At 64.1% G+C, this 114579-nt stretch carries 102 protein-coding genes and 3 pseudogenes (1 of these 105 running past the window's edge); 37 read left to right on the plus strand and 68 right to left on the minus strand.

Going from position 1 to position 114579, the window contains the following annotated elements:
• The 7 genes from M2361_RS08150 to M2361_RS08180 all read right to left on the minus strand — a co-directional run.
• Nucleotides 1-1008 carry the 5' portion of an LTA synthase family protein gene (locus tag M2361_RS08150; RefSeq protein WP_259247707.1) on the minus strand. The gene continues 465 nt to the left of window position 1, outside the view, so the window shows 1008 of its 1473 coding nt (coding positions 1-1008); its start codon is at nt 1006-1008; its stop codon lies off the left edge, out of view.
• Between the two features lie 142 nt (nt 1009-1150).
• A complete protein-coding gene (locus M2361_RS08155; protein WP_259247714.1) occupies nt 1151-1945 on the minus strand; it encodes an SDR family oxidoreductase in 795 nt (264 codons plus the stop codon).
• A gap of 250 nt (nt 1946-2195) precedes the next feature.
• Nucleotides 2196-2699, minus strand: a complete 504-nt coding sequence (locus M2361_RS08160) for a Dps family protein (protein ID WP_100855864.1) — start codon at nt 2697-2699, stop codon at nt 2196-2198.
• Between the two features lie 154 nt (nt 2700-2853).
• The gene (locus tag M2361_RS08165) at nt 2854-3804 is read right to left on the minus strand and encodes a LysR substrate-binding domain-containing protein (RefSeq protein WP_100855865.1); all 951 of its coding nucleotides are present in this window, start codon (nt 3802-3804) and stop codon (nt 2854-2856) included.
• Nucleotides 3805-3886: 82 nt separating this feature from the next.
• Nucleotides 3887-5977, minus strand: coding sequence for an ATP-dependent DNA helicase RecG (gene recG / locus M2361_RS08170; RefSeq protein WP_259247718.1), 2091 nt, complete (start codon nt 5975-5977; stop codon nt 3887-3889).
• A gap of 39 nt (nt 5978-6016) precedes the next feature.
• On the minus strand, nt 6017-6403 hold the full coding sequence (locus tag M2361_RS08175) for a Rid family detoxifying hydrolase (protein WP_046804923.1): 387 nt from the start codon (nt 6401-6403) through the stop codon (nt 6017-6019).
• Between the two features lie 108 nt (nt 6404-6511).
• Nucleotides 6512-7426 (minus strand): LysR family transcriptional regulator, encoded by a 915-nt coding sequence (locus tag M2361_RS08180; protein WP_259247727.1) that lies wholly within the window; start codon nt 7424-7426, stop codon nt 6512-6514.
• 95 nt (nt 7427-7521) lie between these two features.
• Between M2361_RS08180 and M2361_RS08185 the strand changes: the two genes are divergently transcribed.
• Genes M2361_RS08185 through M2361_RS08195 form a run of 3 tightly spaced genes read left to right on the plus strand, consistent with a single transcriptional unit; the run spans nt 7522 to nt 10274 of the window.
• Entirely contained in the window at nt 7522-8880 is a 1359-nt protein-coding gene (locus M2361_RS08185) for an acyclic terpene utilization AtuA family protein (RefSeq protein ID WP_259247729.1), read from the plus strand.
• Nucleotides 8877-9266 carry a hypothetical protein gene (locus M2361_RS08190; RefSeq protein WP_259247731.1) on the plus strand — a complete coding sequence of 130 codons (390 nt, stop codon included), beginning with the start codon at nt 8877-8879 and terminating at the stop codon, nt 9264-9266. The genes M2361_RS08185 and M2361_RS08190 overlap by 4 nt, the downstream gene beginning before the upstream one ends.
• Nucleotides 9267-9308: 42 nt before the next feature.
• The gene (locus M2361_RS08195; protein ID WP_259247733.1) at nt 9309-10274 is read left to right on the plus strand and encodes a tripartite tricarboxylate transporter substrate binding protein; all 966 of its coding nucleotides are present in this window, start codon (nt 9309-9311) and stop codon (nt 10272-10274) included.
• A 103-nt stretch (nt 10275-10377) separates the two neighbouring features.
• Here the strand turns inward: M2361_RS08195 and M2361_RS08200 are convergent, their stop codons facing one another.
• Nucleotides 10378-11154 (minus strand): ferredoxin--NADP reductase, encoded by a 777-nt coding sequence (locus M2361_RS08200; protein ID WP_259247734.1) that lies wholly within the window; start codon nt 11152-11154, stop codon nt 10378-10380.
• Nucleotides 11155-11419: 265 nt separating this feature from the next.
• Here M2361_RS08200 and M2361_RS08205 point away from each other — a divergent pair, with 265 nt between their 5' ends.
• The 3 genes from M2361_RS08205 to M2361_RS08215 all read left to right on the plus strand — a co-directional run bounded on the left by M2361_RS08205 (nt 11420) and on the right by M2361_RS08215 (nt 15041).
• A complete protein-coding gene (locus M2361_RS08205) occupies nt 11420-12463 on the plus strand; it encodes a Fe(3+) ABC transporter substrate-binding protein (protein WP_100855872.1) in 1044 nt (347 codons plus the stop codon).
• 113 nt (nt 12464-12576) lie between these two features.
• Nucleotides 12577-14259, plus strand: coding sequence for an iron ABC transporter permease (locus tag M2361_RS08210; protein WP_259247737.1), 1683 nt, complete (start codon nt 12577-12579; stop codon nt 14257-14259).
• Between the two features lie 5 nt (nt 14260-14264).
• Nucleotides 14265-15041, plus strand: a complete 777-nt coding sequence (locus M2361_RS08215) for an ABC transporter ATP-binding protein (RefSeq protein ID WP_259247739.1) — start codon at nt 14265-14267, stop codon at nt 15039-15041.
• Between the two features lie 35 nt (nt 15042-15076).
• Here M2361_RS08215 and M2361_RS08220 read toward each other — a convergent pair whose 3' ends face one another.
• The 3 genes from M2361_RS08220 to M2361_RS08230 all read right to left on the minus strand — a co-directional run bounded on the left by M2361_RS08220 (nt 15077) and on the right by M2361_RS08230 (nt 17897).
• Nucleotides 15077-16054, minus strand: coding sequence for a tripartite tricarboxylate transporter substrate binding protein (locus M2361_RS08220; protein WP_259247741.1), 978 nt, complete (start codon nt 16052-16054; stop codon nt 15077-15079).
• A gap of 91 nt (nt 16055-16145) precedes the next feature.
• On the minus strand, nt 16146-17051 hold the full coding sequence (locus M2361_RS08225) for a pirin family protein (protein WP_259247743.1): 906 nt from the start codon (nt 17049-17051) through the stop codon (nt 16146-16148).
• Between the two features lie 147 nt (nt 17052-17198).
• Nucleotides 17199-17897, minus strand: a complete 699-nt coding sequence (locus tag M2361_RS08230; RefSeq protein ID WP_100855875.1) for a pirin family protein — start codon at nt 17895-17897, stop codon at nt 17199-17201.
• A 178-nt stretch (nt 17898-18075) separates the two neighbouring features.
• On the opposite strand from M2361_RS08230, the gene M2361_RS08235 reads away from it, so the two are divergent.
• Nucleotides 18076-18990, plus strand: a complete 915-nt coding sequence (locus M2361_RS08235; protein ID WP_050446875.1) for a LysR family transcriptional regulator — start codon at nt 18076-18078, stop codon at nt 18988-18990.
• A gap of 164 nt (nt 18991-19154) precedes the next feature.
• Here the strand turns inward: M2361_RS08235 and ntrC are convergent, their stop codons facing one another.
• The 5 genes from ntrC to rdgB all read right to left on the minus strand — a co-directional run bounded on the left by ntrC (nt 19155) and on the right by rdgB (nt 25360).
• On the minus strand, nt 19155-20657 hold the full coding sequence (gene ntrC / locus M2361_RS08240; protein WP_259247747.1) for a nitrogen regulation protein NR(I): 1503 nt from the start codon (nt 20655-20657) through the stop codon (nt 19155-19157).
• Nucleotides 20657-21721, minus strand: coding sequence for a nitrogen regulation protein NR(II) (gene glnL / locus M2361_RS08245; RefSeq protein ID WP_100855878.1), 1065 nt, complete (start codon nt 21719-21721; stop codon nt 20657-20659). The genes ntrC and glnL overlap by 1 nt, the downstream gene beginning before the upstream one ends.
• A 192-nt stretch (nt 21722-21913) precedes the next feature.
• Nucleotides 21914-23326 (minus strand): type I glutamate--ammonia ligase, encoded by a 1413-nt coding sequence (glnA, locus tag M2361_RS08250; protein WP_100855879.1) that lies wholly within the window; start codon nt 23324-23326, stop codon nt 21914-21916.
• 184 nt (nt 23327-23510) lie between these two features.
• Nucleotides 23511-24731 (minus strand): radical SAM family heme chaperone HemW, encoded by a 1221-nt coding sequence (gene hemW, locus M2361_RS08255; protein ID WP_259247763.1) that lies wholly within the window; start codon nt 24729-24731, stop codon nt 23511-23513.
• A gap of 5 nt (nt 24732-24736) precedes the next feature.
• Nucleotides 24737-25360: an RdgB/HAM1 family non-canonical purine NTP pyrophosphatase gene (gene rdgB, locus M2361_RS08260; protein WP_259247767.1), complete on the minus strand. Its 624-nt coding sequence runs from the start codon at nt 25358-25360 to the stop codon at nt 24737-24739.
• 188 nt (nt 25361-25548) lie between these two features.
• On the opposite strand from rdgB, the gene M2361_RS08265 reads away from it, so the two are divergent.
• Entirely contained in the window at nt 25549-27399 is a 1851-nt protein-coding gene (locus M2361_RS08265; protein WP_259247769.1) for an EAL domain-containing protein, read from the plus strand.
• Between the two features lie 165 nt (nt 27400-27564).
• Here the strand turns inward: M2361_RS08265 and M2361_RS08270 are convergent.
• Nucleotides 27565-29004 (minus strand): annotated as a pseudogene (locus tag M2361_RS08270) (methyl-accepting chemotaxis protein); the annotation flags it as partial.
• Nucleotides 29005-29236: 232 nt separating this feature from the next.
• On the opposite strand from M2361_RS08270, the gene M2361_RS08275 reads away from it, so the two are divergent.
• Complete coding sequence (locus M2361_RS08275; RefSeq protein ID WP_050446881.1) at nt 29237-30397, plus strand: acyl-CoA dehydrogenase family protein; 1161 nt, start codon at nt 29237-29239, stop codon at nt 30395-30397.
• A gap of 16 nt (nt 30398-30413) precedes the next feature.
• Nucleotides 30414-31787, plus strand: coding sequence for an MmgE/PrpD family protein (locus M2361_RS08280; RefSeq protein WP_259247771.1), 1374 nt, complete (start codon nt 30414-30416; stop codon nt 31785-31787).
• Nucleotides 31788-32290: 503 nt separating this feature from the next.
• On the opposite strand, the gene rph is transcribed toward M2361_RS08280, so the two are convergent.
• Nucleotides 32291-33025 carry a ribonuclease PH gene (rph, locus tag M2361_RS08285; protein WP_310508896.1) on the minus strand — a complete coding sequence of 245 codons (735 nt, stop codon included), beginning with the start codon at nt 33023-33025 and terminating at the stop codon, nt 32291-32293.
• 183 nt (nt 33026-33208) lie between these two features.
• Between rph and M2361_RS08290 the strand changes: the two genes are divergently transcribed.
• Both M2361_RS08290 and M2361_RS08295 read left to right on the plus strand, forming a co-directional pair.
• Complete coding sequence (locus M2361_RS08290) at nt 33209-34141, plus strand: YicC/YloC family endoribonuclease (protein WP_259247773.1); 933 nt, start codon at nt 33209-33211, stop codon at nt 34139-34141.
• 136 nt (nt 34142-34277) lie between these two features.
• Nucleotides 34278-35174, plus strand: a complete 897-nt coding sequence (locus tag M2361_RS08295; RefSeq protein ID WP_259247775.1) for a LysR family transcriptional regulator — start codon at nt 34278-34280, stop codon at nt 35172-35174.
• A 52-nt stretch (nt 35175-35226) separates the two neighbouring features.
• On the opposite strand, the gene M2361_RS08300 is transcribed toward M2361_RS08295, so the two are convergent.
• Entirely contained in the window at nt 35227-36786 is a 1560-nt protein-coding gene (locus M2361_RS08300; protein WP_259247777.1) for an amino acid permease, read from the minus strand.
• A gap of 132 nt (nt 36787-36918) precedes the next feature.
• Complete coding sequence (locus tag M2361_RS08305; protein WP_404976294.1) at nt 36919-38418, minus strand: AMP nucleosidase; 1500 nt, start codon at nt 38416-38418, stop codon at nt 36919-36921.
• A 180-nt stretch (nt 38419-38598) separates the two neighbouring features.
• Here M2361_RS08305 and M2361_RS08310 point away from each other — a divergent pair, with 180 nt between their 5' ends.
• From M2361_RS08310 to M2361_RS08320, 3 genes are all read left to right on the plus strand, one after another.
• Entirely contained in the window at nt 38599-38946 is a 348-nt protein-coding gene (locus tag M2361_RS08310) for a hypothetical protein (protein WP_259247778.1), read from the plus strand.
• Between the two features lie 65 nt (nt 38947-39011).
• Complete coding sequence (locus tag M2361_RS08315) at nt 39012-41111, plus strand: TonB-dependent receptor (RefSeq protein ID WP_259247780.1); 2100 nt, start codon at nt 39012-39014, stop codon at nt 41109-41111.
• 260 nt (nt 41112-41371) lie between these two features.
• Nucleotides 41372-41968 carry a C40 family peptidase gene (locus tag M2361_RS08320; RefSeq protein ID WP_259247781.1) on the plus strand — a complete coding sequence of 199 codons (597 nt, stop codon included), beginning with the start codon at nt 41372-41374 and terminating at the stop codon, nt 41966-41968.
• A 77-nt stretch (nt 41969-42045) separates the two neighbouring features.
• Here M2361_RS08320 and M2361_RS08325 read toward each other — a convergent pair whose 3' ends face one another.
• The gene (locus tag M2361_RS08325) at nt 42046-42816 is read right to left on the minus strand and encodes an SDR family oxidoreductase (protein WP_100855888.1); all 771 of its coding nucleotides are present in this window, start codon (nt 42814-42816) and stop codon (nt 42046-42048) included.
• A gap of 230 nt (nt 42817-43046) precedes the next feature.
• Between M2361_RS08325 and M2361_RS08330 the strand changes: the two genes are divergently transcribed.
• From M2361_RS08330 to M2361_RS08350, 5 genes are all read left to right on the plus strand, one after another.
• Complete coding sequence (locus M2361_RS08330; protein WP_259247783.1) at nt 43047-43751, plus strand: c-type cytochrome; 705 nt, start codon at nt 43047-43049, stop codon at nt 43749-43751.
• Nucleotides 43748-44704 (plus strand): c-type cytochrome, encoded by a 957-nt coding sequence (locus tag M2361_RS08335; protein ID WP_259247785.1) that lies wholly within the window; start codon nt 43748-43750, stop codon nt 44702-44704. Before M2361_RS08330 ends, M2361_RS08335 begins: the two co-directional genes overlap by 4 nt.
• A gap of 129 nt (nt 44705-44833) precedes the next feature.
• Nucleotides 44834-45466: a guanylate kinase gene (gene gmk, locus M2361_RS08340; protein WP_100855891.1), complete on the plus strand. Its 633-nt coding sequence runs from the start codon at nt 44834-44836 to the stop codon at nt 45464-45466.
• 45 nt (nt 45467-45511) lie between these two features.
• Nucleotides 45512-45715, plus strand: a complete 204-nt coding sequence (gene rpoZ, locus M2361_RS08345) for a DNA-directed RNA polymerase subunit omega (RefSeq protein ID WP_006219679.1) — start codon at nt 45512-45514, stop codon at nt 45713-45715.
• 22 nt (nt 45716-45737) lie between these two features.
• The gene (locus M2361_RS08350; protein ID WP_100855892.1) at nt 45738-48032 is read left to right on the plus strand and encodes a bifunctional (p)ppGpp synthetase/guanosine-3',5'-bis(diphosphate) 3'-pyrophosphohydrolase; all 2295 of its coding nucleotides are present in this window, start codon (nt 45738-45740) and stop codon (nt 48030-48032) included.
• 82 nt (nt 48033-48114) lie between these two features.
• Here the strand turns inward: M2361_RS08350 and glnQ are convergent, their stop codons facing one another.
• The 3 genes from glnQ to glnH form a co-directional block, all read right to left on the minus strand.
• Complete coding sequence (glnQ, locus tag M2361_RS08355; RefSeq protein WP_259247805.1) at nt 48115-48843, minus strand: glutamine ABC transporter ATP-binding protein GlnQ; 729 nt, start codon at nt 48841-48843, stop codon at nt 48115-48117.
• Nucleotides 48840-49496, minus strand: coding sequence for a glutamine ABC transporter permease GlnP (glnP, locus tag M2361_RS08360; RefSeq protein ID WP_100855894.1), 657 nt, complete (start codon nt 49494-49496; stop codon nt 48840-48842). The genes glnQ and glnP overlap by 4 nt, the downstream gene beginning before the upstream one ends.
• Nucleotides 49497-49593: 97 nt before the next feature.
• Nucleotides 49594-50346, minus strand: coding sequence for a glutamine ABC transporter substrate-binding protein GlnH (glnH, locus tag M2361_RS08365; protein ID WP_100855895.1), 753 nt, complete (start codon nt 50344-50346; stop codon nt 49594-49596).
• A gap of 165 nt (nt 50347-50511) precedes the next feature.
• Between glnH and M2361_RS08370 the strand changes: the two genes are divergently transcribed.
• Entirely contained in the window at nt 50512-51546 is a 1035-nt protein-coding gene (locus M2361_RS08370; RefSeq protein ID WP_259247825.1) for a C45 family peptidase, read from the plus strand.
• 269 nt (nt 51547-51815) lie between these two features.
• On the opposite strand, the gene M2361_RS08375 is transcribed toward M2361_RS08370, so the two are convergent.
• The 3 genes from M2361_RS08375 to nudC form a co-directional block, all read right to left on the minus strand.
• Complete coding sequence (locus tag M2361_RS08375; RefSeq protein WP_259247834.1) at nt 51816-55442, minus strand: hydantoinase B/oxoprolinase family protein; 3627 nt, start codon at nt 55440-55442, stop codon at nt 51816-51818.
• 80 nt (nt 55443-55522) lie between these two features.
• Entirely contained in the window at nt 55523-56032 is a 510-nt protein-coding gene (locus M2361_RS08380) for a winged helix DNA-binding protein (RefSeq protein ID WP_259247836.1), read from the minus strand.
• A gap of 156 nt (nt 56033-56188) precedes the next feature.
• Nucleotides 56189-56959 carry an NAD(+) diphosphatase gene (gene nudC / locus M2361_RS08385; RefSeq protein ID WP_259247849.1) on the minus strand — a complete coding sequence of 257 codons (771 nt, stop codon included), beginning with the start codon at nt 56957-56959 and terminating at the stop codon, nt 56189-56191.
• A gap of 282 nt (nt 56960-57241) precedes the next feature.
• Here nudC and M2361_RS08390 point away from each other — a divergent pair, with 282 nt between their 5' ends.
• The 4 genes from M2361_RS08390 (at nt 57242) to M2361_RS08405 (ending at nt 61441) form a co-directional block, all read left to right on the plus strand.
• Complete coding sequence (locus M2361_RS08390; RefSeq protein WP_259247866.1) at nt 57242-58216, plus strand: TRAP transporter substrate-binding protein; 975 nt, start codon at nt 57242-57244, stop codon at nt 58214-58216.
• A 7-nt stretch (nt 58217-58223) separates the two neighbouring features.
• Nucleotides 58224-58724, plus strand: coding sequence for a TRAP transporter small permease (locus M2361_RS08395; protein WP_259247868.1), 501 nt, complete (start codon nt 58224-58226; stop codon nt 58722-58724).
• Entirely contained in the window at nt 58717-60018 is a 1302-nt protein-coding gene (locus tag M2361_RS08400) for a TRAP transporter large permease (RefSeq protein ID WP_259247869.1), read from the plus strand. Before M2361_RS08395 ends, M2361_RS08400 begins: the two co-directional genes overlap by 8 nt.
• Nucleotides 60019-60367: 349 nt before the next feature.
• A complete protein-coding gene (locus tag M2361_RS08405) occupies nt 60368-61441 on the plus strand; it encodes a porin (RefSeq protein ID WP_259247871.1) in 1074 nt (357 codons plus the stop codon).
• Between the two features lie 56 nt (nt 61442-61497).
• Here the strand turns inward: M2361_RS08405 and M2361_RS08410 are convergent, their stop codons facing one another.
• The 7 genes from M2361_RS08410 to M2361_RS08440 form a co-directional block, all read right to left on the minus strand.
• Nucleotides 61498-62304, minus strand: a complete 807-nt coding sequence (locus tag M2361_RS08410; protein WP_100855904.1) for a putative hydro-lyase — start codon at nt 62302-62304, stop codon at nt 61498-61500.
• Nucleotides 62305-62343: 39 nt separating this feature from the next.
• Nucleotides 62344-63693 (minus strand): amidase, encoded by a 1350-nt coding sequence (locus tag M2361_RS08415; protein WP_259247872.1) that lies wholly within the window; start codon nt 63691-63693, stop codon nt 62344-62346.
• Nucleotides 63694-63797: 104 nt separating this feature from the next.
• On the minus strand, nt 63798-64481 hold the full coding sequence (locus tag M2361_RS08420) for a DUF2848 domain-containing protein (protein ID WP_259247873.1): 684 nt from the start codon (nt 64479-64481) through the stop codon (nt 63798-63800).
• A 72-nt stretch (nt 64482-64553) separates the two neighbouring features.
• A complete protein-coding gene (locus tag M2361_RS08425) occupies nt 64554-65837 on the minus strand; it encodes a TRAP transporter large permease (RefSeq protein ID WP_259247874.1) in 1284 nt (427 codons plus the stop codon).
• Nucleotides 65834-66454 carry a TRAP transporter small permease subunit gene (locus M2361_RS08430; protein WP_259247875.1) on the minus strand — a complete coding sequence of 207 codons (621 nt, stop codon included), beginning with the start codon at nt 66452-66454 and terminating at the stop codon, nt 65834-65836. The genes M2361_RS08425 and M2361_RS08430 overlap by 4 nt, the downstream gene beginning before the upstream one ends.
• An 82-nt stretch (nt 66455-66536) precedes the next feature.
• Nucleotides 66537-67583, minus strand: coding sequence for a TRAP transporter substrate-binding protein (locus tag M2361_RS08435; protein WP_259247876.1), 1047 nt, complete (start codon nt 67581-67583; stop codon nt 66537-66539).
• Between the two features lie 410 nt (nt 67584-67993).
• Nucleotides 67994-68899: a LysR family transcriptional regulator gene (locus tag M2361_RS08440; RefSeq protein WP_259247877.1), complete on the minus strand. Its 906-nt coding sequence runs from the start codon at nt 68897-68899 to the stop codon at nt 67994-67996.
• A 67-nt stretch (nt 68900-68966) separates the two neighbouring features.
• On the opposite strand from M2361_RS08440, the gene M2361_RS08445 reads away from it, so the two are divergent.
• Both M2361_RS08445 and fabV read left to right on the plus strand, forming a co-directional pair.
• Entirely contained in the window at nt 68967-69926 is a 960-nt protein-coding gene (locus M2361_RS08445; protein ID WP_259247878.1) for a DMT family transporter, read from the plus strand.
• Between the two features lie 176 nt (nt 69927-70102).
• Nucleotides 70103-71293, plus strand: coding sequence for an enoyl-ACP reductase FabV (gene fabV, locus M2361_RS08450; protein WP_259247879.1), 1191 nt, complete (start codon nt 70103-70105; stop codon nt 71291-71293).
• Nucleotides 71294-71364: 71 nt separating this feature from the next.
• Here the strand turns inward: fabV and M2361_RS08455 are convergent, their stop codons facing one another.
• Together M2361_RS08455 and M2361_RS08460 are read right to left on the minus strand one after the other, a co-directional pair.
• Complete coding sequence (locus M2361_RS08455; RefSeq protein ID WP_259247880.1) at nt 71365-71670, minus strand: hypothetical protein; 306 nt, start codon at nt 71668-71670, stop codon at nt 71365-71367.
• 195 nt (nt 71671-71865) lie between these two features.
• Nucleotides 71866-72267 (minus strand): annotated as a pseudogene (locus tag M2361_RS08460) (HAD family hydrolase); the annotation flags it as partial.
• Between M2361_RS08460 and M2361_RS08465 the strand changes: the two are divergent.
• Nucleotides 72260-72862: pseudogene (locus M2361_RS08465) on the plus strand (extracellular solute-binding protein); the annotation flags it as partial. The pseudogenes M2361_RS08460 and M2361_RS08465 overlap by 8 nt on opposite strands.
• 18 nt (nt 72863-72880) lie before the next feature.
• On the opposite strand, the gene M2361_RS08470 reads toward M2361_RS08465, so the two are convergent.
• Nucleotides 72881-73558, minus strand: a complete 678-nt coding sequence (locus M2361_RS08470) for an ABC transporter ATP-binding protein (protein WP_259247882.1) — start codon at nt 73556-73558, stop codon at nt 72881-72883.
• Between M2361_RS08470 and M2361_RS08475 the strand changes: the two genes are divergently transcribed.
• The gene (locus M2361_RS08475; RefSeq protein ID WP_259247883.1) at nt 73557-74207 is read left to right on the plus strand and encodes an arylesterase; all 651 of its coding nucleotides are present in this window, start codon (nt 73557-73559) and stop codon (nt 74205-74207) included. The genes M2361_RS08470 and M2361_RS08475 overlap by 2 nt on opposite strands.
• An 18-nt stretch (nt 74208-74225) precedes the next feature.
• Here M2361_RS08475 and M2361_RS08480 read toward each other — a convergent pair whose 3' ends face one another.
• On the minus strand, nt 74226-76190 hold the full coding sequence (locus tag M2361_RS08480) for a SurA N-terminal domain-containing protein (RefSeq protein WP_259247884.1): 1965 nt from the start codon (nt 76188-76190) through the stop codon (nt 74226-74228).
• Nucleotides 76191-76531: 341 nt separating this feature from the next.
• On the opposite strand from M2361_RS08480, the gene ugpQ reads away from it, so the two are divergent.
• Together ugpQ and M2361_RS08490 are read left to right on the plus strand one after the other, a co-directional pair.
• Nucleotides 76532-77281 (plus strand): glycerophosphodiester phosphodiesterase, encoded by a 750-nt coding sequence (gene ugpQ, locus M2361_RS08485; protein ID WP_259247885.1) that lies wholly within the window; start codon nt 76532-76534, stop codon nt 77279-77281.
• Between the two features lie 13 nt (nt 77282-77294).
• Nucleotides 77295-78185, plus strand: coding sequence for a 23S rRNA (adenine(2030)-N(6))-methyltransferase RlmJ (locus M2361_RS08490; protein ID WP_100855921.1), 891 nt, complete (start codon nt 77295-77297; stop codon nt 78183-78185).
• Between the two features lie 137 nt (nt 78186-78322).
• Here M2361_RS08490 and M2361_RS08495 read toward each other — a convergent pair whose 3' ends face one another.
• From M2361_RS08495 to M2361_RS08505, 3 genes are all read right to left on the minus strand, one after another.
• The gene (locus M2361_RS08495) at nt 78323-79759 is read right to left on the minus strand and encodes a dihydrolipoyl dehydrogenase (RefSeq protein WP_259247888.1); all 1437 of its coding nucleotides are present in this window, start codon (nt 79757-79759) and stop codon (nt 78323-78325) included.
• A 232-nt stretch (nt 79760-79991) separates the two neighbouring features.
• Nucleotides 79992-80720 (minus strand): glutathione peroxidase, encoded by a 729-nt coding sequence (locus M2361_RS08500; RefSeq protein WP_259247890.1) that lies wholly within the window; start codon nt 80718-80720, stop codon nt 79992-79994.
• A gap of 175 nt (nt 80721-80895) precedes the next feature.
• On the minus strand, nt 80896-81096 hold the full coding sequence (locus M2361_RS08505; protein ID WP_050446927.1) for a heavy-metal-associated domain-containing protein: 201 nt from the start codon (nt 81094-81096) through the stop codon (nt 80896-80898).
• 165 nt (nt 81097-81261) lie between these two features.
• Between M2361_RS08505 and M2361_RS08510 the strand changes: the two genes are divergently transcribed.
• A complete protein-coding gene (locus M2361_RS08510; protein ID WP_259247894.1) occupies nt 81262-83541 on the plus strand; it encodes a heavy metal translocating P-type ATPase in 2280 nt (759 codons plus the stop codon).
• A gap of 16 nt (nt 83542-83557) precedes the next feature.
• Nucleotides 83558-83950: a Cu(I)-responsive transcriptional regulator gene (cueR, locus tag M2361_RS08515; RefSeq protein ID WP_100855927.1), complete on the plus strand. Its 393-nt coding sequence runs from the start codon at nt 83558-83560 to the stop codon at nt 83948-83950.
• Nucleotides 83951-84041: 91 nt separating this feature from the next.
• Here cueR and rlmD read toward each other — a convergent pair whose 3' ends face one another.
• The 10 genes from rlmD to surE form a co-directional block, all read right to left on the minus strand.
• Nucleotides 84042-85553: a 23S rRNA (uracil(1939)-C(5))-methyltransferase RlmD gene (gene rlmD / locus M2361_RS08520; protein WP_259247909.1), complete on the minus strand. Its 1512-nt coding sequence runs from the start codon at nt 85551-85553 to the stop codon at nt 84042-84044.
• A gap of 117 nt (nt 85554-85670) precedes the next feature.
• Nucleotides 85671-86852 carry an MFS transporter gene (locus M2361_RS08525; RefSeq protein ID WP_259247911.1) on the minus strand — a complete coding sequence of 394 codons (1182 nt, stop codon included), beginning with the start codon at nt 86850-86852 and terminating at the stop codon, nt 85671-85673.
• A 96-nt stretch (nt 86853-86948) separates the two neighbouring features.
• Entirely contained in the window at nt 86949-87845 is an 897-nt protein-coding gene (locus tag M2361_RS08530) for a LysR substrate-binding domain-containing protein (RefSeq protein ID WP_259247912.1), read from the minus strand.
• Nucleotides 87846-87855: 10 nt separating this feature from the next.
• Nucleotides 87856-88203: an Imm51 family immunity protein gene (locus tag M2361_RS08535; protein WP_230695040.1), complete on the minus strand. Its 348-nt coding sequence runs from the start codon at nt 88201-88203 to the stop codon at nt 87856-87858.
• Between the two features lie 268 nt (nt 88204-88471).
• Nucleotides 88472-89224, minus strand: coding sequence for a TorF family putative porin (locus M2361_RS08540; protein WP_050446935.1), 753 nt, complete (start codon nt 89222-89224; stop codon nt 88472-88474).
• 408 nt (nt 89225-89632) lie between these two features.
• Nucleotides 89633-90256: a hypothetical protein gene (locus M2361_RS08545; RefSeq protein ID WP_259247923.1), complete on the minus strand. Its 624-nt coding sequence runs from the start codon at nt 90254-90256 to the stop codon at nt 89633-89635.
• A gap of 176 nt (nt 90257-90432) precedes the next feature.
• Entirely contained in the window at nt 90433-91212 is a 780-nt protein-coding gene (locus tag M2361_RS08550) for a 3'-5' exonuclease (protein ID WP_259247925.1), read from the minus strand.
• Nucleotides 91209-92063: a peptidoglycan DD-metalloendopeptidase family protein gene (locus tag M2361_RS08555; RefSeq protein ID WP_259247926.1), complete on the minus strand. Its 855-nt coding sequence runs from the start codon at nt 92061-92063 to the stop codon at nt 91209-91211. The genes M2361_RS08550 and M2361_RS08555 overlap by 4 nt, the downstream gene beginning before the upstream one ends.
• A gap of 17 nt (nt 92064-92080) precedes the next feature.
• Complete coding sequence (locus tag M2361_RS08560; protein ID WP_259247940.1) at nt 92081-92905, minus strand: protein-L-isoaspartate(D-aspartate) O-methyltransferase; 825 nt, start codon at nt 92903-92905, stop codon at nt 92081-92083.
• Complete coding sequence (surE, locus tag M2361_RS08565) at nt 92890-93648, minus strand: 5'/3'-nucleotidase SurE (RefSeq protein ID WP_259247942.1); 759 nt, start codon at nt 93646-93648, stop codon at nt 92890-92892. Before surE ends, M2361_RS08560 begins: the two co-directional genes overlap by 16 nt.
• A 192-nt stretch (nt 93649-93840) precedes the next feature.
• Between surE and plsY the strand changes: the two genes are divergently transcribed.
• Nucleotides 93841-94482, plus strand: coding sequence for a glycerol-3-phosphate 1-O-acyltransferase PlsY (gene plsY, locus M2361_RS08570; RefSeq protein ID WP_100855935.1), 642 nt, complete (start codon nt 93841-93843; stop codon nt 94480-94482).
• 40 nt (nt 94483-94522) lie between these two features.
• On the opposite strand, the gene tsaD is transcribed toward plsY, so the two are convergent.
• Nucleotides 94523-95554: a tRNA (adenosine(37)-N6)-threonylcarbamoyltransferase complex transferase subunit TsaD gene (tsaD, locus tag M2361_RS08575; RefSeq protein ID WP_259247958.1), complete on the minus strand. Its 1032-nt coding sequence runs from the start codon at nt 95552-95554 to the stop codon at nt 94523-94525.
• A gap of 111 nt (nt 95555-95665) precedes the next feature.
• Here tsaD and M2361_RS08580 point away from each other — a divergent pair, with 111 nt between their 5' ends.
• From M2361_RS08580 to trxA, 3 genes are all read left to right on the plus strand, one after another.
• Nucleotides 95666-96958, plus strand: coding sequence for an NCS2 family permease (locus M2361_RS08580; protein ID WP_259247960.1), 1293 nt, complete (start codon nt 95666-95668; stop codon nt 96956-96958).
• 260 nt (nt 96959-97218) lie between these two features.
• Nucleotides 97219-98241: an LLM class flavin-dependent oxidoreductase gene (locus tag M2361_RS08585; protein ID WP_259247961.1), complete on the plus strand. Its 1023-nt coding sequence runs from the start codon at nt 97219-97221 to the stop codon at nt 98239-98241.
• Between the two features lie 173 nt (nt 98242-98414).
• Nucleotides 98415-98789, plus strand: a complete 375-nt coding sequence (trxA, locus tag M2361_RS08590) for a thioredoxin (protein ID WP_050446945.1) — start codon at nt 98415-98417, stop codon at nt 98787-98789.
• Nucleotides 98790-98860: 71 nt separating this feature from the next.
• On the opposite strand, the gene M2361_RS08595 is transcribed toward trxA, so the two are convergent.
• The 16 genes from M2361_RS08595 to M2361_RS08670 form a co-directional block, all read right to left on the minus strand.
• Nucleotides 98861-99448 (minus strand): YigZ family protein, encoded by a 588-nt coding sequence (locus M2361_RS08595; protein ID WP_259247970.1) that lies wholly within the window; start codon nt 99446-99448, stop codon nt 98861-98863.
• Nucleotides 99449-99482: 34 nt separating this feature from the next.
• Entirely contained in the window at nt 99483-100316 is an 834-nt protein-coding gene (locus M2361_RS08600; RefSeq protein WP_259247972.1) for a transporter substrate-binding domain-containing protein, read from the minus strand.
• Nucleotides 100317-100320: 4 nt separating this feature from the next.
• Nucleotides 100321-101094, minus strand: a complete 774-nt coding sequence (locus M2361_RS08605; RefSeq protein ID WP_259247975.1) for an ABC transporter permease — start codon at nt 101092-101094, stop codon at nt 100321-100323.
• On the minus strand, nt 101091-102089 hold the full coding sequence (locus M2361_RS08610; RefSeq protein WP_259247977.1) for an ABC transporter substrate-binding protein: 999 nt from the start codon (nt 102087-102089) through the stop codon (nt 101091-101093). The genes M2361_RS08605 and M2361_RS08610 overlap by 4 nt, the downstream gene beginning before the upstream one ends.
• A gap of 73 nt (nt 102090-102162) precedes the next feature.
• Nucleotides 102163-102933, minus strand: coding sequence for an ABC transporter ATP-binding protein (locus tag M2361_RS08615; RefSeq protein ID WP_100855940.1), 771 nt, complete (start codon nt 102931-102933; stop codon nt 102163-102165).
• A 222-nt stretch (nt 102934-103155) separates the two neighbouring features.
• Nucleotides 103156-104760 carry an ABC-F family ATPase gene (locus M2361_RS08620; protein ID WP_167401026.1) on the minus strand — a complete coding sequence of 535 codons (1605 nt, stop codon included), beginning with the start codon at nt 104758-104760 and terminating at the stop codon, nt 103156-103158.
• Between the two features lie 118 nt (nt 104761-104878).
• A complete protein-coding gene (locus M2361_RS08625) occupies nt 104879-106027 on the minus strand; it encodes an LD-carboxypeptidase (RefSeq protein WP_259247999.1) in 1149 nt (382 codons plus the stop codon).
• Nucleotides 106024-106515 carry a tRNA adenosine(34) deaminase TadA gene (tadA, locus tag M2361_RS08630; protein ID WP_259249264.1) on the minus strand — a complete coding sequence of 164 codons (492 nt, stop codon included), beginning with the start codon at nt 106513-106515 and terminating at the stop codon, nt 106024-106026. The genes M2361_RS08625 and tadA overlap by 4 nt, the downstream gene beginning before the upstream one ends.
• A gap of 10 nt (nt 106516-106525) precedes the next feature.
• The gene (locus M2361_RS08635) at nt 106526-107374 is read right to left on the minus strand and encodes an HAD family hydrolase (protein ID WP_259248001.1); all 849 of its coding nucleotides are present in this window, start codon (nt 107372-107374) and stop codon (nt 106526-106528) included.
• A 159-nt stretch (nt 107375-107533) separates the two neighbouring features.
• Nucleotides 107534-108028 (minus strand): hypothetical protein, encoded by a 495-nt coding sequence (locus M2361_RS08640; protein WP_259248002.1) that lies wholly within the window; start codon nt 108026-108028, stop codon nt 107534-107536.
• Between the two features lie 259 nt (nt 108029-108287).
• Complete coding sequence (gene mnhG, locus M2361_RS08645; protein WP_259248004.1) at nt 108288-108629, minus strand: monovalent cation/H(+) antiporter subunit G; 342 nt, start codon at nt 108627-108629, stop codon at nt 108288-108290.
• Nucleotides 108626-108907 (minus strand): K+/H+ antiporter subunit F, encoded by a 282-nt coding sequence (locus M2361_RS08650; protein ID WP_100857766.1) that lies wholly within the window; start codon nt 108905-108907, stop codon nt 108626-108628. Before M2361_RS08650 ends, mnhG begins: the two co-directional genes overlap by 4 nt.
• A 2-nt stretch (nt 108908-108909) precedes the next feature.
• A complete protein-coding gene (locus M2361_RS08655) occupies nt 108910-109392 on the minus strand; it encodes a Na+/H+ antiporter subunit E (RefSeq protein WP_259248006.1) in 483 nt (160 codons plus the stop codon).
• A complete protein-coding gene (locus M2361_RS08660; RefSeq protein WP_259248008.1) occupies nt 109392-111023 on the minus strand; it encodes a monovalent cation/H+ antiporter subunit D in 1632 nt (543 codons plus the stop codon). The genes M2361_RS08655 and M2361_RS08660 overlap by 1 nt, the downstream gene beginning before the upstream one ends.
• The gene (locus M2361_RS08665) at nt 111020-111364 is read right to left on the minus strand and encodes a Na+/H+ antiporter subunit C (protein WP_100855948.1); all 345 of its coding nucleotides are present in this window, start codon (nt 111362-111364) and stop codon (nt 111020-111022) included. Before M2361_RS08665 ends, M2361_RS08660 begins: the two co-directional genes overlap by 4 nt.
• Nucleotides 111364-114279: a monovalent cation/H+ antiporter subunit A gene (locus tag M2361_RS08670; protein WP_259248011.1), complete on the minus strand. Its 2916-nt coding sequence runs from the start codon at nt 114277-114279 to the stop codon at nt 111364-111366. The genes M2361_RS08665 and M2361_RS08670 overlap by 1 nt, the downstream gene beginning before the upstream one ends.
• Nucleotides 114280-114579: the final 300 nt, after the last annotated feature.

Below are 114579 nucleotides of genomic sequence, written 5' to 3' on the forward strand. Positions count from 1 at the left end.
CAAAGCTCGGTCGCCGACATACGGACCATCCCTGTTGACATCATCAAAAGCTTCAATACCAATGAATTCATCGAAACCCAACCGCGGCAACACCACATCGCGCCGATAAAAGCCGCGATGGTACGGATGTACACAAATAGTCCGATACCCTAATCCTTTCAGATATGAGGCAAGTGTTGGAAACCCATTCCGAGCAAGAAAACGATACGGATTATATTGATGTACGCCCAATACCTTGCCGGCAATTCCCGAAAGAAAACTGAACTCCGTGCGTACTGTATTTGCGCCCCAAGCCGCGACCGTCAGGCTTCCGTGTCGAACTGACTCGCTTTTAATCAAGTCAAAATTTTTCAGCACCTCCGGCTTCAATGCCGAATAGTAGCGTCGAGCGTCAAAGAAGGACTCGCTTTGAACAACCACCAAATCCGGCGTCGATGCGGGAAGCCCATGCGGAGCTTCTAGCCCCGCGAACGGCGCTAGCTTGAGCAGCTCATGGGGCGATTGGCGCTCCGCGTGCGCATAAGTCCACAGAGCAGCCACGAGTCCGAAGGAACGCAAATCGTCCGAGGCTTCGTAAATCGGCCTGCAATGGCGCCCAGCGCAAGATGCCAGAAGCAGCCCGGAAGTAGCTAATGCCGCCGTATGTAAATAGAACGGCATCAACGGCGCTACGGGATCGAATAAATGGGCCTGTTGTGCTGGGCCATACAACGCTAGCCATATGCCCGCACCCGCAGTCATGGATCCTTCCAAGGCAAGCCCTGCCCATAACGCAATGCCGTATCCGCCTCCAGCAACCAATGTGTTCAGCGCACCGAAAAAGGGTAAGTACAACCGGGGATGCCGAATTGCATCAATGAAGTATTCGAAATCTGGATAAATAAATGGCTCTCTCAAGACCCGATATTTGGCATTGCTGACCAAAATGATAAGGAGCTCAATTACAAGCACGTTCGCCACGCCAAAGTATGGGCGCCGAAATAGCGCCAATTCGAAAGCGAACAGCATTGTCCACACACCGACATGCACGCCAACAGAAGCAAATGGTCGACGCCAAGGCACTAGCGGCCTAGGGAAAAGTAGCCCCTCCAATACCAGTGAAAGCACCAGCCCAGCCAGGTAAGGCGGCAGCAGAGGTATCCAATAGCCTTCAATCACCGTAGCCCATCCTCTTCAGGATCCACCCCGACACGGCCGGATGGATCACCGACAGCAGGAAGCACCCCAGATTCAACGGAAACGGAAAACTGATCCTCGCCCGATTCCGCTGCAACCCACGGCGAATCACCCTGGCCGCCCTATCCGCCTTCCACAGAAACGGCTTAGGGCCCGGCATATCGAAGCACATCTGCGACTCCACGTACCCCGGCATGACGACGTTGAACTTGATGCCTTCACCGGCAAGCGCGTCGCGCATGGCTTCGCCGTATACCTTCACTGCGGCCTTGCTGGCGCTGTAGCTGGGGGTTTCCGGCAAGCCTCTCCAGGCTGCCAACGAACTGATCAATGCAATCTGTCCATGCCCCAGGCGGCGCATGGCGGGCAGCACGCCGTGGACGGTGGCGAAGACGGCTTTGACGTTTACGTCCAAAAGGCGATGAACGTCTTGCCATTCTTCGCCCTGCCCGTCCGGCCCTGTGTTGATGTTGACGCCGGCATTAGCGACCACCAAGGTGGGCATTTCGGTTTCGCAGACGTTGGCCAACCACGCCATCAGCGCGTCGTGGTCGCGCACGTCAAGCTCTTGCGTGATGACACGCGCACCCAGCGCGCTGCAACGGTCGGCCAGTTCTTGCAGACGTGTGGCGTTGCGGCCTTGCAGGATCAGGGTTTTGGCGCCGGCGCTGGCGTATTCCAGCGCAAGCGCGCCGCCGATGCCTCCGGTTGCGCCGGTGATGAGAACGCAGCGCGGAAAACCGGGCTCTTGGCTATCGGTGGTGTGCATGCTTGGGGGACTGAGTTGGCGCGGTGGCCAATGGAAGTGCGGTGAAGCCGCAGGGCACGCGAAGCCCGCGCGGCGTAGGCGCGGCTATAGAGGGCAAGGCAAGACGTAGAGCGAATGTGGGCGTTATCTGTGGCACGGATACATGGACATGGCCGCCTTGCGGCGGCCATTATCTGGGTGTTCACAAAGATGCGGCCACCTTCCCGCTAGGAAAGATGGCCGGCCATTGTAAGCGAACAAACGCCCCTTGTTATTGCAACAAGCTACGCAGCATCCATGCATTCTTCTCATGCACGTCCAAGCGCTGCGTCAACAGGTCAGCAGTCGGTTGGTCGTTGGCGGCGTCGGCCTTTTCAAAGGCGGAACGGGCGGTCTTGGCGACGGATTCGTTGCCGCTGACCAGCAGGCGCACCATTTCCAGCGCTTCCGGCACCGATTCAGGTTCGGCAATGGACGACAGCTTGGAATATTCGCGGTAGGTGCCGGGCGCGTAGTGGCCCAGGGCGCGGATGCGTTCGGCGATGCTGTCCAGCGCGGTCCACTCTTCCGTGTACTGCGTCATGAACATCTGGTGCAGCGTGTTGAACATGGGCCCCGTGACGTTCCAGTGGAAGTTGTGCGTCATCAGGTACAGCGTGTACGAGTCAGCAAGCAGCTTGGACAATTCGCCGGCGACGGCGGCGCGGTCCTTGTCCGAAATGCCGATGTTGATGCGCGGGGCGCTGCTCGGGGTCTTCTTGGGGGACTTGGCCATTGCTAGCTCCTATTAGGAAAAGTACGAAGGAAGGATACCACTGCAAACATGCTGAATTGACGCAAACCCCGCACAAAACCAGGGTAGCCAGGCCTTGCATTGATACGGCGCAAATGGGGCGCGCGTCGCAATATGCCGGGCCTTGAATACGCGGCTAGTCCTGTATCGCCGCGACCTCGTCGGCCAGCATTTTGACGCCGGGCAATTCGCATTCGTAGACGGCTTGGGCCAGGGCTTCGATGGCGGCCAGGCGGGGGAAGCTGCGGCGCCACGCCAGGACGACGCGCCGTTCGGGCACATGGCCGTCAAACGGCAGGTAGCGCAGCAGGCTGTTGCTGGGCGGGTGTTCGGGCACGGCGGTGATAGGCAGGACGGTCACGCCGATGCCGGCGGCGACCATGTGGCGGATGGTTTCCAGGGACGAGCCTTCAAAGGTGCGCTGGATGCCGTCGCTGGCCGCTGAAAAGCGTGACAGCTCAGGGCAAACCTCCAGCACCTGGTCCCGAAAGCAATGGCCGCTGCCCAAGAGCAGCATGGTCTGCTGCTTCAGGTCCTGAGCGTCGATGGATTTTCGTTGTGCCAGTTCGTGGTCGTTGGGCACGGCAACGATGAAGGGTTCGTCGTACAGCGGCTGCATGACCAGGCCGGCTTCGGGCAAGGGCAGCGCCATGATGGCGCAGTCAATTTCACCCTGGCGCAGCAGTTCCACCAGACGCACGGTGAAATTCTCTTGCAGCAGCAGCGGCATTTGCGGGGTGCGGCCGATTTGCACGGGAACCAGTTTCGGCAGCAGGTACGGCCCGATGGTGTGGATGACGCCTACTCGCAGGGGTCCGGCCAGGGGGTCATGCCCCTGTCGCGCAATCTCTTTGATGCTGGCGCTTTCTTCCAGCACCTTCTGCGCCTGCGCGACGATGCGTTGGCCGATGGGGGTAACGCCCACCTCGGCGCCGCCGCGTTCGAACAGCGTCACGCCCAGTTCGTCTTCCAGCTTGCGTATCGCGACCGACAGCGTGGGCTGGCTGACGAAACAGGCTTCGGCGGCGCGCCCGAAGTGGCGTTCACGCGCGACGGCAACGATGTACTTGAGTTCGGTGAGAGTCATGGTGGACTACGCCCCCGGGGGTTGCGCGCGGGCCTTGGGGCCTGCGCTGAAGTGATTCAGGTTAAGAGCGGGCCGCATTGCGTCAGGTCCGCAGGAAGTCTTCGCGGCCACGCATCCAGCGCGCCAGATGCGCCTCGACCGCGGCGGGGTGTTCGGCCCGCAGCCACACGGCTGCATCGCGCGCGTCTTCCGCAATGGCGGCGTCGGTTTCCAGGTCGGCAAAACGCAGCAGCGCCATGCCGGATTGCCGCGTGCCCAGGAATTCACCGGGGCCGCGCTGTTCCAGGTCGCGCCGGGCAATTTCAAAGCCATCCGACGTTTCAAACATGGCGCGCAGGCGTTCACGCGCCACCTGCGACAGCGGCGTCTGGTAGAGCAGCACACAGACCGATTCGGCGGTGCCGCGCCCTACCCGCCCGCGCAACTGATGCAGTTGCGCCAGACCGAAACGCTCGGCGTGTTCGATGACCATCAGCGATGCATTGGGCACATCCACGCCCACTTCGATGACGGTGGTGGCCACCAGCAGGTCAACCTCGCCTTCGCGGAAGGCCTGCATGACGGCGGCTTTCTCGGCTTGAGGCAGGCGGCCATGGACCAGGCCGATGCGCAGGTCAGGAAGATCAACCCGCATGCCTTCGTAGGTGTCCACCGCCGTTTGCAGTTCCAGGGCTTCGCTTTCTTCCACCAGCGGACAGACCCAATACACTTGCTGCCCGCCACGTGCCGCTTGGGCAACGTGGGCGATGACTTCTTCACGCCGCGCGTCCGAGACCAGCTTGGTCAGCACGGGGGTGCGGCCGGGCGGCAGTTCGTCGATGACAGAAACATCCAGGTCCGCGAAGAAGGTCATGGCCAGCGTACGCGGAATGGGCGTGGCGCTCATGTTCAGTTGATGCGGGACGATGCGTCCGCGCACGGTTTCGCCCTTTTTGGTCAGGGCCAGGCGCTGGCCGACGCCAAAGCGGTGCTGCTCGTCGACGATGGACAGCCCCAGGCGATGAAATTCAACGTGATCCTGGATCAGCGCCTGCGTGCCCACCACCAGTTGCACGCTGCCATCGGCGGCGGCAGCGGCGGCTTCGCGGCGAGCCTTGGCGGTAAGGCTGCCACTTAGCCAGGCGACGTTCACGCCCAAGGGCTGCAACCACGACACCAGTTTGCGAAAGTGTTGTTCGGCCAGAATTTCGGTGGGCGCCATCAAGGCCACTTGCGCGCCGCCGGCAATGGCCTGGGCGGCGGCAATGGCGGCGACCACGGTTTTGCCGCTGCCCACGTCGCCTTGCAACAGGCGGTGCATGGGATACGGTTTGGCCAGGTCGGCAGAAATTTCCTGCACCACGCGCTCTTGGGCGGCAGTCAGTTTGAACGGCAGGTTGGCGTACAGCTTGGCGACCAGGCCGCCCGACTCGTTACGCACCGGTAGCGATTCGGCTTCCTTGATGCGGCGGGCGGCGCGCGCGGCGGCCAGCGACAGTTGTTGTGCCAGCAGTTCGTCGAACTTGATGCGGCGCCAGGCCGGGTGCACGCGGTCCAGCAGGGCTTGTTCGGACTCGCCCTGCGCGGGGGTGTGCAAGGCGCGGATGGCGGGTTCGAACGGCGGCAGGTCGTAGCGTTGAAGGGCTTCCTGCGGCAAGGTGTCAGACAGGTCGGCACGGTCCAGCGCCTGGGCGATAGCACGGCGCAACGTCAGTTGCGGCAGGCCTTCGGTAGTGGGGTAGACCGGGGTCAGCGCGGTAGGCAATGGCGCGTCGGCATTGGTCATGCGCGGGTGCACCATCTGGCGGCCGAATAGATTGCTGCGGACTTCACCACGCGCGCGCAGGCGCTTGCCCACGCTGATCTGCTTTTGCTGGCTGGGATAAAAATTCAACCAGCGCAATTGGATTTCGCCGGTCTCGTCAGCCAGCGTGGCGGTGAGTTGGCGCCGAGGCCGGTATTGCACCTCGGACTTTGTGATCTCGCCTTCCACCTGCCCGGCATAGCCGGGCCGCAAGGCGCTGATCGGAATAACGCGGGTTTCGTCCTCGTAGCGCAACGGCAGATGCAGCACGAAGTCCTCGGGCAACACCAGACCCAGATTACGGAGCTTGCGCTCTGTATCTGTCATGGGTTTGCCGGCGCCGTTTTTATCGGCGCCGGGTCGCTTGGAAGCCACGGCCGCGGCCGGCATGCTGGAACGAACCCCTGGAATGCTGCGTGCGGGTACGCCTTACAGAACCATGATGGCCTCGACTTCGAACTGCGCGCCCTTGGGCAGGCTGGCCACACCAATGGTCGAGCGCGCCGGAAACGGCTGCGGAATGATCTCGGCCATGATGGAGTTGGCGGCGGTGAATTTGCCCAGGTCGGTCAGGAACAAGGTCAGCTTGACCACGTTGTCCAGCGTGCCGCCGGCTTCGGTGATCACGGCTTGCATATTGGCGAAGGCCTGACGCACTTGTGCGTCGAAATTCTCGGAGACCAGATCGCCCGTGCCCGGCTCCAGGCCGATCTGGCCCGACAGGTAGACAGTCTTGGTGCCGGTAACGGCAACCGCTTGCGAGTAAGGGCCAACGGCGGCGGGTGCGGCGTCGGTATGGATGATTTGCTTGCTCATGGGCGGAATCCTTCAGGTGACGGATAGAAGCTACAACTATCGAAGTTTATCCAGCAATAGACGTTTGCGAAAGTGGCCGAATGCCGCAGGGATGATTGAAGCCCTGTTTCATACCTCTGCCTGATGGCCGGCGCCGCCGATATCGCCCCGATGCGCAATCAACAAGTCGGCCAGCGCCTGCGCGGCCACCGACAAGCTGCGGCCTTTGCGCTGCACCAGGTAAAGCGGCCGGGTCAGCGCGCGCCCGGCCAATGGCACCACGCGCAAATCCTTGCTGGCGAAATGAAACAGTGTCATGGCGGGCACAACTGATACCCCAAGGCCCGCGCGGACCAGCCCGGTCACGGTGGCCAGGTGCTCCACTTCAAACACGGGCAAAGGCGCATCGGCGCCGAAAGCCTCGTCCAGATGTTTGCGCACACTGCTGCCGCGCGCAAGCTGAATGACGGGGTAGCGGGCGATGTCCCGAAGCCGCACCTTGGCCTGCTGCGCCAGGGGATGATCTGCGCGGCACACCAGAAAATAGCGATCGGCGTGGAGGAATTCGCTGTCCAGGTCCGTCATGTCGGCCCGACGCGAGGCCACGGCAAAATCGACCTGCCCGCTTTGCACCATGTCCAGACAGGGGTCCAGCAAGGCGTCGCGCAAGTCGACCACGATGCCGGGATGTGCCTGCCCAAAGCGGGCCAGCAGGCCAGGCAACCAGCCCGCCGCCAGCGACGGCAGCGCCGCCAGCGCCACGCGGCCACGTCGGCGGGCGGCGTGGTCACGCATGTCTTCCATCACCAGGTCCATGTCCGCCAGCAGGCGGCGCGCGGACGCATCCAGCACCCTGCCCTCGGCGGTCAGCTCCACGTGCCGGGTGTTGCGGTCAAACAGCCGTAGTCCAGCGCTATCTTCCAGTTGCCGGATCAGTGCGCTGAAGGCGGGCTGCGTCAGGTGGCAGCGTTGCGCGGCCCGCGTGAAATGGCGTTCGTCGGCAAGCGCAACAAAGGCGCGCAGTTGCCGGGCAGATAGATTCATGGCTTTTCTCTATCAATTAATCCGATCTTTCTATTTTACGGATGATCCGCGCATGCCTATAGTGGCCTGAAACCGCAAGGCCGACTGGACCTCTCATGCCTCAATCTCCCCTGCTTATCGGCTGCGCCTCTGGCTTTTCGGGCGACCGAAGCGATGGCGCTGCCGCCGTGGTGCGCACCCTGGCCGCCCAGGGCGGCGGCACGCTTATCTTCGAAACGCTTGCCGAACGCACGCTGGCGCTGGCGCAACTGGCGCGCAACGACGACCCCGATCGCGGCTATGAACCGCTGCTGGACGAGTTGGTGTCGCCGGTGTTGGCCGACTGCCTGCGCCACGGCATCAACATCGTCAGCAACTTCGGCGCGGCCAACCCCCAGGCCGCCGCCCGACGCATTGCGGCAATCGCGCGCGAACAGGGCTTGCCCGTGCCGCGCATTGCGGTCATCCACGGCGACGCGCTGGACACGCCCGAGCAACGCGCCCTGCTGCAAGAACGCTTGGGCGCCGTGCTGGCCGGACACGACGTGGTCAGCGCGACGGCCTATTTGGGCGCCACGGAAATCGCAGAGGCCTTGGCGGCCGGCGCGCAGGTGGTGGTGGCGGGCCGCGTGGCCGACCCATCGCTCACGCTGGGTCCGGCTTTGGCTCACTTTGGCTGGGACGCGGCAGACTGGCCCCGCCTGGGGCGCGCCACCATGGCCGGCCACATGCTGGAATGCGGCTTGCAGGTCACGGGGGGCTACTTCTGCGTGCCGGGCCTGAAAGAGGTGCCCGACGTGCATGCGGCGGGCTTTCCCATTGCGCAGATTGAGGCCGACGGCGAATTCATCATCGGCAAGGCTGACGCCACCGGCGGCGCGGTGGACGCCCGTACGGTAAAGGAACAGCTTCTGTACGAAGTCCACGACCCCGCGCGCTATCTCACGCCCGATGTGGTGGCTGACTTGAGCCAGGCGCGTGTGGTTGAACTGGGCGGCAACCGCGTTGCGGTGCACGGCATCACGGGCCACGCGCGGCCGTCCGAATTGAAAGTCAACGTCTGCTATCGCGGCGGCTGGCTGGCCGAAGCCGAGATCTCTTATGCAGGCGTGCAAGCCGAAGCGCGCGCCCGCCTGGCTGCCGACATCGTGCAGAAGCGGCTGGGCTCCTCATTCACGTTGCGCGCTGACCTGATCGGCGCCATCAGCATCCTGGGCGACGATGCAGGCGAAATGCGCCGCGCGCTGCCCGATTCCCATGCGCGCGATGTGCGCCTGCGCCTGGCGGGTGAACACGCCGACCGCGCCCAGGCCGAACGCATCCTGCGCGAAGTCACGGCGCTGTACACCTGCGGCCCAGCCGGCGGCGGCGGCGTGCGCACGGCGCTGCGGCCCCGGCTGAACATGCTGTCGTGCACTATCCCCCGCGACGCCGTACACAGCGGCTGGAATTTCCTGGAGGCCATCGCGCCATGAGCCACTCGTCAAGCCCGCAAGCCGTGCCGTTGTATCGCCTGGCCCACAGCCGCTCTGGCGATAAGGGCAACATTTCCAACCTGAGCCTGATCGCCTGGGACCCGGAGTGCTACGAAGTGCTGGCGGCGCAGGTGACCGAGGCGCGCGTGGCGGACTGGTTTGCGTACCGCCATCCCGCGCGCGTTACGCGCTATTTGCTGCCCACCCTGCACGCCATGAACTTCGTGCTGGAAGGCGTGTTGGACGGTGGCGTGAACGACGCACTGAACCTGGACACGCACGGCAAGAGCCTGTCTTTCCGATTGCTGGACCTGACGGTGGAGGTCAGTGCTGAACTGGCGCGCCGGCTGCCAGATGTACCCGGCGACCGTCCTCCGGCCGCCTGATTCTTTTCCACCCCCTATAAAAAACATCACAGGAGACACAACATGCGCATTTCATCCAAGGGCCGCCTGGCCCTGTTGCTGGCCGCGGCCCTGCCTTTGAGCGCCCTGGCCCAATCGTTCCCCACCAAGCCCATTACTTTCATCGTGCCGTTCGCAGCCGGCAGCGCCACCGACCAGATCGGCCGCGCTATCGGCCAGGGCGTCACCGAGCAGACCGGACAGGCCGTGGTCATTGAAAACAAGCCGGGCGCCAGCGCGATGATCGGCGCCGCCGCCGGTGCGCGCGCCACGCCGGATGGCTACACGGTGTTGATCACCACGAACACCACGCACGCTGCCAATGAACACCTGTACAAGTCGCTGACCTATCACCCGGTGAAGGACTTCGCGCCGATCACCTTGCTGGGCAAAGGCGGCCAGATCATGGTGGTGAACCCCAGCTCGCCGGCCAAGACCGTGGGCGAATTCCTGGCGCAAGCCAAAAAGCAGCCCGGCAAGTTGAGCTTTGGCAGCGGCAGCTCCAGCAGCCGCATCGCGGGTGAACTCTTGCAGCAGATGGCCGGTGTGCAACTGCTCCACGTGCCGTACAAGAGCAACCCGCTGGCGGTCACTGACCTGCTGGGCGGCCAGATCGACATGATGATTACCGACACGGCCACCGGCCTGCCGCAGGTCAAATCTGGCAAGCTGCGCGCGCTGGGCGTGACGGGCACGGCGCGCTCGCCGTTGGCGCCGGACGTACCGACGATTGCAGAAGCCGGCGTCCCCGGCTACGAAATGGGCTACTGGTTTGCGGCCTACGCGCCGGCCGGCACGCCGCCCGATGTGGTCAAGCGCCTGAACGAACTGCTGGTCAACGCCACCAAGGCCAAGCCCGCCCAGCAGTTCTATGCGCAGACAGGCACCGACGCAGCCAGCTCCACGCCGGACGAACTGGCGAAATTCCAGCAAGCCGAATCGAAGAAGTGGGGCGACATCATCAAGAAGGCGGGTATCCAGCCGGAATGATGCAGGCCGAGTTGGGCCTCGTTGGCCCGTGGCTGGCCCAAAAGCAAAAACCCATCGCACGCGATGGGTTTTTGCTTCAAGCCCTGGACGGCTTGTCTATCGATTATTTATCAACAAACGCGCGCTCAACCACGTAGTCGCCCGGCTGGCCCACGCCCGGAGACACGATGAAGCCGCGCTTGTCGAGCATGGCGCTGATGTCGGCCAACATATGCGGGCTGCCGCAGATCATGGCGCGGTCGGTTTCCGGGTTGATTTGCGGAATGCCGATGTCGTCGCACAGCTTGCCGTTTTCCATCAGTTCCGTAATGCGGCCCTGGTTGCGGAACGGTTCGCGCGTGACGGTGGGGTAGTACACGAGCTTTTCGCGGACGACGTCGCCGAAGAACTCATTGTTCGGCAGTTCTTTCTCGATGAAGTCGGCGTAGGCCAGTTCGCTGACCCAACGCACGCCGTGCACAAGAATGACCTTGTCGAAACGTTCGTAGATATCCGGGTCTTTGATGATGCTCATGAAAGGCGCCAGGCCGGTGCCCGTGCCGAACAGGAACAGATGCTTGCCGGGCTTCAGGTCATCGACAATCAAGGTGCCAACCGGCTTGCGGCTGACCAGAATGGTGTCGCCCTCTTTCAGATGCTGCAGCCGCGACGTGAGCGGGCCGTTCTGCACCTTGATGCTGAGGAATTCGAGGTTTTCTTCGTAGTTGGCGCTGGCGATGCTGTAGGCCCGCAGCAGCGGTTTGCCTTCAACTTCCAAGCCGATCATGACGAAGTGGCCGTTGTGGAACCGCAAGGCCGCGTCACGAGTCGTGGTGAAGGAAAACAGGGTGTCGTTCCAGTGGTGCACGCTAAGTACGCGCTCAGTGTTGAAAGCAGCCATGTCGGATTCGTTGTATTAGGGTTGACCCTATTCTACAGGTCTTGTTGGGAACTTGTCTCATTATTCCGTAATACGCTTATGCCGTATTGATAGGGATCAAGCCGGGAACAGCCACCCCTTACGAAAAGTTGAATGCGCCTTTGCTTCCTGTTATCGTCGCGTTCTCAGTTGATAATCATTTTCGTTAGCAGACTGTTTTAAGCAGTGGAAAGGTCAGGCTTACGCCCGGCCCTTTTCACTAGCAGCCCTAGCCGGAGTTCCCGACATGACCAAGCGTCCCCAATTGAATTCGCTGCTGCGCGCCCTCGCGCTGGCAGGCGCCGCCGCCTTCACCGTTTCGGCCAATGCCGCCGAAGAAGTCAGCCTGTACACCACCCGGGAACCGAAGCTGATCCAGCCTCTGTTGGACGCCTTCACGAAAGAAAGCGGCATCAAGGTCAACACCGTGTTCGTCAAGGACGGCCTGCTGGAACGCGTCAAGGCCGAAGGCGCCAAGTCGCCCGCCGACGTACTGATGACCGTGGACATCGGTAACCTGCTGGACCTGGTTGACGGCGGCGTGACGCAATCGATCAAGTCGCAAACCCTGGAATCCGTGATTCCCGCCAACTTGCGTGGCGCCGACGGCAAGTGGTACGCCCTGTCGCTGCGCGACCGCGTGCTGTACGTGGAAAAGGATCTGAAGCTGGAGTCCTTCCGCTACGAAGACCTGGCCGACCCCAAGTGGAAGGGCAAGGTCTGCATCCGTTCCGGCCAGCACCCCTACAACACCGCCATGGTCGCGTCCATGATCGCGCATGACGGCGCCGAAGCCACCGAAAAATGGCTGCGCGGCGTCAAGGCCAACCTAGCTCGCAAGGCCGCGGGCGGCGACCGCGACGTGGCTCGCGACATCCTCGGCGGCATTTGCGACATCGGCCTGGCCAACGCCTACTACGTGGGCCACATGAAGAACGCCCAACCCGGCACCGACGCGCGCAAGTGGGGCGATGCCATCAAGGTCATCCGCCCGACGTTCGCCAACGAGAAAAGCGGCGGCACGCACGTGAACGTCAGCGGCGCCGCCGTGGCCGCGCACGCGCCCAACAAGGCCAACGCCATCAAGCTGCTGGACTTCCTGGTGTCGGAACCCGCCCAGGCGCTGTATGCCCAGGCCAACTACGAATACCCCGTGCGCAAGGGCGTGAAGCTGGACCCGGTTATTGCCAGCTTTGGTGAATTGAAGGTTGATCCGTTGCCCCTGACTGAAATCGCCAAGCATCGCAAACAAGCCAGCGAGCTGGTCGACAAGGTCGGCTTCGACAACTGATCTTTCGATAGCCGCATGACGCTTATGGCGTGATGCGGCCGTCTGACAGTATTGGGCCTGTTCCCTTTTTTGAAGGGAACAGGCCTTGCCATTGATGCCATCGACTTTGAAGTATGCACACTGAATCTTTGCCCCGGCCTTTGCCCCGGCCCATGCGCCTGCGCTGGACAGAACGCGGCGCGGGCTGGCTGGCGGGCGCCGGGCTGATCGCCCTGGCCGTGCTGGCCCCCGTGCTGACGTTGGGCTGGTGGGCGTTGGGTGGTGAATTGGCGCACTGGCAGCACTTGGCCAGCTACGTGCTGCCGCAAGCGCTGGCCAACACCGCCATGCTGCTTGCGGGCGTGGGCGTGGTCGTCACGCTGCTGGGCACGGGCGCTGCCTGGCTGGTGACCGCCTACGACTTTCCCACTCGCCGCATCCTGACCTGGGCGCTATTGCTGCCGCTGGCGGTACCCACCTACATCATTGCGTTTGCCTACCTGGACCTGCTGCACCCCATCGGCCCCATCCAGACCGCCATCCGCGCGCTGTTGGGCTACGACAGCCCGCGCCAGTTCCGCCTGCCTGACCTGCGGTCGATCTACGGCGCCATCTTCGTGCTGGGTTTCGTGCTGTACCCCTACGTCTACCTGAGCACGCGCGTCATGTTCATGACGCAGGCGGCCAGCTTGCTGGAAGCCGCGCGCACCTTGGGCGCCGGCCGCATCGCCGTCTTCTGCCGCGTGGCCTTGCCCTTGGCCCGCCCCGCCATCGTGGTGGGCGTCAGCCTGGCGCTGCTGGAAACCTTGAACGACATTGGCGCCTCTGAATTCCTGGGGGTGCAGACGTTGACGGTATCGGTCTATACCACCTGGGTCACGCGGTCCGACCTGGCGGGCGCGGCGCAGATTGCGCTGACGATGCTGGCCATCGTGATTGGGCTGATCCTGCTGGAGCGCCATGGCCGCAAGCGGCAGCGCTATGCCAACACGCAGCGCATGCGGCCGATGCAGGCGCGCCGGCTGCACGGGCCGGCCGCCGCCATCGCCGCCGTGCTGGGCTGGATCCCCGTTGTGCTGGGCTTTGTGGCGCCTGCCCTGTACCTGGTCGTGGAAACCTACAAGCGCCTGCATTTGGTGGGCGGTGTGTCCGAGCAACTGATCAATGGCCTGAGCAACACGCTGATCGTCGCGTTCAGCGCCACCATCGTCACGCTGCTTTGCGGCTTGATCGTGGCGTGGGCCGGACGCACCTTGCGCGAAAGCGCGGGATTCAACCCTGGCCGTGCGTGCGCGCGCATTGCCAGCCTGGGCTATGCGGTGCCCGGCACCGTCCTGGCCATCGGGCTGCTGACACCTTTCGTGTGGATCGACACCGCGGTCGCCAAGGTCTTTGGCGGAACCGGGCTGTTCCTGATGGGGTCCATGGCCGCGCTGGTATGCGCCTACGTGATCCGCTTCCTGGCCATATCCACCGGCGCGCTGGAAGCCGGGCTTGCACGCATTCCGCCTTCGCTTGAACAAGCCTCGCGCCTGTTAGGGGAAAGTGCCGGCGGCACCTTGCGCCGCGTCCATCTGCCCTTGCTGCGGCCCGCGCTGGCGGCCAGTGCCCTGCTGGTGTTCGTTGACGCCATGAAGGAACTGCCGGCCACCCTGCTGCTGCGCCCCATGAATTTCGACACGCTAGCAACCTGGCTCTACGCCGAAGCCGCCCGCGGCACGTACGAGGAAGGCGCCGTGGCGGCGCTGGCGATCGTGCTGGCCGGCCTTCTGCCCGTCATCCTGCTGGCGCGCACCAATCTGAAAATGGGACATTGATCATCGTGCCCGATCTCTTAGAAATCGAACATCTTTCCCTGGCTTACGACACGCCCAAGGGCTTGAAACCCGTTGTGCAGGACTTGTCGCTGGGCTTGCCCGTGGGCCATATCGGCTGCTTGCTGGGTGAGTCCGGCTGCGGCAAGACAACGGTGCTGCGCGCCATTGCCGGCTTTGAGCCGGTGCGCGCCGGCCGCATTCTGTTGGACGGTACGGTGATCTCGTCGCCGACCGAGCAGGTCGCGCCCGAACACCGCCGCGTGGGCATGATGTTCCAGGATTACGCGCTGTTCCCGCACCTGACGGTGGCGCTGAACGTCGCCTTCGGCCTGCGCAAGCTGCCGCGTGCCGAGCGTGCCCGCCGTGTCGAAGAAATGCTGACATTGGTGGGCCTGGCCCATGCCGCCAACAGCTATCCGCACGAGATCTCGGGTGGCCAGCAACAGCGCGTGGCGCTGGCTCGCGCACTGGCGCCCTCGCCCGACCTGCTGTTGCTGGACGAACCGTTTTCCAACCTGGACGTGGACACGCGCGAACGCCTGGCGTTCGAAGTGCGCGACATCCTGAAGACGACCGGCCACACCGCCATCCTCGTCACGCACAACCAGGCCGAAGCCTTCGCCATCGCGGACCGCATCGGGGTGATGAGCCAGGGCAGCATCGCGCAGTGGGACACCCCCTACAACCTGCACCATCGCCCCAGCAACGACTTTGTGCGCGACTTCATCCGGCGCGAAGCGTTGGATGAACAGCGCGAGCAGGCTTTCGCCCGCGGGCGCTGAACCCTGGCGCCAATCGGCGCCGCATCCGTCGGCGGTCAGTCCGCCGACAGTTTCACCTTTTGCGACAGGGCCTTGAACGATTCGTGCTGGCTGGCCGTCAGGCGTTGCACCTCTTCAGGCGTGGACCCGTAAGGCATGAAACCCGCCTGTTCAAGCTTGTCCTTCACTTCCGGCAACGCCAGCGCCCATTGAAAGGCCTCGCTTAACGCGCGCGTGGCCTCGGGCGACATATTGGCCGGGCCATACACCGCGAACCACGGGTCGACCACCGCGCCGGCATAGCCCAGTTCGGCCAGGGTCGGCACGTTCGGCAGCGCCGGCGCCCTCTTGCTGCCCGTCACCGCCAGCGGGTGGATCTTGCCCGACTTGATGTGCGGCAACGACGCGGGCAGGTTGTCGAACATCACGGGCAAGTGCCCGCCCAGCAGATCGTTAAGCGCCTGCGCGCTGCCCTTGTACGGCACGTGCTGCATGCCGGCGCCGGTCAACTGGTCGAACATCACGCCAGCCAGATGCATGGACGTGCCCGTTCCGGGTGTGCCGAACGAAGTGCCCGGGTGCTGCTTGGCGTAGGCGACCAGGTCCTTCACGCTGTCTACCTTCAAGGCGGGGCCGGTTTCCAGCACCACCGAGGACGCGCCCAACATGCTGACCCCCGTGAAATCCTTGGTGGGATCAAACGGCATCTTGGGATAGACGAAGGGGTTCAACGCATTGGTGGAAATGGCGCCGAACCCGATCGTATAACCGTCGGGCGCGGCTTTGGCCACGGCATCCATGCCGATATTGCCGCCCGCGCCCGGGCGGTTTTCAACCACGACGGGTTGGCCCAGTTTCTCGGCCACTTTCTGCCCAGCCGTGCGCGCGACCAGGTCGGTGGTGCCGCCGGCCGTGTAGGGCACGATGAAGGTGATGGGCTTGGTCGGGTAGCCCGCCGCCTGCGCCACGGACGCGCCGTGTACAAGCGCCAGCGCGGCCACGCCGCGTACCAGATTGAACGTATAGCGATGCATGTGTCTCCATCCTGTTGTTATCAAGGTTTGGAGGCGCATCATACTGCCGCGCAGGGCTTGCGCGGCAGGGAGTCGCAACGACTTTTTCAGGTCAGGCGCGCGGTTCCGGCAGCGGGATGAATTCCGTTTCGTCGCCCGGCACAACCTGATCGAAACGCGTGCGCTGCCAATCCTGCTTGGCTTGTTCGATACGGTCCTTGTTGCTGGACACGAAGTTCCACCAGACGTAGCGCGGGCCATCCAGGGGCTCGCCACCGATCACGGCGAAGCGGGCGGCGGTTATTGCACGGATCTGCACCGGGCGGCCGGGTGCAAAGACGACCAGGCGTCCGCTTTCGAAGACCTGCCCGTCGACTTCGACGGTGCCTTGAGCCAGGTAGGCGGCGCGCTCTTCGTATTCCGCCGGCAGCACCGTGGTGGCGCCGGCTTGCAATTGGAGGTCACCATAGAAGAGCGGCGACAGCGTCTTGACGGACGACGTCTTGCCGAACAGCGAGCCCGCCACGACCTGGGCGCGCACGCCCTCGCCTTCAATCACCGGCTGCGCGTCCAGCCCGTAGTGCGTGAAACCGGGGTCCGTTTCTTCGTACTTGGTGGGCAGGCCCACCCAGATTTGCAGGCCACAGAGGCGTTGCGGCGACAGACGGGCTTCGGGCGACGAACGCTCGGAGTGCACAATGCCGCGCCCTGCCGTCATCCAGTTCACTTCGCCGGGAAGAATGGTCTGGGTATGGCCAGCACCATCGCGATGTACCATCGACCCTTCATACAGATAGGTCACCGTGGACAGGCCGATATGCGGGTGCGGCCGCACGTCGATGCCGGCGCCCACGTCAAAATCGGCGGGCCCCATGTGGTCCAGGAACACGAACGGCCCGACGGTGCGGCGCTGCGCCGACGGAATGGCGCGCCGGACAGAAAACCCGCCCAGGTCGCTGGTGCGCGGCACAACGATGGTTTCGATCTGGCTTTCGCCTGCTTCGGACAAGGTGGACATGGTGTAGAGCTCCGCATGAATTGGCCAAGGGCCATCGTGAAAGAGGCCAGTGGCTGTCGTAGAAGGAAGGCCAGCGGCCATCTTAAGGCCCATTGGCCTTGTCAATAACAAGCCGGGCGGAAACCCTTCCCGCCCGGCGCCCGTGGCTTACGCCAGGTCAAACACCAGCACTTCGGCCTTCTTGCCGGCAGACAGTTCGACACGGGTTTCATCCGTGATCGCCGCAGCATCCCCGCCCGACAGTTCAACGCCGTTGACCGTCAAGCTACCGCGCGCCACATGGACCCAGGCCCGGCGCCCCGCCGCCAACTTCAGCGTGGCGGATTCGTCGCCATCGAACAGGCCGCCATAAAGCCGCGCGTCTTGATGGATCTTCATCGAACCGTCTTCGCCATCAGGCGACACCAGGGCTTGCAGGCGGCCGCGCTTTTGCGCATCGCTGAATTCGCGCTCTTCGTATTCCGGCGCAATACCGGTCACGTCGGGCTCGATCCAGATTTGCAGCATGTGCGTTTCGGTGTCGGGCAGCGGGTTGAACTCGGAGTGCATCACGCCGCGTCCCGCGCTCATCCGTTGCACATTGCCCGGCTTGATGGTCGAGCCGCTGCCCATGCTGTCCTTGTGGGCGATGGCGCCGTCCAGCACATAGGTAATGATTTCCATGTCGCGATGGCCGTGGGTGCCAAAACCGCGTCCGGCGGCGATGCGGTCGTCGTTGATGACACGCAGCGAGCCAAAGCCCATGTGAGCCGGGTCGTAGTAGTTGGCGAAGGAGAAGGTGTGAAACGAATCCAGCCATCCGTGGTTGGCGTGACCCCGTTCGTTAGCGCGGCGAATCGTAAGCATTGTGGACTCCTGTTTCAATAATATGAATGATTGTCGGGGTGCTGCGCCAGCGTTGTTTCGTTGCCGTTTCGCTGCACCCTTGGCATGAGTGATATTCTGCGCGCGCCAGATAGGCGTTTTGGCGCTATATTTTGACGAGTTCGTTCAAATATTTTGAATGCCCACTTTTCGACCTGACATGCAGCCCATTACGCCTGAATTACTCATCCTGGTAGACGCCATCGCCCGCCACGGCAGCTTTGCCAAAGCGGCCCGCGAATTGGGCAAGGTGCCCTCGGCGGTGACTTATTCGATACGCAAGCTGGAAGATGGGTTGGACGTGTTGCTGTTCGACCGCTCCGGCCATCGCGCGCTGCTTACGCCGGCGGGCGAGGCGCTGCTGAAGGACGGGCGGCATGTGCTGCAATCGTTGGATGACTTGGCTTGCCGCGTCAAGCGAATTGCCACGGGGTGGGAGGTGGAACTGCGCATTGCCGTCAGCGCGGTGCTGCCATGGCGGCCGCTGTATGACCTGATCGCTGAATTCCAGACGCTGGAAAGCGCAACGACGCTGCGGTTTTCCAGCGAGGTGCTAAGCGGCAACTGGGATGCGTTGACGTCCAACCGCGCGGATCTGGTCATTGGCGCGGGGGCCAATGCAGAGCCCACCGGGCCGTATCGATCGCAAGCCATCGGCACGACCCAGTTCGGTTTCTGCGTGGCGGCGCACCACCCTTTGGCGTCCTTGCCGCAGCCCCTTAGCCGCGCGGACATCACGAAGTACTGCGCGGTGGTGGTGGCGGATACGTCACGCAACCTGCCACCGCAATCACGCGGCATCCTGGCGGATCAAGCCACGCTGGTCATGCCTTCAATGCAGGCGAAGATTGACGCGCAGGTGCGGGGATTGGGATGCGGTTATTTGCCGCTGACGATGGCGGCGCCGTATTTGGCGCAGGGGTTGTTGGTGGTGTGTGAGACGGATGAAGGGATGTCTCTGACGGAACATGTGGCTTACGCCTGGCGTGCGGAAGCGCCGGGGGAAGCGCTGAAATGGTGGCTGCAGAAGCTGAAGTCGCCGAGGTTATGTGAGAGTTTGTTGGGGATGGGATGATGGGTTTCGCGCGAATTATGGCGGGGTTCTTGCGGTGATATGGACGCGCTACACCCATCCTACGGGGTGCCACAAGGTGCCCTTCGTAGGATGGGTGGAGCGCGCCATGCCGTTCAGAAAAATCTGGACGCCCATCGCGCGCAACCCATCACACGATCACACCATCACTCGTCCTCAATCCCCAATTCACGCAGCTTCCGCGTGATGGTGTTTCGCCCTATCCCCAATCGCGACGCCGCTTCCACGCGGCGGCCACGGCTGGCGTCCAGGGCGCTTTGCAGCAGGATCTTTTCAAACTGACGGGTCAGCGTGGCCATGACCGCGGGTTCGCCGCGTTCCAGCCGGTACTGCGCGTCGCGCAGCAGGGAATCTTGCCAATTGCGCGGTGCGCCCTCATCAATACCCTGCCCTTGCCCCGCCTGCACCACCGTGCCGATGCCTGAAATCGGCGCGGCCGGACGCAAGGGCGCCGATGCCGGCTGTTGCTGCTGGTGTTCCAACGCGCGGATTTCCGGCGGCAGGTCGGCCCGGTCCACGGTCTGGCCGGGGGCCATGACCGTCAGCCAGTGGCAGAAGTTTTCCAACTGCCGGACGTTGCCCGGAAAGTCGAACTTGGTCAGCACGGCCAGCGCATCCGGCGTCAGGCGCTTGACCGGCACCCCCAGCGTGCGGGCGCTGGCAGTCAGAAAATGCTGGGCCAACGCGGGGATATCTTCCACGCGCTCGCGTAGCGGCGGCAGACGCAGCCGGATCACGTTCAGACGATGGAACAAGTCTTCGCGGAACAAGCCCTGCTCAACTCGCTGTTCCAGCGGCTGGTGGGTGGCTGCCACGATGCGCACGTCCACGCGCACCGGCTGCGCGCCGCCCACGCGATAGAAGCTGCCTTCAGCCAGCACGCGCAGCAAGCGGGTCTGAAGTTCAATCGGCATGTCGCCGATTTCGTCCAGGAACAGCGTGCCGCCGTGCGCTTCCTCGAAGCGGCCCCGACGCAAATTGTTGGCGCCGGTGAACGCGCCGCGTTCATGGCCGAACAATTCGGCTTCAAGCAGGTCGCGCGGTATGGCCGCCGCGTTCAGAGCCACAAAGGGCCCGCTGGCGCGCACGCCGTGGCCGTGCAGCGCACGGGCCACCAATTCCTTGCCCGTGCCCGATTCGCCCGTGATCAACACCGTGACCTTGGACTGAGCCAGCCGGCCAATGGCGCGGAACACTTCTTGCATGGCGGTGGAAGACGACTGCGTCATCATCCAGCGCTCGTTGTTCTGCGCGCCCTCGCCTTGGCCTTCCGGGCTTTCGGGCTGCGCGGATTCCTGCATGGCGCGCTGGATCAGCGCCACCGCTTCGTTCACGTCGAACGGCTTGGCCAGGTAATCAAACGCGCCGCCCTGGAAGGCGGACACGGTGCTGTCCAGGTCGGCGAACGCGGTCATCACAATGACCGGCAGGCCGGGATGCCGTTCTTTCAACTGGCGCAACAGCTCCAAACCATTGCCGCCAGGCATGCGGATATCGGACACCAAGGCGACGGGCGTTTCGCGCGACAGCGCTTCCAGCACGTCAGCCGATTGGGAAAAACTACGGGTGGGGACACCAGCGCGGGCCAGGGCCTTTTCGAGGACCCAGCGGATGGCCTGGTCGTCGTCGACGATCCATACGGGTTTCATCAGTGTGCGGGCTCCATCGGTAGGACCAGGCGAAACTCGGTACGCCCGGGTCGGGATTCAAATTCGATGATGCCGCCGTGCTGTTGCACGAAGTCCTGGGCCAGGCTCAAGCCCAGCCCGGTACCGCCGGCCCTTGCCGTGACCAGCGGGTGGAAAATGCGGTCGCGGATGTGGTCCGGCACGCCGGGACCGTTGTCGATGATCGACAGCACCAGCGCCAGCCGGTGTTGCCGGTGCGCCAACATGACCTGCCGGGCCACGCGGGTGCGCAGCGTCACCACGCCGGGTTCCGTCTGCGGGCCTTGCGGCCGCGCAACCAGCTCCTGCGCGGCGTTGCGCGCCACGTTCAGCACCGCCTGCATCAGGCGGGCGGCATCGCCCTTCAAATCTGGCACCGAGGCGTCGTAGTCGCGCAGGATGGTGACATCGTTGCGGAACTCGGCCTGGATCAGCGCGCACACGCGCTCGCAGATTTCATGGATGTTCACCGGCCGCGCGTTCAGCGGCACACGTTGCGGGCCGCTCAGGCGGTCCACCAGCGCCTGCAGGCGGTCGGCTTCAGAAATAATGACTTGGGTGTATTCAGCCAGCGCCGCACTGGGCAGCTCGGCTTCGAGCAATTGCGCGGCGCCGCGCAAACCGCCCAGGGGATTCTTCACTTCATGGGCCAGATTGCGCAACAGCTCGCGGTGCGCTTCTATTTCGTCCACCAGCCGATGGTTGCGGTCGGCCAGCACGCGCTGTTCGATCTCGCGCGTTTCGATCAATACCGGCCAGCGTTGGCCCGTCAGCCCCACCGTGGTGACCGCGACTTCGACGGATTCGGCGGCGCGGCGCAACGAGGCCAATTGCCTGACGTCGGCGTACCTGCCTGCGGCGGCGCGGTCAATGGAGGACTGGATGTTTTCTGGGGTGTCGAACAACGTGGCGGCGGAGTGCCCGGCCAGTTGCTTGCGTGAGCGGCCGAACAGATCTTCGGCGGCGGCGTTGGCGTATTCAATGTGGCCGCGCTCGTTGACCAGGAAAACGGACGTGGCAAGCAGATCGAGAGCTTCTACATTCATTTTTCAACGTACCCGAATGACAGGGGAAAAGCGGAACGCGCCCGCGACGGCGGCGCCGGAACCCGGCGCCCTGCCCGCCAGGCGTGATGCCTGGCGGACAAACCGTCGAGCCGCGACCTGGTGGTGCGCGATGTGTGGGCCCTGGTTTCTGCCTACATCATCGCGCTCCCCCCCGCCACAGCCTCTAAAGGATCAGAGGCTGTAGTACATGTCGAATTCGACCGGGTGCGTGGTCATGCGCAGACGATTCACATCGCCCATCTTCAGGTCGATGTAGGCGTTGAGCATGTCGTTGCTGAACACGCCACCACGGGTCAGGAATTCGCGATCGGCGTCCAGGGCTTCCAGCGCTTGTTCCAGCGAGGAGCACACGGTCGGGATCTTTGCGTCTTCTTCCGGCGGCAGGTCGTACAGGTTCTTGTCGGCCGGATCGCCCGGGTGGATCTTGTTCTGCACGCCGTCCAGGCCGGCCATCATCAGGGCCGAGAAGGCCAGGTACGGGTTGGCCAGGGGGTCCGGGAAACGCGCTTCGACGCGGCGGCCCTTCGGGTTGCCAACGTACGGAATGCGGATCGAGGCCGAACGGTTGCGGGCCGAGTAAGCCAGCTTGACCGGGGCTTCGTAGTGCGGAACCAGACGCTTGTACGAGTTGGTACCCGGGTTGGTGATGGCGTTCAGGGCGCGGGCGTGCTTGATGATGCCGCCGATGTAGTACAGCGCGAATTCCGACAGGCCGGCGTAGCCGTTACCCGCGAACAGGTTCTGGCCATCCTTCCAGATGGATTGGTGCACGTGCATGCCGGAACCGTTGTCGCCAACGATGGGCTTGGGCATGAACGTGGCGGTCTTGCCGTAAGCGTGGGCAACGTTGTGCACCACGTACTTGACGATCTGGGTCCAGTCGGCGCGCTGAACCAGCGTGCTGAACTTGGTGCCGATTTCCAGCTGGCCTGCGCCGGCCACTTCATGGTGGTGCACTTCAACCGGCACGCCCATTTGTTCCATCAGCAGGCACATTTCCGAACGCATGTCCTGGAACGAATCAACCGGGGGAACGGGGAAGTAGCCGCCCTTGACCGCGGGACGATGGCCCGTGTTGCCGCCTTCGAATTCCAGGCCAGTCGACCACGAGGCTTCTTCGGACTTGATCTTGACGAACGTGCCCGACATGTCGGTGTTCCAGGTCACGCCGTCGAACACGAAGAATTCGGGTTCCGGACCGAAGTAGGCGGTGTCGCCCAGGCCGGAGGACTTCAGGTAGGCTTCGGCGCGCTTGGCCAGCGAACGCGGGTCGCGGTCATAGCCCTTCAGGTCCGACGGCTCAACGACGTCGCACGACAGGATCAGGGTCGGCTCTTCGCGGAACGGATCCAGGTTGGCGGTCGAGCAGTCGGGGATGAGCAGCATGTCGGACGCTTCGATGCCCTTCCAACCCGGGATCGACGAACCGTCGAAAGCCTGCCCGCTTTCCAGCTTGTCTTCATCGATCGCGGAGGTGGGCACGGAAACGTGGTGCTCACGGCCAACCGTATCGGTAAAGCGGAAATCCACGAACTTGACTTCGTTATCGGCGATCTGTTTCAGGACGTCTTTCGGGCTTGCCATGTCATCTCCATTAGATAAAAGGGTCGAGGGCTTTGCCGCTCGACTGGCATAAAAGAGGGAAGCAATAAGCGTGCCAGGTTTTCCCTAGGGAATCCCGGGGGAAAACCGCACGCTTATGGAAACACGAAGCACCATCATGGTGCAAAAGATGGAGCATGATTGCTCCGTTTTGGTGCAAAAGCAACTACAGGAACATTTCCTGCAAGTCGTTCAGAAACCGCCAGCCCAAGGGCGTGGCCTTCAGACGCGTTGGGTCAGCGTCCAGCAAGCCCCGTTTCGATGCTGCCTCCAATTGGTGCGCAATGGCGGCAAGCGACAAACCGGTGCGTTCGTTGAACGCCGTGGCCGGCACCCCGTCCTTCAGGCGCAGCGCGTTAAGCATGAATTCAAAGGGCAATTCATCAGGGCCGACCTGGCGGCTTTCGGCCAGGTGGCTACCGTCGCGCGCCATGGCTGCCTGCATCCAGGACTCCGGATTGCGCAACCGCGCCTCGCGCACGATACGGTCATGAAATGACAGCTTGCCGTGTGCGCCGGGGCCGATGCCCAGGTAGTCGCCAAATTCCCAGTAATTCAGGTTGTGGCGGCAGCGCGCGCCTGGCTTGGCATAGGCCGACACTTCATAGCGGGCCAAGCCGGCTGCGGCCAGTTCCGCTTCAACCGCGTCTTGCATGGCTGCGCTGGTGTCGTCATCAGGCAGTTCCGCAGGCGGGAACTTGGCAAAGACGGTGTTGGGTTCCATCGTCAGGTGATACAGCGACAGATGCTCGGTGCCGAACGAGATGGCCTGGCGCAGGTCCGCCACACAGGCGTCCAGGCTTTGGCCGGGCAAGGCGAACATCATGTCCAGGTTCACGCGCGAGACGGCGCGCTGCGCCATGTCGATCGCCGCGCGGGCCTGCGCGGCATCGTGGATGCGGCCCAGCTTTTGCAGTTGCGCATCGTCAAAACTCTGGATACCCAGCGAGAAGCGCGTAACGCCGCTGGCGGCATAGTCGCGGAAGCGATTGGCCTCGGCGGTGCCGGGGTTGGCCTCCATGGTGATCTCGGCGTCTGGCCAAAGGTTCAGACAGGCGCGCAGCATGGCCAGCAGTTCGTCCAATCCGGCCGACGACAGCAGGCTGGGCGTGCCGCCCCCAATGAAGACGGACACCACCTGCCTGCCCCAGATGGACGGCAGCGCCTGTTCAAGATCACTGCGCAAGGCGTCCAGATACGCGCGTTCGGGGATTTCTCCTGGCGCGGCATGGGAATTGAAGTCGCAATACGGGCATTTGCGCACGCACCACGGCACGTGCACATAGATGGACAGCGGCGGCAGGCTGGTCAGCGTGGCCCCGGGCGGCATGCGCACGCGCGATGGCGACGCGCCCATGTCGTTGCGGATGGGAATGGTGATGGACATGCGGGTTAAGCGTGGCTGAGTTTGCTCAGCAGTTCGCGCAGGGCGCGGGCGCGATGGCTGACGCGGTTCTTTTCTTCGGGGTCGAGCGAGGCCGCGGTCAGCGCCATGTCGGGCAGGTAGAAGTGCGGGTCGTAGCCAAAGCCGTTCGCGCCTTCGGGCTGGTCGATGATCTCGCCGTGCCACAGGCCTTCGCCAATGATGGGACACGGGTCGTTTTCCGAACGCACCAGCGCCAGCACCGCCACATACCAGGCGTGGCGGTCGGTTACGCCCGCCAGGTTGCGCACCAGCAGCGCGTTATTGGCTTGGTCGGATTTATCGCCACCGTGCATCTTGGCGTAGCGGGCCGAATACACGCCGGGCGCGGCGTCCAAGGCGGCCACGCACAGGCCGGAGTCGTCGGCCAGGGCCGGCAGGCCGGTCAAGCGGCTGGCATGGCGCGCCTTGGCCAGCGCATTTTCAACAAAGGTTACATGGGGCTCTTCGGCTTCGGGCACGCCGAGCTCGCCTTGAGGCACGAGTTCTACGCCCAGGGGCGCGAACAAGGCGGAAAACTCACGCAACTTGCCGGCGTTGTTGGACGCCAGCACGATGCGGCGCAGGGATTCGGGAATCTTGGGGGAAGTCATGGGGCAAATTGTATAGGGCGCGGGGTGGCGCGCGGCCCCTGCCCCCGCTCATAGCAAGGGGAAACCTCGGTTGACACCCATGTAACAGCGCTTGAAGATTGCGCGTCGCGCGCAGCGGCAACAACGCAGACATATTTTGTTGTCAACATGACCAATCTTGTCACTGATCGTATCTGAACGCCTCGGCGATGACCTCCCTTCACGCTCTGCCCCGGCCGACCACGGCCCGCACGCCATTCACGCTGGGCGACGCGCCCGCATCCGTCGGCTTGGCCGGCATCTTGCAAGAGCGTCTACTTCGGCCCCGCTACCAACCAGTGGTGGACCTGTCCCACACCCGCATCTACGGCCACGAAAGCCTGATACGCGGCCCCGCCGACACCGCCCTGCACTTTCCGGACGCGCTCTTTGCCGAAGCCCGGCGCCGGGGCCTGCACCCGCAGTTGGAGCTGGCCAGCTTTCGGGCCGGTGCCCAGGGGTTTCACAGCAACGAAGCGGCCGGCAAGCTGTTCCTGAACCTGTCGGGGTCAGCGCTGATCCACTATTGGACGCTGTGGGGCAGCGATATGCCGCAGCAACTGCTTAAGGATTGCGCACTGCCCGCGTCCAGCATCATCGTTGAACTGACCGAGCAAGACCCGCTGTCGGATCACATGCAGGAACTGGGCGATGCGTTTGCCTGCCTGCGCGAGCACGGCATGCGCATCGCGCTGGACGACTACGGCGTAGGCAACTCGAACTTGCAACTGTGGGCTGAAATGCAGCCCGACCTGGTCAAGATCGACCGCTACTTCTTCGACGGCATCGGCCACGACGACCGCAAGCAAAGCATGGTGCGCGCCATTCTGAAGGTGGCTCAGCATTTGGGCACGGCCATCGTGGCCGAAGGCATCGAGACCGCCGAAGACCTGGCCATGGTGCGCGAGCTGGACATCCGCTATGCGCAAGGCTGGTACTTGGGCCGGCCTGAAGAAACGCTGCTGACCGAGCTGACCGCGCCCGTGCGCGATTCGCTGCGCGTACGCAGCACCGCCCCCTTGTCGCAACGCGCGGCGGGCGGCACGGCGGCCAGCCTGCGGGTGGAAGCCCCGGCCGCCTTGCTGGACAAACACACCAACGATGACGTGCACCGGCTGTTTATCGAACAAAAAAACATGCACGCCGTGGCGGTGGTCGACGCCGACAACCGGCCGGTGGGCATCATCAACCGGCGCGACTTTTCGGAACACTACGCGCAGCGCTACACGCGCGAACTGTTCGGCCGCGACCGCTGTTCAACCTTCATGAACGCCGAACCGGTGCTGGTGGACCTTAACGTATCCATCGACCAGCTCAGCCATGTGCTGATTTCGGAAGACCAGCGCTACCTGATGGACGGCCTGATCATCACGCGGGATGGCCGTTACGACGGCCTGGCAACTGGCGAAACGCTGGTGCGTTCCGTGACCGAGATGCGGATCGAAGCGGCGCGCTACGCCAACCCGCTGACGTCCCTGCCCGGCAACATTCCCATCAGCCGCCACATTGCAACCCTGCTGGAAGACGCGGCCGACTTCACGGTTTGCTATGGCGACCTGAACAACTTCAAGCCCTTCAACGACGTGTACGGCTATTGGCGCGGCGACGACATGATCATGCTGACCGCCGAAGTCTTCAAGCAACATTGCGACCCCTTGCGCGACTTTGTCGGCCATGTGGGCGGCGATGATTTCGTGGTGCTGTTCCGCAGCCCGGACTGGGCCGAGCGTGTGCAGCGCATCATTGCGGAATTCAACGAGCAAGCCACCGCCCTGTACGACGACCTGGGCCGCAAGAATGGCGGCATCGAAGCGGAAGACCGCTACGGCGTGCCGCGCTTCTTCCCCTTCGTCACGCTGGGTGTCGGTGCGCTGACCGTCACCCCCTCGCTATGCGAGCGCATCCGCCCGGAGGACATCGCGTCGGCCGCCGCGAACGTCAAGCACAAGGTCAAGCATGGGAACCTGTCGCTGGTGATCGAGCGCTACACCGGCGGCGTCCTGCCCGACCTGGCCGCGTAACTGGCCGATTGAGGCCTGCACGGCCGAGGCGTTCTGGGCCGCCTGGGCGATCTGGAACACGGCCACCGCCCGGCGCAGGCCTTGCGCCTGGATCTCCAGGGCTGCGGCGGCGGCGGCGGTCTGCTCGACCATGGCGGCGTTTTCCTGCGTGGACCTTTCAATATCGGCCACCGCATCGTTCACCGAGGCAATGCCCGCGGCCTGTTCGGCCGTGGCGTTTGAGATTTCAGCCACGATCTGCGTTACCCGGTCCACCGACACCACCATGTCGCGCATGGTGTCGCCGGCCAGGTTCACTTGACGCACGCCGGCCTGCACGCGCTCGGCGGAATCTTCGATCAGCCCTTTGATTTCCTTGGCCGCCTGCGCGCTGCGTTGCGCCAGCGAGCGCACCTCGCCCGCCACCACCGCGAAACCCTTGCCCTGCTCGCCTGCACGCGCCGCCTCGACGGCGGCGTTCAAGGCCAGGATGTTGGTCTGAAAAGCAATGCTGTCCACCACGCCCACGATTTCACCGATGCGGCGCGCGCTGTCGGCAATGCCCTGCATGCTTTGCACGACCTCGTCCACCGCACGCCCGCCGCGCTGGGCCAGTTGCGTCGCGCTTTCCGCCTGGCGGCTGGCCAGATCGGCGTTGCCTGCCGTGAGCTGAACGGTGTGGGCCAACTGCGTCATGTTGGCGGCGGCTTCCTGCAAGGACCCGGCCTGGCGCGCGGTGCGGTCGGACATATCCGCGCCGCCTGCCGCGATCTCGCCGGAGCCGGTGTGAATTTCCTCAACACCATGGCGCACCGAGGCCACCGCCGCCGACAACCCCGTCTGCATGCGGCGCATGGCTGAATACAGCACGCCGATTTCGTTGTCGCCGCGCGTGGCGATGGCGCCGGTCAGATCGCCATCGGCGATACGGTCGAAGTGCGCGCCGGCCTCGTTCAGCGGGCGCAGAATGCTGCGTCGAAACGCCAGCCGAATCAGCACGGCCAGCAACAGCACCACCGCCAGCACCACCCCGGCCACCATGATGACGCGCTCCAGGGTTTGGCTGGCGCTGGCAACGGCGGCCTGGCCCTGCTCGCGTGCGTAGGTCTGATAGGCGTCCGCCTGCTTAACATAGGCCGCGCCGCTGGCGGGCAGCACCTTGTCCACCAGCCGGTTCACTTCAATGCCGTTCCATCCTTGCGTCGCCTGCAGCATGGGGGTCAGGGTCTGGTCCGCGAAGGCGGTGTACGCGGCCAGCAACTGTTCAAACAACGGACCGCCTTGTGCGCTGCTGTCCGGGTTGGCACGCAGCCGCGCAAGGCTCTCGCCCGCCTGCTTGAGCAGCGCCTCGGCCTGCGCCAGGGATTGGTTGCGCGCCTCTTCCAGCCCGCCTTCCATACTGGTCTTGGCGTCGGCCAGCGCGGCGCGCGCCTGGAACAACCTGCTGGTCATGTTGGCCAGGTCGCTGGCGCGTTCGATGCTGCCCCGGCCCAGGGCTTCGATGTCGGCGCGGTTGTCGCGCAATACCGCAATGCCCGCCGCCGCTGCAATTGCAAACAACAACACGAACAACGCCAGAATGGCCGATACCGCCGTGGTGACCCTAAGATTTTTCCGCATATCCATCCGTCTATAGCCGGGCGCCGTGGGGCGCAGTGCCCTGGATTATGGACAGGCAGTTTGGCAATTTCTTGACACAACTGCCCTGAGCGCTGACCAACGCCGGTCATGAAAGTGCGCTTTTGCGAACAGGAACCCCGTATTAAGGAATTGTGAATTGGCACGCCCGCGCCCATGCGGCACATTCGATGCTGTACCGATCCATTCTTTTGCCTTTCACAAGACCCACTACACCCCTATGCCCCACGCCTCACACGACTATCAGGACATCCGCGAAGCCGTGCGCGATCTTTGCGCGCAATTTCCTGGCGAGTATTTCCGCAAGGTTGATGAAGAACGCGGCTACCCCGAGGACTTTGTCCGCGCACTGACCGAGGCCGGCTGGCTGGCCGCGCTGATTCCCCAGGAATACGGCGGCTCGGGTCTGGGGCTGACCGAAGCGTCGGTCATCATGGAAGAGATCAACCGCAGCGGCGGCAATTCCGGCGCCTGCCACGGCCAGATGTACAACATGGGCACCTTGCTGCGCCACGGCTCGGAAGCGCAGAAACGCGAGTACCTGCCGCGCATCGCCGCGGGCGAACTGCGCTTGCAGTCGATGGGCGTGACCGAGCCCACCACCGGCACCGACACCACCAAGATCAAGACCACCGCCGTGCGCCGTGGCGACCGCTACGTCATCAATGGCCAAAAGGTCTGGATTTCGCGCGTGCAGCATTCCGATCTGATGATTCTTCTGGCGCGCACCACGCCGCTGGACCAGGTGACGCGCAAGTCCGAAGGCATGTCGATCTTCCTGGTGGATCTGCACCACGCCGTCAAGCACGGCATGACGATCCGCCCCATTCCCAACATGGTCAATCACGAGACCAACGAACTGTTTTTCGACAACCTGGAAATTCCCGTCGAAAACCTGATCGGTGAAGAAGGCAAAGGCTTCAAGTACATCCTGGATGGCCTGAATGCCGAACGCACACTGATTGCCGCCGAGTGCATCGGCGACGGCTACTGGTTCGTGGACAAGGTCACCGCCTACGCAAAGGAACGCATGGTGTTCGGCCGCCCCATCGGCCAGAACCAGGGTGTGCAATTCCCGATCGCCCGCGCCCACATCAACGTGGAAGCCGCCAGCCTGATGCGCTATGAAGCCTGCCGACTGTTCGACGCGCACCAACCCTGCGGCGCGCAGGCCAACATGGCCAAGCTGCTGGCCGCGGATGCGTCGTGGGAAGCCGCCAACGCCTGCTTGCAGTTTCACGGCGGGTTCGGCTTTGCCACCGAATACGACGTGGAACGCAAGTTCCGCGAGACGCGGCTGTATCAGGTGGCGCCCATCTCGACCAACCTGATTCTGTCTTACGTTGCCGAACACATCCTGGGCTTGCCCCGTTCCTTCTGACCCGACGCCAACGCTCATGACCGCAACCAAAGACACTCCCCATCTAAGCGCCGAACTGGCCGCCTTTGCCGCCAACCTGCGCTACGAAGACATCCCCGCGCCGGTGTTGCGCCGCGCGGAAGATCTGTTGCTGGATTGCCTGGCGTCGATACTCGCCGGCGCGTCGGCACGCGCGGTGCTGGCCATTGACCGCTATGCCGCCGCGATGGGGCCGACCGACGGCCCCAGCGAAGTGCTGATCAACCGCCGCCGCACCACGCCACTGTTTGCCGCCATGGTGAACGCGGCGGCGGCCCACGTGGTGGAGCAGGACGACGTCCACAATGGCTCGGTGTTCCATCCAGCCGCCGTGGTGTTCCCGCCCGCGTTGGCGGTTGCGCAGGCGTTGGGCAGTTCGGGCCGTGACCTGTTGGTGGCGTCGGTTGCGGGCTATGAAGTGGGCATCCGGGTGGGGGAATTCCTGGGGCGCTCGCACTACAAGATTTTCCACACGACGGGCACGGCCGGCACCTTGGCCGCCGCCGTCACCACCGGCCGCCTGCTCAAGCTCACGCCCGAGCAGATGCTGCACGCCTTGGGTTCGGCCGGCACGCAGGCGGCGGGTCTGTGGGAGTTTCTGCGCGACGCGGCCGACTCCAAGCAACTGCATACGGCCAAGGCCGCGGCCGATGGCATGACGGCCGCCTACCTGGCCCGTGAGGGCTTCACCGGTGCGCGCCACATTCTGGAAGGCCCGCAGGGCATGGCGGCCGGCATGTCCACCGATGCCGATCCCTCGAAGCTTTGCGACCGCTTGGGCGTACGCTGGGCGTTGGCGGAGACGTCATTCAAGTTCCATGCTTCGTGCCGTCACACGCACCCGGCGGCGGACGCCTTGCAACAGGCGCTGCGGGAAAACAAGCTGACGGAGGCGGATGTGGAACGCGTGGTGGCGCATGTGCACCAGGGCGCGATCGATGTGCTGGGCCCGGTGGTCAACCCGCAAACGGTGCATCAGTCCAAGTTTTCGATGGGCACGGTGCTGGCGCTGATCGCCCGCCAAGGGCGCGCGGGCTTGGCCGAATTTGATGCGGGGCTGGATGACCCGGCGGTGGCAGCGTTCCGGGGGAAAGTGGAGATGGTGCTGGACGCCGAGGTCGACAACGCCTATCCGCAACGTTGGATCGGTAAAGTCACCGTCACCACACGCGACGGCCGCACGCTGCACGGCCGCGTCGACGAACCCAAGGGCGACCCCGGCAACACCCTGAGCCGCCTGGAAATCGAAGACAAGACGCTAAGCCTGGGCCGCTACGCCAATGCGGCGACGGAATCGGAGCTACGCGGCCTGATAGATAAAATCTGGGCCTTGGAAAAGGCAGAGAAAGTGGGCACCCTATTGCCCACGTAGGATGGGTGAAGCGCGAGATTTCCATTCAAAGGAAAACCGAATTCCAACGCGCGTAACCCATCAAGCAGCGGTGAAGCCCAAGCCGATTTCACCAAAGAAGCGACAAGCCCAAAAATCACCGCCGCACGATGGGTTACGCGCGTTTCCCAGCAGAATTCTTGCCAGCCGCCTCCCGCGCTTCACCCATCCTACAAAAGTCGCGCCAGCGCAGCCCATAGGGCGCAGACCGAATAGGTCACGCCAGCGCAGCCCATAGGGCGCAGACCGAACAGGTCACGCCGGCGCAGCCCATAGGGCGCAGACCGAATAGGTCACGCCGGCACAGCCCATAGGGCGCAGACCGAATAGGTCACGCCGGCGCAGCCCATAGGGCGCAGACCGAATAGGTCACGCCAGCGCAGCCCATAGGGCGCAGACCGAACAGGTCACGCCAGCGCAGCCCGTAGGGCGCAGACCGAATAGGTCGCGCCAGCAGAGCGCGTTCAGCGCACCGACCAATCAGGTCACACCAGCGCAGCCCGTTGCGCCTTGACCAGGCTCGCGATCCCGCCTTCCGCCAGCACCAGCATGGTGTCCAACTCAGCGCGGGTGAAGGTTGCGCCTTCGCCGGTGCCTTGCACTTCCACGAACGCTCCGCTGCCCGTCATGATGACGTTGACGTCGGCGTCGCAGGCGGAATCTTCCTGGTAGTCCAGATCCAGCACCGAACGCCCTTGCACCAAGCCCACGGACACGGCGGCGACGGCGTCGCGGATCGGATTTACCGCCAGATCGCCGCGCTTCATCAGCAAGGCCACCGCATCCGCGGCCGCGACCCAGGCGCCGGTGATGCTGGCGCAGCGGGTGCCGCCGTCAGCCTGGAGTACATCGCAATCCAGATGCAAGGTGCGTTCGCCAAGTGCGCGCGTGTCGAACACGGCGCGCAGGCTGCGGCCGATCAGGCGTTGAATTTCCTGCGTGCGGCCGCTTTGCTTGCCGCGCGCCGCTTCGCGGTCACCGCGCGTATGCGTCGCGCGCGGCAGCATGCCGTATTCCGCCGTGACCCAGCCTTCGCCCTTGCCCTTCAGAAACGGCGGCACCTTTTCCAGCACGCTGGCGGTGCACAGCACGTGCGTGTCGCCCGCCTTCACCAGTACCGACCCTTCGGCGTAGCGCGTGAATCCGCGCTCCAGGCTGAACGGCCGCAATTCGTCGACGGCGCGGCCAGACGGACGGGCAATGGTGGGCGTAGTGGTCACAGGCAGACTCCAGACAAAAATAGGGTTCGCGGCATTGTACGGGCACCCGCCGCAGGAAATCCCGGCTTGGAGTATCCTGCCGCGATATATCCGGTTCAATAAAACAGACCCGCCCCCCTTTACCAGGATGCCGCGGGTCCCGGCGCAACCGGCTCTTACCCCAAGCTTCACCAGGACACGCCCATGATTCGCAGCATGACCGCCTTCGGCAACGCCCGAGCAGACCTAGAACAAGGCACGCTTGCCATTGAACTGCGCAGCGTCAACAGCCGCTTCCTTGATTTGTATTTCCGCTTGCCCGACGAACTGCGGCACGTTGAAACGCCGCTGCGCGAACTGTTGACGGCCAACCTGGCGCGCGGCAAGGTCGAGATCCGTGTGTCGTTCACCCGCAATGCCAGCACCGACCTGTCCAAGCTGGATCCGACCTGGCTGGAAAGCCTGGCCGAGCAGCTGCAGGCGGCTCGCCGCATTGTTCCCGATATCTCTCCCCCCCGGCTGGTTGAACTGTTCAACTGGCCCGGCCAACGCGGCAACGACGCGCTGGACCCGCAGATCTGGGGCGCGGCTTGTTTGCAAGCCGCGCAACAGGCCCTGACCCAGTTGCAGGAAGGCCGCGCGCGCGAAGGCGAACGCCTGGCCGGCATGATGCGCGAGTGCGCCGATGGGGTCGCCCGCGTCGTTGAGATCGTTCAGGCGCATCTGCCGCAGTTGCTGGCCGACCACCGCGACAAGCTGGCCGCCAAGCTGCGCGAAAGCGTGGAGCAGGCCTTTCCGGGCGGCTTCACGCACATCTCGGGCACGGAATTGTCCGAACGCCTGTCGCAGGAAGCCAACCTGTTTGCCCTGCGCATTGATGTCGCGGAAGAATTGTCGCGGCTGCGTTCGCACCTCGAGGAATTGCGTCACCTGCTGACCGACTGCGGCGGCAAGGCGGCGTCTGGCAAAAAGCAGGCCGGCAGCGCGGGCAAGCGCCTGGATTTCCTGTTCCAGGAAATGAACCGCGAAGCCAACACCCTGGGGTCCAAGGCCGGCAGCATGGACGTGACGCGCGCCGCCATGGATCTGAAACTGCTTATCGAGCAAATGCGCGAACAGGCGCAAAACATCGAGTAACGCCGCGCGCGTTGCCAACGCTTCGAGGCCGCGATAACGCGGCCTTTTTGCATTCCAGACTTTTCCTATTCGGGCGCCCGCGCGGGCATGTTGTCATGGCGGGTTTACTTTCAGGACGTACCGATTAGGAATCGCCATGTTCCGCAAGACCTTTCTGCCGCCCGTCGCCAACCTGCTGGCCTTCGAAGCAGTCGCCCGGCGCAACAGCGTGTCGCGCGCGGCGGATGAGCTCCACCTGACGCAAAGCGCGGTATCGCGCCAGATTCACCAGCTTGAAACGCAGTTGGGCGTCACGCTGTTCCATCGCGTGCGCCAACGGGTGGTGTTAAGCGATGCCGGCCGGGCCTATGCCTCGGAAGTGCGCATACTGCTGCACCAATTGTCCGACGCCACGCGGCGCACCATGGCTTGCACCCGGCGCGACCAGCTCAACCTGGCGGTGCTGCCCACGCTGGGCACGCGCTGGCTCATCCCCCGCCTGGGGGACTTCATGGCGCGCAAGCCCGAGGTCACCATCAACTTCACCTCGCGCACCCTGCCCTTCGAGTTCTCACAAGAGCCGTTTGACGCAGCCATCCACTTTGGCGCGCCTTACTGGGCCGGCGCCGTGTGCGAATACCTGATGCCCGAAGAAGTGATCGCCGTGTGCAGCCCCGGCTATCAACGGCGCCATGGCATCCGGCATATCGCGGACCTGGACCAGGTGGTGTTGCTGCACCAGACCTCACGCCCCGCACAGTGGGCTACGTGGTTCGACCAGCACGGCGCCAGTTCGGCGCGCGCCATGCAAGGCCCGCATTTCGAACAGGCGGCAATGCTGGCGCAAGCCGCCGCCTCAAGCCTGGGCGCCGCGCTGCTTCCCCGTTTTCTGGTTGAACGCGAGATCGACTCGGGCGAGCTGATCCAACTATTTCCGCAAGTGCTGAGCAGCACCGACGCCTACTATTTCGTCTATCCCCAGGCGCAGGCGGACACGCCGCTGGTGCGCGAATTTGGCGCATGGATGCTTGAGCAGTGCCGGCCCATGGCCTGAACGCGGCTAGGCGCTGGATCGGCCCTGCCGGGCAATCCAGCGCCTGCTATTCCTAGCGTGCCTCGCCCGCCGCGGGCTCTCCGCGCAAGGCTGAATCCAGATATTCGCTGCGCGCACGCGGCTCCGGGAAGCGCATGTCCCGGTAGCTGATGAAACGCGAACCCCGCGCCAAGCGGTAACCCAGCCAGATCAGCAGGAACAGCGGGATGCCAATGTAGGTGGCCACCACGCCGCCCCAATCGATGCGGTCTTGCAGAAACGCCTGGTAGTTCTGGCCCAGCGTGATCACCAGGCACAGCACGAAGGCGAAGATCGGGCCGAAGGGAAAGAACGGCGATACATAAGGCAGGTCAGCCAGGCTATGGCCTTGCTTCACATACCCGCGCCGGAATCGATAGTGGCTGATTGCGATGCCCAGCCACGCGATAAAGCCGGTCATGCCAGACGTGTTCAGCAGCCAGATGTACACGGCGTTCGGGCTGAAGATAAAGGTGAAGAAGCACAAGGCTGCCACCACGGTCGTGGCCAGCAGTGCCCACAGCGGCACGCCATGGCGCGAAATACGGCCAAAAATGCGCGGCGCCTTGCCTTCCCGCGCCAGGCTGTACAGCATGCGAGTTGCGGCGTACATGCCCGAATTGCCCGCCGACAACACCGACGTCAGCACCACGGCGTTCATCACGGAGGCCGCCCCCAACAACCCTGCGCGTTCGAAGATCAGCGCAAACGGGCTGACGCTGATGTCTTCAACGTCGTTACGCAGCAGGTGCGGGTCGGTGTACGGGATCAGCAGGCCGATCACCAGAATCGCCATGACGTAAAACAGCAGAATGCGCCAGAACACCTGGCGAACCGCGCGCGGCAGGTTGCGCGCCGGGTCCTTGGATTCGCCCGCGGCGATGCCGATAAGCTCGGTGCCCTGGAAAGAAAACCCCACCACCATCGCCACGCCGATCAAGGCGGCGAACCCGCCGGCGAAGGGCGCATCGCCCACCGTCCAGTTGGCCACGCCGCCGGTTTCGCCGCCCCGGATAATGCCCAACAGCATCATCACGCCCATGGCCACAAAGCCCAGCACGGCCACGACCTTGATCAGCGCAAACCAGAATTCCGCTTCACCGAAGCCGCGCGCCGACATCGCGTTCAGCCCGAAGGTAATCGCCAGAAACAAGGCGCTCCAGTAGAAGCCCGGCACATCGGGGAACCAATAGGCCATGACGAGCTGCGCGGCCACCAGGTCCACCGCCACGGTTACCGCCCAGTTGTACCAATAGTTCCAACCCAGCGCGAAGCCGAAACCGTCTTCGACGTAGCGCGCGCCGTAGGTGGAAAACGAACCCGACACGGGCATGGCGGCAGCCAATTCGCCCAGGCTGGTCATCAGAAAATAGACCATCACGCCGATCAGCACGTAGCCCAGCAACGCGCCGCCGGGGCCCGCGGTGGCGATGGTCGCGCCCGACGCCACGAACAGCCCCGTGCCAATGGAGCCACCTACCGCGATCATCGTCAGGTGGCGCGCGGACAAGGTGCGCCGCAGCTCCGAAGGCGCACTCGCCTTCGCCGCGCGCGTGCCGCCGGAGCGGCGTTCATCATGTTCCGAGGGGGCCAAAATGCATTCCTTCACGTCTTGAAAGCGTCCGCGCATTTACCGCGCGAAAGCCTGGGATTACCGAGCAACGCGCGAGAATAGCGCAAACCCGCCCGCCGCAAAAACGGCGAAGGGTTTGGGGACGGATCATGCCTACTGGAAGGCCGTTTCCATGAAGGTACGCAGCTTGCGCGAATGCAGGCGCTCAGGTGGCATGTCGCGCAGGCGCTCCAGCGCCCGGATGCCAATTTCCAGATGCTGGTTGACCTGCCGTCGATAGAACACGCTGGCCATCCCAGGCAGTTTCAATTCGCCGTGCAGGGGCTTGTCGGATACACATAGCAACGTGCCATAAGGCACCCGGAAGCGAAAACCATTGGCGGCGATGGTCGCGGATTCCATGTCCAGTGCAATGGCTCTGGACTGCGCAAAGCGCTCGACCAGTTCAACGTGGTCGCGCAGTTCCCAGTTGCGGTTGTCGATGGTGGCCACGGTGCCCGTGCGCATGATGCGTTTCAGGTCCCACCCCGACAGCCCGGCCACCTCTTCCACCGCCTGTTCCAAGGCCACCTGCACCTCGGCCAGGGCGGGCACCGGCACCCAGGTAGGCAGGTCATCGTCCAGGACGTGGTCTTCGCGCACATAGCCGTGCGCCAACACGTAGTCGCCCAGGCGCTGGGAATCACGCAGGCCGGCGCAATGGCCCAGCATCAACCAGGCGTGCGGACGCAGCACGGCAATGTGATCGGTAATGGTCTTGGCGTTGGACGGGCCCACGCCAATATTTACCAGCGTGATGCCGGAGTGGTCACTGCGCACCAGGTGATAGGCGGGCATTTGCGGCAGGCGCACGCCCTGGCCTTCGTCGCCCGGGCCGTTTTCGCCACGCCGCGTAATGCGGTTGCCAGGCTCGACCAGCATTTCGTAGTCTTCGTTGCCGCTGGCCATCAGCGCGCGAGCGCGGGCGCAGAATTCGTCGACATAGAACTGGTAATTGGTGAACAACACAAAATTCTGAAAGTGCGCCGGCGCGGTGGACGTGTAGTGCTGCAAGCGGTGCAGCGAATAGTCGACGCGTTGTGCGGTAAACGGCGCCAGCGGCTTGGGCTCACCCTCTTTGCCGCGCCAGGAACCGTTCACGATGGCGTCATCGGTGACGGCCAGGTCAGGCACGTCGAACAGGTCACGAAGCGGGCGCTTCAGCGCTTCCAGGTGTTCACCTTCGACATAGGCGCCTTCCGGAAAGGCGAAATGCAGCGGGATGGGGGAATCGGATTCGCCCACTTCCACCGCCACGCGGTGGTTCTGCAACAGTTGGCCCACCTGTTCGATCAGGTAGTCACGGAACAATTCGGGTTGGGTGATGGTGGTTTGGTAAACGCCGGGTTCGGCCACATGGCCGTAGGACAAGCGCGTGTCGATCGGGTCGTAGGTTTCAACCACGATACGGATTGCCGGGTAATACGCGCGGGCACGCTCGGGGCCGTTGCCGGGGCCTTTGAGCACTTCGCGGAAAGCGGCGCGCAGGAATGCCGTGTTGCGCGCGTAGATTTCGGACAAGCGGTCGACGGCGGCCCGCGCATCCTGGAAAGGTTCGAAGGGCAAGGCGTCGGGCCGGTTCATGGAAGACAAAGGGTGTACTGCGTTCATCATTGAGCTCTACTCCGCTTCTTTTCTGTCTTATCGCTGTCTTATCGGGTATGTCGACGATTATGCCCGAGCCCTTCGCGCCTGAAGTGACACATTCAGCCCTGTGGCGACAAGGCAGGCATCGCGCGCACTGACGAAACGATATATCATTCCGTACTTCATTTTTGCCCCAGACGGATGCGTTTGCAGCTTCCCCCACCCCGCAACACTCCACCGCGATTCACGCGGTGGGTGGTGCTCGGCTGGGTGTGCGCCTGCCTGCTGCTGGCACCCGTCGGCAACCTTCGCCACGCGCTTACCCACCTGGGCGAGCCGCCCGCCGCAAGCCAAGACGACACCCATCCACAAGACAAGCCGGGCCATTGCGACCTGTGCGATCTCTGGGACCTGCCGGATGCGCCGCTGCCGTCGTCGTTTCATTGGAATGCGGCCCGTACCGCCACCTCCACGCCCGCGTTCACAGCGCCGGCCAGTGCCATCGCTATCAGCGGCACCTGGTTCCAATCCCGCGCCCCGCCCGTCCAGGGCTGAAATCCGCAAGCCTCCCTTTTCTGATTTCATCCGCCGGCCCTTGCGCCGGCTCCTGGATTGCCACCATGAGTTTCCCGACCTATTCCGCCGGGGCGCGTGCCGCGCTGCGCGCTGTTGCCATGCGCCCGTTGACGCTTGCCTGCCTGGCCGCGTTGCCCTACGCCCTTCCCGCCGCCGCGCAGGCGCAAACCCCGTCCAACGCCGCCACGCTGGCGCCCGTCGTCATTACCGCCAATCCGCTGGGCAGCGACGCGCTGACCACGCCCGCCAGCGTGCTGGAAGGCCAAGGCCTGGCGTTGCGCCGCGCCTCGAATCTGGGTGAAACGCTGAACGGGCTGCCCGGCGTGTCCACCACCAGTTACGGCCCCATGGTGGGCCGGCCGATCATCCGCGGGCTGGACGGCGACCGGATCCGCCTGTTGAACAACGGCGTCGGCATGCTGGATGCGTCGTCGCTGTCGTTCGACCACGCCGTGCCGCAGGACCCGCTGTCGATGAACCGGGTGGAGGTGCTGCGCGGCCCCGCCGCCCTGCTCTACGGCGGCAACGCCATCGGCGGCGTGGTCAACACCGTGGACAACCGCATCCCCACCGAACCCATCGACGGCATCCACGGCGAGGTGGGCGGCAGCTACGGCGGCGCCAACAACGACCGCAACGGCGCCGTGCAACTGGAAGGTGGCGATGGCACCTTTGCCATCCACGCCGATGTGTTCGGACGCAAGACCGATACGCTGCGCATTCCCGGCTATGCACGCACGGCGCAGCAACGCGCGGCCGACGGGCCCGATGCCGATCAACCCCGCGGCCGCCTGCCCAACAGCGACGGCGAGGCCAGCGGCGGCGCGTTGGGCATGTCCTGGACGAGCGATCACGGTTACGCAGGCTTGTCCTACAGCGGTTACGACGCCAACTATGGGTCGGTCGCCGAAGAGGATGTGCGCATCAAGATGCACCAGGAACGCTTCGGCGCGGCCGGCGAGCTGCGCGACCTTGATGGGCCGTTCAAGAGCATCAAGCTCAACTTCGCCTACACGGACTACCAGCACAAGGAAGTGGAGGACGGCGAAACCGGCACGGTGTTCAAGAACCGGGGCTATGAGGCGCGGATCGAGGCGCGCCACGCCGACATTGGCCCGTTGCACGGCGTGCTGGGCCTGCAGTTCGGACAAACTCGCTTTTCAGCGCTGGGCGACGAAGCGCTGGTGCCCACGACCGACACCGATTCCGCCGCGCTCTTTGCGCTGGAGGAATGGGACCTGACCGACCGCTTTACGCTGTCAGCCGGGGCTCGTATCGATCACACGCAGTTGACGCCGACGGCGGGCGGCAACGACCGTTTCGACAGATCCTCGCGCCGCGACTTCAACGCGGGCAGCTTTTCGGTGGGCGGCATCTACAAGCTGGACAGCCGCTGGTCGGTCGCCGCCAACGGCGCCTATACCGAGCGCGCGCCCACCTTCTACGAGCTCTACGCCAACGGCCCCCACGCCGCCACGGGCCAATATCTGGTCGGTGACCAGAACCTGGGCAAGGAACGCGCGTGGTCAGGCGACCTGTCGTTGCGCTACAAAAACGACACCGACCACGGCAGCATCGGGGTGTTCTACAGCAGCTTCTCCAACTATCTGGCGGAAACAAACACCGGGCGCTATCGCAACGACGACGGCGACGTGGTCGCGGCGGGCGACGACGACGCATTGCCCGAGGCGCGCTACCAAGGCGTGCCCGCCCGCCTGTACGGCCTGGAAGCCGAAAACGTGACGCGGGTCTTGCAGCAAGACGGTCATACGCTGGACCTGGGCTTGTCTGGCGACTACACCCTCTCGCGCAACCGGGATACGGGCCGTTCGCTGCCGCGCATTCCGCCGCTGCGCCTGCGCGTGGCGCTGGACTACGGCTACGGGCCTTACAGCGCGGGGGTAAGCGTATCCAAAGCCTTCGCCCAACACGACCACCCGGCCAACGACACCTCCACCGCCGGGTACTACAGCCTGGACGCCAACGCCGGCTACCGCTTCAAGACCATCGGCGTGCAGTGGGAGGCCTACGTGCGCGGCTTGAACCTGACCAATCAGGACATCCGCTACGCCACCTCGGTACTGCGCGACGTGGCGCCGGAAGGCGGACGCGCCGTCATGGTGGGCTTGCGCGGCAGTTTCTGAGGCGCGGCTTGTTGAAGAGTGGCTTTCCTGATACCCCAACCTTTCAAGCCACGAATGCTGCAACCGTTACGTCGTACCCCCTGGCGGAAGTAACGGTTGCACCCAAATTTTGCTGCATTGCACTACAAATGTAATGAAACTTTATTCCACTATAATTCAACAGCTTCCGAGGCCTTTTGCGTCCCGAAGCCACCCCTTTCCGCCGGCTTGCCCCCTCTGGGCGAAGCCATGTCGCCTACTCCGATTTCTGAAGTGACGTAATGACGCCGCCTACGCGAAAAGTCCGAATTGCCAATTTCCGCATTCCCGTTTTTCTATCTGCCCCCCTTCTTGCTCTGACCCTCTCGTGGATACCAGGCGCCGCTCAGGCCTCCCTGCCCACCGAGCAAGCCCGCCCCACGCTCAGCGGCCTGCGCCTGGCGCAAGAGCCCACCGTACCCACCTTGCGTGAACGTGTCGTGCAAGCGGGCCTGGATGCGATCGGCACCCCGTATAGCTGGGGTGGCGACGACGCCGAAGGTTTCGACTGTAGCGGCTTGGTGCTGTATGTCTACCGCGAGATCGCCGGCCTTGAACTTCCCCGCACCGCCCGCGCCCAGCGCAGCGAAGGGAAGTCCGTGCCCAACAAGCAAGAACTGCGTCCGGGCGACCTGGTCTTCTTCGCCACCCGTGGCCGGGGCGTCACGTCGCATGTGGGTATCTACATCGGCCAGAACAAGTTCGTCCACGCGCCCCGGCGCGGCACCAAGGTGCGCGTCGACGAGATGAAGAACCCCTACTGGACCAAGCGCTACGTAGGCGCGCGGCGCTATCTGGACACCACGCAGGGCCAGATGCTGGCGCAAGCTTCGCGATAAGGCAGTAAGAGCCGAGCCCAGGCGGACCGGCGCAAAAAAAGGCGCCTGCCAGGCAATAGCCGGCAGGCTTCGTGCATTCAGCCCCGGCCCACGAAGGGCATGTTCGTAGCCATGATGGTCATGAACTGCACATTGGCATCCAAGGGCAGGCGCGCCATGGCGGCGACGGCTTGCGCCACGTGCGCCACGTCCATGCGCGGCTCGACCTTGGTGCTGCCGTCGGCCTGGAGGATGCCCGCCGCCATGCGCTCAGTCATGTCGGTGGCGGCGTTGCCGATGTCGATCTGCCCGCAGGCAATGCCATAGGGGCGGCAATCCAGCGAGATGGATTTGGTCAAACCAGTCACGGCGTGCTTGGTGGCCGTATAGGCAATGGAGAACGGGCGCGGCGCGTGGGCGGAAATAGACCCGTTATTGATGATGCGGCCGCCCTGCGGGGACTGCGCCTTCATCACGCGGATGGCGGCTTGCGCGCACAGGAACATGCCGGTCAGGTTGGTGTCGACGACTTCGCGCCACACCGACACGGGCAGTTCTTCAATCGGCATGGCGGGCGCGCCACGGCCCGCGTTATTGAACAGCACGTCCAGGCGGCCATATTCACGCTGCGCCGTGTCGAATAGATCACGCACGGCGTGCTCGTCCGAGACATCGGTGGGCACCACCAGGGCGCGCACACCGTCTTCGCCCGCCGCCGTGCGCGTGGCTTCAAGCGGATCGCGCCGACGCCCCGCCAGCACCACCCGATAGCCTTGGGCCAGAAACTCCAGCGCTACCGCACGTCCAATTCCTGTCCCTGCGCCGGTTACCAGGGCTACGCGCGGCGGTTCGATCTCGTTCGTATGCATCGAATTCTCCTTGTTATCAATCGGCGAGATGCTACCGCAATCATTCTTGCGAAGCTGCAAGCAAAGTTTCCAACGCGGACACAATGCGGCGCGACGGCTTGCAAGCAGAAGAAACGCGGGCGGCCGACATCAAGTCGCAAAAGGCGCGCGATCTGTCACAAGTCTTTATATAATTTGCGGAAATTAGCTTATTACCCAAAATTCAATAACGAGCTACGGAGCAGGCAACCATGACCCCACGGTCTTTACGCGCCACGTTGCTGTCAGGTCTGCTATGCGCGACGGTTGCGCATGCGCAGGGCGCGCCTGACGGCAAACAGATCAGCATGCAAGGCGCCAACGGCGCTCCCGCCTGTATCACCTGTCACGGCGCCCGCGGCGAAGGCAACCCCGCCGCGAGCTTTCCACTGCTGGCGGGCATCGGCGCCAAGTACCTGACGGAACAACTGGAAGCCATGGCCAACGGCTCGCGTGTGAGCCCCATCATGGCCGCCACCGCCAAGGCTCTGAGCCCGGCGCAGCAAGAGGCCGTGGCCCGGTATTACGCGGGCTTGCCCTCCCCACTCAATACCGACCGACTGGCCGCGACGGCCATGCACCCCGTCAAGCCGGCCGACACCGGCGCCTGGCTGGCCACACGCGGCGCGTGGGACAAGAACGTGCCCGCCTGTAATCAGTGCCACGGGCCAGGAGGTATCGGCGTGGGTGAAAACTTCCCAAGCCTGGCGGGACAACCCGCCGCGTATATCGCCGGCCAGTTGCGCGCGTGGCAGCAAGGCCAGCGGCCGCCCGGTCCCTTGGCCTTGATGCCCGCCGTGGCCACCCGCCTGAGCGACGCGGAGATCGACGCCGTCTCGGCCTATTACGCCGGCCTGCCCGCCGCCGCGGATCAGCTCGCCACGCAAACGCCCGCCAACCAGGGGAAGACGCAATGAAGCCCTGTTCGATCTCCCGCGCGGTGCGCAGGGCCGGGTTCACCGGCGCGCTGCTTACCTCGCTTTTCACCCTGTTCTTTGCGTCGTCCACCACGTTCGCGGCCGACGCCCGCCCCGCTTTCACGCCGCCTTCCGCGGCCTCCTTGCCGGACACCGACTTCGGCAAGATCGTGCGTCAAGGCGAACAGATCTTTTTGCATACCCCGCAAATGGCGGGCAAGTTCGTGGGCAATAACTTGAATTGCGTCAGTTGCCATCTGGATGCCGGACGCAGGCCCGATTCCGCGCCGATGTGGGCGGCCTACGTGCTCTACCCGGCCTACCGCGCCAAGAACGAACACGTCAACACGCTGGCCGAGCGCCTGCAAGGCTGTTTTCGTTTCAGCATGAACGGCAAGGCCCCGGCGGCGGATGACCCAGTGCTGACCGCGTTGCAAAGCTATATGTTCTGGCTGGCCAGCAAGGCGCCGACGGGGGTGGTGTTGGAAGGCCAGGGCTATCGCAAACTGCCCGCGCCCGCGCAAAAGGCGGACTACGTGCGCGGTAGCGAGGTCTATGCGCAGTATTGCGCGGTATGCCACGGTGCCCAAGGCCAGGGTCAGAAGAACGGCAAGCACTGGGTGTTTCCTGCGCTGTGGGGCTCCGACTCGTTCAATTGGGGCGCCGGCATGCACCAGATCGGCAACGCCGCGGGCTTCATCAAGGCCAACATGCCCTTGGGCCAGGCCGGCATGCTGAGCGATCAGGAAGCCTGGGACGTGGCCTACTTCATGAATGCGCACGAACGCCCGCAAGACCCGCGCTACACCGAATCGGTCGCGGCAACGCGAGCCAAATACCATGACTCGGACGATTCCCTCTACGGGATAGAGGTCAATGGCCATCTGCTGGGCAGCGATGCCCCACCGCCGGGCGGCACGCTGATCCAGGCGAATGCCAAACCGGCGAGTTGAGCCACTTCGGGTTGGGCCGCCTCTAATCGCAGGCCTTGAAAAAACATGTGGCGCGGCATCGGGTTTTCCCCTGCCGCGCCGCGTGATTTGCTAGACTTCCGGTCTTAGCATCACACGCCGGTCATATTCATGCACGCCAATCCCGGAAACGTCTTCATGGTCGTCGCGCCCAGCGGCGCGGGCAAGTCCAGCCTGGTCAAGGCCTTGCTCCAGCAAGATCCTTCCATCGAACTTTCCATTTCCTGCACCACGCGCGCGCCCCGGCCCGGCGAAGAAGATGGCCGTGAATACCGCTTCGTGTCCGCGGAAGACTTCAGGCAGATGCGCGACGGGCAAAATTTGCTGGAATGGGCCGAAGTGCATGGCAATTTCTACGGCACCCCGCGCGACCGCATCGACACCGCCACGCGCGAAGGGCGCGACGTCCTGCTTGAAATCGATTGGCAAGGCGCGCGCCAGGTAAAACAGCGTTTTCCGGGGGCAATCGGCATTTTCGTGCTGCCGCCGTCGATCGATGAACTGGAAAACCGCTTGAAGGCGCGCGGCCAGGATGCGCCGCAAGTGATCGCGCGCCGGCTGATGGCCGCGGGCGGCGAAATCGCCCACGCGCCAGAATGCGAATATGTTATTATTAATCAAGAATTTAGCGTAGCCTTGTCGGAACTGATACAAATAGTCAGCGCCGCGCGGCTGCGTTTTTCGTCTCAGGCCGCCCGGCACGCTCAGTTGTTCTCGCAACTTGGCATTCCCGCCGAGCACTGAGCCGACTGCATTCTCTCCAATAATCCATCAGCACCAGGTGTCCTAATGGCTCGCATTACCGTCGAAGACTGTCTGAATCAAATCCCCAACCGTTTCAAGCTCACGCTGGCCGCGACGTATCGCGCCCGCGAGTTGGCGCAAGGCCATGCCCCGCGCCTGGACAGCAAAGACAAGCCCACGGTCACTGCACTGCGCGAAATCGCGGGCGGCCTAACCGGCGTGGAAATGCTGCGTAAAGTTCCCACCTGATACTCTCCGGGGGGCGGCAAGTATGGCTTTTCCCGGGCTGAAGTACGCTTCATCTGGTCTGCTTGCCGCGCTACGTGCCGGCTCCCGTCTTGGGCGCCGCACGGGTAAGAAAAGCAAAAACCTCGCTACGCCACCGTCTGTCGCTGCGCAAGAAGCGGCGGACGCAACCGCTTCGCCGGTTGCTTCGCTGGCGCCGCTGACCGAAATCATCGGCAGCTATCTCGATCCCAAAGATGTAGAACGTGTGCGCGAAGCCTATCGCTTCGCGGATCAGGCGCACCTGGGCCAATTCCGCGCCAGCGGTTCGCCCTATATCTCGCACCCCATCGCCGTCACTGAAATCTGCGCAGGCTGGAAGCTCGACGTCAACGCGCTGTCGGCCGCCCTGCTGCATGATGTGATGGAAGACCAGGGCATCGCCAAGCACGAGCTTGCCGAACGCTTTGGCCCTGAAGTCGCCGAGCTTGTTGATGGCCTGTCCAAACTGGACCGCCTGGACTTCGCCACGAAGGCCGAACAACAAGCCGAAAGTTTCCGCAAGATGCTGCTGGCGATGGCGCGCGACGTGCGCGTCATTCTCATCAAGCTGGCCGACCGCTTGCACAACATGCGCACGCTGGACGCGGTCAACCCCGAGAAGCGCCGACGCATCGCCCGCGAAACGCTGGACATCTATGCGCCCATTGCGCATCGCCTGGGCCTGAACCTGCTGTTTCGGGAACTACAGGACCTGTGCTTCGCGGCCATGTACCCGAACCGCTATCAGGTGCTGTACAAGGCCGTGCTGGCCGCGCGCGGCAATCGCCGCGAAGTCATCACGAAGATTGCGGATTCAGTGCGGGCCTCGCTGCCCGCCGCCGGTATCGAAGCCGAAGTCACGGGCCGCGAGAAAACGCTTTACGGCATCTACCGCAAGATGGTGGACCAGAAAAAGTCGTTTTCCGACGTGCTCGACATCTATGGCTTTCGCGTCATCGTGCACACGCTGCCCGAGTGCTATCTGGCGCTGGGCACGCTGCACCAGCTCTATCGACCCGTACCCGGCAAATTCAAGGACTACATCGCCATCCCGAAGGTGAACGGCTATCAGTCCTTGCACACCACGCTGGTCGGCCCCTACGGCACGCCGGTGGAATTTCAGTTCCGCACGCGCGACATGCATCACGTGGCCGAAGAAGGCGTGGCGTCGCACTGGCTGTACAAGGGCGCCGACCTGACGCTGAACGACCTGCAAAAGCGCACCCATCAATGGCTGCAATCGCTGCTGGATATTCAAAGCCAGACGGGTGATTCCGGCGAATTCCTTGAACACGTCAAGGTCGATCTGTTTCCGGACGCGGTCTACGTGTTCACGCCGCGCGGCAAGATCATTTCACTGCCACGCGGCGCTACGCCCGTGGACTTTGCCTACGCTATCCACACGGACATCGGCAACCAGGCCGTGGCGGCCAAGGTCAACGGCGAATTTGTTCCGCTGCGCACCGAGCTGAACAGCGGCGACACGGTGGAAATCGTCACGTCGCCCGCCTCGCGCCCCAACGCGCAGTGGCTCAATTACGTACGTACCGGCCGCGCGCGCTCTGAAATTCGGCACTACCTGCGCACCGTCAAGTACGAAGAATCGGTGGCGTTCGGTGAACGCTTGTTGAGCCAGGCCTTGCAAGAATTGCATATGCCGATGCCGGCCACCGATGACCCCGCGTGGCAGAAGTTGGCGCGTAGCACCGGCGCCAGTTCGCGCGAGGAAATACTTGCCGATATTGGCCTGGGCAAACGCCTGGCCGCCGTCGTTGCACGCCGGTTTGCGCCGGAACACCAATTGGTCGCCACCACGGCGGCGGCGGTGGACGAGCTAACGTCCGCGCGCAGCGCCCCCATCCTGATCCAAGGCAACGAAGGCCAGGCCGTGCAGTTGGCGCCCTGCTGCGGTCCGCTGCCGGGCGACCCGATCGTGGCGGGCATGCGCATGGGCCATGGGCTGGTGGTACACACCGCCGACTGCCCCGTGGCCATGCGCCAGCGCCTGCGCGAGCCCGAGCGCTGGATCAACGTCGCCTGGGATGCCCACACGGCCAAGCACCTGGCCACGCGCCTGGACATCATCACCCGCAACGAGCGCGGCGTGTTGGGCCGGCTGGCGGCGGAAGTTACCGCAGCCGACGCCAACATCATGCACGTGACGATGCACGACGATGCGGTGTCCACGGTGTCGTTGCACCTGACCATTCAGGTCGACAGCCGCAAGCACCTGGCCCAGGTTATCCGCGCCATTCGACACGTGCCGCAGGTGCAGAAGATTGTCCGGGTGAAAGGCTGACGCCCTTTCTTCACGACCCAGCGCAGGGCACAAAAAAAACCAGCAACATGCTGGTTTTTTTACGCCATGACTTAATCGCGCCTCAGGTCACGTGCTGCAGGAAATCCTTCAAGCGCTGGCTGGGCGGGTTGCTCAGTAGTTCAGCTGGCGGGCCATCGTGCGCGATTTTTCCCGCGTCGATGAAGATAAGCCGGCTGCCGACCTTGCGCGCGAATTCCATTTCGTGGGTCACGACCACCATCGTCATGCCCTCCTCCGCCAGGTCCCGCATCACCTTCAGCACTTCGTGACGCAGTTCGGGGTCGAGCGCCGAGGTGGGCTCGTCGAACAACATCAGTTTGGGCTTGATGGCCAGGGCGCGTGCAATGGCCACGCGCTGTTGCTGACCGCCGGACAGCTCCGCCGGGTAGTGGTGCATGCGCTCAGCAAGGCCCACCTTGTCCAGCAAAGCCTCGGCCAGCTCGCGTGCTTCGCCGCGCGGCTGGCCGCGCGTATGCACGGGGCCGAACATGACGTTTTCCAGCGCGGTCATCTGTGGAAACAGGTTGAACTGCTGGAACACCATGCCCGCTTCGCGGCGGATCTCGCGCACCTGCGCGGTATCGCCCTTCACGCTCAAACCATCCACCAGCAGATCACCGCCGTTGATGGTTTCCAGCACATTGATGCATCGCAGGAAGGTGGACTTGCCGGAACCCGACGGGCCCACCACCACCACGACCTCGCCCGCGTCGATGCTCAGCGAAATGCCGTCCAGCACCATGGATTCGCCAAAGTTCTTGGTGACGTTATGGAATTCGACCATGCTCATAATATGCGCATCCTTCTTTCCACCAGGTGCAGGCTCAGCGCCATCAGGCCGGTCAGGATCAGGTAGACGATCGCGACAGCGGACCAGATTTCAACAGCGCGGAAGTTACTGGCCATGATCTCTTGGCCCTGGCGTGTCAGTTCGGCCACGCCGATCACGATGAACAGCGATGAATCCTTCAAGCTGATGATGCACTGGTTGCCCAGCGGGGGAATCATGCGGCGAAACGCCACGGGTCCGATGATATGGAACAAGATCTTGTGGAACGGCAAGCCCATTGCCTGCCCCGCTTCCTTCAGCCCCTTGTGCACGGACAGCAGCGCACCCCGCACGATTTCAGAGATGTAGGCGCCCGAGTTGATGATCAGGGTGACGATGGCCGCCCATTCGGCATCCACCCGGATATCGGCCAACAGCGGCAGGGCGAAGTAGATGAACATCACCTGCACAACAATCGGCGTGCCGCGAATGACGGCCACATAGACTTGTGCAATCGCCGACAGGACGGGATGCCCATAAGCCCGGGTCACGCCTGACAATGCACCCAGCAGAAAACCGCCAACCAAGCCCCAGAACGTGATCTTGATGGTCATCAGCGTACCCTCAAGCAGATTGGGTATCGCGTCTTGAATTACAGCCCAGTCAAATTCCACGGTAGTCCCCCCAAGGCGCCGTCGCGCGCCGCATCATCGCGGCGCCGCCCACGCACTTCGTGGCGGACGGCGCCCAAAGCAATGCTATGCCCAGCGCTTACGGCTTCTTGCCGAACCACTTTTCATAGATGGCGTCGTACTGGCCGTTGGCTTTCAGCGTGGCCAAGGCCTTGTTCACCTGCGGGACCAGGTCGCTGCCCTTGGGGAAGGCGATGCCGTAGAAGTCACCGCTCTTGACCGAGCCGATCACCTTCACGCGGCCCTTGCCCGCCGTGTTGGCGTAGTACTGAACATTCGGCGTGTCATGCACGGCGGCGTCCACGCGGCCCGTTGCCAGTTCCAGATAAGCGTTATCGATGTTGGGGAACAGCTTGAGCTTGGCGTCCGGCACCTGGGCTTTCAGGAAGTCCACGGTGGCGGTGCCGGTCTTGACGGCAACGGTCTTGCCGGCGAGGGACTTGGCGTCTTTGATATCGGTGTTCTTGTCGCTGACCAGAATGGCCAGGCCGCTTTCATAGTAGGGATCCGAGAAATCGATGACCTTCTTGCGGTCGTCCCGAATCGTGATGCCCGCGAGCGCGGCGTCGATGTTCTTCGTTTGCAAACCCGGAATGATGCCGTTGAAATCCATCGGCTGAAGCTTGTACTTCAGGTTGAGTTCCTTGGCGATGGCGGCCCAGAGATCCACATCAAAGCCCACATAGGTATTACCCTGCTTGAACTCGAACGGCACGAAAGCGGTATCGGTGGCCACCACCAATTCCTTGCCCTGGGCTTGCGCGCCGGACACGGCGCCGAACATGGCCACGGACAGGCCGACCAAGGCGGCGGCGACTTTACGTTTGATCATGAAACTCTCCTCTTGGGGACCGTCGGCTCCCCGGGTTGTTGTAGGGGCATGATTCCTGGCTGCTCCGGGATCTCCGGCGCTGCTTATCGGCGATCTTAACGCATCCGTCCCCACCCGGCAGAGCTTAGAAAAATTACAATCCGCATGTCACCCCGGAGAATCCCCATGCCATACAAGTATGTACGCATAGCCGGAAACCGGCGCGAAGTTGGCCAGGCGCTGGGCAAGTTGGCACGCCCGATGATGTCGGCGTACCTGAATCAAAGCAGCACTTGGGAAGCCCTACGGCGCTGGCGTGACCATCCCTATGTGGATGAGCTGGGACAGCAGGCCCGGGAAGCGTTGCCGCAGATATGGGAAGAGCTTGAAGGGTTGGCCGACGGCCTGCGCATGCCCGTGAAAGACGTGCTGCTTTGGAATTGCCGTGGCGACTTGCTGCACAGCACCACCGATGGCTGCACGTCCGTCGCACTGAAAGGCGCGGACGGCACCCGCTGGATTGGGCATAACGAAGATGGCGACCCGTACTTATATGGACGCTGCCATCTGGTGGATGTGGCGTTGGAAGACGCACCGGGCTATGTCAGCTTCTATTACCCAGGTTCCTTGCCGGGGCATACCTTCGGCGCCAATCGGGCCGGCCTGGTGCAAACCATCAATAACCTGCGCACCCGATTGCGCCAACCGGGCGTGCCACGCATGTTTCTGGCGCGCGCGGTGCTGGACTGCGCCACGTTGGATGAGGCCATCGCCCTGCTTCAAGATCTGCCGCATTCCGGTGGCTTTCACCATTTGCTGGGCAGCGCAACGGACCCCCGCCTGATCAGTGCCGAGGCGGCGCCGGGGCTGGTGTCCACCATGGATATTGGCACGCGCTATGGTCACGCCAACCATATGGTCCACGCCAAGGCACGCGACCAGCCTCAAGTGATTACGGAATCATCGCGCGACCGGCAAAACCGGATCGAGGGAATTGTGGATGGCTGGTCGCCTGAAACCGGTAGCGCGGACATGCTGGCCGCGTTGCACGACACGCTAGGTGCCCTGCCGATCTTGCGGACCGACGCGGCCGATCCGGATGGTGAAAATACCTTGGCAACCGCGATGTTCGAAATCCGCGACGACGAGGTCACGTTGCGAGTCTATGACCGCAGAAAGATGGCGGACATTGCGCTGGATGTAATGTCGGACCCGGAATAGCCGGGGTCGTAGGATGGGTGAAGCGCGCACCGTCCTGGAGCAGGAAATTGACGTTGAACGCGCGTAACCCATCAAGCGGCGGTTGAGCTATGGCTGAATCGGCCACAAGCTCTATGGCTGAATTGGCCACAAGCTCTATGGCCGAATTGGCCATACGTCCACCGTTGCATGATGGGTTGCGCGCGTTGTGCGTCGGGGTTCTTGCCCTAGGCGATCTCGCGCTTCACCCATCCTACGACCTGTCTATTTTGTGCACCGAGGCGATACCATCACGCCTTGCCGTATCCTCCACCCCCGGGGGTTTCGACCACGAACACGTCGCCCGGCTGCAATTGAGCGCTGTCTTGCGGGCCGAGTTCCTCGATGGTGCCATCGACGCGCTCGATCGAGTTTCGGCCCATTGCGCCAGGCTGTCCGCCCGACAGGCCGAAGGGCGCGAAGCGGCGGTTGTTGGACAGGATGGCCGCCGTCATGTCTTCCAGGAACCGAATGCGGCGTACCCCGCCCTCGCCGCCCGGATAGCGGCCCGCGCCGCCGGAACCCTTGCGAATTTCGTAGGACTCCAGCCGAACCGGGAAGCGGAATTCCAGCACCTCGGGGTCCGTCAAGCGCGAATTCGTCATGTGCGCCTGCACCACCGACGTGCCGGCGAAGCCCTCGTCCTTCGGACCCGCCGCGTCGATGCGTACCGGGCCCGCGCCCGTGCCGCCCGAGATGGTCTCGTAGTACTGATGGCGCGCGTTGCCGAACGTGAAGTTATTCATCGTGCCCTGGCTGGCCGCCAGCACGCCCAGCGCGCCGTACAGCGCGTTGACGATGCACATGGACGTTTCCACGTTACCCGCCACCACCGACGCGGGCGGGTTCGGGCGCAGCATCGAGCCTTCCGGCAGGATGATCGACAGCGGCGCCAGGCAGCCGTCGTTCAGCGGGATATCGTCGTTGACCATGGTGCGGAACACATACAGCACCGCGGCCACGGCAATCGCGCCAGGCGCGTTGAAGTTGTTGTCCAACTGCGGGGACGTGCCGGTGAAATCGACCACCGCGCTACGCGCCTGCGTATCCACCTTCACCGCCACGCGTATCACCGCGCCGTTATCCAGCGGGTATTCGTAGCTGCCGTCTTTCAGCACCGAGATCACGCGGCGCACCGCTTCTTCAGCGTTGTCCTGCACGTGGCCCATATAGGCGCGCACCACATCCAGGCCGAAGTGGTCGCACATGCGCAGCAGCTCTTGTACGCCCTTCTCGTTGGCGGCGATCTGCGCGTGCATGTCGGCGATATTCTGATCCGGATTGCGCGCGGGCCAGCGGCCCGAGCCCAGGATGTCGCGCGCGGCTTGCTCGCGGAATTCGCCGTTCTTCACCAACTGGAAGTTGGTGAAAAGCACGCCCTCGTCTTCGACCGTCTTGGAATCGGGCGGCATCGAACCCGGCGTCGTGCCGCCGATATCCGCATGGTGCCCACGCGAACCGACGTAGAACAGGATCTCGCGGCCGGCGTGATCGAACACCGGGGTAATGACCGTCACGTCGGGCAAGTGCGTGCCGCCGTGGTAAGGGTCATTCACCACGTAGGCGTCGCCCGGCATCATGCGGCCGGCGTTGGCGTTCATCACCGTGCGCACCGATTCGCCCATGGACCCCAGGTGCACCGGCATGTGCGGCGCGTTGGCGATCAACCGAGCTTGCGCATCAAAAATGGCGCACGAGAAATCCAGGCGTTCCTTGATGTTGACGGAATACGCCGTGTTCTGCAGGCGGTAACCCATCTGCTCGGCAATCGACATGAAGAGGTTGTTGAACACCTCCAGCATGACCGGGTCCGCCTGCGTACCGATGCGGCGCCGATCGGCACGCGCCTCGACACGCCGGATCACGAAATGGTCCTGCGATGTCAGTTCCGCTTGCCAGCCGGGTTCGACCACGGTCGTCTGGTTGGGCTCGGAGATGATGGCAGGACCCGCCACCACGTCGCCGCCCGCCATGTCTTCGCGCACGTACAAGGGCGTGTCGCGCCATTCGCCCGCGCTGTACATGTTGACCACGCGGCGGGCCGACAAGGCGCCGTCGCGGGTCCGCGACACCGACGCTTCGCCGACGCGCTCGCCGCCACCGGTGGCTTCCACCGAAATGGTTTCAACGACGAGTTCGCGATTGGGCATCAGGAAGGAATAGCGCTGCCGATACGCGGCTTCGAAATCGCCACGCGCCTGCTCCAGGGTGGAAAAGGCGACTTCCAGCGCCGTATCCGTGCCCCGGTATTTCAAATGCAGGCGGCGCTGCACGCTGATGTCGCCTTCCGGCACATGCTGGCGGCGAAGCTCGCCCACCGCCTGCCCGGCCAGCACATCCAGCTCGTCCTTCAACTCGCCCATCAGGTCGGCATCCAGCACCTTTTCAACCGTCTTCTGGCGCATGTCGGTCTGGTCGGCCAAGCCCATGCCATAGGCCGACAGCACGCCGCCCAGCGGGTGCGCGAACACCGTCGTCATGCCCAACGCATCGGCCACCAGGCAGGCATGCTGCCCGCCCGCGCCGCCAAATACGGTCAGGGCATATTCCGTCACGTCGTGGCCGCGCTGTACCGAGATGCGCTTGATGGCTTCCGCCATGTTGCCGACGGCAATCTCCAGGAAGCCTTCGGCCAGTTGCTCCGGCGTCATTTCGCGTCCGGTGGCGGCGCGTACTTCGTCCGACATGGCCGTGAAGCGTTCAACCACGGCGTCGCGGTCCAGGGCTTCGTTGGCCTCGGGGCCGAAGACCTTGGGGAAGAAGTCCGGCTGGATCTTGCCCAACAGCACATTGCAGTCCGTGACCGCCAGCGGGCCGCCACGGCGGTAGCAGGCGGGCCCGGGGTTGGCGCCCGCCGAATCGGGGCCGACGCGCAGGCGCGCGCCGTCGAAATGCAGGATCGAACCGCCGCCCGCCGCCACCGTGTGGATGCTCATCATGGGTGCGCGCATGCGCACGCCGGCCACCTGGGTTTCGAATTCGCGTTCGAACTCGCCCGCGTAATGCGACACGTCGGTGGAGGTGCCGCCCATGTCAAAGCCGATGACCTTGGGGAACCCGGCGATTTCGCTGGTGCGCACCATGCCGACGATGCCGCCGGCCGGGCCGGACAGAATGGCGTCCTTGCCACGGAAACGGTGCGCGTCGGTGAGGCCGCCGCTGGATTGCATGAACATCAGGCGGATGCCCGGCAGTTCGCCCGCCACTTGATCCACGTAACGCTTGAGGATCGGCGACAGATAGGCGTCAACCACCGTGGTGTCGCCGCGCGAAACGAATTTGATCAACGGGCTGACTTCGTGCGAGGCCGACACTTGCGTGAAGCCCACTTCGCGCGCGATGCGGGCCGCGCGTTGCTCATGGCCGGTGGCGTGCCAGGCGTGCATGAACACGATAGCCACTGCGCGGATGCCGCTGTCGTAGGCGGCCTGCATGCCGGCGCGCAAGCCGGCTTCGTCCAGGTCGCGAATAACTTCGCCATCGGCGGCCACGCGCTCGTCGGCTTCGACGACGGATTCATAAAGCATTTCGGGCAGCACGACATTGCGGTCGAACAGCCGGGGCCGGTTCTGATAGGCGATCCGCAACGCATCGCGAAACCCGCGCGTCGTCACGAGCAGCGTGCGTTCGCCCTTGCGTTCCAGCAAGGCGTTGGTGGCGACGGTGGTGCCCATCTTCACGCACTCAACCTGCTCGACCGGCACGGGCTGGCCGGGCGCCACGCCCAGCAGCTTGCGGATGCCGGCCACGGCCGCGTCGCGATACTGCTCGGGGTTTTCCGACAACATCTTCGCCGTGGTGGTCGTGCCATCGGGGCGACGCGCCACGATGTCGGTGAAGGTGCCCCCACGATCGATCCAGAATTGCCACTTCTTCATGCGTGATCCTTGAAAACAGACGGCCACGGCGCGTGCCGCCGCGGTCGGGTTGCGGTGTGCCGGGCCATGCCCGAACAGATTCAGAGTGAGGTTGCCGCCCGTGCGGCCTGGTCGTACAGGCCCGATAGCGAGCGCAATGCATGCGCCAGTTGACGGCTGAAATCCAGCCCGCCCCCGCCCGGCCCGTCCAGACCGGCGGTAAGGCATTGTTCGCGGATTTCGCCGTAGCGCTTGAGGATGGCCGCGCCGTCCGGCGTGACGCTGTAGAACACTTCCTTGCTGCTGCGTTCGCCCTTGACCACGCCCAGGCGCTCCAGCTTCTTCAGCGCGTAGCTGACGATGTGGGTGTCTTCGACGTTGAGCGTGAAGCAGATGTCGGCAAGCTTCTTGGCGCGTTGCCGGTGGTAGACATGGTGGAACACCATCACGTCGGTAGGCGTCAGGTCGGGCAACCCGGCCGCCGCCATGCAGCGCACGGTCCAGCGGTCAAAAGCATGGCTGGCGATCATCAGGCCGAATTCGACTTCGGACAGATCGGGCGCACTGCCGCCGGCAAGGTGGGCCGACGAGGCTATCAACGTGGGGCTCATGGAACGCTCGAACCAAGTTTATCTGGTCGAAATACTAATAATTTATGTGCATTTCATCCATAAAAAATAAGCGCCAAACGACCGAAAACGGCCGTTTCAAGGGAATACCCCTAGCGTTGTGCAAGTGGAAATGCCGCCGGAGGCGGCTTGACGTGCCTACGGCGCGGTCCAGCCCATGGGCAGATTGGCGCGGATGAGCCAGCCCGCAATCGAAATGCGCGGCGCGATGTCGGGCATGGGGTCGCCCGGACCAAACCAGCGCGCATCGGCGATCTCGTCTTCCTGCACGCGGATATCGCCCGAGACGTAGTCGGCGGTGAACGCCACCATCAGCGAATGTGGAAACGGCCAGGGCTGGCTGCCGAAGTACTGTAGGTTGCCGACCTTCAGGCCGACTTCCTCGTAGACCTCGCGATGCACGGTTTCTTCGATGCTTTCGCCCGGCTCCACAAAGCCCGCCAGCGCCGTATAGCGGGACGTGGCGGTAGTGGTGTGGCGCGCCAGCAGAATGCTGTCGCCCTTGCGGATCAGCACCATCATGGCCGGCGAGATGCGCGGGTAGGCTGAGAAGCCACAGGACGGGCAGCGCAGGCAGAATTCGTGCGCCACGCGCTCGGCGGGCGTCCCGCAGGCGCCACAGAACCGGTGCGTGCGTGCCCATTCGGCGATCTGGTAGGCACGGCCCGCCAGCGCCATGCGCTCGTCGTCCAGCACGCCGAACAGCGAGCGCAGCTTCTTGAAGGCATAGCCTTCGGGCGCCTCCAGCGTGGGGTCCACGTGCATCGTCCGATACGGGGAATCGGGCGTGGTCCAGATCGGCTGCAAGGCCGGCAGGGCCAGGCCGATGCGTTCGCACAACGCCAGGTCCGGCAACAGGCTGGACGCTTCTTCAACCAGCAACTCATCTCGGCGGAAAACGAAATTCACAAGTGACCTCTGCGGCACGCATTCAACAGCCGCAATCTTAGAAGAAAAAACGGGGGGCTGAATGCCGGGTGTCCATGGGGTGCACAACGATTTAACCTTCAACGAATTGGCACGCCCAAGCCTAGGATTAACCCGTAAACCCGCGTTTTTTCTGCGCGATGGTGCCGCGCAGCACCATAGAATGGCACGGCTTTCAAGCCGCGCACGATCCGCGCAGCAGACTCTTTCAAGAATGCCTATCGGGCACAACCCGTCTTCACCATTCGCACAGAAGGACCATCCATGTACAAGAAAATTTCAATGCTGGCCGGCAGCATCGTCCTGGCGTTCAGCGCCGGCGCACAGGCCCAAACCAAGTGGGATTTGCCCAGCGCCTACCCGGCCAGCAACTTCCACGTTGAGAACCTGACGAACTTCATCAAGGACGTGGATACGCTGTCGCAAGGCAAGCTGAAGATCCAGCTGCACAACAACGCCTCGTTGTACAAAGCGCCGGAAATCAAGCGCGCCGTGCAAGGCAACCAGGCACAGATCGGCGAAATCCTGCTGACCAACTTCGCCAACGAAGACCCGATCTACGAACTGGACGGTCTGCCCTTCCTGGCCACGGGTTACGACGCTTCGTTCAAGCTGTACCAAGCGCAAAAGCCTTTCCTGGAAAAGAAGCTTGAGTCGCAAGGCATGATGCTGCTGTACGCCGTGGCGTGGCCGCCCCAAGGCATCTTCGCCAACAAGGAAATCAAGCAGATCAGCGACATGAAGGGCCTGAAGTGGCGCGCGTACAGCCCGGTCACGGCCAAGATCGCTGAACTGGTCGGCGCGCAGCCCGTCACGGTGCAGCAGGCTGAACTGGCGCAAGCGCTGGCTACCGGCGTGATCGATTCCTATATGTCGTCGGCCTCCACCGGCTACGACACCAAGACCTACGAGTACATCAAGAAGTTCTACGACACGCAGGCCTGGTTGCCCAAGAACGCCATCATCGTGAACAAGAAGGCCTTCGACGCGCTGGAGCCCGCCACGCAGGACGCCTTGAAGAAGGCCGGTGCGGAAGCCGAGGCGCGCGGCTGGAAGCTGTCGCAAGAAAAGAACAAGTGGTATCAGGAACAGTTGGCCAAGAACGGCATGGAAACCGTGCAGCCCACCGTCGAGCTGAAGGAAGGCCTGTCGGTGATTGGCAAGCGCATGCTGGATGACTGGCTGAAGAAGGCCGGCGCGGATGGCAAAACCATGATCGACACCTACAAGAAGCAGTGATATTTCCATGCGCCGCTTTTTAGATGGTCTTTACGGCGCGGCCGGCCTGTTGGCCGGCTTGTGCACGATCGGCGTCCTGGTGTCGGTGCTGGCGGCGATCATCGCCCGCCAGCTCGGCTGGAACATTCCGGGCACCGATGCGTATGCAGGCTACTTCATGGCCGCGGCGGGTTTTCTGGCGTTGGCCAGCACGTTCAAGCACGGCGAACACATCCGTGTAACGCTGTTGCTGAATTCGCTGGCGCCGGCCGGCAGCCGCCGGCTGGATATTTTTGCGCTGGCCGTGGGCTCGCTACTGGCTTCGGCCTTTGCCTTCTTCAGCATCAAGCTGACGTACGACTCCTGGCTGTACAACGACATCTCTACGTCCAACGACGCCACGCCGCTCTGGATTCCCCAGATCAGCATGGCGGTGGGCACGGTCTTGTTCCTGGTCGCCCTTGTCGACGAACTGGTCCGTCGTTCACGCGGCGTGGCCGCCGCTACCTCGCAGCAAACCCATGAATGAACTTCTTGTCATTACCCTATTGGTCGTTTCGATCTTCGTGCTCTTGGGCTGCGGGGTCTGGGTCGGCCTGACGCTGGCGGGTACGGCGTGGATCGGCATGGAGATCTTCTCCAGCCGCCCGGCGGGCGACGCCATGGCCGTCACCATTTGGGGCGCCTCGTCCAGTTGGACGCTGACCGCCCTGCCCTTGTTTCTGTGGATGGGCGAAATCCTGTTCCGCACCCGGCTGTCCGAAGACCTGTTCAAGGGATTGGCGCCGTGGCTGAACCGCTTGCCGGGAAGGCTGCTGCACACGAACGTGATCGGTTGCGCGATTTTCGCGGCCGTGTCGGGGTCGTCGGCCGCCACCTGCGCCACCGTCGGCAAGATGACCATTCCCGAACTGACGCGCCGTGGTTATCCCGAGGACAAGATCCTGGGCACGCTGTCGGGCGCAGGCACGCTGGGCCTCTTGATTCCGCCGTCGATCATCATGATCGTGTACGGCGTGGCGGCCGACGTGTCGATCGCCAAGCTGTTCATCGCGGGCATCTTCCCCGGGGCAATGTTGGCCTTGCTGTTCATGGGCTACATCGCCTGGTGGGCCATCCGCAATCCCGGCCAGGTGCCGGCGGCGGATGCCGGCATGTCGTTCATGCAGAAGCTGTCGCAGTCGCGGCACCTGATTCCCGTCATGGTGCTGATCGGCGCGGTGCTGGGCTCCATCTACAGCGGCATTGCCACCGCGACGGAAGCGGCGGCGGTGGGCGTGGTGGGCGCATTGATCCTGTCGGCGCTGCAAGGCTCGTTGAACCGGTCAACCTTCAAGCAATCACTGCTGGGCGCTACCCGGCTGTATTGCATGATTGCGCTGATTCTGGCGGGCGCGCAGTTCCTGACGCTGGCGATGGGCTATATCGGCCTGCCGCGCGCGCTGGCCGAATGGATCGGCGGGCTGGGCTTGTCGCAATTCGGCCTGATCATGGCGCTGATGGTGTTCTTTGTTGTCCTGGGTTGCTTTCTGGACGGCATTTCGATCGTGGTGCTGACCATGGGCGTGCTGCTGCCCACGGTCCAGGCCGCGGGCATCGACCTGATCTGGTTCGGCATCTTCATCGTGTTCGTGGTGGAAATGGCACAGATCACGCCGCCGGTAGGCTTCAACCTGTTCGTGCTGTCCGGCATGAGCGGGCGCGAACTGCCGTACATCGCGCGGGCCTCGTTGCCGATGTTCTTCCTGATGATCGTGGCCGTGCTGTTGCTGTATTTCGTCCCCGGCATCGCGACGTGGCTCCCTCTGCATATGACGCTGTGACGCTGTGACGCCATAGCGCTGCACGCAAAACCGGTCGCTTCACGCGGCCGGTTTTTTTTTCGCCCGCGCGCTCCCTTTTTCGGCATTCCGCGTTCTGTAAACCAGGGAAAACGCCAAATCCATTTGGGCACTACAGCAGCGCCAATTTTCTTAGAATCCCCAGGCGTCAAACGGCTGCACCAAGTTGGCGCAGCCTTTTCGCCTACGCCATTGGGCCAATGCTCCGGACCCGCGCTGAATCCAAAGCGTCGGTGCAAGGGCCCAGCGTCGGACGACCCTTCCGGCGCAACATCTCCGGCCACAAGCCGGATGCAATCAAAACAAATCAGCTACACAGGAGGAGTCTCGAATGAAACGCATCACCCTTACGCTCGCCGCAGCAGGCCTGGGCCTGGCCGCCGGCGCCGCTTCGGCGGAAACCAGCGTCACCCTGTACGGCATCGCCGACGTCAGCATCCGCTACCTGAGCACCAGCGCCGGCAGCGTTGGCCAGGACGGCAGCCGTGTGTCGATGGAAAACGGCGCCATCTCGAACAGCCGTTGGGGCCTGCGTGGCTCGGAAGACCTGGGCAATGGCAACCGCGCCTTCTTCCGCCTGGAAAACGGCTTCAACATGCAGAACGGCAATTCGTCGGCCACGGGCAAGACGTTTGGCCGCCTGGCCTATGTGGGCCTGGACGGTGGCAGCATCGGCCAACTGACCTTGGGCTTGCAGAACACGCCGATGTTCGACCTGCTGGCCGACCACTTCGACCCGCTGACCGTGGGCAACTACGATCAAAACGCCTGGTTGCCCGCCGCGATGTCGCGCGTGCGCACCAACAACATGACCAAGTACTCCAACACCATTGGCGACCTGTCATTGGCGTTGTCGTGGGCCAACGGCGAAAGCTGGGAAGACCGCAAGGCCGGCCAGCAATACGGCGCCAGCCTGCGTTACATGGTCGGCAAGCTGGGCCTGGGCGCGGCGTATCAGCAGACCTACGACGGCCTGGATTCCGATCTGCGCCAACGCGTCTGGAACTTGAACGCGTCCTACCAGTTCGACAGCGCCAAGGTGTTCGTCGGCTACTTCAACGGCCGCGACGAAACCGGCTGGGTCAATGCCGTCATGGGCGGCGCCACCACCACCGCTGGCCTGGAACGCAAGGACAACGGCTACTTCGCCGGCGTCACCTGGCAAGCCACGCCGCGCTGGGCCATTACCGGCGCAGGCTACTACGACCAAAGCAAGAACGTGGTGGAAGACGGCGACAAGGGCAAGCGCTATGCGCTGGTGGCCGTGGCCGAATACTCGCTGTCCAAGCGTTCGCAGGTCTACGGCACCGTGGACTGGAACAAGGTCAGCAACGCCGCCAGCAACGAAATTGCCGGCAAGAACCACCAGGTGGGCGCGGCCGTGGGCTTCCGCCACATTTTCTAAAACCTGGCGTTCGCCAAAAACAAGACCCATCGCGTTGTCGTGATGGGTCTTTTTTCTTACAGCATGGCCATTCGGCTGTTAACCAGGTCGGTCACCAGCATATGCCCCGGGGCGTGCGTGATGCAGAACTCCGGCCGCACTGACGACACCACCGACTGCGGCGTGACGCCGCAAGCCCAGAACACCGGCATTTCGCCGGGCCGGATCTCGACCGCGTCGCCGTAATCCGGCCGATTGATGTCCGCGATGCCGATCAGCGCGGGGTCGCCAATGTGCACAGGCGCGCCATGCACGGACGGAAAGCGCGACGTCACCTGGATCGCGCGGATGGCGTCAGCCGCCTTCAAGGGGCGCATGGACACCACCAAGGGGCCGCTGAACGAGCCGGCCGGATTCGTGGGAATGTTGGTGCGGTACATGGGCACGTTGCACCCCTGCTCGATGTGGCGCACCGGCAAGCCGTTGTCCAACATGGCTTCTTCGAACGAAAACGAGCAGCCGATCAGGAACGACACCAGATCATCGCGCCAGATATCGCGCACGTCGGTGGGTTCGGCCACCAGCTCGCCGTTCTTCCAGACGCGGTAGCGCGGGATATCAGTGCGGATGTCGATATCTGCCCCCAGTTCCGGCAACGCGGGGTTGCCCGGTTCGGACATGGCCAGCAAGGGGCAAGGCTTGGGGTTGCGCTGGCAGAAATGCAGAAACTCTGCGGCCAGCGCGCGCGGCAGGATAGCCAGGTTGGCCTGCACGTGCCCCGGCGCCAGGTTGGCCGTGGGGCCGGTCAGACGCCCGCTGCGGGCGTCCAGCCGGGCCTGGCGGGCCAGTTCGACACTATTGCGTACTACGTCGACGGGCGACATGACAATTCCTCTTGATGCGGGTTGTGACGTGCTTGGCGATCAACGCCCGGCCAGCAGCGCTTCAACCGCCAGGCCCACGGCCAGGATGCGGCGGTCGGCGCCATTGCTGCCGGAGATCATCAAGCCCACGGGCGCCGTGCCCGGCGCATGGCACGGCAGAGACAGCGCGCAACCGTCCAGGAAGTTGATCAACGTGGGGTTGCGCAAGATCAGGCCGTTGGCCGCGTAATAGGCTTCGTCGGACGCCACCAGGTCCGCCACCGCCGGCGCCACGATGGGCGTGGTGGGCATGATGAGCGCGTCGTAGCCGGCAATGCGGTGGTCCACCGCGGCCACCCAGGCTTCGCGCGCATCCAGCAAGTCCAGGTAGTCGGCGGCGCTCATGTCCTGGCCGCGCATGATGCGCGACACCACGCGGGGGTCGTAGCGCTTGCCGGCGCGCGCGATCAGGTCGCGGTGCCAGGCCCAGGCTTCGGCCGCCGTGAAGCCGCCCTTGCTGTTGATGTTGCCCAGTTCAGCGAATTCGGGAATGGCGATTTCCTCGACCAGCGCACCCGCGTCCCTCAGCTTGGCCACGGCAGCGGCAAAGCTGTCGGCCACGTGCTTTTCCATGGCGTCCAGCGCCAGCGTGGTCGGCACCGCCAGGCGCAAGCCGCGCAGGGCCATTGCCTCGGGCACCGGGCCGCCGTCGCCCGACAGGATGGCGTCCAGCTCGGCGCAGCAGCGCACGCTGCCCGCGATGGGGCCGATGGAATCCAGGTTCGCCGACAGCGGCAGCACGCCCGTCATGGACACGCGCCACGCGCTGGGCTTGAAGCCCGTCAGACCGCACAGCGCGGCCGGAATGCGCACCGAACCACCCGTGTCCGAACCAATGCCGGCCACGGCCATGCCATCGACAACCGACACCGCCGCGCCCGAGGACGAACCGCCCGGAATGCGGCCGGTGCCACGGTCATACGGGTTCAGCGGAGTGCCGTAGTGCGGGTTGATGCCCAGGCCCGAATAGGCGAATTCGGTCATGTTGGTGCGGCCGATGATGACGGCACCGGCGGCGATCAAACGCTGCACGACTTCGGCGTTGGCGTCGGCTGCCGGCTCGCCTTCGCGCGCGACGGAACCGGCCATGGTGGTTTCGCCCTCGATGTCGAACAGGTCCTTGATGCTGATCGGCAGGCCTTCCACCGCCGAGCGCACGATGCCGGCCGCGCGCAGCGTGTCGGAAGCGCGCGCCTGGGCCAGCGCCGATTCGGCATACAGCTTGGTGAACACGCGCGCGCCCTCGCCCGCCGCATCCTGGGCGCGTGCCAGCGCCAGTTCGGTCAGGGCGACTGACGTGGTACGGCCTTCACTCAGGGCCAAGGTCAGTTCATTCAAGGTCGAAACCATCTTTGTCCTCGTGCCGACTTGCGGCGTAAAAGTGCGGACAGGCGCAACCTTGAGAAAAGGCGCGCCTGGTGTTCAATGCCATCCCATCACATCAGGAACCGGAATCAGGCCACCACAGGCAGCGATTCAACATGATAGCGGTGGCTGATCGTGCGCTGGCGGCGCGGGTCGAACAGTTCCATGGTGAAGTCGGCTGCGGCGCGGATGCCGCCAATGGCGCCCACCGTGCCGCAGGTCATGCCCGCGCCTTGCGGCAACACGGCAGCGCCGCCGGTGTAGCCGGCGATCAGGTCTTGCGGCGTGCGCAGCGTGGACAGCGGGCCTTCCTGGTACAGCACTTTTTCGCCGTTTTCGACGATATACGAGCGGATGACCAGTTCGTCCCAGTAGTCCGCCACGTCGGCCAGGCGCCAGGCGACGGTTGCCACGGGCTTGACGCAGACCTGCTTGGACATGGCGACGCTGACGGTCTCCAGCTTGCGGTCGGTATGGTCGGAAGCGATGCTGACGTACATCTCGCCATCCACGGCGAACACGAAGGTTTCCACTTCGCCCGAGGAATCTTCGCCCACGGCCTGCACTTGCGTGGCCTGGGTCAGTTGGTTGTCGGCAATGCGGTAGTACAGCGGCACGCTGGTCGGGCGCGGCACGCCGATGGCGGCCAGCTCTTCGATGTGGTGCTCAATGGCGGCCATGTCGCGTCCGGCCCAGCCGGCCACGATCAGGGTGTTGAAGTCCACTTCCACCTGGCGGGGATTGGCGTCGTCGATGTTGAATATGGCTTTCATATCAGTCCTGCGGAAATAACGGGTGGAAAACGGTGCGGCCACCCACGGGCCGCACCCGGTTCAAACAAGCAATCAACCAAACGCGCGCGGCAGCCACAGCGCGATGTCGGGCCAGAACGCCAGCAATGCCAGCATCACGAACATGGCGGCGACAAACGGCAGGCTGCCGACGATGACGGCGCTCATGGAACCGCTCTTGCGCAGGCTTTGCACCACGAACAGGTTCAGGCCCACGGGCGGCGTGATCAGCGCGGCTTCGACCAGGATGATGATGACGATGCCCAGCCAGATCGGGTCGTAACCCAGCGCAATCATGATGGGCGCCACGATGGGGATGGTCGTGATCATCATGGACAGCGTTTCCATGAAGCAGCCCAGCACCAGGTAGAAGATCACCACGATCAACAGCATCCAGCCGGGCGACAGGCCCAGGCCGGTGATCGACTTGGTCAAGGCATCGGTCAGGCCGGTGGCCGACATGACGAAATTCAGGAAGCTGGCCGCGATGACGATCAGCATGATCATCGCCGTGGACCGCATCGTGCCCTCCATCACTTCGCGCAGCATCGTCCAGCTCAGGCGGCGGAACCAGGCGGCCAGGATGAACGCGCCCAGCACGCCCAGCGCGGCGGCTTCCGTCGGCGTGGCGAGACCTGCGTAGATGGAACCGACCACCAGGAAGAAGATGCCCATGGGCGGCGCCAGGTGCACCAGGCTGGCCAGGCGTTGGCCCCAGGTTGCGTGGATCTTCTTGCCGCCCCAGGACGGCTTGGCAACGCAAGCAACGACCACCGTCAGCATGAACAGCGCGGCCATCGCAAAGCCCGGAATGATGCCGGCCAGGTACAGCTTGGGCACCGACGAATTCGTCAGCACGCCATATATGACCAGGTTGATCGACGGCGGAATCAAGATGCCCAGCGTTCCGCCCGCGGCCAAACTGCCCAGGAACAGCGGCTCGTTGTAGCCGTACTTGCGGATCTGCGGAATGGCGACGGTGCCCACCGTGGCCGCGGTCGCCACGCTGGAACCGGACGTGGCCGAAAACAAGGTGGATGCGCCGATGTTGGCGTGCATCAAGCCGCCCGGCAACCACGACAGCCACAAGCTCATCGCGCCGTACATGCGTTCGGCGAAACCCGCGCGCAGCAGCACTTCGCCCAGCATGATGAACAGCGGAATCGCCACCAGCAGGAACTCGTTGTTCGAGCTCCAGGAAATTTCACCGATAGCGCGCGACAGCGGCAGCATCGAGAACAGCGGGTCCAGGATCAGGCCCAGCACGCCAAGCGCCGCGCCCACCGGAATGGACAGGCCGATCAGCACCAGCAACAACGTCAATGCGGTGGAAATCATGCCGCTTCTCCCTTCACCATGCGCTCGCCCGCGGCGGCTTCTTCTTCGGCTTCTTCCTGCGCCGAACGAACGCCGCAGATCTGCTTGACCAGTTCGATATCGCCCGTGACCAGCGCGGCGGAGGCGCGCGTCAGCATCAGCGCGACGGTGATGCACATCCAGGCCAGGCCCAGCAGCCACAAGCCCTGCGGGATCCACAAGGGCGTGGCCAGCGGCGTGTTGGCCGCGGACTTCTGCACCCACGAGGTTTGCACCACGTCGTAGGCGTAGTACGTCAGGAACACCATGAAGACGGCCATCGCCACCATGGAAATCCAATCCAGCACGGCCGACAGGCGCACCGGCAAATATTGGTAGAGCACGTCAACGCGCACGTTGGCGCGCTGCAAGGTGGCGAAGGCCAAGGCCCAGGACGTGCTGATGGCGAAGGCGTAGCTGGAGAGCTCGTCGGCGCCACCGGTGGTAAAGCCCAGGAATTTGCGGGCCAGCACGTCGAAGGAGATCAGCAGCACGCTGGCCACCGTCAACGCGCCGCCGGCCCAGACGGCGATGCGCGACAAGGTCTCGGCGCGCCGCAACAGGCCGCCCAGCAGGCGGAAGTTTTCGGTTTGGGTCATGAATAGCACCTCTGCGGGCATACGCCCGGTATGACTAGCGGGAAAACGCGCCGCCGCGCGATGCGGCGGCGCTGTCCAGCGCTTACTTGCTGGCGGTCAGGCCCAGCGTCTTGCCGATGGTGGCGTTGAAGTCCTTCACGCACTGTGCCGAGCAACGGGCGGCCCACTTGGGCAGCACGGCTTCCTGCGCAACCTTCTTCAGCAGCGCGCGGTCAGCGTCGGACGGCTGAACCAGAACCATCTTGCCCTTGACCGGGAACGGGCAAGCAGCGGCGCCCGTGTTGCAGTCATAGCCTTCCTGCGTCTGGCGCGCGGCGGCTTCCCAGATGTTGTCGACCAGCGTCTTCACGTTGGTTTGCAGGAACGTGCGAACGGCGGGGTCCAGCTTGTCCCAGGCCTTCTGGTTGACGGCATGGATCTGCTGGTTCCAGTTGATCGGCAGCGCGACCAGGTGCGTGGACACTTCGTACCACTTGGCCGAATAGCCCGACAGCGAACCGGTGATGGCGCAATCGACCACCTTGTTCTGCAGGGCCGGAACCACTTCACCGAACGCCATCGTCACGCTGGAACCGCCCAGCGCTTCAACGAATTCGGCCGTGGTGCGGCTGCTGGTGCGGACCTTCTTGCCCTTGATGTCGGCCAGGCTCTTGATCTCGGCGTTGCAGAACAGCACTTGCGCGGGATAGGTGGAAATGCCCAGCAGCTTGACGTTGTTGCCTTCGCCATAGAGCTTGGCGTAGACGGGTTCGAAGGCCTCGGTCACGGCGCGGGCGGTCTTGACGTCGGGCGCCAGGCCGGCCAGGTCGATGGCTTCGTTGATGGGGTTGTCGCTGGCGAAGTACGACAGCGTGGCGGTGCCGAACTCAATCACGCCTTGCGACATCAAGCGCAGCAACTCGGGACCCTTCAGGCCCATTTCGTTGAAGCCCTTGATCTCCGCCGTGACCTGGCCCTTGGACAGCTCGGGAATGGTCTTCGTCCAGAACGGCTTTTCGTAGTCGTTATAGGCGGTCAGGTTGGACAGGCCCCCCACGACCTTCAACTGGGTTTTGGGCAGGTCCTGCGCGTGAACGGCGCCGGCAAGCATGCTAGCGGCGACGGCGGCGAAAACAAGAGACTTCTTCATGGACAAAACTCCTGGCTGGCGGGATGGTCTGCGCACGCGGGATCCCGTTACCCCGATCACGTGCGGTTTGGGTTCAGGTGGTCAGGCGCGATGAACGCGCGCTGCGCGTGGCCGAGGACGGCGCCAGGGTCTGCAATTGGATCGAGTGACTATTCATGCTTTTCCCCCGCACTGTGTATCCAGGCGTTGCATTCTTGATGTCTCGCCATTGCATCCGCCAGCGCAGGAAGCGTCCAATCGTAAGTTGCGATGTGGGGGTATAAATATTTCTTGGGTCTCGCCCGGCGGCGCGGACGGAATTCACGCAAATGACGGCCTGGCGCGGTGTTGCCGGCGGTTTCACGTTCGCCCGCGCATGACTGACGATACCCCCGGCGGACCCGGGTCGGCCCCTGACCAGGGGAAAACACCTAGGCAGGAATTCCGTTTCCGGCCTGCGCCGCGACCTTTTGCGCCATCTGCGCAATCACCCTGACGGCGTGGCTGTCCGGCCCCTGCACCCAGCTTGCGGTGAAGCTCAATTCGGGCAAGGGGTCGGCCTGCACGCGCAAGATGCGCAGTTCGCCGCGTGCCAGTTCCTTGCCCAGGAACACCGGCGCGATCACGCTGGTGCCGATGCCGTCCTGCGTCATCCGCACCACCATGGACATGGACGCGCTGCCATACATGCGCGGCGAGGCCACGCCGGCGCGCGTCAGCATGTCGCGCACCACGCGGTACGGCGAACTATTGGACGGGTACGTGATGATGGGCAGCTTGCCGATGCGCTCAAGCGTCAGCGGTTCCGGGCCCAGGTCCAGCGTGGGGCTGGCCACCCAGGCCAGCGGATAGCTGCACAGCGCCAGGTTTTCAACGCGCGCCTCAAGCACGGGCCCCATCAGGAAGGCCAGATCGATCTGGCGCGACATCAGGTGCGGACGCAGCACATGGGTGGTGTCCACCTCAATCTCCAGCACCAACGCCGGGTAGGTCGTATGAATCAGTTCGATCAGCGTGGGCAGCCAGGTCTGCACAATGGTTTCGGCCACGCCGATGCGCACGGTACCGGTCATGACGTTTTGTTCGCGCGCGGCCTCGAACATGTCGCGCCGCACTTGCAGCATGCGCTCGGCATGCGACAGCAGTTCGTGCCCCTTGGCGGTGAGCTTGACGCCGCGCGCGTCGCGCTCGAAGAGCCGCACGCCCAGGTCCGCCTCAAGCGAGGCGATGCGCTGCGACACGGCGGGCTGCGTGGTGTTGAGCTTGTCTGACGCAGCGCGGAAGCTGCCCAGCGTGGCGACCCAAAAAAAAGTTTCGACGTTACGTAGTTCGATCATTGGCCTGTTCCCCCGGCGCGATGAGCGTATCATGGCAGCCGCCCATTTCCCCATCAGGAGCCCGTCCATGTCCCCGGCCGATCCAGGTCGCCCACAAGCCCCCGCGCCCGCTTCGCGCGGCCCGCTCGTCGGCATCTTGCTGCTGGTGCTTTCGATGTGGACGCTTTCCTGTCTGGACGCCAGCGGCAAATGGGTCATGAATGCGGGGGTGCCGCTGCTGGTGCTGTCGTGGTTCCGTTATGTCGTGCACCTGATCCTGGTGCTGGCGCTGGTGTTGCCGACGCGCGGGCTTCGGGTGCTGCGCAGCAACAAGCCGCGCGAACAACTGATCCGCGGCGGCTCCATGTTCCTGGCCACGCTGATGTTCTTCACGACGCTCAGCTACATCCCCCAGGCCGAGGCCACGGCCATCAACTTCCTGGCGCCCTTGCTGGTGCTGTCGGTGGCGCCCTGGGTCCTGAAAGAGCCCGCCCGCATGTCGCGCTTCGTGGCGGCGGGCATTGCGTTTATCGGCGTCATCATCGTGATCCGACCCGGCGGCGGCTTGCACCCGGTCGGCACCATTTTCGGTCTGCTGACAGCCTGTTGCTTTGCCGCGCAGTTCATCGCCACGCGGCGGGTCGCGGGCGATGATCCCTTTACCTCGCTGATCTGGAGCGGCGCGGTGGGTACCATTTGCCTGACCGTGACCCTGCCCTTCGTGCTGCCGGCGGCACTGCCGGTCTTGCAGGGGCTTTCCGGCTTCGATTGGTTCTTGCTGATCTCGACCGGCCTGACTGGCGGGGTGGGCCATCTGTTCCAGATCGCCGCTTACCGCCGAGCCCCGGCGTCCACGCTGGCGCCTTTCATTTATTTGCAGATCATCAGCGCCACGTCCGTGGGCTGGCTGGTCTATGGCCATTTCCCGGACCCACTGACCTGGCTGGGCATCGCCATCATCTGCGCCAGCGGCATCGGCATCGGGTTGATCGAATGGCGCCGCAGTGTTGCCACCAGCGCGGCAGCCGCCGGGGCCACTGTTCGCTAGGCTTGGGGCTAGACCCACAGCCGGACCCACGGCCAAACCCAAGGTCAGGCCCACGGCGCAACGCATGACGGGGCCGAGGGCGGCGCGCGTGCGACCGCTCCCGTACAATGCTCGTCGCTTTTTGCGCTTTCGCGCTTAGGCTCCCAGCATCCGGCATTTCCCCGAGCGAGGTCTTCATGGTCATCAAGCCCCGTGTGCGCGGCTTTATCTGCGTCACCACCCATCCCGTTGGCTGCGAAGCCAACGTCAACAAGCAGATCGACTACGTTCGGGCACAAGGCCCCATCGCCGGGGGCCCGAAGCGCGTGTTGGTGCTGGGCGCGTCAACCGGCTACGGCCTGGCCGCCCGCATCAGCGCGGCCTTCGGCTGTGGCGCGGAAACCTTGGGCGTGTTTTTCGAACGCCCCGCCGACGCCGCCAAGGCCGGCACGCCGGGCTGGTACAACACCGCCGCCTTCCACAAGGCGGCCCAAGCCCAGGGCCTGACCGCCACCAGCATCAACGGCGACGCCTTCTCGGACGAGATCAAGCAAAAGACCATTGCCGCCATCAAGGCGGGCATGGGCCAGGTGGACCAGGTCATCTACAGCCTGGCCGCCCCGCGCCGCACCCACCCCAAGACGGGCCAGGTGTTCAACTCCACGCTCAAGCCCATCGGCAACGCGGTCAACCTGCGCGGGCTGGACACCGACCGTGAAGTGGTCAAGGAGTCCGTGCTGGAGCCGGCCACGCAAGCCGAGATCGACGCCACCGTGGCCGTCATGGGCGGTGAAGACTGGCAGATGTGGATCGACGCGTTGCTGGATGCCGGCGTGCTGGCTGAAGGCGCCACGACGACGGCCTTCACCTACCTGGGCGAAAAGATCACGCACGACATCTACTGGAACGGGTCGATCGGCGCGGCCAAGAAGGACCTGGACGAGAAGGTGCTGGACATTCGCGCCAAGCTGGCCGCGCGCGGCGGTGACGCCCGCGTGTCAGTGCTGAAAGCGGTCGTCACCCAAGCCAGTTCGGCCATTCCGATGATGCCGCTGTACCTGTCGCTGCTGTTCAAGATCATGAAGGCGGAAGGCTCGCACGAAGGCTGCATCGAACAGGTGTACGGCCTGTACAAGGACAGCCTGTGCAGCGGCACGCCCATCCTGGATGAGCAAGGCCGCCTGCGCGCCGACTACAAGGAACTGGACCCGAAGGTGCAGGCGCAGGTGCAGGCGCTATGGACCCAGGTCACCAGCGACAACATCTACCAACTGACCGACTTCGCGGGCTACAAGCAGGAATTCCTGCGCTTGTTCGGGTTCGAGATCGATGGAGTGAATTACGACGCCGATGTGGATCCGGCCGTGGAAATTCGCGGCCTCGTTTGATCGCGGGTTGATCGCGGGTTGATCACATTCTGTGGCCTGCGCGCCGGGCTTGCCCGGCCGCGCACAGCCCGTCACAGATAATCCAGCGTCACCAAACGATGCGGTACGGCCACGCCGCCAGGTCCGCCGGGCAAGGGCCGAAGCGCCTTCGTACTGACCTTCACGACACTTTCACTTGTCACCGGCTGCCTGCCCGGGGCAGGCATGCAACTGACCCGATGCGCGCCCTGCCCGGCTGCGGGCACGCGGCTCGCCTGACATCGGGTGGGTTCCACAATCGAGCCGGAAAACCGGATGATGCCGCCCGCGGCACTGACCGTCATCGGGGTCAGCAAGGCAGCTAGAGACAGGACAAGCGCTGAACGACAAACAGTCATGGCGGCTCCAGAGCGAGGCAACGTCTGGCGCGCACGCTTGCCCGCCAAACTGCATTCCCTCGACATCGCCGTGGCATCAGGCCGGCGTCAAAGCGCTGCTAGGCAGGCGCCGTGGCGAATTCCATGTCTCGGTTGCTAATCAGACTACTCTGAAGCATTTATCGTATCAATCTGCATTAAGTCTAAAAACGCCGCTTACTTCGGGTTTTTCGTCAAGATCAATTCCAAAAGCCTATCCAGCCCCCCTTCATCGATCACCACATTGACGGTTTGTCGTACGACGGACTTGGCTCGATAGCCGACCGACAAGCCAGCGGCGCGCATCATCGGCAAGTCGTTCGCGCCGTCGCCCACGGCAATCGCCCGATCCAGCCCCACCCCGCGCTGCGCGCACACCTCGGCCAATTTGCGTCGCTTTTCCTCGCCGTCGCAAATGTCACCCCAAGGCTGCGGCACAAGCTTGCCGGTGAGGCGCCCATCAAGCACCTCCAGCACATTGGCGCGCACGTCGTCCAGCCCCAAACGCTGACGCAGGCGGTCCGTGAAGCAGGTAAAGCCGCCCGTCACCAACAGGCAGGTCAGACCCGCCCGCCAGCAATTGCAGCCGTACCGCCCCGCCGACCTGGACAAGATTCCCGCCGAGTTCCGTGGCCCCGATGACCTGTGGGTGGGCACGAACGTGCACGTGATGGTGATGATGGTCAACGAACGCCAGTTGAAGGGCCTGCCCGCGCCAGCCACCTGGTCGGACCTGATGCAGCCCCAATGGAAGAACAAGTTCGCCATTACCGACCCGTCCAAGAGCGGCACCGCGTACATGCTGGTGTACGGGCTGTACAAGCAGTTCGGCCAGCCCGGCCTGGACAAGATCGCGGCCAACGCCGTGGTCACCGCGTCGTCCGGCACCACCTACAAGGGCGTGGCCGCGGGCGAGTACGCGGTGGGCATGACGCTGGAATACGCCGCGCAGGAATACGTGGCGGGCGGGCAAAAGGAGATCAAGCTCGTCTATCCGAGCGAAGGCAGCTACTTGGCGCCGGAAGGCATGTTCATCATCAAGGGCGCCAAGAACCTGGACGCGGCGAAAGCCCTTTACGACGGGCTCTTAAGCAAGGAATCGCAGGAAGCGGCCGCCACCGACTATGAAACGGTGGTCGCGGCGTGGAACCAGGCGGTGGCCAAGGCGAAGTAAAACACGGGCCGGGGCGTATCAGTCGCCCTGTACCATCCGGCCCGCGGCCAGCACCAACTGACGGCCGCAGCGGGCGGCCAACTGCGGGTCGTGCGTTACCAGCACCAGCGTGGTGCCGTGCTCGCGGTGCAGGTCGAACATCAGGTCGATGACGGTGACGCCCGTGGCGGCGTCCAGGCTGCCGGTGGGCTCATCGGCGAACAACAGGTCGGGCTGCACCACGAAAGCGCGCGCCAGCGACACCCGCTGCTGCTCGCCGCCCGACAAGGTGCGGGGGTAATGATGCAAACGCGCACCCAGTCCCACGCGCTCAAGCATGGCCTGCGCGGCCTCGCGCGCGGACTGCCCGGCCAGTTCCAGCGGCAGCATCACGTTTTCCAGCGCCGTCAGGTTGGGCAGCAACTGGAACGACTGGAACACGAAGCCCACATGATTGGCGCGCAAGCGCGCGCGGCCGTCTTCATCCAGGGCGAACAGGTCGTGCCCGGCCAGATGCACGCTGCCCACGCTGGGAACATCCAGCCCGGCCAATAGTCCCAACAACGTGGACTTGCCCGAACCGGAGCTTCCGGTGATGGCGACGGCGCTGCCGGCCTGCACCGTAAAATCAATTCCTTCCAGGATAGACAGCGTCCCGCCGGCATCGGCTACCCGCTTGCCCAGCCCTTTCACCTCGATCGAATTCTTGCTATCCATGCGCCTATTTTCCCTTCTGCATCTAACGTCCGCCTTGGCGATTGCCGTCATGGCCCTTCCCGCCCACGCTCAGACCGCCCCGGCGGCCGAGGGTTCCGCATCGCGCACCTTGCTGGTGGTGGGCGACAGCCTGTCCGCCGAATACGGCATCAAGCGCGGCACGGGTTGGGTGCCCTTGCTGTCCGCTCGGGTTTCCGAACAATACCCCAAGTACCAGGTCGTCAATGCCAGCATCAGCGGCGACACCACCAGCGGCGGCATGGCGCGCCTGCCGGCGCTGCTGCGCCAGCACGCCCCCGCCGTGGTCGTGCTGGAACTGGGCGCCAATGATGCGTTGCGCGGCTTGCCATTGTCGATGACCGAGCAAAACCTGCGCGCCATGACGCAGGCCGCCAAGCAGGCCAAGGCGCAAGTGCTGATCGTGGGCATGCAGATTCCGCCCAACTACGGCCGCGATTACGCCCAGCGCTTCGCCCAACTGTTTTCCACGGTGGCCAAAGACGAAAAAGCCCGGCTCGTGCCCTTCCTGATGGAAGGTATTGCAACGAACCGGGCAATGTTCCAGGCTGACGGCATCCATCCTAACGAGGATGCCCAGCCCCAACTGCTGGACAACGTATGGCCGACGTTGCGGCCATTGCTGAACTAGGGCGGATCTACGGGCGGATCAGCCCTCTGCCTGCGGCTGATCGCCGCGAATGACCTCAGCGGCGCTGGGCAGTACTTGCACCTTGTACTGTTCACGCAGCATCTTCAGCATTGCTTCGATTTCGGCCTGACCCAGGCCGCCCGACAACTGCTGCGCCAGGCGGGCCTTGGCAGCCTCGTCAACCGTACCGGCTTCAACCTTTTCCAGGCGAACCAGCGTGTAGTCGTCGCCCGACTGAACACCGGCATAGCCCGGCAACGGCGTCGACGGCAGGCGCATCGCGGCGTCCACGACGGGTTGCGGCAGGTCCTTGGGATCCTGGCGCGAGATGACCACGGCAGGCGCGAAGCCTTCCGGCGCGGAGGACGGGTTGGCCTTGTCGGCAGCCAGCGCCGCTTCGCCGGCCTTCTTGGCGGCTTCGGCGGAACGCTCTTGGATCAAGCGCGAACGAATCGAATCGCTGACCTTGTCCAGGGGCGGCACGTGGGCCGGTTCCAGATTGGCGACGCGCACGGCCAGCATGACGGCGGGCGACAGTTCGATGACGCCGGAGTTCTGCTTTTCGCGCAGCACGTCGGGCGAGAACAGAATCTGGCGCACGCGCGGGTTGTCCAGCAGTTCGGCGTCGGGGCTATCAGCGGCGGAACCCGGGCCTGCCTTGTCGGCGGGCAAAAGGCCTTCGCGGGTCACGCCCGAGGCGGTACGCAGCTTCAGGCCCACGGCATCCGCGGCGGGTTGCAGGCTGTCGCGCTGGTCGTAGACCTGCTTGTTCAACTGGCTGGCCATTTCCGAGAAATGCACGGCGGCAAGCTGCTTGCGCACTTCGCCGGTTATCTGGTCCTTGACCTCGGCCAGCGGCTTGATGGCAGCGGGCTGGATCTCGGTGACCTTGATGATGTGCAGGCCCGACGGGCTTTCCACAACACCCGACACCTGGTCCTTGGCTTGGCTGAAGATGGCCTTTTCCAGCGGGCCGGTCAACATGCCCGGCGCCAGCCAGCCCAGATCACCGCCCTTGGCGGCCGAACCCGCGTCTTGCGAATTCTTGGTGGCCAGTTCGGCAAACTTGGCCGGATCGGCAGCCGCCTGCTTGGCCAGATCCTCGGCCTTGGCGCGCGCGGCCTTGCGGGCCTCTTCCGACGCGCCCGAGGGCAATTCAATCATGATGTGGCTGGCACGGCGGCGCTCGGGTTGACCAAAGCGGTTCTTGTTCTGCTCGTAGTAGGACGCCAGGTCTTCGTCCTTGACCTGGATGCCCTGCGTGGCGGCAGCTTCGTCCAGCACCAGGTATTGCACCTGAACCTGTTCGGGAATCTGCAGTTGCTGCTTGTTGGCGTCGTACCAGGCCTGGATGTCGGCGGGCGTCACGGTCACTTGCGAGCGATAGTCTTCAGCAGCGAAGCGGCGCAGTTGCACGGTGCGCTGCTGCGTCAATGCCGTTTCCAGCGAGGCCACGACCTCGGCGGGCACGCCGGCGGACCCACCCACGGGATCCAGCACGCGGCCAACGGCCAGGTCACGGCGCAGGCCGGCTTCAAACGACGTCGGCGACATGCCTTGCGCCACCAGCACCTGGCGATAGCGTTCGGGCGAGAAGCGGCCGTTGTCCTGGAACTGGGGAATGGCGGCGATGGTGTTGCGCAGCGTTTCGTCGGACACCGTGAAGCGGTTGTCGACGGCAACGTTGGCCAGCAGCCGTTGGTTGATCAGCTGGTTCAGCAGGTTTTCGCGCAAGGCGGGCGTGTCAACGACGGCGGGGTCGAAGCGGGCGCCCTGGCGTTGCTGTATCTGCGCCAGTTGGTCGCGATGCGCCTGATCAAACTCGGCGCGCGAAATCGGCTGGCCGGCGACCGTCGCCAACTCAGGCTCCTGGCGCATGAAGCTGTCATAGCCTTGAATTCCGACGAGGAAGAAGGACGGCACAATCAGAAGCAGCAGGATGAGCTGCATCCAGCGCCGATGGCTGCGAATTAATTCGAACATGGAATCCCTGTTGCCGCGCTCCGGGGGTGTCCACCCGAAGCCGCACGAAAACGCAAAAAAAAGGGCGAACTGGATTCGCCCCATTCCCATACCGGTCAATACCGGATCAGCGGGCGGATTTTAGCATTTCTCACTCGCATGGGGCCTTTAGATTCTCTTCAGATTATTCCGGACGGGCAGACGCGCTTGCCCTCCCCCGGGCCGATCCGCCGTCCACCGCGCCGTCCACCGCGCCGTCAGCCTGCCGATTGCCACGCCGTGGGGCCTGGCGCCCCAGGAATCGCCTGCCAAGAAGGAGTATCCTTGCAACCCTGTCCCCAAGAACCCCAAGCAACACCAAAATGACCGCAGAATTGCCCTCCTGGCCCTATTCCCGCTACATCGCGCACCGTGGCGGCGGCCGTCTGGCGCCGGAAAACACCTTGGCCGCCATGCGCGTGGGCGCCGCGCACGGGTTCACGATGTTCGAATACGACGTGAAGCTCAGCCACGACAACGTGCTGGTGCTGATGCACGACGACAACGTCGACCGCACCTCCAACGGCACGGGCCCGGCGGCCGCCAAGCCCTACGCGGAACTGGCGCAACTGGACTTCGGGGCCTGGCACTCGGCCGCTTATGCCGGTGAACCGCTGCCCACCCTGGCCGCCGTGGCCCGCTACACGGTTGCCAACCACATCGCCAGCAACGTCGAGATCAAGCCCTGCCCCGGCCGCGAAGCCGAAACCGGCGCCGCCGTGGCGCTGGCCTGCAAGCAACTGTGGCAAGACGCCGGCACGCCCCCGCTGCTGTCGTCATTTGCCGAAGACGCCCTGCAAGCGGCGTTGGAAGCCGCCCCCGAATTGCCGCGCGCCCTGCTGGTGGAAAAGGTGCCCGCCGACTGGCGCGAACGCCTTGCCAAGTACAAGTGCGTGGCGCTAAACATCAACCAACAAGACGCAACCCGCGAACTGATCGACGCCGTGCATGCCGCCGGCTATCGGATCGCGGCCTGGACCGTCAATGACCCCGAACGCGCCCGCTTGCTGCTGGACTGGGGCATCGACGGCATTTTCACCGACGAGCTGGCCGCGATCCGGCCCGCCGCCTGAGGCAGAACGCCCCGTGTTCAGTTACCGCCACGCCTTCCACGCCGGCAATCACGCCGACGTGCTCAAGCACGCCATCCTGGTCCACACCCTGGACTACTTCAACAAAAAAGACGCGCCCTATTGGGTCGTGGACACCCACGCCGGCGCCGGCCTCTACAACCTGGAGAGCGACTGGGCCAACAAGACGTCCGAATTCGAGGGCGGCATCGGCCGCCTGTGGGATGCCAAGGATCTGCCCCCGCTGTTGGCCGACTACGTTGCACGCATCCGCGACTACAACACCAATGGCCGCCTGAAGCGCTATCCCGGTTCGCCGTGGCTTGCGCTTGACGTGATGCGCCCGTCCGACCGCCTGCGCCTGTTCGAAATGCACCCGACCGAGATCGACACCTTGGTCGTCAACCTGGAACACCAGGGCCGCACTGCGCAGCGCCAGACCACCATCTACGGCGATGACGGCTTCGAGGGCGTGAAGGCCCTGCTTCCGCCGCCCACGCGCCGGGGCATGGTGCTGATCGACCCGTCGTACGAAGACAAGCACGACTACCGCCGCACGCTGATTACCGTCAAGGAATGCGTGAAGCGCTTCGCCACCGGCACCATCGCCATCTGGTACCCGCTGGTGCAGCGCCGCGAGGCCAGCGAAATGGCGCGCCATTTTGAAAACTTGAAGGTCAAGAGCTGGCTGCACGCCACGCTGACCGTCAAGAAGGCCACCATCGACGGCTACGGCCTGCACGGCAGCGGCATGTTCCTGATCAACCCGCCGTGGACCCTGCACGAAGGCTTGAAGCAGGCCATGCCCTACCTCGCCCGCGAACTTGGCGAGGACGAACGCGCCGGCTTCACCCTGCAATACCGCGAAAACCCATTCCCGGTGCCGAAGAAGCAGTCGGACGACTAAGGGCGCCACGCATCAAAGACAATGGCCCGATCCTGATGGATCGGGCCATTTTTTATCGGGGCGGCGCAACCGCCTCTGCGGTCGAAACTACGGAAGCCCCCCTGGGTGCGGGGGGCCAGCGCCCCCCCTTGCCCGGGTTAAACCGTCTCTTGTTCCGACGTCTCGTTGCGCAGCGATTCGCGGGCGGCGGCGAGTTTCGCGGCCGCGTCGCGCAGCGCCGTGCGCAGCCCCTCTTCGATGACGGGGTGGTAGAACGGCATTTCCAGCATGCGCGCCACGGTCAGCTCCTGCTGTACGGCCCAGGCCAGCAAATGGCCGATGTGCTCGGCGCTAGGGCCGACCATTTCGGCGCCAAGGAAGCGGCCCGAGGCAATGTCGGCGTACACGTGCAGCATGCCCTTGTTCTTCAGCATGACCCGCGAACGGCCCTGGTCGCTGAAGTCCACTTCGCCCACCACAAACGTGCCGGGGATCAGGCGGCCGTAGCCCTGGCCCGCCAAGGCAATCTGCGGGTCGGAGAACACCACGGCCAGCGGCGCGCGGCGCAGGCCCTTGCGAAGTTCCGGAAAGCGCGCGGCGTTTTCGCCGGCGATGCGGCCTTCGTCCGCGGCCTCGTGCAGCAAGGGTGCGTCGGCGTTGGCGTCTCCGGCGATGAAGATGGCGGAATCGCCGGCTTGCATCGTTTCGCGATCGAACACCGGCACGCCGTGCACGTTCAGTTCCAGCGACGTGTTTTCCAGGCCCAGGCCGTCCACGTTGGCGCGGCGGCCGGTCGCGACCAGCGCGTAGTCGAAGCGTTCGATGCGCTCGCTGTTGTCCAGCGTGATATAGCGCACTTCCACCTCGTCACCCACCCGCGTGGTTTCCAGCACGCGAGCGTCCGGATCCAGATAGAACTCGCGCTGGAAGATCTTGCGGGCGCTATGCCGCACTTGCGGGTCGCTGATGCCGCCCAGGCTACCGCTGACGCCGAAGACGCGCACCTCGACGCCCAATCGCGCCAGCGCCTGGCCCAGTTCCAACCCGATCACCCCAGGTCCGAACACCGCCACGCGGCGGGGCAGATCGTCCCAGGCGAAAACGTCGTCGTTCACCACCAGGCGATCGCCCAGCGCACGAAACGGCGGCGGCACCGAGGGCCGTGAACCGGTTGCGATGACCACGCGCGAGGCATGCACTTCCGTGTGCTCGTCCACTCGCAACACTGTGTCGGAGATAAAGCGCGCATAGCCGCGCAGCTTGTCTTCAGCGGGAATGTTCTCGACGCCTTCAAGCACGAAGCCCACGAAGCGGTCGCGTTCGCGCTTGACGCGGTCCATCACCTCGACGCCATCCACCGTGATCTCGCCGCCGACGTGTACGCCAAAGGCTTCGGTATGCGCCGCGTTATGGGCGGCTTCGGCGGCGGCGATCAGCAGCTTGGACGGCATGCAGCCGACACGGGCGCAAGTGGTGCCATAGGGGCCGCCTTCAATAATCAGCGCGCGCTTGCCCGCGGCTTTCGCGGCGCGATAAGCGGCCAGACCGGCCGTGCCGGCGCCGATGACAGCGATATCGGTATGCAGAGTTTTCATGACTGTGGGTTCCCCTGTTGCGGGTAGCAAGAAGAATTCAAAGGCGAGTTCCGCCTTGTTGCGCATCCTCGGGACGAACACCGTCCGGCGACACCGGTAAAGGGCCGCATAAGGCATGCATTAAGGGTGCGTAAAAAGGGAAGCTCGTGCCGGAAAAAACCAGGCGGTCAACTTGCAACCGCCTGACTTCACCGGCCGGGCGCGGGGCTTGCCCCTGCCCGGCCGCCAGCCTTTAGGCGAAATGCGCCTTCAGGTCTTCCAGGCCGCCGATCAGCGCGCCATTGATGAACACCTGGGGAGCGGTGCCCTTGCCGGACACCGCGCCGATCACACGGCCACGGACCTTGTTTTCCAGCGGGATTTCGATCGGGGCATAGCCCTTTTCGTCCAGCAGCGCCTTGGCTTCCACGCAGAACGGGCAGCCCGGCTTGGAGAACACGACCACCTGGTCAGGCTTCTTGGCCGTCGGCGCGATGTGCGCCAGCATCGTGTCGGCGTCCGACACTTCAAACGGGTCGCCTTCCTTTTCCGGTTCGATGAACATCTTCTGCACGACGCCGTCCTTCACCAGCATCGCATAGCGCCAGCTACGCTTGCCGAAGCCCAGGTCGCTCTTGTCGACGAGCATGCCCATGCCTTCCGTGAAGGCGCCGTTACCGTCGGGCAGCAAGGTGATGTTGGCCGATTCCTGGTCCTTGGCCCATTCGTTCATGACGAAGGTGTCGTTGACCGACACGCAGACGATGCTGTCGACGCCGGCGGCAAAGAACGCGGGGGCCAGTTCGTTGTAGCGCGGCAGGTGGGTGGACGAGCAGGTCGGCGTGAAAGCGCCGGGAAGCGAGAAGACGACAACCGTCTTGTTCTTGAACAGATCGTCGGTTGTGACCTTCTTCCACGTGTTGTCCTCACGGACGGGGAACGTTACGCTCGGAACACGTTGGCCTTCGCGGTTTTGCAGCATTCAAATCTCTCCTTGGGTAGCGGGGTTTGTTTAACCACCATGGAAAGAATCATAAACGCTGGCTATCGATAAAACAAATTTAATAAACTAAATTGATTAATAGCTTTTAACAATGAAGATATGAATTTCGGAAAGCGGCATCTATCATAGCCGCCTTCCGATCTTCGGACGTAACTTACACCCGGGCCGGCTCGTAACCCGCTTCGCGGATGGCGGCTTCGACCTTATCGGCCTGATCCGTGCCCGTCACCGTGACGCGGTGCGACGCCACGTCGGCAGCGACCGTGGCGCCGGGAACGGCCTGGTTTACCGCGCTGGTAATGCTCTTGACGCAGTGGCCGCAGGTCATGTCGGGGACTTGGAATTCGATGCTCATGGTTGTTTTCCTCAAGATCAGCGTTGGCGGATGCAGAATTTGACCCGCCATGACACGCAGCTTAAACATTCCCATCATGTCAAGGTCAAGCGTAAAATTGCGCCTTGACCTTCCCACGATGGGAAGGATGAAACTGCAAGCTCACCCCCAAACACGAGAATCGCCATGAGCGTTGCCAGCCCCTCAACCACCCAATTGGAACTCGCCATTGAAGGCATGACGTGCGCGTCGTGCGTGAAGCGCGTGGAAAAGGCCCTGACCCATGTTCCCGGCGTGGCCCAGGCCCAGGTCAACCTGGCCACCGAGCGCGCGCTGGTGTCCTACGACCCGGATTCCGCCCAACCCCAGGCCTTGGTGGATGCCGTGGTCAAGATGGGCTACGAGGCCCGCCCCATCGCCGCGCAAGACGACCACGCTGAACGCCAGTCGCAAGCGCGCGACGCCGAAGCGCAGCGCCTGCAACGGGCGTTCACCGTGGCGCTGGTGCTGACCTTGCCCGTGTTTGTGCTGGAAATGGGATCGCACTTGATTCCGGCCCTGCACCATTGGGTGTTGGGTACCATCGGCCAGCAAAACAGTTGGCTGCTTCAATTCGTGCTGACCACCGCCGTCCTGGTCTGGCCCGGCCGCCAATTCTTCACCAAGGGGCTGACCGCGCTATGGCGGCGCGCGCCCGAGATGAATTCGCTGGTGGCCTTGGGCGCGGGCGCCGCCTGGGGGTATTCGGTGGTGGCCACCTTTGCGCCCACCTGGCTGCCCGAGGCCGCGCGCAACGTCTACTTTGAAGCCGCCGCCGTCATCGTTACCTTGATCTTGCTGGGGCGCACATTGGAAGCACGCGCCAAGGGCAAGACCGGCGCGGCCATCAAGCGCCTGATCGGCTTGCAGCCGCGCACGGCGCGCGTCATGCGCGACGGTCAGGCCGTGGATGTCGAGATCGAAAAGGTCAACACGGGCGACATCGTGCTGGTGCGCCCCGGCGAGAAAATCCCGCTGGACGGCGACGTCATCGAAGGCAGTTCGTATGTCGACGAGTCCATGCTTACGGGCGAACCCGTGCCGGTTGAAAAGCAGCCCGGCATGCAAGCCACTGGCGGCACCCTGAACACCTCGGGCAGCTTCACGCTGCGCGTCACCCATACCGGCGCCGACACGATGCTGGCCCGCATCATCCGCATGGTGGAATCGGCCCAAGGCGCGCGCCTGCCCATCCAGGCGCTGGTGGACCAGGTCACCGCCTGGTTCGTGCCCGCCGTGATGGCGGCCGCCCTGCTGACTTTTATGGTCTGGTTCTTCTTCGGCCCCTCGCCCGCCCTGTCGCACGCGCTGGTTAACGCGGTGGCTGTGCTGATCATCGCCTGCCCTTGCGCCATGGGGCTGGCCACGCCCACGTCCATCATGGTGGGCACGGGCCGCGCGGCTGAAATGGGCGTGCTGTTCCGTCAGGGCGACGCCTTGCAAACCCTGCGCGACGTCAATGTGGTGGCGTTTGACAAGACCGGCACGCTGACACTCGGCAAGCCCACGCTGACCGAACTGGAACCCGCCGCCGGCCATGACGGCCCGCAGGTGCTGCAATGGGTCGCTTCGGTACAAGCGCGGTCCGAGCATCCCATTGCGCTGGCCATCGTGGCTGCCGCCGAGGAACGCAAGCTCGCGCTGTTGCCGGCCGAGGGCTTTGCCGCCATCACGGGCGCGGGTGTCGAAGCCCGCGTGGCGGGCCGCAGCGTGTTGGCGGGAGCCGCGCGGCTGATGGCCGAACGGGGCGTCGACGTCAGTGCATTCGGCGCGCGTGCCACGGACTGGGGCAATGAAGGTAAGACGCCCATCTACGTGGCGATCGACGGCCAGGCCGCCGCCATGATGGCGGTGACGGACCCGATCAAGCCGTCCGCCGTTTCCGCGATCGCCGCGCTGCATGCGCAGGGCCTGAAGACGGCCATGATCACCGGCGACAACCGTTACACGGCGGCGGCCGTCGCGCGCCAATTGGGTATCGACGAAGTGCGCGCGGAAGTGTTGCCGGACGGCAAGGTGCAAGCCATCAGCACGCTGCGCGAAGGCGGCCGCAAGGTGGCGTTTGTGGGCGATGGCATCAACGACGCGCCCGCGCTTGCCGCCGCCGACACCGGCATCGCGATCGGTACCGGCACGGACGTTGCGATTGAAGCGGCCTCGGTGGTGTTGATGGCCGACGACCTGCACGGCGTGCCCAACGCCATCGCGCTCAGCCGCGCAACGCTGGCAAACATCCGCCAGAACCTGTTCTGGGCGTTTGCCTACAACGCCGCGCTGATACCGCTGGCGGCCGGCGCCTTGTATCCCGCGTTTGGTCTGTCGCTATCGCCCATTTTCGCGGCGGGCGCGATGGCCCTGTCCAGCGTCTTCGTGCTGGGCAATGCGCTGCGTTTGAAGGCGTTCCGGCCGCATGCCGGCCACGCCTGATTCCAGGAGCCTCAACATGAATATCGGCGAAGCAGCAAAAAGCTCCGGCATTTCGGCCAAGATGATCCGCTACTACGAAAGTATCGGCCTGATCGGCCCCGCGACGCGCACGGACTCGGGCTATCGCGTCTACACCGACCAGGACCTGCACACGCTGCGCTTCGTGCGGCGCGCGCGGGATCTGGGGTTTTCGGTGGAGCAGATGAACGAATTGCTGGCCTTGTGGAAGGACCGCAGCCGCGCCAGCGCCGACGTCAAGCGCATTGCGCTGGAGCATGTAGAGGAACTGGAGCGCAAGGCGGAAGCCCTGCGCGACATGGCCGCGACGCTCAAGCATCTGGCGCAGCACTGCCATGGCGATGACCGGCCCAACTGCCCGATTTTGGAAAACCTGGGCCGGTCGCACTGAGGCCTGGGCAAGGGCCCGCGCAGCGGTCTGGGCGAAAGCCCGCGCAGCGGTCTGCGCAAGGGCCCACGCCAAGGCCCACGCCAAGACAACGTTACGGCGTCTCCGCGGCCTCGCCCGCCTCTGCCGCCTCGGCTGCGACGCGTGCATGGTAGGCGTCAGTGGCGGCCTGCTTGGCGGCCGCCTTTTCAGCGGCGGCGGCGGCTTTGGCTTCTTCCGCCGCGATGGCGTCGGCTTCGGCCTGGATGGCGCGCTGGCGAGCCCGTTCCTTTACCTCAGCCACGCCGGCGGCATCCAGCGATTCAAACACGGCGATGGATTCCACATGGCCCGTGTGCGGGAACATGTTGATCACGCCCGCGCTCTTCAGCACAAAGCCGCCTTCGTGCACCAGGATGGCGGCATCGCGCGCCAGCGTTGCCGGGTTACAGGACACGTAGACGATGCGGCGCGGCCGTTCTTCCACCGTCAGTTCAGACAGCGCTTGCGACACCGCGTGCGCGCCTTCGCGCGGCGGGTCGATCAACATGCGGTCGAAGTAACCCAGGCTGCGCAGCCAATGCGCGTCAACCTCGAACAGGTTTAGCGTAGCGAAGCTGGTGCGTTCGCCCAGACCATGGCGCGACGCCGCGTCGAAGGCGCGGTCGGTCAAGGCCTTGCTGCCTTCCACGCCCACCGCTTCGCGGCCCTGCGTGGCCAGCGGCAAGGTGAAGTTGCCCAGGCCGCAGAACAGATCGGCCACACGGTCGGTGGGCTGCACGTCAAGCAGCTTCAGCGCGCGCGACACCATCGAACGGTTGATGGCGTGGTTGACCTGCGTGAAATCGGTGGGGCGATACGGCATGCGCAGCCCGAATTCCGGCATCGTGTACGACAGGGCATCGGCGTGCTCGGGCTCTAGCGGATGCACGGTTTCCGGGCCCTTCGACTGCAACCACCACTGCACGTTGTGCTCGGCGGCGAAGGCGCGCAGGATGGCGATGTCGCCATCGGTCAAGGGCAGCAGATGGCGCAGCACCAAGGCGGTGACGCCGTCGCCCAGCGACACTTCAATCTGCGGCATGCGGTCGGGCGCCGACATGGCCCCGATCATGGCGCGCAGCGGCATCAGCAGGTCGCTGACGTGGCGCGGCAGCACGTGGCATTCACGCATGTCGGCCACATAGCTGCTCTTGCGCTCGTGAAAGCCCACCAGCACCCCGCCCTTCTTCGGCACCACACGCACCGACAGGCGAGCGCGGTAGCGGTAGCCCCAGGTCGGGCCCTGCAACGGCGGCAGCACCAGCGCCGGACGCAGCTTGCCGACGTGCCAGAAGGTGTCTTCCAGCGAACGTTGCTTGATAGCCACCTGCGTGCTGGGTTCCAGGTGCTGCATGGCACAGCCCCCACAGACGCCAAAGTGCGGGCAGCGCGGCACGACGCGCTGCGACGAGGGTCGCAGCACCTCATCCACGCGCGCAATCTCGTAAGACGGCTTGCGGCGCAGCGTGACGGTGGTGACCCGTTCGCCCGGCAAGGCGCCTTCCACGAATACCACTTTCCCGTCGCGGCGGGCGATTCCCCTGGCTTCCAGATCCAGGGACTCGATACTCAAAACGTCTGACATCTCACGCAGTCCAGAATTACACGCAACCCATGATTGTAGAAGGACTCCGCCCATTCCCGGAAATGGTCTTTGACGGGGCCGGACCGCCCCGCCTCCCCGCCCGCCGGCAAGCCCAGGTTATGCAGCCTGCCTGCGGCGCAAGCGCAACGATTGCAGGCACAGCGCCCCCATTGCGGCCAGCGCGGCGGCGGCGCCCACCAGCGGCAGCGCCGATAAACCCAACCACGCGATCGTCAGGCTGCCCAAGCCGCCCCCCACTGCCGTGCCCAGGTTGAACGAGGCAATGTTCAGCCCCGCGGCCACCGCTGTGGCAGTCGGCACGTGGCGTTGCGCCAGTTTCAGCAAGCGCAGCGTCAACACCGTCACGATGCAGAAGAACACCAGTCCCAGCACGCCCGCCAGCGCCAGCACGGCCCAGCCCGAGGCGCGGCACTGGTAAAGGCCCAGCAGCGTCGCAAAGAGCCCCGTCAACGCCAACAATGCGGCGCGGTCGGGGTCCATCTTGTCGACCAGATAGCCGCCCAGCAGGTTGCCGCCGATGGAAAACAGCCCGAACAACAGCATCGCCGTGCTCAGCCGCTGCACGCCCACGCCGGTGACCTGCAACAAATAGGGCGAAATAAAGGTGAAAAAGCAGAAGGTCGCCACGCTGACCAAGGCTCCCACCCCTGCCGTCATCAGCATTTGCGGGTGGGCGATGGCACGCAGCGCAGCCATGGCGCCGGGCCTGTCCTGCGCCGCCGTAGCGGCGCCCGCGTCGCGCGGCATGCACCACAGCAAGCCGGCCAAGCCCAGCACGGCCAACGCGCCAATCGCCAGGAACACCGCGCGCCATGACCAGACGCTGCCCAGAAACGTGCCCAGCGGTACGCCCAGCGCCAACGCCAGGGTCAGGCCGATCCACACCACCGCCACGGCGCGTCCGGCGCGCGCCTCGTCGACCAGCCGCGTGGCGGCGTCGGACGCCACCGCCATGAACACGCCATGCGCCAGCCCCACGGCAAACCGCAGACCCAGCAGCATCGGCAGCGTGCCCGACAGGCTCATCAGGACGCTACCCACCGCCAGCACCCCCATGGCCCATGCCAGGGTGCGCCGGTCGCGCCACTGCGCAACCAAGGCGGTCAGCAGGGGCGCGCCGATGGCCGCGCCGAAGGCATAGGCGGCGATTGCCGTGCCGACCGCCTCGATCTTGGCGTGCAGGCCATCGGCCATGGCCGAGACCAGGCCGGCCACCACGAATTCGGATAGGCCGAATGCAAAGGTGCAGACGGAGAAAAGATAGACAGCGATAGGCATGGCGTTCAAAGCTCAGCAAAGACAGCCGCCGAGCTTAGAAGCGCCACATTGCGCCGTAAAATAGTTTATTTATCGCTAAATAAGACTTCTAGCGTCTTATTTGATCAGCCGAACGGCGTCGATCAAGCGATCCCGCACGGGCGAGGCCCGCTCTGCATTCCACGCCATCAGCAATTCCACATGCCGCAGCGCCTCGGGCGCATCGACGACTATGGGGCGGAACACGACGTCGTCGCCCCCGGCCCGGGCCAGCGAGGCGGGCAGCAAGGCCACGCCGAAGCCCGCCGCCACCAAGGCCGCCACAGTCTGCAACTGGCGGGCCTCTTGCGCCACTTTCGGCACGAAGCCCGCCGTTTGGCAAAGCTGGGTGAGCTGATCGTGAAAGCCTTGCCCCAAACGGCGGGGCGAGCCCACGAACGGCTCGTCTTTCAACGCGGCCAAGTCCACCACCGCTTCGCCTTCCAGGCGATGCCCGGCCGGCAAGGCAACCTGGATAGGCTCTTGCAACAGACGTTCGAATTGCAGGCTGGGCGTGGTGGCGCCGGGTGTACGCATGAAACCGATATCGGCGCGCCCTGCTTCCAGCGCCTGCACTTGCTCGTGCGTGGTCGCCTCTTGCAAGGTGAAAGCGACCGCCGGATTCGCATCGCGAAAACCACGCAACGCACGCAGCAGCGGCGCATAAGGCGCGATATTGATGAACGTCAGCGTCAAATGGCCGTCCATGCCTTGCGCCACGCGCCGCGTATGCGCCACGCTGTCTTCGAGTTCACCCAGGATGCGGCGCGCGGACTGCAGGAATGCCTCGCCCGCCGCCGTCAGGGCCACGCTGCGATTGGTGCGCTCGAACAACTGCGCGCCAATTTCGGCCTCAAGCCGTCGAATGGCCTGGCTGAGCGGCGGCTGCGCCATGTGCAGGCGCTGCGCCGCGCGATTGAAATGCAGGGTTTCCGCCACGGCGACAAACTGCCGCAATAACCGGGTTTCGATCATTGCAACGCGATCAGTCCAGTTCAGCCCGGGAAAACAGGTCCTGAATCAGCTTCCTGTCTTCGCAAGCGGCCTTGAACGCCAGCGCGAAGGTCTTGAGCGCTTCGCTATCGGACGAATAGGCGCAGAACGTATCGGCTTCCGGATCGAAATCGATCAACTCATCGAGTTCGGGCGTTTTCTCGTTCAGAAAAACCAGCGCCAACGACGTCCAGTCATAGCCCGTGCCCAGAAACCCCTCTTCCCTTCTGCGGCGAAAAACCTCTTCCTTGTATTCCCCGACATTGAGGCTTACCGAGAAGTTGCCTTCGTACTCCATCCAGGAAAACGGCTTGATTGTTTCTTCGAAATCGATAGTCACTGCGCTCAAAGCTCCTTGAATCGCCGGCCGCCGACAGTAGTGGCCAGGCTGATGCGCGGAAAGTCCCCCGCCGCATCTTGTGCGCGCCCATTAGAGGCAATTATTGCGATGTGCGCAACGCGGTTCGTATTGAAGGCCGTGTCGCGCGGGGGCTTTGGTGCCCATGACAGGATAAAAAAAGGGGAATTGAAGGGGACTGTCCCATCAGGCAGTCTCCTTCAATTCCCCAAACGTCGGCGCCTTTTACAGCGCCGCCACGGATTTCAAATCAGAACGCACGCGCCACGGAAAACACCGCGCCTATCCGGCCGGACGGGTGGCCGTATTTGGTGGGCAGCCAGTTGTCCTTGGTGGCGCCCACCGCGGCCAGGCCCAGCACCCAGCCCTTCAGGTCCTTGGTGACGCCAACCTTGTAATCGACGTAGTGGCCGATGGAATCGCCGTCCATGTTGGATTGGTTCTTCAGCTTTTGATAACCCAGGTGGCCCAACAAGCCCCATCCGTCGCCCAGGTCGAACGTGGCCGTGCCGTCCAGGTACCAGGTGCCTTTGCTGTCCGGGGTGCTGAAGAAGTCGCTGGGCGTGTAGGAGTACTTCAACGAGTAGTTGCCGTAGGACGCGCCCAGGTACAGGTCGGTGTTGTTGTAGTTGCCGCCCTTGGGAGAGCTGGAACCCGGGTAGTAGTAATGCAGCACACCGGCGTCCAGGGTGAATCCGCCGCCTACGTCGCCTTTCCAGCCGCCGTAGAAATCCATTTCGAGGTTGCCGTCGGTGAATACGAAGTCGGAAACGTTGGAGTTCCAGTTGCCCAGATAGAAGCCGGAACTATGGGCCAAGTCAAAGCCCACCTGCACGGCGGGACGGAAATCGGTTTGTGAATAGCCGCGGAAGCGATAGTCACTGACGATGGCCGCGTTACCGCTTAACGAAAAACCGGCTCCCAGGTCGGTGGGTTCGGCCTGGGCCGTCGAGGCGAAACAAGCAGCAAGCGCAAAGGGCAAGGCTAGCAACGTCTTCTTCATGGTGCGGAGTCCTGATCGGATTTGACGAGAAGGAGGAGGACGGCCAATGCCGCCTCCCTCTGACCGGCTTTGCAGCGGTTGGTTACCGGTTCATTCTTCCTGAAGCAATGTCCGTGCCAGGTTTCAGCGGGGTGACAAGCGAGTGGCGCGCGGGGTGATGCCAGAGTGACAAGCAGTCATTCCGAAACACGACGCCGGGGGGCACGCACCAGAAACGGGCGCGCCCCGCCACACCAGCGTCACGTCGTGCATCAACTTGGGGAATCTGCGCCAAACTGGTTCAACGCGCGGGCTGATGCGGGCAACTGCGGCAAACAAAAACCCCGGTACGCGGGAACGCGTCCGGGGTTATCGACAAGGCGTCCGCCCCTTGATGGCGGCGGACGGCGGCCGGCTTAGTTGGCCGGCTTAGTTGGCCAAAGGCGGCGGCGGAGGAGCGTCGGCACCTTCAGGCGGCGGCATGCCGCCCTTGCCCTTGCCGTGGCGGGCTTCCATCTTGGCGTGGCGTTCCTGCATCTTGGCTTCGCGATCCTTGACGATCTTCGTCACTTGCGCGCGTTGCGTATCGTTCAGGCTATCCCACACCGCCAGCCACTGGTCACGGACCTGCTTGGCCTCGGTGCCGAACTGATCGCGCGATTGCTCCGACTGCGCCATCAGCGCGCGCGGGTCGAGCTTGCCGCTGTCGAGTTGGGTCTTCAACAGGTCATGGCGCTTGCCACCAGCTTCGCGCATGGCCTTGTGCAGCTCGCGCTGGCCTTCCTGCGCGGTCTTGAACAGCGCCTGCTGTTTCTCGTCCAGCTTCAGTTGATCAACCTGCGCCTTGGACACGGGACCCAGGCCGGGGATGAACAGGCCGTCGCGCATTCCCTTGTGGAACTCGCCACCGCGCGGGCCGTGGTGCTGCATGGAAGCCGGGCCGCCGTCGGCGGGAGCCGCAGGCGCGGCCATGGCGGAGCCAGCCATCAAGCCGCCCGTCGCGGCGACAAATGCAAGAGCGGCCAAATTGGAGCGAAGTGCGAATCGGGACATGAGTGTCTCCTGAAAGTGAAGAAAGCGAGGCCATTGTGCGGTTGGCCTGGTTTCAACCGGGTTTCGCGCCCGCGGTCCATGTTTCAGTCGATTGCGCCTGCGCCAGACGTGAAAACGGGGCCTTGCGGGGCCCCGTCGTATCCTGGCATGCGTCCACGCCCGCAAGAAGCAAGGCGTCAGTTGGCGTCCCAGGCCGCCATGTATTCCTTCCAGTGCGGCGCGTCGCTGGCCGACAGCGTGTCGCGCACCAGAGATACTTCGGCGTCGTAGCCGGTGCGGTCCAGCTCGCCACGCAGGAAGCGGAAGCGGCAGTACACCAGCCAGGTGTTGACGACGTCGGTTTCACAATAGGCGCGGACTTCGTCGGCGCGGCCTGTATTCCAGGCTTCCCATACCTTGCTGCCGTCCATCCCCAGCTTGCCGGGAAAGCCGCACAGCTTGGCCAGGTCGTCCAGCGGCGCGTTGGCGCGGCCGTTGTACTTGGCCAGCACGTCCATCAGGTCCACATGGCGCGTGTGATAGCGCGCAATGTAGTTGTTGAACTTGAAGTCGCGGTCTTCTTCGCCCATGTCCCAATAGCGCGGCGCTGGCACGCCCAGGATCAGGCTGCGGTAATGCAGAACGGGCAAGTCGAAACCCGATCCGTTCCAGCTCACCAGCTTGGGCGTGTAGCGTTCAATGGTCTTGAAGAAGCCCGCCAGCAAGGCGGCTTCGGGGTCGTCGGGTTGCCCCAGCGTCTTGACGCGAAAGCCTTGGTCGTCGCGGAACACGCAGCCCACCACCGCGACCTTGTGCAGGTGCAGGGGCAGGAAGTCATGGCCTACGGCTTCACGGCGCGCGGCCAGCGCACGCTCGACGACGTCCTGGTCCGAAACATCGGCCCCCCAGCCGTTGAGCTTGCGCAGCCCCTCGGCATCGGGGATGGTTTCCAGGTCGAATACCAGGGTGGGCGTCATTTTGCGGGCAGGTACTGCATGGGGTCGACCGGCGTACCCTGGCGGCGAATTTCAAAGTGCAGGCGCGGCGACGTCGTGTCGCTTTGGCCAAGCTCGGCGATCTTGGCGCCGCGCTTGACGTTCTGCCCCGTCTTCACAAGCAAGGAGCGGTTGTGCGCGTAGGCCGTGATGAAACCGTTCTGATGTTCAACGATGATCAGGTTGCCCAAGCCGCGCACGCCATTGCCGCTGTACTTGACCAGGCCATCCGCGGCGGCGGTGATCGGGTCACCCAGGGCGCCGGAAATGTCGATGCCCTTGCTGCTGGCGTTGAAGGTCTGCACGATGGCGCCGTTGGCCGGCCATGCCCAATTGATGACGCTGGCGTCCGCCGCGCGCGGCGTGGGCTTGACGTCCACCGGCGCCGGGGCGGGCGTGGCGTCCGGAGGCGGGTTGGTGGCGACGGGGGTTTCAGGCTGGTCCAGCGGGCGCGGTTGCGGCTTGGCGCTGGCGATGGGTGCGGGTTGCGCGCCCGTGCTGGCGCCGCCCGACATCTTCAGCACCTGGCCGACCGAGATCTGGTTGGGATCGCTGAGGTTGTTCCAGCGCTTGACGCTTTCGATATCCACGTTGTTGGCGCGGGCGATCTTGTAAAGCGTGTCGCCCGGCTTGACCACATAGCTGCCACCGGGCTGGCCCGTTGACGCTGGCTGTCCGTTGGTCATGTCGACCACCGGAGCGCGAGTTCCTTTTGATGCGCAGCCGGCCAAAATAGCCAGGCTGAGTGCCCCCGCGATAAAGAGCGGGCGGCGCAGGCGCGTCATGGACGCGCCCATAGTCATATCGGTCAGTTGCGACTGCCCGTTGAGCATACGTTTCTCCTGTTTGCTCAAGATTGTATTCCGGCGCGTAGCGGCACAAAGCGCACGGCCTCTAATTCAGTGCGTTTCCAGCTGGCCGCGCCGGTGCGTTCGATCAACACCAGGCGCTGGTTGGTGCCCCCTTCAGGAGCGATCAGGCGTCCGCCAGGCGCAAGCTGCGTGAGCAGCGCTTGCGGAATGGCCAGGCCAGCGGCAGCCACAACAATAGCATCGAACGGCGCCACGCCGGGCAGGCCCAAGGTGCCATCGCCATAGATCAGGCGGATGCGCGTAGTCAGCCGCAAGGCGCGCAGATGCTCGCGCGCCAGCTCGTAAAGACCACGGATACGTTCGATGGAATGGACTTCGCGCACAAACTGCGCGAGCACCGCGGCCTGGTAGCCGCAGCCCGCTCCCACTTCCAGTACGCGCGTCGGCGTGCGGTCCTCGCATGCTGCCGCGATCATGCGCGCCACCACCCAAGGCTGCGAGATGGTTTGCGAATGCCCGATGGGCAGCGCCGCGTCTTCGTAGGCGCGGCTGGCCAGGGCTTCATCCACGAACATGTGGCGTGGCACGGCTGCCATGGCGTTCAGCACACGCTCGTCGCTGATGCCCTGCCCCCGCAGCCGCTGCACCATGGCCTGGCGCAAGCGGTCCGAGTTCAGTCCAAGATTGTTGCCCGAGGCCGGGGTCGGAGCCTGTGCCTGGCGAGGCAAGGTGGCTGCGGAAATGCGGGTGTTGCTGTTGGTGGCGGTAACGCCGGGGCTGAGCCGGCCTGAGTCGTAGCGGACCGGGCTGGGGCGCCCGGGCACGGCCTGCGACACATCGGGTTGACTTACGCGTTTGCGCATAACGGCTCTGCCCAAGTTCGGATTTCGTCCAGTTGACTGTGCTGGGTCAGGTCCAGCCGCAAGGGCGTCACCGACACCGAGCCCTGCTCCACCGCATGGAAATCCGTACCCGGTGTGGCATCGGCGGCCAAACCGACCGGGCCAATCCAATACACCGTATCGCCATAGGGGGTGGTGGTGCGCACGACGGGCTGCGACGGATGCCGCTTGCCCAGCCGCGTGACGGCAAAGCCGTGCAGGTCTTCAAAGCGTCGGTTGGGAATGTTGACGTTCAACAGCACCGGCGCGGCCAGGGGCTGCGCCAGATGGCGTTCCACCACCAGCCGGGCCGCACGCGCGGCGGAATCGATGTGTTCCCAGCCCTTCTCGGCCAAGGAAAAGGCGATGGCCGGGATGCCGAACAGATAGCCTTCGCTGGCTGCCGCGACGGTGCCCGAATACAGCGTGTCGTCGCCCATGTTGGCGCCGTTGTTGATGCCGGACACGACCAGGTCCGGCCGGGCGTCAATCAAGCCCGTGAGCGCCACGTGCACGCAATCGGAGGGGGTGCCGTTGACGGCGATGAAGCCATTCGAGGCAGTGCGAACCGTCAAGGGGCGGTTCAGCGTCAGGGAATTGGAGGCGCCGCTGTGGTTGGTCTCGGGCGCGACGACGGTGAGATCGCCCAAGCCTTGCAGCGCCGCGACCAGCGCTTCCAGCCCGGGGGCCGAGTAACCATCATCGTTCGAAACCAGAATTCGCATTGTGCATCCGAAAGAAAATAAAACGCGCGTGGACGTGTCGGATTGTACCGTCCGCCGCCGCACCCGGTATGACCGCGTATGCCGCTGGGGCGGGAACGCCACGCTCGATAACCCGTACCCAGGGGCCTCGCGCGGCGCGGTAGAATCCGCAGCCATTACGACAACAACCGACAACAACGGACTCCCTACCCCATGGCGATTACCGAACCCTCCCTGGCGTTCACTGCTGCGCTCGTCCTGCTGGCCTACCTGATCGGCTCCGTGCCCTTCGCCGTGGTCGTCAGCAAGCTGATGGGGCTGCAGGATCCTCGCAGCTACGGGTCCAAGAACCCGGGCGCCACCAATGTGCTGCGCACCGGCAACAAGACTGCCGCCGCGCTGACCTTGCTGGGCGACGCCGCCAAGGGATGGTTCGCGATCTGGCTGGCCGAACGACTGGCCCCGGGCATCGCCCCCGCCGGCTTGGCGCTGGTGGCGCTGGCCGCTTTCGTCGGCCATCTGTACCCGGTTTTCCTGCGCTTCAAGGGCGGCAAGGGTGTGGCGACCGCGCTGGGCGTACTGGTGGCGATCCAGCCCTGGCTGGCTGTTGCCACCGCCGCCACCTGGCTGATCATCGCCGTGTTTTTCCGCTATTCGTCCCTGGCATCGCTGGTGGCGGCGTTCTTTGCGCCGGTCTACTACGTCTTTGGCTCGGGGCTGGCGTGGCACGCGAAGCCGGCGCTGGGCGTGGCCCTGGCAGTGATCGGCGTACTGCTGTTCTACCGTCACCGCGCCAACATCGCGCGCCTGGTGCAAGGCACGGAAAGCAAGATCGGCGGCGGCAAGAAGAAATAATTCCGTCTTGCCGGCAGGTGGAAAGAGGCGCGGGAACGGATCAGGCAATATCCGCCAGGTCCCAACGCGGTTTCACCGTAAAGCTGTGCGCATCCGCGTCCAGCGTTACAAGCCCCGCCTTGACGCGCTCGGCCGCCGCGAAAGCGATCATTGCGCCGTTATCGGTACATAGCTCCAACGGCGGAAAATAAGCTTGCGCGCGCAAGGGCTTGAGCGCCGCGGCCAGCTTGGCGCGCAGCAACTGGTTCGCGCCCACCCCGCCCGCCACCACCAGGCGGCGCAGGCCCGTCTGCTTGAGCGCCTTGATGGCCTTGGCCGCCAACACATCGACAATTGCCCCTTGCGTGGCCGCCGCCAGGTCGGCGCGGGTCTGATCGTCCAGCCCGCCTTCCTTTTCAGCCGCCTTGACGCGCGTCAGCACTGCGGTCTTCAGGCCGCTGAAGCTGAAATCCAGGTCCCCGCTATGCAGCATGGGGCGCGGCAATTCAAAACGGGCCGCGTCGCCCTGCCCCGCCAGTTTGGCCAGCGCCGGGCCGCCGGGGTAACCCAGCCCCATCAGCTTGGCCGACTTGTCGAAGGCTTCGCCCGCGGCGTCATCCAGCGTTTCGCCCAGTAGTTCGTAGCGGCCCACGCCATCCACGCGCATCAGTTGCGTATGGCCACCTGACACCAGCAACGCCACGAAGGGAAAGTCGGGGCGCGGGTCCGCCAGCATCGGCGACAGCAGATGGCCTTCCAGGTGATGGATGCCGATGGCGGGCAGATGGCGCGACCACGCAAACGACTGCGCGACGCTGGCGCCCACCAGCAAGGCGCCCGCCAGACCCGGCCCCGCCGTGTAGGCAACGGCGCCAATGTCCGACATTTGCAGGCCCGCGTCTTGCAGCACCTGGCGGGTCAAGGGCACGACGCGGCGGATATGGTCGCGCGACGCGAGTTCCGGCACCACGCCACCATATTCCTGGTGCATGGCGATTTGGGTGTGCAGCGCGTGCGCCAGCAGACCACGTTCCGTACAGACGGCTGCGACACCGGTTTCGTCGCAGGAGCTTTCAAAGCCGAGGATAATCATGGCGGCAGAGTTTACAACTGATGCGAAAATACGCCTGTTTTGAAATCGCGCGGCGCCGATCGGCCACCGCCTACAACAACCAACAAGCCTGCAAACACACTGGGGACTGGAATGCTGGAGAAGTTATTCAAGCTGCGTGAACACGGCACCACGGCGCGCACCGAAATCGTGGCTGGCCTGACGACGTTCCTGACGATGTCATACATCATCTTCGTCAACCCGGACATCCTGTCGTCCACCGGCATGGACCGCGACGCCGTCTTCGTGGCCACCTGCCTGGCGGCCGCGCTTGGCTCGCTGGTGATGGCGCTGGTGGCCAACTGGCCGATCGGCATGGCGCCCGGCATGGGCCTGAATGCGTTCTTCGCCTTCACCGTCGTCAAGACCATGGGCTACACCTGGGAGCAGGCGCTGGGCGCCGTGTTCATCTCGGGCGTGATCTTCCTGATATTGACGATATCGGGCATCCGCGTGTGGCTCGTCAAAGGCATTCCGCATTCCCTGCGCAGCTCCATCGCGGCGGGCATCGGGCTGTTCCTGGCGATTATCGCGCTGTCCAGCGCGGGCATCGTGGTTGCCCATCCGGCCACCAAGGTTTCCCTGGGCAACCTGACGGCGCATGGCCCGCTGTTCGCCATCCTGGGTTTCTTCATCATCGCCTCGCTGGACGCCTTGCGCGTGCGTGGCGCCATCCTGATCGGCATCATCGTCGTCACCGTGTTGTCGATGGCGCTGGGCTACAACGAATTCAAGGGCATCTTCTCGGCCCCGCCCAGCCTGGCCCCCACCTTCCTGAAGTTGGACATCCTGGGCGCGCTGCACAGCGGTTTCGTGCATGTGATCCTGGTGTTCGTGCTGGTTGAAGTGTTCGATGCCACCGGCACGCTGGTCGGCGTGGCCAAGCGCGCCGGCCTGGTGCCTGAAGGCCGCCCCAACCGCCTGGGCCGCGCGCTGTTCGCCGACAGCACGGCCATCGTCGCAGGCTCCGCGCTGGGCACCAGCAGCACCACCGCGTTCGTGGAAAGCGCCTCGGGCGTGCAGGCAGGCGGCCGTACCGGCATGACGGCCCTGGTGGTGGCGCTGCTGTTCCTGGCCGCGCTGTTCATCTCGCCCTTGGCCGGCGCCGTGCCCGCCTACGCCACCGCCCCGGCCCTGCTCTACGTGGCCGGCCTGATGATGCGCGAACTGATCGACATCGACTGGAACGAAGTCACCGAGGCAACGCCGGCCGCGCTGACGGCGCTGGTCATGCCCTTCACGTATTCCATCGCCAACGGCATCGCCTTCGGTTTCATCAGCTACGTGGTGTTGAAAACCGCCACCGGAAAAGTCCGCGACGTGCATCCGGCCACCTGGCTGGTCGCTGTTCTGTTCGTGATCCGATACGCATTTTTCCCTGAATAGCCTGGGTAGAAGTCAGCATTCAGTCAGCCGCCCGGCGTTGCCGTGGCGGCTTTTTTGTTGGAGTTTGCGTTGTTGATTGCTTGAGGCAATGACGCGCATAGCCCCACCCAATACAACCCGCCCGCCCATAAGGTTGCTGCCTGCCCCGGTTGAATTCGCCGATACACTCCCCATGTATCCCGTATGGAGTTCACCTTGCGCCTTACTCGCCTTATCCCCGCGTTGCCGTCCTGTCTTGCCCTGAACGAGGGGATCTCCGCATGAGCGCCCTTGCCCGCATCCCCTTTTCGGTCCTTGACCTGGCCCCGATTGTTCAGGGCCGCGATGCCGCCGACGCTTTCCGCAATACCGTGGCAGTCGCCCAGCATGTTGAACGCCTTGGCTACAAGCGCTTCTGGTTGGCTGAGCACCACAACATCAATGGCGTGGCGTCCAGCGCCACCGCCGTGTTGATCGGCCATGTGGCCAGCCAGACACGCACGCTGCGCGTGGGCTCCGGCGGCATCATGTTGCCGAACCATCCACCGCTGATCATCGCCGAGCAATTTGGCACGCTGGAAACCCTGTACCCCGGCCGTATCGACCTGGGCCTGGGCCGTGCGCCTGGCAGCGATGGCGCCACCCAGCACGCGCTGCGCCGGGGTCCGCGCAGTGGGCTGGAATTTCCGGCGCTGGTTGAAGAATTGCGTGGTTTCCTGGCGGCTTCCCGGCCGGGCCAGCCCGTGCGCGCCATCCCCGGCGAGGGGCTGGACATTCCGATCTGGTTGTTGGGATCCAGCGATTTCAGCGCGCGCCTGGCTGCGGAACTGGGCCTGCCGTTTTCCTTCGCGGGGCATTTCTCGCCGGAAGGCATGGCCGCGATGCGGCTGTACCGGCACTTGTTCAAGCCGTCGGAGACGCTGTCGCGCCCTTACGCGATGATCGGCGTGCCCGTGGTGGCGGCCGAGTCGGACGAAGCCGCCCAGCGCCAATCGACCACCCAGCAGCTGAAATTCCTGTCGTTGGTGCGTGGCCACCGCCTGCAATTGCAGCCGCCGGTCGACAACATGGACGGCTTATGGAACGAATGGGAGCGTGAGGCGGTCAATCAAAGACTGAGCGCTTCGATCGTCGGCGGACCCGACACCGTGAAGCGGCGGCTGGAAGCCCTGGTGGCGGAAACCGAGGCCGATGAAGTCATGATCGTGTCCGACTTTTTCGACATCGCCGATCGCCTGCGCTCTTTTGAGATTGTTGCGTCCTTGAAGAACGACGCGGGTGTCTCTACAAAAACCGCGGTCTAAGCACCGCTGACTGCGCTCTCCACAGCGCCAACCATTGCGACGTGGCCATTGCCCGCTCTACTATTGCCCCAGAGCGCGTGGCACATGAAGCGTCGCCTAATCAGGCCGGGGCTGGCACACCCCGGGTCCCCGATACCGCCTTTTTGCGCCGCGCTCCGCGGCAAGGATCCAAAATGAGTATTGTTGAACTCACCAAAGAAAGCTTCCAGGAAGCCATTACGCCTGACGGTACCCTGATCGTTGACTTCTGGGCTCCGTGGTGCGGCCCGTGCCGTGGCTTTGCTCCCGTTTTTGAGCAAGCCGCGACCGAGCACACCGACGTCACGTTTGCCAAGGTGAACACCGACGTCGAGCAGGAATTGGCCGGCGCGCTGGGAATTCGTTCGATTCCCACGCTGATGGTCTTCCGTGAGAAGGTCCTGCTGTTCTCGCAACCTGGCGCGCTGTCGGGCGGGCAGTTGAATGAGCTGCTTGCCAAGATCAAGGAAGTGGACATGGAAAAGGTCCACCAGGAAATCGCAGCGGCGCAAGACAGCCAGAACGCGTAAGCAAACAAAAGGGCCCGGTTCAGTTCAAACCGGGCCCTTTTCCAATGCGGGTCGCCTACACGGCGGACGTCTTAAGACACCAGTTCCCAGGCCGAGCGTCCGCGTGTGATGTTGGCGACGGTGACTTCCAGGTCACTCACCACGGTGCGCGGGGCCACGAAGCATAGCGCCACGCCCTCTTCGTTGAAGTCTTCCTGCTGGACCACCGCACCCGCCTGTGCCAGCCGCGACTTCAGCAGCGCCAGGTCCGCAAAACCGCAGGTGCAGCGGACGGTGGCCAAGTCCACGATTTCGCTGCGCTCGCCCAGCCGCAGGCAATTCGCCGCGCAGCCGCCATACGCCCGCACGAGACCGCCCGCGCCCAATTTGATGCCGCCATACCAGCGCACCACCAGCACCGCCACGCGGTCCATGTCCTGGCCTTCGATCGCTTGCAGGATCGGTCGGCCAGCCGTACCGCCGGGCTCGCCATCGTCGTTGAATCGGTATTCCTGCCCGATGCGGTACGCCCAGCAGTTGTGGGTGGCTTCGGGGTCACCTCGCTCGGCGAAGAATCGCATCGCCTCTTCCACGGTGGCAACCGGGGCGGCATGCGCGACAAAGCGGCTTTTCTTGATGTCTTCCTGATACGAGCAAGGAGCGGTCAACGTGTGCGTCATGCCCGGCATTGTAAGTGCTGGGCTGCACCCGCCCCTAGCCGTGGCAGTCGGGCACTTCCTGGTCCAGGTAGACGTCGAAGGCCACGTCGCGCGCCCATTTCGTGGTCATTGCCTTCCAGGCGCCAGACTGCTTCCATGCCTTCATTTCGCTTGCCAGCCACGCGCGGTCGGCGGTGTCAGCGGCCGGCAACAGCCATACGCGCTCGCGCGGGGCGCCGTCCGGTTCAAGCGTTGCGGAGAACTTCTTCCATTCGGGAAAGCGCACCAGCGGCTCCCAGACGGCGTCGTCTACCAAGCCGACATCGCAAGCGCCTTCGCGCACCGCGACCAGCGCATCGGACGGCACGCGGTACGTGCGCACCACGGCGCCCCAGCTTTCTGCCAGCGCGCGGGTGTCGCTTGCGGCCTCTGCCATGCAGACGCTGCGGCCGCGCACATCGGCCGGCTTGCGCAGGGGGGTGTCACTGCGGATCACGGCTTTGGGGCGCGTACGGTAGCCGGTGGGCTCCACCGCCACCGTGGCCGGCTGAGTGCTGGCGCGATCGGCCAGCACCACATCGACGTCACCCGCTGCCAAGCGTGCCCCGGCCTCGTCCGCCGGCACCTGCTGCAAACGCACCGGCAAGCCCAGGCTCAGACCGAGCTTTTCGGCCATGTTGGCGTCCAGCCCGTGGGGGGTACGAATCTTTGCCCCCGCAACAGGCAGCGGCGCCAGATACGGCACGCCCACCACCAATTCGCCGCGCGCCTTCGCGGCGGCAAAGCCGGCGGGTTGCTGCGCGTGCGCGGTGCCCGCGCCGGCAAGCAGCAGGCATGCCGTCGCGACGAAGAGATGAGTGATGCGGGACAACCGCCGGGTCGTGGCCATGGGCTTACACGTACTGGTAGCGCAACAAGCGATGCTTCAGGTTTTCAAGCACGAACTGGTCGATCAAGGCGGCCAGCACGGCGATGACGAGAATGTTGGTCATCACGCCCGTCATGTCCGCGATCTCGCCCGAATACGCCAGCGACCGGCCCAGCCCTTTGCCGAAGCCGATCAGCATCTCGGCGGAGATCAGCGCGCGCCAGGCGTTGCCGAAGGCAAGCTGTGCGCCCGTGATCAGTTCGGGCATGACGGCGGGCAGGTACACGCGCTTGACCAGGCCCCATCGCGTGGCGCCCATGACGCGCGCCGCCGACACATGCACGCGCTGCACGGATTCGGTGGCGTTCATGACGCTGAGCGCGGCCGGGAAGAACGCCGACAGCGCCACCACGACGATGATGGGCGTATTGCCAAAGCCCATCACGATCAGGAACAGCGGTACCCAGGCAATGGACGGAATCGATTGCAGGATGACGATGGCGCTGCGCAGCACTTCGCGAAAGAAGAACAGCACCGCCGCCACCAGCCCGAAGCTGATGCCCGCCACCAACGCCAGGCCATAGCCCGCGCCCAAGCGGCCCAAGGTACCCATCAGGCTTTGATGGAACGACTGCTTGCCCAGGTCTTCGAACAGGCGTTCGACCACCGCCGGCACGCCCGGCATCAGGAAATCAGGCAGAACGAACGCCGCCGATTGCCACAACAGAAGAATGAAAAGGACACCCAAAACGCCCGCAAGATGCTTGCGGGCGCCGGTCACACGGGTAGACGAGCTCAAAGTTTGCGCGCCTCTTGCCAGGACAGATCAACGATGCTGGACACGTCGTACGGCTTGCCGTCGCGCGTTTTCAGCGAACCTTGGGCCTGCAGGATGTCAGCAATTTCCTGCATGCGCGCCGTGTCCTTTTCCGTCAGCTTGGGCGTGAATACCTGCGTGCTGATGGCTTCGGCAATCACCGTTTCACGCGGCAGCTCGCCACGCTTGAGCGTCTTCAAGGTGGGCTCGGCGATGAAGTAGGAGGCGATCAGCTTGGACGCCTGCGCGGGTTCTTTCTGCAGCAGCGTGATGGCCTGGTTTTGGGCGTCCAGCGCCTTCCAGACATCGTCCTTGCGCTTGGCCAGGGTTTCACCCGAGGTGATCACGACCATGCACGGGAACGGCCAGGCCTGGCCCACTTCGTAGATCTGCTTGACCGGCGCCACCAACTGCGCGATGCGGTCATAGGGCTCGAACAGGAAGGCCGCGTCCACGCGCTTGCCCACCAGCGACTGCACGGCAACGGCCGGGCTCACGCCCATGACGTTGACGTCGTCAGGAGTCAGCTTGCCCTGCTTGAGCACCACGCCCTTCAACACCACGTCCGCGGTGCTGCCCTCGGCTTGCGAGGCCAGCGTCTTGCCCTTCAGGCCGGCGATGTCCTGGATGCCGGAATCGTCACGCACGACCAGCGAGTGATAGCCCTGTTGAGCGCCGCCCACCACTTTCAGATCCGCGCCCTTGGACGCCCACGCCACGGCGTTGGTGAAGCCCAGCACGCCGATGTCCAACTGACCGCCGACAATCGCCTTGATCAGGTCGGTGCCGGACTTGAATTCGATCAGTTCAGAATCCAGGCCGGCCTTTTGGTAATAGCCGCCTTCTTGCGCCACGATCGCTTGCGCGTCGTCCATCACCCGCAGATAGCCCACGCGGAACTTTTCGGCGGCCATTGCCGGCGCCGCGGCCAGCAGCGCGGCCGCCAGCGGCAGGGAAAGCCATTGCTTGAATTTCATCAGAGGAACTCCAGGGGATACAAGGTTGGCAAGGCGCGGACGCCGCCACAAATTGCGAATAAGAGAAATCGGGTCAGGCGGCCAGGGCCATGTCGGCGTGGGCTTGCGAGCCGTCTACCGCAATGCCCAACAGGCGCAGGATCTCGCGCTTTTCAGCGGCCAGATCCGAGAGATCGTGTGTCTTTGCGCGATGCGCCAGGTTGAATTCACGCAGCACGCGCGCCGGCCGCGGGCTGAAGACGACGATGCGGTCGGCCAGGAACAGGGCCTCGTCCACATCGTGCGTCACGAGCAGCACCGTGGGCTTTTCCTGGGCGATCAATTGGCGCAGCACGTCTTGCAGGCTCAGGCGGGTCAGCGCGTCGAGCGCGCCGAAGGGCTCGTCCATCAACATCGTCTGGGGCTGCGCGATGAACGCGCGCGCCAGCGCGGCGCGTTGCCGCATGCCGCCCGACACCTGATGCGGATAGTAGTGTTCAAAGCCGGCCAGGCTGACACGCGCCAGCCATTCGCGCGCCGACTCGCGAGCGCGCTTCTTGGCGACATTCTGGAATTCCAGCGCCAGCGCCACATTGTCTTCCAGCGTTAGCCAGGGGTACAGCGCATGTTCCTGAAACACCAGCGTGCGGCTGGGGTGCGGGCCCGCCACCGGCTTGCCGTCGGCCAGCACGCTGCCTTGCGTGGGCATTTCCAGCCCGGCCGCCAAATGCAGCAGCGTGGACTTGCCGCAGCCCGACGGGCCGACCAAGGCGACGAGCTCGCCAGCCTTGATTTCGCTGGTGAAACCATCGACGACGGGCAGGTCGCCGAAGTGCTTGTGGACGTGATCGAAGTTCAGGTTCATAGGACGAATCTTGGGCGCGCGTGAAGACGAGGCTCAAATCTAACAATTCGTTATATGAATTCAAACGATCGATATTGAATGTCTTTACAGCCAGCAGTTATATAAGACCCGGTGGAAGACCCAAGCCCCGTCCCCTGCCCCGTCAGCTATCGGCCAAGCCGAAAGCAACACGGCGCGCCCCGAAGGACGAGCCGTGCTTGACCATTAGCTACCGATGGTGCGTCAGGCTTCGATGCCGCGCGATTCCAGATAGTCTTCGTAGCCGCCGCGGTAGTCGATGATCTCGCCAGACGGCAGGATTTCGATCACGCGGGTGGCCAGGCCGGACACGAATTCGCGGTCGTGCGATACGAACACCAGCGTGCCTTCGTACTTTTCCAAGGCGAACTGAAGCGACTCGATCGATTCCATATCCAGGTGGTTGGTGGGCTCGTCAAGCAGCATGACGTTGTGCCGGCCCAGCATCAGGCGGCCGAAGGTCATGCGGTTCTTTTCACCGCCCGACAGCACCTTGGGCGCCTTGGGCAGGTCGTCCGCCGAGAACAGCAGGCGGCCCAGCACCGAACGGATCGATTGGTCGTCATCGCCCGGCTGACGGTGGTCGCCCATCCAGTCCAGCAGGTTGATGTCGGTTTGCAGGAATTGATCGGACACGTCCTGGGCCATGTAGCCCAGGTCGGCGTTGTCGGACCATTTCACCGAGCCCGAATCCGGCTGCAATTCGGTGGCCAGCAGGCGCAGCAAGGTGGTCTTGCCCACGCCGTTGGCGCCGATGATGGCGATCTTTTCGCCGGCATCGACCATGGCCGAGAACTTGGTGATGACGGGCGCGTCGTAAGCCTTGGTCAGGTTTTCAACCGTGACCGCCAGGCGGTGCATGACCTTGTTCTGTTCAAAGCGGATGTACGGGTTCTGGCGCGACGACGGCTTGACCACGACCTGGTCGGCCTTGATGCGGTCGATCTGCTTCAGGCGCGACGTGGCTTGGCGCGACTTCGACTTGTTGGCGGCAAAGCGGCGCACGAAGTCTTGCAGTTCGGCAACGCGTTCCTTGGCCTTGGCGTTGTTGGACACCAGGCGTTCGCGGGCCTGGGTGGAGGCCAGCATGTAGTCGTCGTAGTTGCCCGCGTAGACGCGGATTTCACCGTAGTCCACGTCGGCCATGTGCGTGCACACCTGGTTCAGGAAGTGGCGATCGTGGCTGATGATGATCATCGTGCTCTGGTAGCTGTTGAGCACGTTTTCCAACCAGCGGATGGTGTTGATATCCAGGTTGTTGGTGGGCTCGTCCAGCAGCAGGACGTCGGGGTTCGAGAACAGCGCCTGCGCCAGCAGCACGCGCAGCTTCCAGCCCGGGGCCACTTCGCGCATGGGCAGGTTGTGCTGGTCCACGGCGATTTCCAGACCCAGCAGCAGTTCGCCGGCGCGCGCTTCGGCGGTGTAGCCGTCGTACTCGGCGAACTTGGCTTCCAGGTCAGCCGCGCGCATGTAGTCGTCTTCGGTGGCTTCCGGGTTGGCGTAGATGGCGTCGCGTTCGGACATGGCGGCCCACATTTCGGTGTGGCCCATCATGACGACGTCCAGCACGCGCAGGTCTTCAAACGCGAACTGGTCCTGGCGCAGCTTGCCCAGGCGCACTCCCGGTTCCAGGGAAACGTTGCCACCGGAGGCTTCGAGGTCGCCGCCGATGATCTTCATGAACGTAGACTTACCGGACCCATTGGCCCCGATCAGCCCGTACCGGTTGCCTTCCCCGAACTTGACGCTGACGTTCTCGAAAAGGGGCTTGGGACCGAACTGGATGGTGAGATTGGCTGTGGATATCACGGTATTTTTGAGTCTGAAGGCGCCCGAAGACGCATGCGAGGAAACCCAGTAGTGTAGCAAATGGGGTTTTCCCGCCTGCGCTCCACGCGCCTCAGGCTTAGGCGCCGTGCGTACCCGATCAGTGGTGGTGCTCGTCCAGCACCAGGTGGGCCAGCCCCTTCTCGGTGGCGATGCCCACTTTTTGCCCGATGGGCAGCGTGGCTTTCGTTGCCACATGGCCATAGGGCAAGCCGGTGATGACCGGCACCTTGACCGTCTTGCGCAACCACGCCACGACTTCGTGCAGGTCGTAACCCTTGTCGTGCGGGGCCAGCTTGTAGTCGGTGAAACGGCCCAGGACAATGGCCTTCTGCTTGGCCAGGATGCCGGCCTGCCACAGTTGGATCAGCATGCGTTCAACGCGGTACGGATGTTCGGCCACGTCTTCCAGGAACAGGATGCCGCCGCGCACCTTGGGCATGTAGGGCGTGCCGATCAGGGACGCCACCATGGCCAGGTTGCCGCCCCACAGGATGCCGCGGGCGTCGACCGGGTCGGCGTCTTGCGTCTCGAAACTCAGGATTTCAAGTTCGCCGCGCATGACTTCGCCAAACAGCGCTTCGGTCAGGTCGTCGACCTTTTTGCCGCCGAAGTCCGCCACGGCGGTCGCGCCGGTGTAGCTGACCGCGCCCGTCTTCGCCAGCAGCGCCAGGTTAAACGCGGTGAAGTCGCTCATGCCCACGAAGCGCTTGCCGCTGTCGGCCATGGCCTTCCAGTCGATCTGGTCCAGCAGCCGGCCCATGCCATAGCCGCCGCGCGTCACCATGACGATGGGCAGCTTTTGCTTGATGGCGCGCGCCAGGCTGGCGGCGCGCTGGGTGTCGGTGCCGGCAAAGCGTTGGTGCTCGGCAAAAGCGGTGCGGTCCAGGGCGGTCTTGAAGCCCTGCTGCTGCAAACGTTCGAGGGCCAGTTCAACGGTGGCGGGGTCGCGCACGGCCGACGACGGCGAGATCAGATAAATGCCGCGGGCGTCCGGCATGACCTGCCCTTCGGCGTGATGGTGGCTGTGGTCGTGGCCGCAGTCTTCGCCGCAGGCGAGCCCGTGATCATGGTCGTGGGCGGCGCTTGCCGTAGCGGCCGCCGTAGTGGCCGCCTTTTTATTAGCCGCCTTATTAGCCGCCTTATTAGCCGCTTTATTAGCCGCTTTATTAGCCGCCGGTGGGGCCGCCTTGCTGGCTGGCCGAGCCGCCTTGTTGGAGGCGGATTTGGCGGGTTTGCGGGTGCTCATGCGATGGATTCCTTGGTGCGGCGTTCACGGAAGAACCGGCGCAGCAGATCGCCGCAAGGTTCCGCCAGCACGCCGCCGGTGACTGAAGTGTGATGATTGAGTTTGGGCACGGAACCGACGTCCAGCACGCTGCCACAGGCACCGGTCTTGGGGTCGTAGGCGCCGAACACCACGCGGGCCAGCCGCGCGTGCAGCATGGCGCCGATGCACATCACGCAGGGTTCCAGCGTGACGTACACGGTGATGCCGGGCAGGCGATAGTTTTCCAGGTGCCGCGCAGCGCTGCGCAAGGCGACGATTTCGGCATGGGCGGTGGGGTCGTGGTCGATGATGGTGCGGTTGTAGCCGCGCCCCAGGATCTCGCCCTGCGCGGAAACGACCAGCGCGCCCACCGGCACCTCGCCAATGGCGTAGGCGGCCTGGGCTTCTTCAAGCGCCAGCCCGATGTAACGTTCGTCTTCGGCGGTCCAGGGCGCAACGGCCGCCACGGGACTGGCCTCAACCACGGTACACCCGTGATTTCAGCGCGATACGGCCGGCCAGGCTGGTCACGGCCTCTTCCAGCCATTGGTACAGCTCAGCCTGTTCGTCGTAGCGGGCCTGGTTCAGGTTCGACACGCGCCCTTCTTCGATGAAGCCCCAAGCACGGCTGCGTTTGTCGCGGTGCTTGGGGTCCCAGACGCCGAAGGCGAAACCGCCTGCGCGGCGGATCAAGGAAAAACACGGGATGTCGGTGTAGCCGTCGCCCACGAACACCATCTGGTCGAACGGCACGCGCAAGCGGTCTTCGGGCACCTTGCGGTTGACCTCGAAGGGCTTGTTGCGGAAGTCGCGCCCGATGATGCCTTTCTGGATGTGGAACAGATAGCGGGTCTTGTCGGTAAAGCTGACGATGCGGCGCGGAAACGCAATGCCGCCGTCGTCGCCATACACAAATTCCGAGGCCCAGATTTCGGTGAATTCATGCGCAATGGGGGTGGACCGCACCACGTCGCCGATGCCGCTGGATATCAGGTAGAACTCAAGCTGGACTTGCGGCTGTTCGGCCCGCACGGCGGCGCGCAGCCGCTGGAACAGGGTCGGCACGCCGTCATGCAGCTCCAGGCGCGCGCCCCAGTCTTTCAGGCGCTGCTGGGTGATCATCCCGTTCGTGCCCGCCTGCGACAGTTGGATCATCTTGTACAGATAGGCGGGAACGGGGTCCCAGTCTTGCTGGGACAGCAGCGGGTCGACTTCGTCTTTCCAGAACGAGGCCGTATCCACGCCGATGCTTTCCAGGAAACCGGACGTGCTGTCCGAGGCCAGCGTGTCGTCGAAATCGAAAATCAGGGCGATGACGTCGGACATGGGGATGCGTGCATGGGTGGTGTGACAAGCGCGCAAACGCGCAACAGCCGCCATTTTGCCTGAATGTGACGGCCGCTGCGCCGTCACCCGTCGCAAAAACGGCGCCGCAACCCTCGCGGGCGGCGGCGCCGTTGTCCTGGCCCTTCTATGCCAGGCCGGTTATTGGCGCATCGGGGCGCCAGTCGTGGCGGGCGGAGGAACCATGCCCGGGGCCGGCGTGGCCGGCGGCATGGTGGTGCTGGGCGGCACGGTGCCCGCGGGCACCTGGATCACCGTTTCACGCAACACCCCACCGCCCTGCACGCTGCCGCGCACGTTCGTGGGCGAGGTCATCTGCGTCAGGCAATCCTGGCGCGACGGGGCCGGCAGGCGGTTGCAGCGGTCGACCATATTCTGCTGGTGCTGGTCGGTGGAGCCTTCCTTCAAATTCTGACGGTTGGCTTCCTGGCGTGCAGCGCCGGCTTCCTGCATGCAAGTTGCGCGGTCCTGGTTGGACTTGCCGCTCTTGCAATTCGCCACGTCCTGTTCGTACTGGGACTGGATGGCGGCGCGGCCAATCGCATCAGCCGCGTGGACCGCTCCCGCCGCAAGCATCAAGCCCGCAGCGCAGAGGGATGCCGCAAGGCGTTTGGTATGCATGGGTCGTACGTTCATGGCCAGCTCCTTTTAAGAATTGAACCGTAGGCGGCGCGGACCTGACAGCGGTTCCGCCGCCTGCTTGTAACCACTATCCCACGATGAGACGCCAGGCACATGACGAGCAACGTGAATTCGTAAGGTTACGTATCAAGCGCCAAACGTAGGAGGAACACCGCGCAGGCGGAAAAACAGGGGCGGTTGCCCCTGTCTGTGTGAAATGCCGCGCTGCGCCATGACTGCTTACGTTCACATGCCGTGTCGCTTGTTACGAGCCTTAGCGTGCGTCCAGGTCCGCGTCTGCCTTGGTCAGGCGGTTGCGATACGTGGCCGCTCGCATCAGCAGCATGGCGGTGACGGGCGACGAAATAACCAACAGCAAGGTGATGATCACTTCATGAAACACCGGCCGCGCCGACCACGCCGAAAACACCAGGATGGACGACAGCAACACGCAGGCGCAGCCCAGTGTGTTGCCTAGCGTAGGCGCGTGGATGCGGGAATAAAAGCTGCGAAAGCGCAGCAGGCCGGCGGACCCGGTCAACGCCAGCAAGCCGCCCAGCACCAGCAGGATGCAGGCGGGAATACCAGCCCAGAGAGGAATGGTGGCGTCCATCATGGCTCGATCACCTCGCCGCGCAGCAGGAAGCGCGCCATGGCCGTGGACCCCACAAAGCCGAACAGCGCGATCAGCAAGGCAATGTCGAAGTACAGCGACGAGCCCGACCGGATGCCGAAGACCAGCATCATCAACATGCCGTTGATATACAGCGTGTCCAGCGCCAGCACGCGGTCTTGCGCGGTGGGGCCGCGCAGCAGGCGGACGGCGGCAAACACCATGCCCAGGGCAAAACACACCATGGCAAAGGACGCCGCCCAATACAGTGCGGTGTTCATCGTCATTCAAATATCTCCATCAAGGGGCGCTCGTAGCGCTGCTGCACCAGATCGACCCAGTGTTGCTCATTCTGGAGGTCGAGCACGTGCAGCTTCAAACTGTGTTCCGGCGTCAGGTCCACCCAGACGGTGCCAGGCGTGTACGTGACGATGCAGGCCAGCATCGCCAGGCCGTGCGGGTCACGCATGGTCAACGGTATGTGGATGAAACCGGGCGAAAAATCATTGCGGCGCGGGTTGAGGATCAGCTTGGCCACCGCGATGTTGGACCTGAAGATGTCCAACGCGACATGCAGGAACAGCGGCACTGCTTTCCACAGATGCCGCGGCCGCGCGTGCAGCGGACGCAAGCGCGATGCCGCCCAGGTGAACCACAGCGCCAGGACCGCGCCCAGCGCAATCTGGCCGGCCGACAGGCTTTCATTCAGCACCAGCCACAAGACAAACAGGAACACCGGCAGGAACAGGAAGTAAACGCGGCGCATCAGCTTCCTCCCTTCGCGCCGCGCACGGTCTGCGCGGACATCACGGCTTCAATATAGGACTTGGGCTGGTCCAGTGAGCGCGCCGCGTCGTCCAGGTAGGCCGACACCGGCCCTGCCCCGGCCGCCAGGCCCACGCACAGCAGCAGCAGCACCGCAACCGGCCCCGCTTCGATCACACGCAGGCGCGGCGTGCTGCGGTCGTCGCTGGCCCAGAACACGCGGATACCCGTGCGGCCCAGCCCGATCAGGCCAGCCAGGCCGGACACCAACACGGCGGCCACCAGAATCCAGGCATCCATGGGCGGCGCGGACTCGGTGGCGGCCGACACGGCGGCCGACAGCAGCGAGAACTTGGCCACGAAACCCGACAACGGCGGCAAACCCGTGACCAGCAAGGCGCAGCAAATGAACGCCAGCCCCAGGAAGGCCATGGCAGCGGGAATGGCGACGCCGACCACGTCGTCGGATCGATTCACCGACGCCGGATCATCCAGGTCAAACGCGTCCAGCGTCACGGCCAGCACGTTGGCACCGAAGCTGCGGGTGCGTTCGATCAATTCAGCCAGCAGGAAGAACGCGCCGGTCGTCAGCACCGAACTGATCAGATAGAACAGCGCGGGGCCGGTCAGCGTAACGCCGGGCATGCCCAGCGCCGTCAACAAGGTGCCGGCCGACACGATCACGCAGTAGCCGACTATCTTCTCCAACTGCTGCGTGGCCAACAGGCCGAAGGCGCCGAACAGCAGCGTGGCAAGCCCGGCCGCGAACATCCAGTCCAGGCTGAAGGCCGCGGGCGCGCCGGTGGGGAGCAGCAGCGAGCCAATGCGCAACAAGGCATAGATGCCCACTTTGGTCATGATGGAGAACATGGCGGCGATGGGCGCGCCGGCCGAGCCATAACCCTTGACCAGCCAGAAATTCAGCGGCCAGGCGCCGGCTTTCACCAAAAACGCCACGCCCAGAATGGCCGCGCCCGCTTCGAACAGCATGCGTTCGGCGCCGGTCAGGTGACCCGCGCGCAGGGCCAGGTCGGCCATGTTCAGGGTGCCGGTCACGCCGTAGATCAGCGCAATGCTGATCAGCAGCAGGAACGAGGCGACCAGGTTGACGGCAATGTATTGCAGGCCGGCGCTGACGCGCGCCACGCCCGAGCCATGCAGCAGCAGGCCATAGGACGCCGCCAGCAACACTTCAAAAAACACGAACAGATTGAAAAGGTCGCCAGTCAGGAAGGCGCCGTTCAGGCCCATCAGCAGGAACTGGAAGAGTGAATGGAAGTGCACGCCAGCGCGGTCCCAGCGGGCCAGCGCATAGGTCAGCGTGGCCAGGCCCAGCACGGCGGTCAAGGTCAGCATGACGGCGGCCAATCGGTCCACGACCAGCACGATGCCAAAGGGCGCGGGCCAGTCGCCTACCAGATACACGCCCACGCCCTGGGGCCAGACGCCGGGCACGCCGCCGCCCGCCACCACCAGCAAGGCGACCGCGGCAGCCAGTTGGCCCAGCGTGGCGATGACGGAAATGGTGCCGCGCGCATAACGGCTGGTATCAGCCAACAGCAGCATCGCCGCGCCCGCAAGCAGCGGCACGATGATGGGCAATACAGGAAGGTGTTGCAGCCAAAAATTCAAGATTGGGACTCCCGTCCATCAACGTGGTCGGTACCCGTCAGCCCGCGCGAAGCCAGCAGCACCACCAGGAACAGCGCCGTGGTGGCGAAGCCGATCACAATGGCGGTCAGCACCAGCGCCTGCGGCAGCGGGTCGGCGTACCAGGACGGGTCGTGCGCCATGTCCGGGGCTATCACGGGCGGACGGCCCGACGTCAGCCGGCCCATGCCGAAGATGAAGAGGTTGACCGCATAGGACACCAGCGACAGGCCCATGATGAACTGGAAGGTGCGAGGCCGCAGCAGCAGCCAGACGCCGGAGCCCGCCAGCACGCCAATCGCGACGGCATAAATCAATTCCATCAGGCTTCCCCTGTTTGTACGGCGGCCGCTTGCATGTCGGCGGCTGCCTTGCGTTGCGCGCGCAGCGATTGGTGAGCCAGCGCCACCAGCACCAGCACGGTGGACCCCACGACCAGCATGTACACACCCAGATCGAACAGCAGCACGCTGGACAGGTGCACATGGCCGATCAGAGGCAGCGCCACGTCCCAGGCCAGCGCGGCCAGCAAGGGCTTGTAGGCGAGCCATGCGGACACGGCGGCAATGCCCGCCGCCAGCAGACCGATGCCGATCCAGTTCTGCGGGTTCAAGCGGCTGCGCGATTCCACCCAGTAAACGCCGCCCACCATGTACTGCAGGATGACGGCGGTGGCGAAAATAAGGCCGCCCACGAAACCGCCGCCGGGCTGGTTGTGGCCGCGCAGCAGGAAGTACACCGAGATCAGCGCGGCGGTGGGCAGCATCAGGCGCACCAGCACCGTCGGCACCATCATTGAACCGCTGGGCACCAGTGATTTGATGTCGGGCGCGGCGGGTACGCCGCCGTCCTGTTCCTTTTGCTGACGTGGCAGGTCGGCGCTTTCCGTGGCGGGACGGAAGCGGCGCAGCAGCGCGTAGACCGTCAGCGCCACGATGCCCAGCACCGTGATTTCGCCGAACGTATCGAAGCCCCGGAAGTCCACCAGGATGACGTTCACCACGTTGGTGCCGCCGCCGTCCGGCAACGCGCGGTCAACAAAATAGGATGAAATCGTGTCGCCTTGCGGGCGCATCAGCACCGCGTAGGCCAGCGCCGCCATGCCGGTGCCGGCGGCCGTGGCCATCAACAGATCGCGAAAGCGGCGGCCACGGGCCAGCAACGTTGCTTTGAGTGTTTCTTCGTCGTCTTGTTCGATACGGCGCGGCAGCCAGCGCAAGCCCAGCAGCAGCAGCACCACGGTGACGACTTCCACGGACAGTTGGGTCAACGCCAGATCGGGGGCCGAAAACCAGACGAACGTCAGGCAGGTGATGAGCCCCGCGCCGCCAGCCAGCGCCAGGGATGCCAGGCGGTGATATTTGGCCTGGTAGGCTGCCGCCACCGCGCAGACGCCGCCCACCAGCCACAACAGGGCAAAGGCCGGGTCCAGCGGGGTCATGCGGCCCGTGCCTTCCAGCCAACCGCCCCCGCGCAGGGGCAGCCAGGCCACGAACAAGGTGCCCAGCACGATCAGCAGCATCTGCACTTGCAGCCGCGACGACCACACCCAACGCAGCAGCCAGGCCGCGGCCACGCTGGAGCCATCCAGCAAAGCTTCAAACGTGCGCCGGCCGTCCAGGCGGTAGATAAAGGGAACGCGGCCCGGGTTGGCGCGCTGGTGGGCACGCAGAACCAGGTAAAGCAGCACGCCCGCCGTGGTGGCCACCATGCTCATCACCAGGGGCAGATTCACGCCATGCCAGACGGCCAGGCTGTATTCGGGCATGTTGTCGCCCAGGATGCTTTGCGCGGCGGTCGCCAGGAATGGGCCGACCGTCAGGCCCGGCGCGACACCCACCAGCAGGCACATCAGCACCAGCAAGGCGCTGGGAAACAGCATCCAGCGCGGCGGCTCATGCGGCGCGCGCGGCAGGTCGGTAGCCGGGGGACCGAAGAACACCTGCAGGATGAAACGCAAGGAATACGCCACGCTGAACGCGCCGGCAATGGTCGCCAACAACGGCAAGCCGATCTGCGTGTAGCGGTCGCCGCTGACGAAGGTGGTCTCGGCGAAGAACATTTCCTTGGACAAAAAGCCGTTCAACAGCGGCACGCCCGCCATCGACGCCGCTGCCACCATGGCTAGCGTGGCGGTGATCGGCATGGCTTTATATAGCCCGGACAAGCGGCTCAGGTCGCGCGTGCCGGTTTCGTGGTCGACCACCCCCGCCGCCATGAACAACGACGCCTTGAACGTGGCGTGGTTGATCATGTGGAAGATGGCGGCCACCAGCGCCAATTCGCTGTTCAGGCCCAGCAGCAGCGTGATCAGGCCCAGGTGGCTGATGGTGGAATACGCCAACACGCCTTTCATGTCCTGCTGGAAGATGGCGGCATAGGCGCCCAGCACCAGTGTGATCAGCCCTGCCCCGCCGATGATCCAGAACCACTGGTCAGTACCGGCCAGCACCGGCCAGAAGCGCGCCAGCAGAAACACGCCGGCCTTCACCATGGTGGCCGAATGCAGGTAGGCGGACACCGGCGTGGGCGCCGCCATGGCGTTGGGCAACCAGAAGTGGAACGGGAACTGGGCGCTCTTGGTCAGCGCGCCCAGCGCCACCAGCACCAGCACGGCGGGATACCAGGGGTCGGCGCGTACCAGATCGCCGGCGGCCAGCACGCGGTCCATGTCGTAACTGCCCACGATGTGGCCCAGGATGAGCACCCCGGCCAGCAGGCACAGCCCGCCCGCGCCGGTTACCGTCAAGGCCATGCGCGCACCGCGACGGGCATCCAGGCGGTGATGCCAGTAGGCGATCAGCATGAAGGACGCCAGGCTGGTCATTTCCCAGAACATGACCAGTTGGATCAGGTTGCCCGAGAGCACCACGCCTAGCATGGCGGCCATGAAGGCCAGGAAAAACGAGAAGAAGCGCGGCACCGGGTCTTCCGGCGACATGTAATAGCGCGCGTACAGGACAACCAGCGCAGCCATGCCGGAAACAATCAGCGCGAACAGCCAGGCGTAGCCGTCCATCCGCAGGGTGAATTGCAGGCCCAGGGCGGGCGCCCAGGGCATATCGAACCGAATCACGCCGCCGTTGGCGACTTCCGGGTACAAGCTGGCGATCAGAGCCACACAGACCAGGGCGATAAGGCCTGCCAACCACGCCTCGGCATTGCGGGCGTTGGAAGGCAGCAGCGCGGCGCACAGGCTGCCGGCAAACGGCAGAGCGAGGATCAGGATCAGCGACATGGCGTTCCGAGAATGTCCGGGCCCCCTCCCGCCAGCACATGGCAGCGAAAGACGAAACAGACCGGGGATTGAATAACGGACGGAACCCTGGCCCGGTACGTCGCTGCACTACACGTTGCCCCGCGGGGACGTAACTACCGCCCCATTGAACGCCGCAGATTGAAACAAACGCAATAGCTGTCTTGCAAGACCGGCCAAGAATCTCATCCGAAAAATATCAGATTCTTGTAAGTTATGCAGCAATTTATGCGCGTAACGAGCTGATGACGGCAAGATGACTGCGCAATGATTGCGCATTGA

Origin of the sequence: Achromobacter sp. JUb104, assembly GCF_024806975.1 — a bacterium.
Lineage (GTDB): Bacteria > Pseudomonadota > Gammaproteobacteria > Burkholderiales > Burkholderiaceae_B > Achromobacter > Achromobacter spanius.

What these genes read in the sequence shown, in the direction of transcription:
- M2361_RS08350 (WP_100855892.1), top strand. Translation starts at nt 45,738, where the DNA reads ATGGCTTTTCCCGGGCTGAAGTACGCTTCATCTGGTCTGCTTGCCGCG.
- M2361_RS08380 (WP_259247836.1), bottom strand. Translation starts at nt 56,032, where the DNA reads ATGAGCCCCACGTTGATAGCCTCGTCGGCCCACCTTGCCGGCGGCAGT.
- rpoZ (WP_006219679.1), top strand. Translation starts at nt 45,512, where the DNA reads ATGGCTCGCATTACCGTCGAAGACTGTCTGAATCAAATCCCCAACCGT.
- M2361_RS08670 (WP_259248011.1), bottom strand. Translation starts at nt 114,279, where the DNA reads ATGTCGCTGATCCTGATCCTCGCTCTGCCGTTTGCCGGCAGCCTGTGC.
- M2361_RS08205 (WP_100855872.1), top strand. Translation starts at nt 11,420, where the DNA reads ATGACCAAGCGTCCCCAATTGAATTCGCTGCTGCGCGCCCTCGCGCTG.
- M2361_RS08315 (WP_259247780.1), top strand. Translation starts at nt 39,012, where the DNA reads ATGAGTTTCCCGACCTATTCCGCCGGGGCGCGTGCCGCGCTGCGCGCT.
- M2361_RS08655 (WP_259248006.1), bottom strand. Translation starts at nt 109,392, where the DNA reads ATGCGCCGCGTTTACTTCCTGTTCCTGCCGGTGTTCCTGTTTGTCTTG.
- recG (WP_259247718.1), bottom strand. Translation starts at nt 5,977, where the DNA reads ATGCCGGCCGCGGCCGTGGCTTCCAAGCGACCCGGCGCCGATAAAAAC.
- M2361_RS08155 (WP_259247714.1), bottom strand. Translation starts at nt 1,945, where the DNA reads ATGCACACCACCGATAGCCAAGAGCCCGGTTTTCCGCGCTGCGTTCTC.
- M2361_RS08635 (WP_259248001.1), bottom strand. Translation starts at nt 107,374, where the DNA reads ATGTCCGACGTCATCGCCCTGATTTTCGATTTCGACGACACGCTGGCC.
- M2361_RS08430 (WP_259247875.1), bottom strand. Translation starts at nt 66,454, where the DNA reads ATGACCCAAACCGAAAACTTCCGCCTGCTGGGCGGCCTGTTGCGGCGC.
- M2361_RS08375 (WP_259247834.1), bottom strand. Translation starts at nt 55,442, where the DNA reads ATGAAGAAGTGGCAATTCTGGATCGATCGTGGGGGCACCTTCACCGAC.
- M2361_RS08580 (WP_259247960.1), top strand. Translation starts at nt 95,666, where the DNA reads ATGCTGGAGAAGTTATTCAAGCTGCGTGAACACGGCACCACGGCGCGC.
- M2361_RS08495 (WP_259247888.1), bottom strand. Translation starts at nt 79,759, where the DNA reads ATGAAAACTCTGCATACCGATATCGCTGTCATCGGCGCCGGCACGGCC.
- ntrC (WP_259247747.1), bottom strand. Translation starts at nt 20,657, where the DNA reads ATGAAACCCGTATGGATCGTCGACGACGACCAGGCCATCCGCTGGGTC.
- M2361_RS08320 (WP_259247781.1), top strand. Translation starts at nt 41,372, where the DNA reads ATGACGCCGCCTACGCGAAAAGTCCGAATTGCCAATTTCCGCATTCCC.
- fabV (WP_259247879.1), top strand. Translation starts at nt 70,103, where the DNA reads ATGGTCATCAAGCCCCGTGTGCGCGGCTTTATCTGCGTCACCACCCAT.
- plsY (WP_100855935.1), top strand. Translation starts at nt 93,841, where the DNA reads ATGGCGATTACCGAACCCTCCCTGGCGTTCACTGCTGCGCTCGTCCTG.
- cueR (WP_100855927.1), top strand. Translation starts at nt 83,558, where the DNA reads ATGAATATCGGCGAAGCAGCAAAAAGCTCCGGCATTTCGGCCAAGATG.
- M2361_RS08305 (WP_404976294.1), bottom strand. Translation starts at nt 38,418, where the DNA reads ATGATGAACGCAGTACACCCTTTGTCTTCCATGAACCGGCCCGACGCC.
- M2361_RS08425 (WP_259247874.1), bottom strand. Translation starts at nt 65,837, where the DNA reads ATGATTTCCACCGCATTGACGTTGTTGCTGGTGCTGATCGGCCTGTCC.
- mnhG (WP_259248004.1), bottom strand. Translation starts at nt 108,629, where the DNA reads ATGATGGACGCCACCATTCCTCTCTGGGCTGGTATTCCCGCCTGCATC.
- glnL (WP_100855878.1), bottom strand. Translation starts at nt 21,721, where the DNA reads ATGAATGTAGAAGCTCTCGATCTGCTTGCCACGTCCGTTTTCCTGGTC.
- M2361_RS08545 (WP_259247923.1), bottom strand. Translation starts at nt 90,256, where the DNA reads ATGTCCCGATTCGCACTTCGCTCCAATTTGGCCGCTCTTGCATTTGTC.
- rlmD (WP_259247909.1), bottom strand. Translation starts at nt 85,553, where the DNA reads ATGTCAGACGTTTTGAGTATCGAGTCCCTGGATCTGGAAGCCAGGGGA.
- M2361_RS08595 (WP_259247970.1), bottom strand. Translation starts at nt 99,448, where the DNA reads ATGACGCACACGTTGACCGCTCCTTGCTCGTATCAGGAAGACATCAAG.
- M2361_RS08410 (WP_100855904.1), bottom strand. Translation starts at nt 62,304, where the DNA reads ATGTCGCCCGTCGACGTAGTACGCAATAGTGTCGAACTGGCCCGCCAG.
- M2361_RS08455 (WP_259247880.1), bottom strand. Translation starts at nt 71,670, where the DNA reads ATGACTGTTTGTCGTTCAGCGCTTGTCCTGTCTCTAGCTGCCTTGCTG.
- M2361_RS08480 (WP_259247884.1), bottom strand. Translation starts at nt 76,190, where the DNA reads ATGTTCGAATTAATTCGCAGCCATCGGCGCTGGATGCAGCTCATCCTG.
- M2361_RS08560 (WP_259247940.1), bottom strand. Translation starts at nt 92,905, where the DNA reads ATGCGCAAACGCGTAAGTCAACCCGATGTGTCGCAGGCCGTGCCCGGG.
- M2361_RS08610 (WP_259247977.1), bottom strand. Translation starts at nt 102,089, where the DNA reads ATGAAATTCAAGCAATGGCTTTCCCTGCCGCTGGCGGCCGCGCTGCTG.
- glnH (WP_100855895.1), bottom strand. Translation starts at nt 50,346, where the DNA reads ATGATCAAACGTAAAGTCGCCGCCGCCTTGGTCGGCCTGTCCGTGGCC.
- M2361_RS08230 (WP_100855875.1), bottom strand. Translation starts at nt 17,897, where the DNA reads ATGCTTACGATTCGCCGCGCTAACGAACGGGGTCACGCCAACCACGGA.
- M2361_RS08665 (WP_100855948.1), bottom strand. Translation starts at nt 111,364, where the DNA reads ATGGAATTGATTTATGCCGTCGCGATTGGCGTGCTGGCGGGCTCCGGC.
- M2361_RS08530 (WP_259247912.1), bottom strand. Translation starts at nt 87,845, where the DNA reads ATGATCGAAACCCGGTTATTGCGGCAGTTTGTCGCCGTGGCGGAAACC.
- M2361_RS08175 (WP_046804923.1), bottom strand. Translation starts at nt 6,403, where the DNA reads ATGAGCAAGCAAATCATCCATACCGACGCCGCACCCGCCGCCGTTGGC.
- M2361_RS08500 (WP_259247890.1), bottom strand. Translation starts at nt 80,720, where the DNA reads ATGCTGCAAAACCGCGAAGGCCAACGTGTTCCGAGCGTAACGTTCCCC.
- M2361_RS08445 (WP_259247878.1), top strand. Translation starts at nt 68,967, where the DNA reads ATGTCCCCGGCCGATCCAGGTCGCCCACAAGCCCCCGCGCCCGCTTCG.
- M2361_RS08550 (WP_259247925.1), bottom strand. Translation starts at nt 91,212, where the DNA reads ATGACGCCCACCCTGGTATTCGACCTGGAAACCATCCCCGATGCCGAG.
- M2361_RS08200 (WP_259247734.1), bottom strand. Translation starts at nt 11,154, where the DNA reads ATGGCTGCTTTCAACACTGAGCGCGTACTTAGCGTGCACCACTGGAAC.
- M2361_RS08160 (WP_100855864.1), bottom strand. Translation starts at nt 2,699, where the DNA reads ATGGCCAAGTCCCCCAAGAAGACCCCGAGCAGCGCCCCGCGCATCAAC.
- M2361_RS08370 (WP_259247825.1), top strand. Translation starts at nt 50,512, where the DNA reads ATGCCATACAAGTATGTACGCATAGCCGGAAACCGGCGCGAAGTTGGC.
- M2361_RS08165 (WP_100855865.1), bottom strand. Translation starts at nt 3,804, where the DNA reads ATGACTCTCACCGAACTCAAGTACATCGTTGCCGTCGCGCGTGAACGC.
- M2361_RS08190 (WP_259247731.1), top strand. Translation starts at nt 8,877, where the DNA reads ATGAGCCACTCGTCAAGCCCGCAAGCCGTGCCGTTGTATCGCCTGGCC.
- M2361_RS08650 (WP_100857766.1), bottom strand. Translation starts at nt 108,907, where the DNA reads ATGAACACCGCACTGTATTGGGCGGCGTCCTTTGCCATGGTGTGTTTT.
- M2361_RS08265 (WP_259247769.1), top strand. Translation starts at nt 25,549, where the DNA reads ATGACCTCCCTTCACGCTCTGCCCCGGCCGACCACGGCCCGCACGCCA.
- M2361_RS08510 (WP_259247894.1), top strand. Translation starts at nt 81,262, where the DNA reads ATGAGCGTTGCCAGCCCCTCAACCACCCAATTGGAACTCGCCATTGAA.
- M2361_RS08555 (WP_259247926.1), bottom strand. Translation starts at nt 92,063, where the DNA reads ATGCTCAACGGGCAGTCGCAACTGACCGATATGACTATGGGCGCGTCC.
- M2361_RS08405 (WP_259247871.1), top strand. Translation starts at nt 60,368, where the DNA reads ATGAAACGCATCACCCTTACGCTCGCCGCAGCAGGCCTGGGCCTGGCC.
- M2361_RS08440 (WP_259247877.1), bottom strand. Translation starts at nt 68,899, where the DNA reads ATGATCGAACTACGTAACGTCGAAACTTTTTTTTGGGTCGCCACGCTG.
- M2361_RS08400 (WP_259247869.1), top strand. Translation starts at nt 58,717, where the DNA reads ATGAATGAACTTCTTGTCATTACCCTATTGGTCGTTTCGATCTTCGTG.
- M2361_RS08180 (WP_259247727.1), bottom strand. Translation starts at nt 7,426, where the DNA reads ATGAATCTATCTGCCCGGCAACTGCGCGCCTTTGTTGCGCTTGCCGAC.
- M2361_RS08235 (WP_050446875.1), top strand. Translation starts at nt 18,076, where the DNA reads ATGCAGCCCATTACGCCTGAATTACTCATCCTGGTAGACGCCATCGCC.
- M2361_RS08225 (WP_259247743.1), bottom strand. Translation starts at nt 17,051, where the DNA reads ATGTCCACCTTGTCCGAAGCAGGCGAAAGCCAGATCGAAACCATCGTT.
- ugpQ (WP_259247885.1), top strand. Translation starts at nt 76,532, where the DNA reads ATGACCGCAGAATTGCCCTCCTGGCCCTATTCCCGCTACATCGCGCAC.
- M2361_RS08390 (WP_259247866.1), top strand. Translation starts at nt 57,242, where the DNA reads ATGTACAAGAAAATTTCAATGCTGGCCGGCAGCATCGTCCTGGCGTTC.
- M2361_RS08280 (WP_259247771.1), top strand. Translation starts at nt 30,414, where the DNA reads ATGACCGCAACCAAAGACACTCCCCATCTAAGCGCCGAACTGGCCGCC.
- M2361_RS08470 (WP_259247882.1), bottom strand. Translation starts at nt 73,558, where the DNA reads ATGGATAGCAAGAATTCGATCGAGGTGAAAGGGCTGGGCAAGCGGGTA.
- hemW (WP_259247763.1), bottom strand. Translation starts at nt 24,731, where the DNA reads ATGTCCATCACCATTCCCATCCGCAACGACATGGGCGCGTCGCCATCG.
- M2361_RS08185 (WP_259247729.1), top strand. Translation starts at nt 7,522, where the DNA reads ATGCCTCAATCTCCCCTGCTTATCGGCTGCGCCTCTGGCTTTTCGGGC.
- M2361_RS08415 (WP_259247872.1), bottom strand. Translation starts at nt 63,693, where the DNA reads ATGGTTTCGACCTTGAATGAACTGACCTTGGCCCTGAGTGAAGGCCGT.
- M2361_RS08210 (WP_259247737.1), top strand. Translation starts at nt 12,577, where the DNA reads ATGCACACTGAATCTTTGCCCCGGCCTTTGCCCCGGCCCATGCGCCTG.
- M2361_RS08525 (WP_259247911.1), bottom strand. Translation starts at nt 86,852, where the DNA reads ATGCCTATCGCTGTCTATCTTTTCTCCGTCTGCACCTTTGCATTCGGC.
- M2361_RS08625 (WP_259247999.1), bottom strand. Translation starts at nt 106,027, where the DNA reads ATGAGCACCCGCAAACCCGCCAAATCCGCCTCCAACAAGGCGGCTCGG.
- M2361_RS08220 (WP_259247741.1), bottom strand. Translation starts at nt 16,054, where the DNA reads ATGCATCGCTATACGTTCAATCTGGTACGCGGCGTGGCCGCGCTGGCG.
- gmk (WP_100855891.1), top strand. Translation starts at nt 44,834, where the DNA reads ATGCACGCCAATCCCGGAAACGTCTTCATGGTCGTCGCGCCCAGCGGC.
- M2361_RS08325 (WP_100855888.1), bottom strand. Translation starts at nt 42,816, where the DNA reads ATGCATACGAACGAGATCGAACCGCCGCGCGTAGCCCTGGTAACCGGC.
- M2361_RS08335 (WP_259247785.1), top strand. Translation starts at nt 43,748, where the DNA reads ATGAAGCCCTGTTCGATCTCCCGCGCGGTGCGCAGGGCCGGGTTCACC.
- M2361_RS08585 (WP_259247961.1), top strand. Translation starts at nt 97,219, where the DNA reads ATGAGCGCCCTTGCCCGCATCCCCTTTTCGGTCCTTGACCTGGCCCCG.
- M2361_RS08195 (WP_259247733.1), top strand. Translation starts at nt 9,309, where the DNA reads ATGCGCATTTCATCCAAGGGCCGCCTGGCCCTGTTGCTGGCCGCGGCC.
- glnA (WP_100855879.1), bottom strand. Translation starts at nt 23,326, where the DNA reads ATGGCAAGCCCGAAAGACGTCCTGAAACAGATCGCCGATAACGAAGTC.
- M2361_RS08640 (WP_259248002.1), bottom strand. Translation starts at nt 108,028, where the DNA reads ATGAACGTACGACCCATGCATACCAAACGCCTTGCGGCATCCCTCTGC.
- M2361_RS08540 (WP_050446935.1), bottom strand. Translation starts at nt 89,224, where the DNA reads ATGAAGAAGACGTTGCTAGCCTTGCCCTTTGCGCTTGCTGCTTGTTTC.
- M2361_RS08330 (WP_259247783.1), top strand. Translation starts at nt 43,047, where the DNA reads ATGACCCCACGGTCTTTACGCGCCACGTTGCTGTCAGGTCTGCTATGC.
- M2361_RS08600 (WP_259247972.1), bottom strand. Translation starts at nt 100,316, where the DNA reads ATGGCCACGACCCGGCGGTTGTCCCGCATCACTCATCTCTTCGTCGCG.
- M2361_RS08435 (WP_259247876.1), bottom strand. Translation starts at nt 67,583, where the DNA reads ATGAAGAAGTCTCTTGTTTTCGCCGCCGTCGCCGCTAGCATGCTTGCC.
- M2361_RS08395 (WP_259247868.1), top strand. Translation starts at nt 58,224, where the DNA reads ATGCGCCGCTTTTTAGATGGTCTTTACGGCGCGGCCGGCCTGTTGGCC.
- glnQ (WP_259247805.1), bottom strand. Translation starts at nt 48,843, where the DNA reads ATGAGCATGGTCGAATTCCATAACGTCACCAAGAACTTTGGCGAATCC.
- tsaD (WP_259247958.1), bottom strand. Translation starts at nt 95,554, where the DNA reads ATGATTATCCTCGGCTTTGAAAGCTCCTGCGACGAAACCGGTGTCGCA.
- M2361_RS08275 (WP_050446881.1), top strand. Translation starts at nt 29,237, where the DNA reads ATGCCCCACGCCTCACACGACTATCAGGACATCCGCGAAGCCGTGCGC.
- M2361_RS08295 (WP_259247775.1), top strand. Translation starts at nt 34,278, where the DNA reads ATGTTCCGCAAGACCTTTCTGCCGCCCGTCGCCAACCTGCTGGCCTTC.
- trxA (WP_050446945.1), top strand. Translation starts at nt 98,415, where the DNA reads ATGAGTATTGTTGAACTCACCAAAGAAAGCTTCCAGGAAGCCATTACG.
- surE (WP_259247942.1), bottom strand. Translation starts at nt 93,648, where the DNA reads ATGCGAATTCTGGTTTCGAACGATGATGGTTACTCGGCCCCCGGGCTG.
- M2361_RS08475 (WP_259247883.1), top strand. Translation starts at nt 73,557, where the DNA reads ATGCGCCTATTTTCCCTTCTGCATCTAACGTCCGCCTTGGCGATTGCC.
- M2361_RS08290 (WP_259247773.1), top strand. Translation starts at nt 33,209, where the DNA reads ATGATTCGCAGCATGACCGCCTTCGGCAACGCCCGAGCAGACCTAGAA.
- M2361_RS08420 (WP_259247873.1), bottom strand. Translation starts at nt 64,481, where the DNA reads ATGAAAGCCATATTCAACATCGACGACGCCAATCCCCGCCAGGTGGAA.
- M2361_RS08615 (WP_100855940.1), bottom strand. Translation starts at nt 102,933, where the DNA reads ATGAACCTGAACTTCGATCACGTCCACAAGCACTTCGGCGACCTGCCC.
- rdgB (WP_259247767.1), bottom strand. Translation starts at nt 25,360, where the DNA reads ATGACTTCCCCCAAGATTCCCGAATCCCTGCGCCGCATCGTGCTGGCG.
- M2361_RS08505 (WP_050446927.1), bottom strand. Translation starts at nt 81,096, where the DNA reads ATGAGCATCGAATTCCAAGTCCCCGACATGACCTGCGGCCACTGCGTC.